The organism is Oceanicaulis sp. (genome assembly GCF_051859625.1).
Classification (GTDB): Bacteria; Pseudomonadota; Alphaproteobacteria; order Caulobacterales; family Maricaulaceae; genus Oceanicaulis.
Window position 1 is genome coordinate 112,448 of sequence record NZ_JBHYFH010000002.1, and the last position, 110,711, is coordinate 223,158.

Consider the following 110,711-nt stretch of genomic DNA (forward strand, 5'->3'; position numbering starts at 1 on the left):
CAGTGACCCTGTCTCGCACCCTGCCGCTTTACGCCCTGATGGCCGCCAGCCTTGTGCTGACCGGTTGCGGGGCTGGCGAACGTCTGAGCAATCTGAACCCGTTTCAGGGCGAAGAGACCGATGACCCCAATGCGCCGCCGGAGACCGAACGCCGGTCCGTGCTGGAGCTGGGCGACACGCTGCGTGTGGATGAGGCGGGCGTCGTCACTCTGCCGCGCGCCTATGTGAATACGGCCTGGCCCCAGGCGGACGGGTATCCGACCCACGCCATGCAGCACACCCAGGCCAGTGGCGATCTCAACATTGTCTGGCGCGCGCGCATCGGCGCCGGCTCCAGCCGCAACGCCCGCATCAACGCTCGCCCGGTCGTGTCGGACGGCGTGACCTATGTCATCGACGCCAGCGGTCGCATCTCGGCGCTGAATCTGTCTGACGGGGAAGAGATCTGGCGCACGCGCCTGGACGATCCCAGCCTGCATGAAGCGCAAGGCGACGGCTTCCTGCCCTTCTTCCGGGGCGGTGATCAGGTTCTGACCTTTGGCGGCGGCCTGTCTTTTGACAGCGGTCGAGTTTACGCGCATTCCGGCGGCGGGTTCTTTGTGGCGCTGGACGCTGCGACGGGCGACGAAATCTGGCGCGCCCATTCGCTGACCCCGTTCCATTCCTCGCCCACCGTGGCGGATGGCCGGGTGTTCGTGTCGACCGATGACAATGAATTGCTGGCTCTGGATGCGAGCACGGGCGACGTGTTGTGGACGCACCGCTCCATCGCCGAAACCGCGCGCATCCTGACTTCGCCGAGCCCGGCTGTATTGGGTGAAGTGGTCATCGCGCCTTATTCTTCGGGCGAGCTTGTGGCGCTTCGGGCGCAGAACGGCACCGTGCTGTGGTCAGATTCCCTGACCCGTGCGGGTGGTCTGACCCCGCTCTCCACCATTAACGACATCGCTGCGAGCCCGGTCATTCTGGGCGATGCGGTTTACGCCATGAGCCATTCAGGCTCGATGGCGGCGTTCGACATTCGCAGCGGCGAGCGCATCTGGGAACAACCGGCGGGGGGGCTGAATGCACCGACCATCGCGGGTGATTATCTGTTCCTGAGCACCGTCAACGCCGAGCTGGTCGCGATTGATCGCAATACCGGCGCTGTACGCTGGCTGACCCAGCTGCAGCAGTTCCGCAATGAGCGCAAACGCAAGCATCGCGTTTCCTGGGCGGGGCCGATTCTGGCGGGCGATCGCCTTGTGGTGGCGTCGTCTGAGGGGGATTTGCGGTTCTATGATCCGGCCACCGGCGAACAGATGGGTGATCGCGATCTGGGAGATTCGGTTTACATTGCGCCTGTGATCGCAGATGAAACGGTGCTCGTGCTGACCGATGAAGGCCGCCTGATCGCTTTACGCTGATTTCAGGGGGCTCTGGAGCCATTCTTTGAAATCGACCCTGCCTGCCCTCGCCATTGTGGGACGGCCCAATGTGGGCAAGTCCACGCTGTTTAATCGTCTCGCCGGCAAACCGCTGGCGATCGTGGACGATCGTCCGGGCGTAACGCGCGACCGGCGCGAAGCGCGTGGCCGTATCGGCGACCTCGAACTGCGTCTTGTGGACACCGCCGGCTATGAAGACAACAAGGCCGGCATCGAGGCGCGCATGCGCGCCCAGACCGAAGCCGCCCTTGATGAAGCCGATGTCTGCATCTTCCTGATCGATGGACGCGAAGGCGTCACGGCCATGGATGAGCGCTTTGCTGATATCCTGCGCCGTCACCACATCCCGGTCATCCTCGCCGTCAACAAATGTGAAGGCTCCAAGGGCGAATACGGCGCCATGGAAGCGTGGAAGCTGGGCATGGAAGAGCCTGTGCCCATTTCCGCCGCGCATGGCGAAGGCATGGGCGACCTGTATTCGCGGCTGACCGGCGCGCTCAAGCAGGTGCGCGCGCGCATCCGCTCGGAACTGGAAGCGCAGGGCCTGACGGGTGAAGAGGATGAAGAGGGCGCGCCCCTGCGTCTGGCCGTCGCCGGCCGTCCGAATGTGGGCAAATCCACCCTCATCAACGCCCTGATCGGTGAAGACCGTCTCATCACCGGCCCTGAAGCCGGGCTGACCCGTGACGCTATCGCGGTGCAATGGGAATGGGATGGCCGCCGCGTGCGCCTGCACGATACGGCGGGCTTGCGAAAACGCGGCAAGGTGGATGACCGGCTGGAGCGGATGAGCGCGGCGGACACGCTGCGCGCCATCAAGTTCGCCGAGATCGTCTTGCTGCTGGTGGACGCCGAGCGCCCGTTCGAGAAACAGGACCTGACCATCGCCGACAAGGTGGTGACGGAGGGCCGGGGCCTGATCGTTTTGATCACCAAATGGGATATGATCAAGGACAAGCAGGCCAAGCTGGTTGAATTGCGCGAAGAGTTCGAACGTCTTCTGCCGCAAATCAAGGGCGCGCCGCTGATCCCGATCTCCTCGATTTCAGGCCGCGGCCTCGACAAGATCATGCCGGCCGTTTCCGAGCTGCACAAGAACTGGGACGTGAAGGTGAAAACCCGCGATCTCAATGACTGGCTCGCCGAAATGGTCCAGCGTCACCCGCCGCCCGCCGTGGACGGCCGCCGGGTCAAGCCGCGTTATCTGAGCCAGACCAAGGCGCGACCGCCGACCTTCGTTCTGATGGCCAGCCGGGCGTCTCAATTGCCTGACAGCTATAAGCGCTATCTGATGAACGGCCTGCGCGAGGCGTTTGATCTGCCGGGCGTGCCGATCCGCCTGATCGTGAAGGGGCAGAAAAACCCCTACGCCAAGGACAAATAAAAAAGGCGGCCTCCGGGCCGCCTTTTTCGTATCTGTGACAAGGCGTGTGAGGCTAGCCCTGCGCGTTTATGATCTCGCCATTGCGCGTCTCGGTCGGCAGGCACAGCTCCACGACCTTGGGCGCGATCTCTTCGGGCGTCGGCAGGGTTTCGGGATTTTCGCCGGGCGCCGCCTTGGCGCGCATGCGGGTCCGCGTCGCGCCGGGATTGAGCAGGTTTGCGCGCAGCGGCGTATCAGTCAGCTCGATCGCCCAGGATTGCACCAGATTGTCGAGCCCGGCCTTGGAGGCGCCATAGGCGGCCCAATAGGCCTTGGCGCGGCGGCTGCCGACGCCGGAGGTCATGAACACGGCCCGGCCTGCGTCAGAGGCTTTCAGAAGCCCCTCAAAGGCCCGGATCATGCGCGCCGGGGCGATCAGATTTGTCGCCAGCACCTCGTTCCACACCTTGGACGGGATTTGCGCGGCGGGGGTCAACGTGCCCAGAACGCCGGCGTTCGCCACCATGATGTCGAGTTTCTTCCAGCGGCCTGCGACCGCTTCGGCCAGCTTTTCGATGCCGTCCGCCGAATTGAGGTCAAGCGGGACCAGGGTGGCCTTGCCGCCCATCGCCTTGATCGCGTCATCGAGTTCTTCAAGGCCGGCCTGGGTGCGGGCGGTGGCGATGATTTCAGCGCCGGCCTCTGCCAGTTTCAAAGCGATGGCGTAGCCCAGCCCCCGTGAGGCGCCGGTCACCAGCGCCACACGGCCTGCAAGCGGTTTTGTATCGGTCATGCGTCAACCAGAAGCGAGAGTTGTTCATCCTTGGAGGACGCAGCGCGATTATGGTCCACAAGGCGGGTGGGGTAATCCCCGGTGAAATAATGGTCAGCCAGCTGGGGGCTTTCAGGATTGCGCGCTTCGCCGTGAATGGCCCAGTAGAGCCCTTCGACCGAGAGGAAGCCCAGGGAATCGCATTCCAGCATCTCGATCATCTTGTCGGGCTCATGGCTGGCCGCCATCAGCTCTTCGCGCATCGGCATGTCGATGCCGTAAAAATCGGGATGGGTGATCGGCGGGCAGGCTGAGCGGAAATGCACTTCCGTCGCGCCGGCTTCGCGCACCATGCGCACGATCTTTTTCGACGTGGTGCCGCGCACGATGGAATCGTCCACCAGAAGCACTTTCTTGCCGCGCAGGACGGAGGCGTTGGCGGAGTGCTTGCGCCGCACGCCCAGATCGCGCTTGGCCTGGGTGGGCTGGATGAAGGTTCGTCCGGCGAAGTGCGCGCGGATGATCCCCAGATCAAAGGGTTTGCCGATCTCGTTTGAGAAACCCAAAGCCGCCGCCATGCCCGAATCGGGCACGGGCACCACCACATCGATGTCGGCGGGGCATTCCTGGGCCAGGCGGATGCCCATGCGCTTGCGCGCTTCATAGACCGAAATGCCGTCGATCACGGAATCAGGACGCGCGAAATAGATGTATTCGAACGCGCAGGTTTTCGCGGGGCGGGCGGGTGCGTAACGCCGGGTTTCGAGCCCCTCGTCAGAGACGATCACCACTTCACCCGGCTCGATATCGCGAATATAGCGCGCGCCGATCATGTCCAGAGCGCAGGTCTCGGAGGCGAAGATCGTCGCGCCGTCCAGAACGCCCATCACCAGCGGACGAATGCCCAGCGGGTCACGCGCGCCGATCAGCAGATCATTGGTCATCGCCACGAGAGCGAAGGCGCCTTCGATCTGGGTGAAGGCGGAAATCAGACGCTCGACCGAGTCAGGTTGTTTGGAGCGCGCGGCGAGCTGCAGGATGACTTCGGAGTCCGAGGTGGACTGGAAGATGGCGCCGCCGGCGACCAGTTCTTCGCGCAGCATGCGGGCGTTTGTCAGATTGCCGTTGTGCGCCAGCGCGATGCCGCCGCCACGCACATCGGCATAAAGCGGCTGCACATTGCGCATGCTGGAGCCGCCGGAGGTGGAATAGCGCACATGGCCGATCGCCATGTCGCCGGTCAGGCGCTCGAGCCGCTTGGGTTCGGTGAAATGCTCGCCCACCAGCCCCAGATGGCGCTCGGTGGTGAAGCGGCCTTTTTCACGGTCATAGCTGGTGATGCCGCACGCTTCCTGCCCGCGATGCTGCAGGGCGTGAAGGCCGAACGCGGCCAGGACCGACGCATCGGCCACGCGACGCACGCCGAACACGCCGCATTCTTCCTGCGGCCGGTCGGTGGCGGGATCATAGGTCAGGCTGGGAAAGCTCATCCGTCCTCGTCCTCGTTTGTGCGCTCGATAAGCCGACCGATGGGGTCTTCGTCAACGCTCTCTTGCGGTTGGTCTGCAGCCTTCTTGGCGTTGACCCAGCTGGATTCAGGGGCAAGCGACTGCAAAAGATTGGCGCTGGCCTCGGCCAGCGGATAGACGCGAGAGCCCGTCAGCCAGTTGGGCGTGGCGCCGGGCAGGGTGTTCTTGAACACCAGAACCAGAAGGCCCAGCAGCACCAGTCCGCGCGCCAGGCCGAACACGAATCCCAGAGCCCGGTCCAGAACCGGCACGTCCTCGCCCTGTTTGACGTTATGGGTCAACGGCCCGGTCACGAAGCTGACCGCCAGATAGACCAGCAAGAACACAACGCCCATTGATATCAGGTTTGCGAAGAGCGCCGATCCGATCACGGACTGGGTCAGGGGCGCGAAGACGGGCCGGGTCCACAGTGCGGCCAGGGCGGCGGCCACCAGCGCTGTCACCGTCAGCGCTTCGCGGACAAAGCCGCGCATCAGCGCCATGATTCCAGACGCAAACAGGATGACGAGGGCGAAGAGGTCAAATCCGGCGAGTGCTGCGTTCATCTTGTCCCTCTCTCTCGCGCCTAGACGGCGTCCTGGCCCAATCGGCGCACCAGCGCCTGAACAGTGGAAACGCTGTCCACCTTCACGCCCGCGCCTTCAACGCCTTCGGGGGCGAGGGCGCGGTTGAACCCCAATTTTGCGGCTTCTTTCAGGCGGGCATCCGCGCGGCCGACCGGGCGCACGTCGCCTGACAGGGAAATCTCGCCAAACGCCACGCCCTCTTTGGGCAGGGGAGTATCCAGGAACGAAGAGATCAAGGCTGCAGCCACCGCCAAATCTGCGGCGGGTTCGTTGATCTTCAACCCGCCTGCGACGTTCAAATAAACGTCACGCCCGCCGAATCCAAGGCCGCATCTCGCCTCAAGCACCGCCAGCACCATGGCGAGGCGTCCTGAATCCCACCCCACAACCGCACGTCGTGGCGTGCCAAACGCCGCCGGGGCCACAAGCGCCTGAATTTCCGTCAGAACCGGGCGCGTGCCTTCCATGCCGGCGAAAACGGCGGCGCCGGAGGCGGCTTCACCGCGTCCATCAAGAAAAAGTGCGGACGGGTTCGCCACTTCCTGCAAACCGGCGTCCACCATCTCGAACACGCCGATTTCATCGGTCGGGCCGAACCGGTTCTTCACCGCGCGCAGGATGCGGAACTGGTGGCTGCGCTCGCCTTCAAAATAGAGCACCGCATCCACCATATGCTCGACCACGCGGGGACCGGCGATCTGACCGTCCTTGGTGACGTGACCGACCAGAATGATGATGGTGTTCTTCTTCTTGGCGAACCGGACCAGCTCCTGCGCGCAGGCGCGCACCTGCGCCACCGTGCCCGGCGCGGCGGCCAGTTGATCCGACCACAGGGTCTGCACGGAATCGATGACGGCGATGTCCGGCGTTTCTTTTTTCAGCCCGTCGAGAATGACCTCAAGACTGGTCTCCGCCGCCAGCGCCACCGGCGCGTCAGCCAGCCCAAGACGTCTGGCGCGGCGGCGCACCTGATCGGCGGCTTCCTCGCCGGAGATGTAAACCGCTTTCGCGCCCGCCTTGGCCAGAAGGGCGACCGCTTGCAACAGGAGCGTGGACTTGCCGATCCCCGGATCGCCGCCCACCAGCACAGCCGAGCCGGGCACCAGCCCGCCGCCCGCCACGCGGTCCAGCTCGCGCAATCCGGTTTCAAAGCGCTTGGGGTCTTCTGTGGCGCTGCCCAGATCCACCAGCTCCAGCCGCGAACGGCGAGTGGAGCGGCTGGGCGCCTTGGCGCTGGAGCCTAAAGGCGCGCTGGCGCCGCTTTCTTCAACCAGCGTGTTCCAGGACCCGCAGGCATCACACCGCCCCGCCCATTTGGCGTGAACCCCGCCACAGGACTGGCAGACATAGACGGTGTCGGAACGGGCCATGAAGGCTCCTTACGGAAGGCGTGGACGGACTATAGCGCAAAGCGCCTGATTCGGCTGGCGCCGGAACAGGCGCGGACGATCACTCTTCCGAGCTTTCGCCCCGCACAAACCGGCACACCTCGTCATGGGCGCAGGTCTCAACGCCCTCAAGCGTGCCGCGCCACAGGATCTGGCCGTCTTTGACCATGGCCACGTCATCGGCGATATGCCGCATGGAGGTCATGTCGTGGGTGATCGAGACCGCCGTGGCGCCGAGATTTTTCACCTGCCGCACGATCAGCTTGTTGATGACGTCCGCGGTCACGGGATCAAGACCCGTGGTGGGCTCGTCAAAAAACAGGATTTTCGGCCGCGCGACGATGGCGCGGGCCAGCGCCGCGCGCTTCAGCATGCCGCCGGACAGCGAGCCGGGCCGCTGATCGGCCACATGGGCGTCCAGATCCACCTGTTCCAGCGCCTCGATGGCGCGGGTGCGCGCTTCATCGGCGTCCACATGCTCGGCATGCAGCAGACGGAAGGCGACGTTCTTCCACACGGGCAGGGAGTCAAACAGGGCGCCGGACTGAAACAGCATGCCGATCTGGGCGACGCCGGGATCGTCTTCATGGCCGGCCCGCACGGCGACGCCGTCAATCTCGACCGTGCCTGATAGAGGACGGATCAGCCCCAGGGCTGTCTTGATGGTGACGGACTTGCCCGTACCAGAGCCGCCGATGATCACCAGCGACCGGCCTTCATAAGCCTCGAGATTGAGGTCTTTGAGCACCGGCTTACGGCCGTCAAAGCCCACCGTGATGTTCTTCCAGGCGATTTTAACGCGCTCGGTCATGACGATCACACAAACAGGGAGGTGAGCAGATAATTGGCGGCGAAGATCAGCACCGCCGCGGCGACGACGGCGTTGGTGGCGGCCCGGCCCACCCCTTGGGCGCCGCCCTGGGCGTAATAGCCATGATAACAGCCCATCAAGGTGAGGATGAAGCCGAACACCGCGGCCTTGATCAGGCCGGAGATGATGTCCCAGTTCTCCAGGAAGTCCCAGGTGTTGCGCACATAGATGGTGGGGTTGAAATCAAGCGAATGCACGCTGACCAGATAGCCGCCGTAAATGCCGATGATGTCCGCCGTCGCAACCAGGATGGGCAGCACCAGAACCCCCGCCAGCACGCGTGGCGCGATCAGATAGCGCATGGGGTCTGTGGCCAGGGTGTGCAGCGCGTCGATCTGTTCGGTGGCGCGCATGGCGCCGATTTCAGCCGCGATGCCCGATGACACCCGGCCCGCCAGCATCAGGGAGGCGATGACCGGGCCCAGCTCGCGCACAATGCCCATGGCGACGATATTGGGCACGAAGCTTTCCGCGTTAAAGCGCGTGCCGCCCGTATAGATGTTGAGCGCCAGAGCGGCGCCGGTGAACAGCGCCGTCAGCCCGACGACCGGCAGGGAGAGAAAGCCGATCTTGATGATCTGCTGGACCAGCTGACCGCCGAAATAGGGCGGGCGGACCATGGCCGCCAGCGCATGACCGGCGAACAGGGCGACAGCGCCGGCTGAGCGCAACAGCGCGAGCAGGCCGGCTCCGATGGCGCGAAACGGGTTCATGGCGCTCCCTTGTAAATACGCTCGGCCCGGGCGCCGAGCCCGGTCAGGATTTCATAGGGCAAAGTGCCGTCCAGCGCCGCCGCCTGATACAGGTCCGGCCCGAAAAACTCAGGCACGGCGCCCTCGGCGATGTCGGCTTCCAGGCCTGTGACGTCGATCATGGTCAGATCCATGCTGAGCCGTCCCACAATGGGGGCGCGCAATCCGTTGATGCGCGCGCATCCTGACCCCGACAACGCGCGGGGCAAGCCGTCGGCGTAGCCTGCGGCCACTGTGGCGATCAGGCGTTGCGAATGCGCCACATAGGTTGCGCCATAGCCCACCGTATCGCCAGCGTCGATTTCGCGGAGCTGCAGGATCGGCGTCTGCAAGGTCACCACAGGGTCAAACGGGTTGTCAGCGTTCAGATCCGCCGTAGCGCCATAGAGCCCGATGCCGGGCCGGGTCAGATCGAAATGATAGCGTTCGTCCAGCAACACGCCGCCGGTATTGGCCAGGCTCAGCCGGGTGTCGGGCAGGGCGTTGGTCAGCGCCGTAAAGCGCTCCAGCTGGCGAATGTTCTGGGCCGACGTCGTCTCTTCGGAACAGGCGAGATGGCTCATCACCAGTGAGACGTCGAGCGTCTGCAACGCCGTCAGCAAGCCGCTGATATCGCCTGCGCCATAGCCAAGCCGCGCCATCCCGGTGTCGATATGGACCGCGCACGGCCCCACAGGGGCAGCGCGGAACTGTGCGGTTTCACCGGGCTGGTTCAGCACGGCGCCCAGACGATGTTTGGCGTAGAGCGGACGGTTCTCGGCGCGATAGCCGGAGAACACCCAGATGTCCGGCCCTGCATCGCCCAGGGCTTCACGCACTTCGACGCCTTCTTCCACGGTGGCGACAAAGAAGGTCCGCGCGCCGTCTTTCATCAGCCGTCGCGCCACAGGCCCGGCGCCCAGTCCATAGGCGTTCGCCTTGACCACAGCGCTGGTCTCGGCGTTCGGGCTGAGCTTCTGCAGGGCTTTGAAATTGCGCGACACCGCGTCCAGATCAACGATCAGGCGCGCACGGGTATTGTCAGGCGAAGGCGTAGCGAGAACAGACATCTGACGCTCTATGTGGCTGCGCTCGCGCCTGGGAGCAAGCGTTGGGGCGCAGCGCCCCAGGCTTACTCGTGATCCTGGCGCCCTGAATAATCGAGATCGGAGAATTTCGTGCGGTCGGGGTCGAACGCCACTTTGACCGAGCCGATCGGGCCGTGACGCTGTTTGCCGATGATCACATCCGCCTGGTTGCGGATCTCGCGCATCTCGTCTTCCCAGGCCAGATGCTGTTCGGTGCCTTCCTTGGGCTCGAGACGTTCGAGATAATAACTCTCGCGGTATACAAACAGCACCACGTCGGCGTCCTGCTCGATCGAGCCTGATTCACGCAGGTCGGAGAGCTGGGGCTTCTTGTCCTCGCGCTGCTCCACCTGACGGCTCAGCTGTGAGAGGGCGATGACGGGCACGGACAGTTCCTTCGCCAGCGCTTTGAGGGCCTGGGTGACTTCCGAGATTTCCTGCACCCGGTTCTCGCCCGAGCTTTTCGAGCCGGTGACCAGCTGCAGATAGTCCACCACCACCATATCAAGCCCGACGGTCCGCTTCAGGCGCCGGCAACGCGCCATCAGCGAGCCGATGGGCAGGCCGCCCGTATCGTCGATGTAAAGCGGAATGCCGGCGATCTCGTGCACGCCGTCGCGAATGTCTTCAAACTGGGCGGCGTCGATCTTGCCCTGACGGATCAGATAGCCAGAGATGCCGGTATAGTCGGCCACCAGACGGGTGGCGAGCTGATCAGACGACATCTCCAGCGAGAAGAAGGCGACGATGCCGCCATTGGTGGTCTTGCGTGTGCCGTCGGGCTGTTCTTCCGCCTGATAATTGCGCGCCACCGAGAAGGCGATATTGGTCGCCAGCGCGGTTTTACCCATGGACGGACGCCCGGCAAGGATGATCAGGTCGGACGGGTGCAGTCCTCCCATCTTGGCGTCGATGGATTTCAGGCCTGACGAAATGCCCGACAGGCCGCCGCCGCGTTTATAGGCCGCCGAGGCGATTTCCAGCGATTTGTGAACCGCCAGATGAAACGGTTCGAGCGCCTTGGACGTGCCGCCCTGTTCAGCCAGGGCGAACAGGCGGCGCTCGGCGCCTTGCAGAATGTCTTCCGCGCTGTCGTCGGGTTCGGGCGCATTGGCGGCGTGGGAGACTTCATCGCCAAAGCGGATCAGCTCGCGCCGCATGGCCAGATCGTAGATCAGCCGGCCATATTCGCCCGCAGAGGCGGGTTCGGGCGCTTCGCGCATCAGATCGGCGAGATAGACCGCGCCGCCCACTTCCTTCATGCCCGGATCGCGTTCGAACCGGGTTTTCAGCACCACGGCGTCCGCCAGCGCGCCGGAAATGATCAGCTGGCTCGCCGCTTCATAGATGCGGCCATGCAAAGGATCATAGAAATGATCAGGCTTCAGCCAGTCGCCGACGCGGTGATACACCTCGTTGTCAAACAACAAGGCGCCCAGAAGGGCTTGTTCCGCCTCGATATTGTGAGGCGGGGCGTTGCTTTCCAACGGAGCGGGAGTGTGGTCATAGGATTCTGCGGTCATGGTCTGCAATCCTTAACCCGGATCGGTCGTGCAATACACGTCTTGACGTTTTCCAGAGATGTTTTCCAGTCCTCCACAGCCTGTTGTGGACAAGTGCGAAAGGCGCACGCATCCAATGGCCAAGCCTGTGGACAGCCTGAGACTGGCGAAATGCTGCGAAAAAATTCAGCTGTCGATGAACCCAAGTCTCCCGCGTATGCACTTATGTCCTGAACGAAAGGACAGGGCATGAGCCAGGATCTTGAACGCGCACTGGACGGCTATCTCGCCGCGTCCGCCCGCGCCGGCGACCGCCGGGCGCTGAGCGCGCTTGCGGGGCGCTGGACGCCGCGCTTGTCCGCTTTCGCCTGGCGCTTGATGGGCGATGCGGACGGGGTGGAAGAGGCGGTGCAGGATTCCTGGGTGGAAATCTTGAAGGATCTGCCGCGCCTGCGCGATCCGGACGCGTTTCCCGCCTTCGCCTTTCGCATTGTCCAGCGCCGTTGTGCGCGCCTGATCCGTCAGCGCCAGTCCGGTCGACGGCTGAAAGCACAGGCGGAAGTCGAACCGCCGCCTGAAGCGCAAGATCAGGACCGGGCGCTGGACGCCGGGCGTATCCGGCGCGCCATGACCCAGCTGCCGCCCGATCAGCATGCGGCGCTGTGGCTCTACCACATCCAGGGTTTGAACGTGGCGGAGATCGCCGCCGCGCTCGACGTCCCGACGGGCACGGTCAAGACCCGTCTCATGCATGCGCGGCGCAAGATCGCCGCGCAATTCCAAGGAGGATCCGATGAGTGATCTCGACCGCATGATTGAAGACAGCCTGCGAGAGGCTGACGGCCAGTCTCCCCAGCTTGATCTCGAGCCGGGCTATTTTGCACAGGCGCTCAGCCTGTTTTCAGGCCGCACCGCCTGGGTTCACTGGACGATCATGATCGCTCAGTCCCTGATGTTCATCGGCGGTGTGGTCTGCGCGGTGAAGTTCTATCAGGCCGACGCCGTGATGGAGGCGTTGCACTGGGGGCTGCCTGCGGGTGTGCTGCTGATCTTCGCGGCCATCTTCAAGAATGCGCTCGGTCCCCGGATGGAGACCAATCGTCTGCTCATGGAGATCCGGCGCGTTGAATTGCGCGTTGAACGGATGCGGGCCGAACGCGGTTAGCGAGTCTCAAGGTGGAGGGCCATAAGATGGTTCTCCATCTCCACCCCGTTGGGACGCACGGTCTGGGTGCGCACCAGCGTCCAGCCGTGCTTTTCAAAGAATTTCCGCGCGATATGGCTGGCCTGAACGGTGAGGGTGGTGAGGTCCCGCTTGCGCGCTTCATCAAGGATCGCTGCGAGCAGCCGCGCGGCCAGCCCGTCGCCTTTGCGGTCGGGCCGTACATAGGCCATGTCGAGCTCGCCTTCTGGCGTCAGGGTGAAGAACCCCGCAAGCCCCTGATCATCCTCGGCGACCAGAATGATCTGGCCGGACAGGCGCTCGGCCATGAAAGCCGCGCTTTTGGGGGCGGGGGACCAGGCCTTGCGTTGCGCTTCGTCATAGGCGCCGACCGCGCCGGTGTGGACCGCGTCGTGCCAGAGACGGCCCAGGCCAGCCATGTCGCCGCAATGGGCGAGGCGGATGCGATTGCTCATACAAGGCTCCCCAAACGAAAACGGGCGGCTCTTGGTGAGAGCCGCCCGTCGTCAGATCAGAAGATCAAAACCCTTAGGCTTCGGTTTCTTCGGTCTCTTCGGCGTCCGCATCATTGGAGCCGTAATCGTCATCGTCGCCTTCGACGCCGGACTCTGCCAGTTCGACGGCCTGGGCTTCGGCCAGAGCGCGGTCTTCATCAGCGGCGGACGCGATCACGTCCTCGCCTTTGGCCTGACGCTCGGCTTCGTCCTCGGTGCGGGCGATGTTGATGGTGATCGTGGTGTCCACATCCGCGTGCAGAACCAGGCGCACTTCGTGCAGACCCAGCGTCTTGATCGCGGTGTTCAGGTCCACCATGCCGCGGGTGACGGCGAATTCCGGCGTGGAGGCTGCGTCGGCGATGTCACGGGTGGACACCGAGCCGTACAGCTGGCCGGATTCAGACGCCTGGCGGATCAGCACGAAGGTCGCGCCGTCCAGGTGAGAGCCTTCCTGGCGGGCCTTGGCGGCGCGCTCGGCGTTCAGCTTCTCGATCGCTTCGCGCTCGCGCTCAAAGCGTTCCATGTTGGCGTTGGTGGCGCGCAGCGCTTTGGCTTGCGGCAGCAGGAAGTTACGGGCGTAACCCGGCTTCACGCTCACCACATCGCCGATGGCGCCGAGCTTTTCGACACGTTCAAGCAGAACAACTTGCATGGTCTTAAGCTCCCTTAATCGACGGCGTACGGCAGAAGGGCCAGAACACGAGCGCGCTTGATGGCGCGGGCGAGTTCACGCTGCTTCTTGGCCGACACGGCGGTGATGCGAGACGGCACGATCTTGCCGCGTTCGGACATGTAGCGCTGAAGCAGCTTGATGTCCTTGTAGTCGATCTTCGGCGCATTTTCGCCGGAGAACGGGCAAACCTTGCGGCGGCGCTGGAACGCGCGGCGAGCAGGGACGTTGGAGATGGAGATCTCAGCCATGTTCCGGGACTCCCTAGCGGCGTTCGCGGCGCTTGCGGTCTTCGCCTTTGCGAAGCACAGCGCTCGGTTCTTCGTTCAGCTCGTCGACGCGGCAGGTCATGTAGCGCATGACGTCGTCGGCGAAGCGCTGGCGGTAATCGAGGGCGTCAAGCACCTCGTTGCCGGCTTCCATGTCCAGATAGCCGTAATGGCCTTTCCGGTTTTTGTTCATGCGATAAGCCAGCGTGCGCAGACCCCAGTATTCGGTCTTGTGCACTTTGCCGCCTTTTTCCTCGATCAGAGCCTTGAGCTCTTCGATCGAAGATTCCATCTGCGTCGGAGAAACATCCGGGCGCGCGATGAACACGTGTTCGTACTTGTTCATAAGACGTTGTCGTCCCTTCTAAAGGGCCGCGGCGCAAGCAACATCCGAAGGGCCGGATGGTCTCACGTCGGCTCCTCTGGTCCCGCTCGGCCAACACAGCCAAGACGGACCACGACCAGAGGACCGCAGCCGGTGAAGCCGCGGTGTATAAGCGAAGGCGGACGCGGGCGCAAGCGGTGCTAGCGTTTATGGGGCAGGATAAGTTCAGAGAGCACTTGCTTTATGGTGGCCATGTTTTTCTCGTCTTAAGGTACTTGTCATCGTTACAATATGGATAAAATATTTCCCAATGCCCAAAGGCAGCTTTAATCCCACTTTGGTAGGCATAAAATGAGATCGAGATTAATAGCTCTGACAGCCACCTGATTATGACCAACGTATAATACCGAGAGTATTTTTGAAGGCATTTTGTTTCACCGGTTCTTAGTGATGCGGAATAAAGGTCTCTCATCGGAGATCCGTCCTCTGAGGTGTGCTCAATAAACATCATTTCTCCAAAATGTTTTTGAATTTTCTTTGCATTTTGGATAGCTCGCTCTTCAAGCCATGTGCCGCGGAAGTGTTTATTTAAAATGCGTTCAGCAACTTCAATCCACCAGCCTCTTAAAGGCTCTTGTTGTTCCGCGAAATCGGGATCGCGGAGTGATGTGAAGTTAGCGTATCTTCCTCGGCGTGCGTCAGAAAAAGCATTTAATGAATTTATGATTCCATTTGTGATCTCATCTTCAGGTGGATCGACTTTTACATTGTATTCTGATTTAGTATGTATGTCCTTGCACTCAGAGATAAGTAATTCAATGTTATGTCCAAATTTTCGAAAATATGAATTTTCGGGAGTTTTTCCCTCCTCTTTAAGCATGTAGTTAATTGTAATTATTATTTTAGAAAGCCGCTCTATTCCTGTCGAGAGGGCGAAAAATGCAATGTAGTATTCGCCTCTTTTGTCTGCGTAATTCGCTCTACCTATTGAAGTTGCCCCTGATCCAAGAATTTGGTGGACAAGTGTGCATTCGCGATGAAGTGCCTGCCATGTGGGGTCTTCCATAATATATGGCATTGCTTGCCTACTTGTTTTTCTTAGAACGTGAAAGTTATCTGATTGGGCTATGACTCAGGACGAACAAGCTAACACGTCTTGCTTATCTTGCAGCCTCCGCGCTATGCCCGCGCCAATCAGAGTTGCGAGGGAGGACGCCTGATGGCGCTTGCATTCACTTTTCCCGGACAGGGCAGCCAGGCCGTCGGCATGGGCAAGGCGCTGGCGGACAGCTTCGCGTCGGCGCGCGCCGTCTTTGACGAGGTGGACGAGGCTCTGGGTCAGAAGCTGTCCCAGCTGATGTGGGACGGGCCGATTGAAGAGATCACCCTGACCGAGAACGCCCAGCCCGCCATCATGGCGGTGTCGCTGGCGGCCATGGCGGCGCTGAAATCAGAGTTCGACGTGGATGTGACGGCGGCGAAATTCGTCGCCGGTCACTCGCTGGGCGAATATTCCGCCCTGTGCGCTGCGGGCGCTTTGTCGGTTTCAGATGCGGCGAAGCTTCTTAAGCTGCGCGGCCAGTCCATGCAGAAAGCCGTGCCGGTGGGCCAGGGCGCCATGGCGGCCCTGCTGGGCGCCGAGATGGACCAGGCGGAGCAGGCGATCGCTCAGGCCGCAACGAGCGGCATTGTGACCATCGCCAATGACAATGCGCCGGGTCAGATCGTGATCTCGGGCGACAAGACGGCTGTGGACGCCGCGATCGCCGCGATCAAGGAGATGGGCGTGCGCAAGGCGATGCTGCTGCCGGTCTCCGCACCGTTCCACTGCCCGCTGATGCAGCCCGCCGCCGACGCCATGGCGGACGCGCTCAAGGACGCGCAGATGTCCAACCCGTCCGTGCCTGTGGTGACCAATGTCAGCGCCGGACCGGTGTCGGACGCGGAAACGCTGCGCGCCCAGCTTGTGGACCAGGTCACGGGCAAAGTGCGCTGGCGCGAAAGCGTCGATGCGATGCATGCTGCTGGCGTGGAGCAATTTGTGGAGGCGGGCGCCAAGGTGCTCACCACCATGCTCAAGCGGCATATCAAAGAGGCTCAAGGCACAGCGCTTGTGACCGCCGAAGATCTGGAAGCTTTCGCGGCTTCCTTGAAGGGATAGTTTTACATGTTTGATCTGACTGGAAAAAAAGCGCTGGTCACCGGCGCTACCGGCGGCCTGGGCTCGGCGATTGCGCGCGCCCTGCATGCGGCGGGCGCCTCGGTGGCGCTGTCAGGCACGCGGGAAGCGGTGCTGAAAGAGCTGGCGGACGAGCTGGGCGAGCGCACGGCGGTCTGCCCGGCGAACCTAGCGGACGCCGACAGCGTCGACGCCCTGCCCAAACAGGCGTCCGAAGCGCTTGATGGCCTCGATATCCTCATTTCCAACGCCGGCGTCACCCGCGATCAGCTGCTGATGCGGATGAAGGACGAGGACTGGGACACGGTCATCAAGGTCAATCTGGAAGCCCATTACCGCCTGTCCAAGGCCGCAATGCGGGGCATGATGAAGCAGCGGTTCGGCCGCATTATCGGCATCACCTCCATCGTCGGCGTCACCGGAAATGCGGGTCAGACCAATTACGCTGCGTCCAAGGCGGGCATGATCGGTTTCACGAAAGCGTTGGCCCAGGAAGTCGCTTCGCGCGGCGTAACGGCCAATTGCGTGGCTCCGGGGTTCATCGAATCGCCGATGACGGATGCGCTGACCGACGACCAGAAGGCGGCGATTCTCTCCACGATTCCGGCTGGCAAGCTGGGTCAGGGAGCAGATATTGCAGCTGCGTGCGTTTATCTCGCCAGTGCGGAAGCAGGTTATGTCACCGGTCAGACCTTGCACGTGAACGGCGGTATGGCGATGATCTAGGCTTGATTGGTCCGGGCGCCCGGACCGACTTGCCAGACAGTGTGCGGCTGGCGTACGAGTTTTCGGCGTGTTATCAGCCCGCACGCTTCACGGGGGAAGGACTTGAACCTTCCTCGCGTAAACAACACCTAGGAAGCGCGACGCCCGCCGGGATGTCCGCAAAACAGAATTTGAAAAGGGACCGACATGTCCGACGTTCTTGAGCGCGTTAAAAAGATCGTTGTCGAGCATCTCGACGTTGAAGCCGAAAAAGTGACCGAGAAGGCTTCCTTCATCGATGATCTGGGCGCTGACTCTCTCGACAATGTCGAGCTGGTCATGGCGTTCGAAGAAGAATTTGATATCGAAATCCCCGACGATGCCGCTGAGCACATCCAGACGGTCGGTGATGCGGTGAAATTCATCTCCGAAAAGCTCGGCTAAGCCGGAGCATATCTCATGTCGAAGCGTCGCGTCGTCGTGACCGGGTTGGGGCTTGTGTCCCCGCTCGGCTGCGGAACTGAACATGTCTGGTCCCGGATTATCGCCGGGGAGTCAGGCTTGGCGAAGATTGAACACTTTGATGTGTCCGATCTGTCCAGTCACGTAGCGGGCATCATCCCGCGCGTCGACGGGCGCAACGGCGGGGGCGAAGGCGTCCCCGGGTCGTTTGACCCAGATGCGGTGATGCCCGCGCGAGATCGCAAGCGCATTGATGATTTTATTCTTTATGGCATCGCCGCTGCCGATGAAGCGATCGCCCATTCCGGCTGGAAAGCCGAGAATGAAGAGGCCAAGGAACGCGCAGGCGTTCTGATCGGGTCCGGCATTGGCGGTCTTCAGACCATCTATGACGCCTCGATCACCCTGCACGAGCGTGGTCCGCGCAAGCTCAGCCCGTTTGTGATCCCGGCCATGCTGATCAACCTCGCCTCCGGCCAGGTCTCGATCCGGCATGGTCTCAAAGGCCCGAACCATGCCGTGGTGACGGCGTGCTCCACCGGCGCCCACGCCATTGGCGACGCCGCCCGTCTGATCGCCTATGGCGATGCGGACATGATGGTGGCGGGCGGCGCGGAAAGCGCAATCACCCGTCTCGGTTATGGCGGGTTCGGCGCAGCGCGGGCGTTGTCCACCGGCTTCAATGACAATCCCAAAGCGGCCTCGCGTCCCTGGGACAAGGACCGTGACGGCTTCGTCATGGGCGAGGGCGCCGGCGTGGTCATTCTTGAAGAATACGAAGCGGCGAAAGCCCGCGGCGCGACCATTTACGCGGAAGTGCGCGGCTATGGCCTGTCTGGCGACGCCCACCACATCACGGCTCCGGCCGATGATGGCGATGGCGGCTTCCGGGCGATGAGATCCGCGCTCAAGAGCGCCGGGCTGACGCCTGCGGACATCGGCTATGTCAACGCGCACGGCACCTCGACGCCCAAGGGCGACGAGATCGAGCTGGGCGCGGTGGAGCGTCTGTTCGGCGACGCCGCCTCTGATCTGGTGATGAGCTCGACCAAATCCGCCATCGGCCACCTTCTGGGCGCCGCTGGCGCGGTTGAGGCCGTGTTCTCCATCCTCGCCATGCGCGACGGCATTTGCCCGCCGACGCTCAACCTGGACAATCCGTCTGTTGAGACGCCGATCAATCTGGCGGCCAAGGGCGCGGTGAAGAAAGAGCTTTCGGCGGTTCTGTCGAACTCCTTCGGCTTTGGCGGCACCAACGCCTCGGTCGTCTTCGCCAAAGCTGACTAACGTCAGGATTGGTGATGGGCGAGACGCAGACCCCCGCCACGAAACCTGAAAAGGCGCGCGGGGGCATTGCGCGCCTGTTGCTCTGGCTCGCCGGGATTCTGGTCGTGCTCGCGCTGATCGCTGCGGGCGCCGCCTATGGCGGCTGGGTCTGGATCAACCAGCAATTTGTCGCGCCGGGGCCTGCCGCCGCCAATGAAACCGTGCTGCTGCCGCGCGGCGCGGGTCTTATCGCCATCGCCAATCAGCTCGAGCGCGAAGACCTGGTCGAAGACGCCCGGCTGTTCCGCGTCATGGTGATGATCGACGGCGGCGACCGTGATTTGCGGGCCGGCGAGTTCGCCATCCCGGAAGCCGCCTCCATGGCCGAGATCTACGACATTCTGCGCTCGGGCCAGACCATCCAGTATCCGGTGACGGCGGCGGAAGGGCTGACCACGGCGATGATCGCGCGCGTGGTCGAAGCGTCTGACGTGCTGACGGGCGAAATCGAGCGCATGCCGGCCGAAGGAACGCTTCTGCCTGAAACCTATCTGGTCAGCCGCGGGGACACGCGCCAGGGCGTGATCGACCGCATGCAGGCGGCTCAGGACGCGCTGATCGCAGAGCTGTGGCCAAACCGGGCCGAGGACCTGCCCTTTGATACGCCGGAAGAGGCGATCATCCTCGCCTCGGTGGTGGAAAAAGAAACCGGCATCGCTCATGAGCGCCCGATGGTGGCGTCGGTGTTTGTGAACCGGCTGCGTCGCGGCATGCGCATTCAAAGCGATCCGACGATCATTTACGGCATTACACAGGGCGAGCCCCTGGGCCGCGGTATTCGCCGGTCTGAACTCGACAGCACATCCAATCCCTACAACACCTATCAGATTGACGGTCTGCCGCCGACGCCGATCGCCAATCCGGGGCGGGACGCCATCGCTGCGGTTCTGAACCCGCCTGAAGGCGAGTATTATTATTTCGTGGCGGACGGCACTGGCGGGCATGCGTTTGCATCCAGCCTGGCCGAGCATAATCGCAATGTGGCGCGCTGGCGCCGGATTGAACGCGAACGCGCCCAAGGGGGCTAGCGGGAGGCTATCGCAATGACGCTGTCTGGCATGACAGGCTTCGCCCGAACCGAACGCTCGGGCGAATACGGCGCCGTTTCCGTCGAGGCCCGCTCGGTCAACGGCAAGGGGCTGGATGTGCGCTTGCGCTTGCCCCAAGGGCTGGATGCGCTTGAAAACCCGGTCCGCGAGCTGGCCAAGACACGGTTCACACGCGGCTCGGTGTCGCTCAATGTGACGCTGACCGCGCCCGAAGATGCGGGGCTGGCCAGCGTCGATCAGGCGCGGCTGCAGGCCTATATCGAGGCCACGCGTCTGCTGGTGGACAAGGGCGTTGTGGAGCGTCCCTCGGCGGGCGAACTGCTGGCGCTGAAGGGCGTGATCACCTCTGAAGACGCAGTGCTCAGCGACGAGCAGATAGACGCGCGCAACGCCGCTGTTCTCGATGCGGTCGAGGCTGCGTTTGACGGTCTGAAAGCAGCGCGACTTGAAGAGGGCGCCGCGCTGAAAGGCATGCTCGACGCGCATCTGGGCGAGATCGCGGAGTTGCGCACCCAGGCCGCCGCGTGCGACAGCGCCATGCCCGCCGCGATCAAGGCGCGGCTTCAGGCCAAGCTTGAAGACCTGCTTGACGGGACGGTCGATCCCGACCGTCTGGCGCAGGAAGCGGCCATGATGGCGGTGAAAGCGGATGTGCGCGAAGAACTGGATCGGCTTAAAGCCCATATCGACAGCGCGCATGGGCTTATCGACGGGGGCTCGCCTTGCGGCCGGAAACTTGATTTCCTGTCTCAGGAGTTCAACCGCGAAGCCAATACGCTGTGCTCGAAATCGAGCGACACCCAGCTGACCAATATCGGACTGGCGCTCAAGGCGACAGTCGATCGCCTGCGTGAGCAGGTGCAGAATGTGGAGTAGGCGCCATGCACGGTGATCATCTGTCCGGCCCGGTGTTTCGCGGCCAGCGGCGCGGCTTCATGCTGGTGCTGTCCAGCCCGTCCGGGGCAGGCAAGACGACCCTGTCCAAACGGCTTCTGACCCAGAACCCTGATCTGGTGCTGTCGGTGTCTGCGACCACGCGCGAGCCTCGACCGGGCGAAAAGCATGGCGAAGACTATTACTTCATGGAGCAGGGCGAGTTCATCGCCAAGACCAAGTCCAACGAATTTTACGAATGGGCGAAGGTGTTCGACCATTATTACGGCACCCCGAAAGGCCCTGTGGAAGAGGCGCTGGACGAAGGGCGTGACGTGATCTTCGACATTGACTGGCAAGGCGCCCAGGCGCTGGCTGAAAGCGCGCCTGAAGACGTGGTGCGCGTGTTCATCCTGCCGCCTTCGCTGAAGCTGCTGCGTGATCGTCTGCATAAGCGCGCCCAGGACAGCGACGAGGTAATCGAGGGGCGCATGAACCGCGCCAAGGCGGAAATCGAGCATTGGGAGGAGTATGATTATGTGGTCATCAATGACGACTTCTCGCGCGCCCTGGAAAAGCTCAGCCAGATCCTGCACGCCGAACGCCTGAAACGCTCCCGCCACCCCTGGCTTGAGGGCTTCGTCGACGCGCTGATGGAGGAATAGGGGAACCGGACGCGCAGTTCAGGCGTTTCTGCTTATTCAGTTCACACGCAGAAAGACCCCTTCATGCTGTCCAGGGCCGAGTTTCTCGTCAATCGCGTGCTTCGGTCCATCTGGTTGCGCCCTGCCGCTTACGCCGCGGGCGCTGCGGCAGTCGTGCTGATCACGCCGCTGATCGATCCTTTTTTGCCGTTTGAGTGGAAAGAGCTGGTCTCGACTGAGACCAACGAGGCGGTGCTGACCATTCTCGCTTCCAGCCTTCTGGCGGTTGCGATCTTCTCGCTCTCCACCATGGTTGCGGCGTTGCGTTCCGCTTCCAGCTCCGCCACGCCGCGCGCCCGCGCCTTGCTGGTCGAAGACGCTGCGGCGCAGAACGCCATCTCCACTTTTATCGGCGCGTTCCTGTTCAGCCTGCTTGGGGTGATCGGCAGCTTGCTGGGGCTGTATTCGGGCTCGGGGCGCGTGATCCTGTTCGCGCTGACCGTGCTGCTGGTGCTGATCGTCGTGGCGACCTTGATCCGCTGGCTCGACCGATTGTCACGGCTGGGCGACGTCACCGAAGCCATCCGCCGGGTGGAGGCGGTGGCCCAGACGGCCTTTGATCATGCGCCGGCGGCCCGCGATGCGGGCGAGCCGCCCACATTTGAGAGCGGCGTGGATTTGCATCCCAAGACGCCGGGCTTTGTGCAGAATGTGGCGCTCGAAAACCTCAAGGCGGTGTGTGATCGTCTGGACATACACTTGGTCGTCAAAGCGCCGCCCGGCGCGTTTGCAGACGCTGGCGCGCCCTTGGCCCGGTTGTCGAAACCCGTCGACGCCGCCGATGAAGACGCGCTGTGCGCCTGCTTCAATCTCGGATCGGATCGTGATTTTCGCTCTGACCCGTGCTTTGGCCTGATCGTCCTGTCGGAGATCGCCTCCAAGGCGCTCTCGCCCGGCGTCAACGATCCCGGCACCGCCATTCACACCATTCGCGCGATCCAGCGCGTGCTTCACAAATGGTCGGTCACCTTGGCTGAAAAGGCCGAAGAGGACACGGATACTGAGGATCAGACGCAGCGCGTTTTCCTGCCTGGAATCTCTGTCCGCCACGCGTTGGAATGCGGCTTTGACCCGATTTCGTTTGATGGCGCGAACCGGCCCGTGATCACGCGCACCTTGCTCAGCGCCCTGTCCGGCCTGAAAGCGCAGGATGAGGCGCTGTTCGGCGCTCAGGCGGATGAGTTGGCGCAGGCCATGCTCGCGCGGGCCCGGTCTGCGATACCCCATGATGCCGACGAGCAGGCGCTGGTCGCCGCCGCCGATCGGCTGGGGTTCGGAGCTGAGGGCGCCAGCGCGAGCACCTAGGGCGTGGCGCTTCGCCTAAGTGTTGACGCGTGTTAACCTCTCTCCTGATGAAACCCAGGGGAGGGAATCCATGACCTTTAAAGCCAGCCTGCTGATCGTCTCGAGCCTGTGTGTTCTGACCGCGTGTGGTCCGGCCTCCACCGGCCCCGTGACCGTCAGCGCCTCTGAAGCGACCACCGCCACGGCGGTCTCTGTTCAGTCAGAGCCGGAGCTGGGCCATTCGGCCGAAGTGTTCTTCAACACCACCTCTTACGGCATGGGCGCGAGCTCGGGATACGCCTTCTCCAGCGAGACGGGCGAAATCCTGATTTCGTCTGATGAAACCGGGGTGATCAACGCGTATGCGCTCGACCCTGAGAGCGGCGATAAACGTGCGCTGACGGCGTCAGATGCGAACGCCACCTACGCGCTGTCCTGGTTCCCTGAAGATGACCGTGTTCTGGTGACCGCTGATGGCGGCGGGGACGAGCTCAATCATGTCTATGTGCGCGAAGCCGATGGCGCGCTGCGCGATCTGACGCCGGGCGAGAACGTCAAGGCGAGCTTTATGGGCTGGTCCGCGGACGGCTCGCAGATCTGGATCAGCACCAATGAACGCGATCCGGCTGCGTTCGACCTTTATGCCTATGATGCAGAGACTTATGAGCGGAGTTTGGTCTTTGAAAACGCCGAGGCGCTCTCCATGTCCGCGATCAGCCCGGACGGGCGCTGGCTGGCGCTGGACCGGCCGCGCACCTCGGCGGACAGCGATATCTTGCTGGCGGATTTGACTTCGGATGAAGCGCCCGTGCTGATCACCGAGCATGAGGGCAATATCGCCTATGGCGCCTATGACTTCACCGCGGATTCTTCCGCTTTGGTCTACGCGACCAATGAATATGGCGAGTGGAACCAGGCCTGGACCTATGATCTGGCCACCGGCGACCGCGCGCCGCTGATCGAAGCGGACTGGGACGTGATGTATGTGGGCTATTCGCCCAGCGGCCAGTACCGGGTCAGCGCCGTCAATAATGACGGCTTCACCGATGTGACGGTGCTCGACACCACGACGGGCGAGACGGTCAGCCTGCCTGACAGCGTGCCCGCCGGTGATCTGGCCGGGGTTCGCTTCAATGAAGATGAAACCCAGATGGCGTTTGGCGTGACCTCATCGGTGGCGCCCAACAATATCCACTGGGTTGATCTTCAGACCGGAACACATCGCCAGCTCACCGAAGCGCTCAACCCCGAGCTGAAGCCCGAAGACCTGGTGGAAGCCGAGGTCGTCCGCTTTGAGAGCTTTGACGGCGTGACCGTGCCGGGGATCATGTACCGTCCCCACAACGCCAACGCGGATACGCCTGTGCCGGCTTTGGTCTGGGTGCATGGCGGGCCGGGCGGGCAAAGTCGGGCCGGGTATAGCGCCGCGATCCAGCACCTCGTGAACAATGGCTACGCCGTCTACGCCGCCAACAATCGCGGCTCGTCAGGTTATGGCAAAACCTTCTTCCATATGGATGACCGCCGTCATGGCGAGGAAGACCTGCAAGATATCGTGGCGGCGGGCGATTACCTGCGCTCGCTCGACTGGGTGCGCGATGACGCTGTGGGCGTGATCGGCGGCTCATACGGCGGCTATATCACCGCCGCGGCTTTGACCTTTCATCCGGAAGCGTTTGACGTGGGCATCAATATTTTCGGCGTCACCAACTGGGTGCGGACGCTGGAATCCATCCCGCCCTGGTGGGAGAGCTTCCGCGAGGCGCTGTATGACGAGATGGGCGATCCGGCCACCGACGCCGAGCGCCACCGGGCGATTTCGCCGCTGTTCCACGCCGACCAGATCGTCAAACCCATGCTGGTCGTGCAAGGCGCCAATGATCCGCGCGTGCTGCAGGTGGAAAGCGATGAGCTGGTCGCCGCTGCGCGTGAGAACGGCGCGATCGTGGAGTATGTGCTCTTCCCTGATGAAGGGCATGGGTTCCGCCGCCGCGAAAACCGCATCACGGCGTCTGACGCCTATCTGAACTTCCTGGATGAGTATCTGGCGGGTGACACGCCGGAAGGCGACAGCGAGTAAACGCCCCGTCGTGCGGCCTGGGCCTAGCCCCGGGCCACACGCCACGCCTTGGCAAGCTTGAAAAAGCCTTCGGGCGGAATGGTTTCCGCACGCGCGCCGGGGTCTATCCCGGCGTCTTCGAGCAGCGCCTCGGCGCTTTTGCCCGTCTGGCTCGCCGCCGGGCCGAGCGATTTGCGCAAGGTCTTGCGGCGTTGGCCGAACGCGCTTTCCGTTACGGTTGAAAGCGCCTTGAGGTCGGAGAAGCGCTGATCCTCGGGCAGGGGCTCCAGCACCACCACCGCGCTGTCCACTTTGGGCGGCGGGGTGAAGGCGCGGGCCGGAACGGTGAAGGCGTAGCGAGACTTGGCCACGGCGGCGGTCAGAATGGCGAGCCGACCGTATTGCTTGTCGCTGGCCGTCGCGACCACGCGTTCGGCCACTTCCTTTTGAAACATCAACACAAGCCTCGTCCACCAGATCGGATCGGCCTGCAGCCATTTGATCAAGAGCGCCGTGCCCACATTATAGGGCAGGTTGGAGGCCAGCATCCGCTCGCCTTCAAAGGGCAGGGCGGCTTCATCCACTTTCAGCGCATCCGCTTCGATGATGGAAAAGCGGCCTGGCGCCGCCTCGCCGATCTGTTCCAGCGCCGGGACGAAGCGGCGATCCTTCTCGATCACCGTCACCCGCGCGGCGCCTTCGCTGAACAGCGCGCGCGTCAGACCGCCGGGACCGGGACCGACTTCCATGACGGTGGCGTCGCTCATATCCCCGCACAGCCGGGCGATCTTTGCGGTCAGATTGAGGTCGAGCAGGTAATGCTGGCCAAAGCGCTTGTCCGCGTTGAGCCCGTGTTCGGCGATCACCGCGCGCAGCGGCGGCAGCTGATCCATGCTCATGACGCGGCCTCTCGGTTGCGCGTCATCTGGTCAGCCTGGCGCAGAGCCGCGATCAGGCTGTCTGGCCGGGCCACGCCCTGTCCGGCGATATCAAAGGCGGTGCCGTGATCGGGGCTGGTGCGGATGACCGGAAGCCCCAGCGTGATGTTGACGCCGCCATGAAAGTCGAGGGTTTTCACCGGGATCAGCCCCTGATCATGATACAGGCAGATCGCGGCGTCATAGCCTGCGCGCGCCTCTTCATGAAACATGGTGTCTGGCGGCAGAGGCCCCACGATATCAACGCCGTCCGTCCGAAGCTGATCTAGCGCGGGGGCGAGGATGTCGATCTCCTCACGCCCCAGGGCGCCGTTTTCGCCAGCATGCGGGTTGAGACCCGCCAGCGCCAGTCGCGGCTCGTCCAGTGCGAAATCGCGCTTGAGCGCATCGCGCACCACATGCGCCGTATGGACGACCGCGTCTGAAGTCAAAGTCTGGATCGCCGTCAGAAGCGGGATGTGGATGGAGACGAGCGCCGTGCGCAAGCCGCCGCCTGACAGCATCATCACCGGACCGCGCGCGCCGGTCATCGGCAGGTCTTCGGTCAGATGGGCGATAAACTCGGTATGGCCGGGGAATTTGAACCCGATGTCATAGAGCCGCGCCTTGGAGACGGGATTGGTGACAATGGCGCTGGCTTCGCCTGCACGGACAGCGTTCACAGCCGCTTCGATCGAGCGCACGGCGGCTTCAGCTTGCGTCTCAGACGCCTCGAGCGCGATCACGGGCAGGAAGTTTGAGAACACCCGGCGCGCTTCGTCTGCGTCTTTGACCTGTTCGGGGCGCGGAAGGTCAAGCAGCTGCGCCGCCGCCATCAGGGGCGCCGGGTCGCCATGGACGACAAAGCACGCATCCTCGTCGCGCAAAGCGCGCCAGGCTTTCAGGCAGAGTTCAGGGCCGACCCCTGCGGGATCCCCGAGGGTCAGAGCCAGAGGCGCGCAGATCACCGGATTTCAATGGTGGCGTCACGACGCAAATCGCGCAGCCAGCGGCGCGACAGCAGGGACAATTGCTGATTGACCAGCTGGTTTTCGATCTGATCGGTGCTTGGCACGCCCGGCCCCGTGAGGGCCTTGTCGCACAGCACGAAAACCTGAGCGCCCGCCGCCGTATCCAGAACCGGCGTAGCCGAGACCGGCTCGAGACCGCTCAAGGCGTCACGAATGGTGGGAACGAGCGCGTTGGCGCCAACATCGCCCAGATTGGTGACAAAGACGCCTTCGATGCCGCTGACCACGTCTTCGAGCGCGTCGCAGCTATTGATGCCGCTCGCCGCTTCAGACAGCGCGGCGCGCTTTTCATCGGACAGCTGAGAGCGGGGCAGGGTGATCTGGGTCAGGGTCAGTTGCTCGACCACCTGACCTTCGCGGCTGTCGATCAAGGCGATCACCTGGAAGCCGCCCGGCACGCGGATCGGGTTGGAAATCTGACCGGGTTGCATCTGCTCCACGACCTCGGCCACTTGAGGGCGCAGGCCCGACAGCGGCAGATAGCCCGTGTCGCCGCCGGAGCTGGCGCTTGCGGCGTCGGAGAATTGCTGGGCGACCGCCTGGAAAGGCGCGCCCTGGCGCAGCTGGTCATAAACAGTCTGTACAATCCCGACCGCGCGCTCTTCGCCGCCATCAGGGGTGATCTGCACGAAGATCTCGCCCAGACGGTATTGCGACTGTGAGGCGGACTGGATGAAGCGGTCCAACGCCATTTCGATCTGCTGGTCTGAAATGCGAATGCGCGAGCGATAGCGGCCGCTGACCAGGATTTGCCAGGCGATTTCCGCTTTCACCTGCTGGCGCAGGGTGTTGATGTCGATGCCGCTGGCGGTGAGGTCGGCTTCGACCTCTTCAACCGTCGCGCCTGAGCGCGCCGCGATGTCGGCGATGGCGTCATCCACTTCCGCTTCTTCCACATCGAGCTCGAATTCGCGAGCCTGCTGTAGCTGAAGGGTTTCATCCACCAGACCGCGAATGGCCTGATCCTGGATGCGCGCCAGCATCTCTTCAGTGGGCTGCACGCCCGCCGAGGAGATGATGAGCCGCATGCGGTCGCGCACATCCAGCGTTGTGATCGGCTGGTCATTGACCACAGCTGCGATGCCTTCCACCTGTTGGGCGGAGGCGGCGGGCGCAGCGGTCATCATTGCGATGCCGGCGAGGAAAGTCAGCGCGAGTCGGAACGCCATGTAAGAACCATACGGTTAGAGGTGTTCGGGAAAGATACCGATACCACAGACTGACGCAATCGCCCGACTGCGTGTCAGGGGTTAATCGTCACTCAGGCCGCCCAGGGTGAACAGCACGATCTCAAGTTTTACGGAGTCGCTGGGGCCCAGATTGGCCACATCGATATTGTCGCGCTCCCACAGAATGCGCAGGCTTGTGCATTCATCGCGGTATTGCAGGCCTGCGCGCTGGCGGCGGATTTCGTTCTCTTCAAGGTCGATCACGCCGTCATAGACCACGGACCAGTCCTCGGTGATCGCGAAGCCGGCGCTCGCGGTCACTTCCTCCAGCTGGCGGGTTGAAGCAGCGTCCGTGCGGCGTGTGTATCGCGTATTCATCGAAACCCGCCAGGCGTCAAAGCCGGCGGTCAGGTCCAGACGATTGATCTCTTGGCTTTCAGAATCGATGCGGGCGCGGGCGTCCAGCTCGAACTGGCCCAGATCAAGCTCGATCTGACCGATCCAGTCCGAATCATCATCCGCCAATCCGCTGGAGGCCGGGAAGCGCTGATCGCCGTCCAGACGGAAGCTGCGGCCGGCGAAGACTTCCAGCTCGCCCGGCAGACCGCCGCGCCAGTCCGCCGCGACGGTCAGGCCCACATCCAGGCGGGCGCCGTCTTCCCAAAGGTCATAGCCATTGGCGCGCGCTGCATCGAACAGCTGGCTTTGCTGAAACTCGATCGACGCGCTGTCGACATTGACCGGCGTTCTGTCGGCGTTGTCGCTGCTGGCGATGATCGCGGCCATGCGCGGCGCGATCAGCCAGTTCACGTTTTCGCCCGGGCGTACGAAAGGCAGGCTGAGATCCAGCCCCGCCGCGCCCAGCGAGCGGGTCAGATTGGTGCTGTCGATCTCATTGCCCGACGCATCGGTTTCATTGAAGGCGTACGCGTCCGCCCGCGCCAGGGCGAAGGCTTCGGCCCGAACGCCGCCCGGCAGGATCGTCGGCCGGGTCCAGTCCAGCGCCAGGCTGGCGCGGGTGTAATCATCGCCGGTGTTGCGCTGCAGATTCGCCGTGTTGAAGCTGAAATCGAGATCGCCCGCCCATCTCGGCATCGGCAATTCAGCGCCGAACCGGATCAGGGGCGAGATCAGCGGCAGAGTGTCGTCATCGACGTTTTCCTGCAGCTTGTTGAAATGGATCACCGTGGCGTCGCCATGGAAATGTTCGCCATCACCGATGAAGAACACCTGGTTGAGCAACATGCGCTGATCGCGAATTTCAAACAGGCCGTCAGCGCGGTCCGGCGATTCCTCGAATCCATAGCGGCGCAGATACAGATCGCCGCTCACGGCTTCGACGCCAAACCCCCAACGGAAATTCTGATTGAAGCGGAACAGGCCGTCAGCGAACACATGGCCGCGAAGCTCTTCATCGCCGAATTTGCCGTCCTGATCGAACTCCTGCTCATAGGTGAAGCTGGTCTGGACGTTCATCTCGCCGGAATAGAAGCGGCGGCTCCAGTCCAGCTGCAGAAGCGGGTTCACCTTGCCCATATAGCGCGGTGAGACGATCAGCTCCTGCGAGGGTCCGATCGCCCACAAATAGGGCTGCTGGTAGGTGAAGCCCAACCGGCTCGAGCTGTTCAGAACCGGAAACAAAAAGCCCGACTGGCGCGCCGCTGACGGGTCGGCATGGGCGAAGACCGGTGAATACAGGATCGGGCGGCCCAGGATTTCCAGCCGCACATTGCGGTAATAGATTACCTTGTTCTGGGTGTCGCGCACCACCCGGCTCGCCCGCAGGCGCCAGGTGGGCTCGCCTTCGCCGGTCTCGCACAGCTCACAGGCGGTGTAATAGGCGTTCGACAGCTCAACCGAGCCGTCAGGGCGGCGCAGGGCGGCGCCCGCTGCAGCGCGGCCATTGTTTTCAAGCAGGGTTGCAAAGCCGCGCGCCACGCCTTCGCGCAGATCGTCGCTCAGCTCGACTTCCTCGGCGAATTGCGCCGGCTCGCTGCCGTCAAAGATCTGCACGCCGCCGCTGGCGACCACGCGATTGAGGGTCGGGTTGTAGATCAGTTCTTGCGCGAACAGCACCCGGTCGCCCGATTGCAGCCGCACATCGCCCCGCGCGATATACAGGCCTTGCTGCTGATCCTGGATCAGCTCGTCCGCGTCCAGATACACCCGATCAGAACTGACAGTCTGCGCCATGGCTGCAGGGCTCGCCGCCGCAAGCAGGGCGGCCAGTGCCGCAGATCGGTACAACGCGTTCATGATCAGTGTTCAGTCCCTTGGCCCACGCCCCAACTAACCCTGTATCGGATTGGGGCGCCAGCGTCCACGCATCAGCCGTCTTCGGTGGCTGCGATAAAGAATAATCCGGCCAGAGAGAACAGTGCGGGGGTCGTCCAGGCGGCGGTGGGCGGGGTAATCGCGCCCGACGCCCCGAGGCCCAGCATCAGCTCCTGGCTGAAATAGAGAATGAAACCCGCCGTCGCGCCCGCCACCGCGAAGGCCGCCGCTCCGCCCAGGCGATGCAGACGCAGCGTGGCGGCGACGCCCATCAAGGCGGCCGCGACCAGCATCAGCGGTTGCGCCAGAAGGCCATGCCAGCGCAGCTCATACGCCAGAGACGACAAACCTGCGTCGCGTGCGGAATTGATCACGGCCGGCAATTGCCAGAATGACACGGCGCCGGGCGAGCGGGCGCGTTCAAACAGGGCCTGACGCCCCACATTGGTCGGCAAGGCCACATCGCCCAGCGCCGCCGCCTGGCCGCCTGGGGCGTATTCCACCGCGTTCACAAGGCTCCAGAAGCCGCCATTGAGTTCGGCCTCATCGGCGGTGATGCGGCGATCCAGCGTCGGCGCGCCGGTCTCGGACAATACATATTGGCGGAACACCGGCTGGGTCAGGGAGGCGTCATCCGCGCCCTGCTGCTGGGCGGTGATCATGGTGTAGCCGGTCGCCGTCGTCTCGCGCAGCCAGATCGGGCCGGACTGATCCGCGCCGCTGGACTGGCCTTCGCCCTCAAACAGGGCTTCGCGTGTGGACTCAAACCGGGCGTTCGAGGCGGCGCCCAGCGGATTGAGCGCCAGCGTGCTGACGGCGCCGGTGAGCGCGGCCAGGATCGCGACCGGCGCCAGGATGCGCCAGGCGGAATACCCTGAAGCGCGCATCACGATCAGCTCGGAGCGGCGGTTGAGCCGGAAGAAGGTGAACAGCACGCCGAAGAGCACGATGAAGGGCAGGGTGTCCTGAACCAGCAGCGGCACTTTCAGCAGCGACAGATGCAGCGCCTGAAAGGCGGAAATGCCGACCCGCGTGCCGATATCGCGAGAGGTCTCGACGAAATCGATCAGCATGATCACGGCGGTGATGATCAGCGCGGCGCCGAGCAGTCCAATCAGGGTTTGGGTGAAAATATAGCGCCAGAGCCGTCCGATCATGGTCACGCCTCCGCCATCTGGGTCGGCGACGCCACAGGGTGCGGCGCCCGGCGGCGCGGACGCCCGATGATCGCGATCGCCACCGCAATGCCCAGGAGCGGCACGAGATACTGCACGGCGTTCATGCCGTCATCGGATTCCGCCGCCGCCTGCACGCCAAAGCCCACAAGGCGCAAGATCACCGCGCTGGCGCCGGCGATGATCAGATTGCGCCCATAGCCGATGCGGCGATGTTCGCCAGACATGTAAGCCGCCAGGGCGATTAGCGCGAAGGCGAGGCTATAGAGCGGGGCCGAGAGCCGGTAATGCCCTTCCGCCAGAAGACGGTCCTTGCCGCCGGCGCGGGCGATGTCGGCGGGGGTGGGCGTGAGCAGCTCGGAGAGGAATTTGTCGCTCTCCTTGAAGAACAGCGAAGCCGTGTTGTCCACAAACACCGTGAGCTCGACCTTGGTGCTGTCAAAGCTGAGATTGGTCAGCACGCCGGACTGGTCGACCTGGGTGCGCACGCCGTCTTCGAGCAGCATGACCGGGCCGCGTTCCGTGGCGGCGATGCGGCCGCGCCGGGCGGCGTAGGCGGCGGACTGGCCGGTGCGACGGTCGACGATGAACACGTCATTGAGCACGCTGTCATCGCTGATCTCGCGCACATAGAAGGTCACCTGATCGCCCAGCGGCACAAATTCGCCTTCGCGCATGAAGCTGGCGGCGAGGTCTGTGCGAATCTCGAACAATTGCTGTCGCATCTCGCGAAAGCTCGCCGGCTGGACGAACAGATTGATCACCAGATTGAGCAGAACCACATAGATGGCGAGGCGCACGAACGGGCTGACGCGCTGGAACCGGCTCATGCCGGCTGCGGCGGCGACCGTCAGTTCAGAATCGCTCGTCAGCCGGTTCAGCGAGATCGCCACAGCCAGAAACACCGCGATGGGCAGCAAGAGCGCGATCACCTGCGGCATGGCCAGCACGGTGATGTAGATCAGAACCAGTGCGGTTTCGCCGCGTTCCGCCATCAGATCGAGATTGGAGAGCGACTGTGTGAGAACCGCCAGACCGGTCAGCGCGGCCATGGCGCCCAGGAAGGGCCAGAGCGCCTGTCTGAAAGTATAGCGTTGAAACAGGGTCATTCGGCGCCAATGTGTGAACGGACGAGCAGTCAGTATCCATGAAGACCGCATCTTCTAACGCGGGTTGGGATGCGATACCACTGCCCGCATGGAGTTCTCCAACGGGCCGCGCGGTCCTCGCGCGCCGTAATCTTGCAGATACTAGAAAGGCTTGCCATGAAAATCCTGTTTGCCGCCTCAGCGTCTGGCGATGCAGTTGCAGCGCCGGTTTACGCCGACCGCAAATTGTCGGACGCCGCGAAGGCGCTTGATTCGGCGACCTCCGGCGCAGTGACCCGCGCGATTGAAGCGTCTCGTTTCAAGGGCGGCGCTGGCGATCTTCTGGAAATTGCAGCGCCTGCGGGCGTGGATGCGACCCGCATCGTGCTGTTCGGTCTGGGCGATAAATCCAAGCTCGACGGCAATGGCGCCGAGAAAGCTGTGGCGGGCGTGATCAAGTCGGTCCTGACGTCTGGCGCCAAGGCGGTCTCCGTGCATCTGGATGGCGATGCAGACCAGCTGTGCCGCGGCGCGCTGGGCGCGACCCTGGCGAGCTACCGGTTCGACACCTACCGCACCAAGCTGGCCGAGGACAAAAAGCCCTCCGTCACCAGCGTCGAGATGGTGTCCAGCCATGCCTCCGCCGCTGAAAAGCTCTGGGCTCAATGGGGGCCGGTCGCCGATGGCGTGACCCTGGCGCGTGACCTCGTCAACGAAACCCCGAACGCGCTCTATCCCGAGAGCTATGCCGAGAAAGTCAAGGAACTCAGCAAGCTGGGCCTTGAAATTGAGGTCTTCGGCGAAGAGGAGATGGAGAAATACGGCATGCACGCCCTGCTGGGTGTGGGCCAGGGTTCGGTGCGCGAATCCAAAATGGTCGTGATGAAGTGGAATGGCGGCAAGTCCGGCGACAAGCCGCTCGCCTTCATCGGCAAGGGCGTCACCTTTGACTCCGGCGGCATCTCGCTGAAGCCCGGCCAGGGCATGGACGAAATGAAGGGCGATATGGGCGGCTCCGCCGCTGTGGTCGGCCTGATGGCCGCGCTCGCCGGTCGTAAAGCCAAGGCGAACGTCATCGGCGTGATCGGCCTGGTCGAGAACATGCCGGACGGCAACGCCCAGCGTCCGGGCGATATCGTCAAATCCATGTCCGGCCAGACCATCGAGATCCACAACACCGACGCCGAGGGCCGCCTCGTTCTGGGCGATGTGCTGTGGTACACCCAAGACCGTTTTGATCCGAAATTCATGATCAACCTCGCAACCCTGACCGGCGCCATCCTGATTGCGCTGGGCCATGAGCATGCGGGCGTGTTCTCCAATGACGACGATCTGGTCGCCAAGCTGGAGAAAGCGGGCAAGGCGTCCGACGAAACCGTGTGGCGCCTGCCGATCGGTCCGGAATATGACCGCCAGATCGACACCCCGAATGCGGACATGAAAAACGTGGGCGAGGGCCGTCTGGCCGGCTCAATCACCGCGGCGCAATTCCTCAAGCGTCACGTGAACGAGAAGCCCTGGATCCATATCGACATCGCGGGCACCGGCATGCATGCGGGCTCGAAAGATCCGCGTCAGCCCACCTTCGGCACCGGCTATGGCGTGCGCCTGCTGGACCGTCTGGTGCGTGACAACTTCGAGGGCTAACGCCCTTTCCGCAGCGCCCCCGGCCTTGTGCCGGGGGCGTCGCCATTCAGGATGCACAAATGGCCGAGCTGTGGTTCTATCATCTGGAAAACGCCAGTGTTGACGAGGCGTTGCCCGAACTTCTGACGAAGTTGATGGAGCGCGGCGGCCGCGCCCTGGTGTGCAGCCAGGAAGAGACGCGGCTGGACCATCTGGATGCGCATTTGTGGACCTTCCGCGATGAGAGTTTTCTGCCGCATGGCCGCGCCAGCGCGCCTCAGGCCGAAGACCAGCCGATCCTGCTTGCGGACACCCCTGAGAATGTGCACACAGCCAATATGCTGTTCTGCCTCGACGGCGCTGATCCCGGCGATGTGTCCGCCTGGGATCGCGTGGTGGTGATGTTTGAGGCGTCCGACGAAACCAGCCTGGCGCGCGCCCGTGCGCTCTGGGCCGCCCAGAAAAAGTCTGATATTGCCATTAGCTATTGGCGGCAGAACGAAATGGGCCGCTGGGAGCGCAAAGCATGATCCGGACACTCACCCTCATCGCCGCTGGTCTGACGCTGACCGCGTGCGCCGCCATGCCGCTGGAAACCGGGCCACAATCGGAGTTCGCGCCGGAGACCGGGGGAGAGATCCAGCTCTGCGCCGCAGAGGCCTATCAGGTGCTGGTGGGCCAGCCGGTTGGCGGCGTGCATACCGACAGTCTGCCGCGTCCGCACCGGGTTTATGGCTACGGCGACATCGTCACCACCGACTACCGCCCGGACCGCCTGAACATCGTCGTGGGCGATGACGGCACGGTGGCCGAGGTGAAGTGCGGTTAGGCAAAGGGCTACGCTCAGAGTCGCCTTCTTTGACCTAACCCCTTAGCCCATCTCCCGCGCCCGTTCGCGCAGCACGAATTTCTGGATCTTGCCGGTGGCGGTCTTGGGAAGTTCGCCGAACACCACCAGACGCGGCGCCTTGAAGTGCGCCAGATGCTCGCGCGCATAGGCGATGATCGCTTCCGGCGTTACATCGCTTCCGCTCTTTAACTCAATGAAAGCGCAGGGCGTTTCGCCCCATTTGGCGTCAGGTTTGGCCACGACGGCCGCCGCCGCCACATCGGGATGGCTGTAGAGCACATCCTCCACCTCGACCGAGGAGATGTTCTCGCCGCCCGAGATGATGATGTCTTTCGAACGGTCCTTGATCTCCACATGCCCGTCGGGATGGGTGACGGCGAGATCGCCGGTGTGAAACCAGCCGCCCGCAAAGCTTTTCTCGGTGGTGGCGGGGTTTTTCAGATACCCTTTCATCACCGCATTGCCGCGGATCATGATCTCGCCGAGGCTTTTACCGTCCCAGGGCAGGGGTTCCAGGGTTTCTGGGTTCGCCACCATCAGGTCTTCCTGGGTGATGTAGGGCAGGCCTTGGCGCGCCTTCAGCCGCGCGCGCTCTTTCAGCGGCAGCTCATCCCATTCCGGCTTCCACGCGCAGGCTATGGAGGGGCCATAGACTTCCGTCAGGCCATAGGTGTGCGTCACCGTCACGCCCATTGCCTCCATGCCTGAAATCACGCTGGCGGGCGGAGAGGCGCCGGCGGTCATCATCGCGACAGGATGATCAAATTCCGGCCGTTCCTTTTCGGGCAGCTGGATCATCATGCTCATCACGATGGGCGCGCCGCAGAGGTGTGTGACCTTGTGCTCGGCGATGGCCGACAGGATGGCGAAAGGCTCGACCTTGCGTAGGCAGACATTGACGCCCGCCTTGGCCGCAATCGTCCAGGGGAAGCACCAGCCATTGCAGTGAAACATCGGCAGCGTCCACAGATAGACTGGGAAATGGGGCAAATCCCATTCCATGGCGTTGCCGAGGGCGTTCAGATACGCGCCGCGATGATGGGTGACGACGCCCTTGGGGTCGCCCGTGGTGCCGGAGGTGTAATTGAGCGCAATGGCGTCCCATTCATCGGTCGGACGATGGAACTCAAAGCCCGGGTCGCCCTCTTTCAGGAAGGCCTCGTACTCGATCTCACCGATCAGATCGCCATGCTCGGCCAGCGGATCGTCGATGTCGATGACCAGCGGTTTCGTCTCGAGCGTCTCGACTGCACAGGCGATGACGTCTGAGAATTCGCGATCCACCAGGATCACCTTGGCTTCGCCATGCTTGAGGATGAAGGCGATGGCTTCCGCGTCGAGCCGGATATTGAGGGCGTTGAGCACGGCGCCGGACATGGGCACGCCGAAATGGGCGTCCACAAAGGCGGGGATGTTCGGCGCCATGACCGCGACCGTGTCGCCTCTCTTCACGCCGCGCTTTGACAAAGCCGAGGCGAGCCGGACCGAGCGCTCATACACCTCGCCCCAGTTGCGGCGGATATCGCCATGGATGACGGCGAGTTTTTCAGGGTAGGCGCGGGCGGTGCGCGTCAGAAAGCTGATCGGGCTGAGCGACACATGGTTAGCCGCGTTGCGATCAAGATCGGTGTCGTAGATAGAGCCCATGTCAAAACACTCCCCGGGATCACGTTCTCAAGACGTTTGATCCGCATTTGGACACGGGGAGTGACTCTGGACAAGGTGACCGGCGGTCACACGACTTTAGGCTTAGACCGCCGAGGTTTATCCGTCCTGCGCCGCCTGAACCGCCGCTTCGAGCGCTTCTTCGGCCTCCAGCCACGCCATCTCCGCCTCGTCGATCATGTCCACGCATTTGGAGCGCTTCTTGGTCAGCTCGGTGGCGAGGTCTGGGTCTTTCTCCCATAACCCGTCTGTGGCGAGACCGGCGTCGATCTTTTCAAGCACGCCCTTGAGGCGTTCGATCTCTTTCTCGGATTTGGCCGCTTTCGCCCTCAAGGGTTTGAGCTTTTCACGCGCGGCTGCGGCGTCGCGCCGGTCCTGGGTCTTCTGCCCGCCCATGGGTTTGGACTTGTCGCGGGGCTTGGTTTCACCGGCCAGCAGCTCGCGGCGGTAATCGTCCATATCCCCGTCATAGGGCTTGATCGTGCCGTCCGCGGCGAGCCAGAGCCGGTCCACGCAGCTTTCGATCAGATCGCGATCGTGGGAGATGATGATCACCGCGCCCGCAAACTCGTTGATCGCGGCCTTGAGCGCCTCGCGGCTGTCGATGTCGAGGTGGTTGGTCGGCTCGTCGAGGATCAGAAGATGCGCGCCGTCAAAGGTGATGAGGTTCATCAGAAGCCGCGCCTTCTCACCCCCTGAGAGGTTCTTGGCGGGCGTTTCCTGACGGTTGGCGGGCAGGCCGAAGCGGGCGAGGCGCGCCCGGCGCTCGGCTTCGGTGGCGTCCTCCATCCGTTCGAGCACATGGGTGTACGCTGAATGATTGGCCGACAGGGCGTCGATCTGGTGCTGGGCGAAATGGGCCACCACCGCCTTTTTGTGCATGCGCATGGCGCCGGAGGTCACGGGCAGGGCGCCGGTCAAGAGCTTGGCGAAGGTGGACTTGCCCGCGCCATTGCGTCCCAGAAGCCCGATGCGGTCATCAATATCGATGCGCATGCCAAGGTTTTTCAGGATCGGCTTGTCTTCGCTATAGCCGGTCTCGCATTCGTCAAACCGCACCAGCGGATTGGCCATGCGGCGCTCGGCGTTCGGAAACTCGAACGGCGCCACCGGATCTTCGACCATAGTGGCGATGGGCTGCATCTTCTCGATGCGCTTGACGCGGGACTGGGCCTGCTTGGCCTTGGTCGCCTTGGCCTTGAACCGGTCCACAAAGGCTTGCAGGCGGCGTTTCTCATCCTCCTGCTTTTCCACCATCTTCATCTGCAGGCGCTGACGCTCGGCCAGCTGGCGCTGGAACTGGTCATAGCCGCCGTCCCAGACGGACAGTTTGAGATCCTTGAGGTGGACGATGGAATGCACCGACGCGTTCAGAAGATCGCGGTCGTGGGAGATGATCAGCGCCGCACCGGGGAATTTCTGAAGGTGGGTTTCCAGCCAGACCGCGCCCTCAAGGTCGAGATAGTTGGTCGGTTCATCGAGCAGCAACAGGTCGGGCTTGGCGAACAGGGTCGCCGCCATCGCCACGCGCATGCGCCAGCCGCCGGAAAATTCCGCGCAGGCGCGCCCCTGATCGGTCGCGCTGAACCCAAGACCGTTGAGGATCGCGCCGGCGCGCGCCTCAGCCGAGTGCGCGTCAATATCGGCGAGCCGAGTCTGGATCTCGGCGATGCGGTGGGGGTCGGTTGCGGTCTCCGCTTCGGCCAGGAGGGCGGAGCGCTCCAGATCGGCGGCGAGGACGAAATCCATCACCGAGGTCTGACCCGCCGGCGCTTCCTGGGCCACCGTGCCGATGCGCGCTCCGGGCTGCAGGCTCACCGATCCGTCATCGGGCGTGGCGTCGCCCAGGATCAGCCGGAAGAGCGTGGATTTGCCCGTGCCGTTGCGCCCCACCAGCCCCATGCGGGTCTTGGCGGGCAGGAACAGCGTCGCCTGATCAAACAGCAGGCGCCCGTCGATGCGGTGGGAGAGATCATTGATGTGCAACATGAGGCGTGCCGGTTACATCGCTCTGACGCGGCGGGCAAGCCGATTGCGCGGAGACGGCCGATCTGTTGGCTGTCCAAACTGTCATGGAGCGGCAATCCTGCGCTAAAAGAGAAGTCGATAGGCATAGCGGCATAACAACAAACGCAGGTTGGATATGATCAAGGCACTGACGCTCGCCCTCATGCTGGGCGCTTCGGGGACCACCCTGGTCGCGCTGGCCCATCAGCCCGTCGAAAGCGTGCAAGGCGCGGTTTCGGTCTCGTTTGAAACGGGCGCGGAGCATGAGTTCACGTCATCCGAACGCGCATTGATCACACACCTGCTTGCTCAGGCGCATCAGATCACAAACGCGGACTTCCCCGCACTGCCTGACAGGGTCTCCGTGACGATCATGCCGATCGAGCGTCCGGGCGTGGATGCGCTGGGCGGCGTGACAGGCCGGGCGCAGCGTCCCGGCGAGCTGGTGATCGAGCTGTCCGTCACTTATCCCGGCGGCGTCGAGGCGGCGGCGCAGGCAGGCCTGATGCGCACCGGGCTGCATGAGATGCACCATCTGGCGCGCGGCTGGACGATCGAGAACAACGCCTTCGGCCCCGGCATCGCCATCGCGGCGGCCAATGAAGGCCTCGCCGAAATCTATGCGGAAGCCCATGAGGGGCGGGAGACGGCCTATGAGCCGCTCGACGCCGACACTTTCCGGGTCTGGGCCGAGGAAACCCGGGCTCTGCCCCGCAACGCGAATTACGGGCATTGGATGTTCGCTCATCCCGACGGCCGCGAAGCGATCGGCTATCGCACCGGCGCCGAGCTGGTGCGGCGGGCGATGGCGAACTCGGGACTGGGCATTGTCGAGATCAGCGCTCATAGCCCCGATGAAATCTGGCGCATGGCGGGTTTTGAGGGGCTTTAGGGCCATGAGATCAGCGCCAATGGCGGACACGGGTTTTCATACCCGTCCGGCATGGCTATAAGCCGCGGCAAATCCATTCCCCTCTCAATCCTTGAGAGGCCAGACAGGGACTCCGTCACATGGCGATCCAGCGCACCTTCTCCATCATCAAACCCGACGCCACCGCGCGTAACCTCACCGGCGCCATCAACGCCAAGATCGAGGAAGCCGGCCTGCGCATCATCGCTCAGAAGCGCATCCGTCTGAGCAAGGATCAGGCTGAAGGCTTTTACGCCGTGCACAAAGAGCGTCCGTTCTTCGGCGATCTCGTGAGCTTCATGATCTCCGGCCCGGTGGTCGTGCAGGTTCTGGAAGGTGAAGACGCCATCGCGAAATATCGCGAAGTCATGGGCGCCACCAACCCGGAAGACGCTGCGCCCGGCACCATCCGCAAGGAGTTCGCAGAATCCATCGAAGCCAACTCCGTGCACGGGTCTGACGCGCCGGAAACCGCCGCTCAGGAAATCCCGTTCTTCTTCTCCGACGACGAAATCGTCGGCTAATCTGCGCCAGCAGAGCTGAACGCAAAACCCCGGCGGAGCGATCCGCCGGGGTTTTTTGTGTCAGCGCCCCTGACGCTCGATATGAGCGATCGCAGCGTCCAGCATCACATCGCCCTGATCGCCAAGCCTCGGGCCGGGCAAACGAACATCCGGCTCCAGCGGGTGGGTGTGCGTGTCGCCATTGGGGCGGATGATCAGCGCCTTGGGATAGCCCGCCACAATACCTGAATGGGGCAGGGTGAACTGCTCCATGGCGCCCAGCGTGGTGGTCATGTCGGTGCTGGCTTCGCCGATCACAGCGCCAAAACCGTAATCCTGCACAATCGCGCCCACCGAGACGGCGTTTGAAAAACTGCGCCGGTCGACGAGCGCATAAACCGCGCCCTCAAACCGCCGCCCGTCGCGGGGGTGGGCGTAGGGCAGCTCAAAGCTCACCGTTTCGCCATTGGGCGCGCTGTCATAGAGATCAGCGAGCATCTGCGATGTGCTGGATGGGCTGTCAGGCGCCGCGTCGATCCGCGCCTGGTTGGACGCCGTGCTCAGGTCACTGACGCGAATGCGGAACTCTGAGGCGAAGCGGAACGGGCGGTCGGCGAACCAGGAGATGACCGGATCTGACCAGGAATTGTCTCCGCCCGGATTGTCCCGAACATCGAGGATCAGCGCCTGCGCGCCCTGATCGATGAAGCGCTCAAAGGCGCCGTCGATGAAGGCTGTGTAGGCGGCCAGCGCTTCAGGATCATAGGCCTCTTGCGGGGTCTGGGCGGCCGTATTGTAAAACGGTCCGGGACGCAGATAGGCGATGTCGCCCGTCAGCATGCGGGCGTCGCGGCCGGACAGATCAATGCGCTCAACGCCCTCGCGGTCAGACAGCGCCGCCATGGGAACGGCGTCGAGCTCGACCTGACGTCTGACGCCCGCCGCGTCTTCAAGCTCGAGCGTGAAGCGCGAGAGCGGGCCGTATTCCAGCCAGATATAATACAGCTCCATGCCCTGCATCTGGCTGTAGGCGAGGGCGGGCGTATCCGCGGAGATGTTGCGGGTCAGGCGCGCCAGCCAGTCCGCATTGGACGCGCCTTGCAGCGTCACGATCCGGTCGCCGGGGCGCACGCTGGAAGCAGACGGCGCCTGGGTGACGATCACCTCGCCCTCGCGCACCTCAAAGCTCAAGGGAAAGACCAGAGCTTCATCAGACATATGGTCGACAAAACCGGGATTGAACCCTTCAATCCGGGTGTGGGCGATATGGGCGTGGGCGGCGAAGCGTTGCAAGGCGCTGTGAAAATCGGCCGGGCTGATCGGACCGTCGTCGAGCCTGTCTTGCAGCTCCTGGTAATACTGGTCAAAGACCGGCTTGGGCGTGTTGACGTAAAGATCATAATGCGCCGCCTGAAGGCCTTCATAAAGCGCCTGGGCGTCTTCTTGCGCCTGATCCGTGGAGATCAGCTCCTGCGCCTGACAGGTCGGCAGCAGCGCGGCGACGAGCGCGCCGAGCAAAAGGGATCGAACCATCTGTGTCTTCCTGAACTGTGTGGCGTCCCGAACTGGACGCTCATTCACACAAGATCGACAGGCGCAAGATTGCCATGACCATCGCTTCCTGATTGTCTGACCTTTCCTCCTTTTACCGCGTCAGGACTGAAATGAGAGCTGAAACCGCGTTCCGGATGGGAGCCTGGCGAGTCGATCCGGTGCTGAACCAGCTCACGGGACCTGAAGGCGTCGTGGAGCTGGAGCCGCAAGTGATGGACCTTCTGGTCTATCTGGCCGAGGCGAAGGGTGAGGTGCGTTCCAAGGACGAGATCGCCGCTGCGCTCTGGCCGGGCGCCAGCGTCAATGACGACGCTTTGTCACGTACGGTCTGGAAGCTGCGCCATGCTTTGGGCGATGACGCCAAATCGCCGCGCTATGTGCAGACGGTGTCCCGGCGCGGCTATCGCCTGCTTGAAACGGTCGAGCCGGTCAAAGACTCGCCCCGGACGCCCCTGGGCAAGGTGGGCGCGCCGGTTCTGGCGGCGTCAGCGGCGGTGTTGATGATCATTCTGGTCGGGGCGAGCCTTTTGTCGCGGGGCGGGGAGGCGCCGCACCCGGAGCCTTCAATCCAGACAAACGATGAGACCTTGGCGCTGCTGGACCGCGCGGACGGTTTTTACGCCCAGTATACGCGCTCGGACAATGAAGCGGCCTTGCGGCTTTATGAGCGGGCTCTGGCCCAAGACCCGACCAATGCGGCGGCGCTGGCGGGGCAGGCGAACGCCCTGACCCAGCGGGTGATCCGCTGGGGGCTTGAGGGCGAAGCGAACCGAACCACGCTGACCGAGGCGCTTCAGTCGGGCGAAATGCAGACGCCGCGCGCGCAAGCGGCGCTCGTGCGCGCTGAAGCGCTGGCGCAAGAAGCAACCGAACTTGACCCCGGCCATGCCCGCGCCTGGCGGGCGCTGGGTCTGATCAAGGCGGCGCAATCAGACTTTGAGGCCGCACGCCGCGCCTATGACCGGGCGCTGGTGATCGACCCTCAAAACTGGGGCGCGATGATCAATTTGTCAGAGCTTGAAGAGCTGACCGGCCATCCCGAGCGGCAGGCGGAGCTTCTGGCGCGCAGTTTTGAGGCGATGTCTCGCGATTACGCCGCCAATCCTGTCGCCATCCGGCCCTGGCAGAGCGCTGTGGGCCTGTCGGTCGCGCGCTTGCGGGCCGACGCCGGAGAGCCTCAACAGGCCGAGCTGTGGTATCGCCGCGTCCTGGCGCTGGACCCGCTGAATGTTGAAGCGGTCAACGGCCTTGCGGCGGTTCTGCGCGAGAGTGGAGACGAGCAGGGCGCCGACGCGCTCTGCCGGGAGCTGGAAGCTGTGGGCGGCGGGCGGTGTGAGCGCTAGCCGGGACGCGGAGATTCAAGGATCAGGCTCATGATTTCTGCGCCCAGCTGCAAGTCTTCAGTATGACCGAACCTGTGTTTTTGAATGACGCCCTCGCGATCAATCAGAACGAGCGTAGGCGTGCCCTGCATGCGGTAATCGTTCATAGTCGCTGGCAGCGCTGCGGGGCCCGTGCCAGGCGTGTCGATTCCAACCGGAAAGCCGATCCGGTTTTCGTGGATGAAGGCCGAAAGCGCGGCTTCTGATCCCTGCGCTTCATGGTGTTCGAAAACGGTATGAAGCCCGAGTACGATCAAATCTGTCTCGCTGAACAGTTCGCGAACCCGCCGCGCCTGTGGCACGGCCTGAACGGCGCAGCCGCGGCAGAGCATCTGGAAGGCGAGGATCATCACCACGCGTCCCTTCAGGCTGTTCAGGTCTGGCGCAGTATCCGTGTTCAGCCAACGTGTGACGTGAAGATCGGGCGCAAGTCTGTGGGACATGTTCGGTCCTTTCAAGACGCGCCCGCATCGCGCCTCCGGGGCTTCACGCGCGATGCGGACGTCGTTCGGATTTAGTCAGAAGCGCCCATGATGATGCCCGGCAGGGACAGATCACCGGATGCGATGTCATGAACACCAGTGACACATAGCAACGGGATGTCTTCGTCCGTGTTGACCGTCAGCTCCGCCGTCACGGCGTCAAAGGCGAGTCCGTCTGCGCCCGCGACCGGCACGGTGATGCGAGCTGTTGAGCCGTCCAGAACCGGGCTCATGCCCGGGCTGTCCAGGGCGATGGGCAGATTGGGCGCAGTCGCCGGAAGCACATCCTGTCCCGGTGAGACATCACGAACTTTCAACCCGGCTCCGCACAGACTGTCCTCGGCGAGCACCACCCAGTGGGAATGCCAGTTCGCACCATCATTGGCGGGGTCTCCGTCGCCGTTCTCATCAAACAGCGGCGTGTCATCAAAATCGGGGTGGGCCGTGATCGCGAGCGCCAGAATGCCGGAGTCGGCTTCAAAACCGACCGATGACGGATTCAGGCTGGTGGGCCAGACATAGGCGGCGACGCCGGCCCCATGTAGCTGACCTGCAGGCAGGGGTTTGGCGGATCCGGCCTGGCCCGCGACTTCCATGGCGAAGGTCACAAGGCGGCCAGTGGTGCTGGCTTCAGCATGGGTGATGTCAAAAGCGGGATTGATGGCTTCATCGACCGGGCTTTGAACCGGATGGGCCAGGGCGGCATGGCTGGACGCCAGCACAAGGGCGAGGGCGAGGGCGAAAGGAATACGCATGACGGGATCTCCATAAGTATCGACTCAATACCAAAATGCTTACGGCGTCGGGCCTGGTCTTGCAAGACAAGTTTTTAGTCGATACTGATTGTGCATGCTAACGCCCGTATCCGAACGCATCGAACGCTTGTCCCGGCTCGTGCATAACGAGGCCCATGCCGAGGGGTTGAAGCCTGTCCAATGGGAGGTGTTGCGGTTTCTCGCGCGCGCCAATCCGGTCTCGCGAAGCCCCAAGGCTGTAGTGGCGTATCTGGGGCTGACCAAGGGCACGGTCTCGCAAACCCTGCTTGCTCTGGAGCGCAAGGGACTGATTTGCAAAAGCGAAGGCGTCGGCGATGCCCGCAAGGTTCGTCTTGACCTTACGCATGCCGGAACGGACAGGCTGACACGCGACCCTGTCGCCGCTCTCGAAGAGGCGGTCTGCGCCCTTGACGACAAGGATATCGAGCTGTTGTCGCAAACATTGGGACGGTTATTTGACCAGCTGATCTTGCGGCGAGGCGGCAAGCCGTTCGGCGTGTGCCGCACCTGTCGGCATTTCAGGGGCGGTCAGCCTGATTTTTGTGGCCTTCTCAATGCAACAATCTCTCAAGAGGGCGCGGATCAAATCTGCATGGAGCATGAACTCGCAGGCGGCCAACCCTAATCCGGCCGCGGCTTCTGACGCATCGCCTTGGTCTGGCTCTTCTTCGCCTTCTTGTCTTTCTGGCGTTTGATCGAATTGAGCGAAGGACGCGATTTGATCCGCGGCTTGGGCTTGCGGCTCGCCTGTTCGATCAGGCGCTTGAGTCGGGTGCGGGCCTCGGCGCGATTGCGCTCCTGAGAGCGGTGATCTTCCACATGCAGGATCAGCACGCCGTCCTGGGTCATTCGCGTGCCGGCGAGGCGCACCAGCCGCTGCTTGATCGCGGCGGGCAGGGCGCTGGCGCTGACGTCAAAGCGCAGCTGCACCGCGCTTTCAGTCTTGTTCACATGCTGGCCGCCGGGTCCGGACGACCGCACGAAGCGCTCGGTGATCAGGCTTTCATCAATGCTGATATCATCTGTGATGCGCATGTCAGCCAGACACAGGTTTTAGCGAAACGGCGAGCCCCGCGCCGGCCAGGGCGCTGGCCGCCAGCCCGATCATGACCCACGGCCCGCTCAGTTGATAGAGCCCGCCCATGATCAGCCCATAGACCAGCAACAAGACGCCGATCACGGTGTTTGAAACCGCCGTGTAACTGGCGCGTGTGTCTTCATCGGCCAGATCGACCAGATAGGTGGACCGGCCAAGCCGCACGCCCTGATGCCCGAAGGCGAGCACGAACAGAACGCCCGCATGGAAGATCATCAGCTCTGACCAGGGCGCATCCAGCAATAGGCTCGCCCCGCTTGCAAGGCACGCCGCAGCGCCCGCCAGCCCGCCGGCGGCCAGCACCCAGCGGCTCGATTTGTCCGCCAGTCGCCCCCAGGCCCAGCCGCTGACAAAGCCCGCGCTGGCCGACGCCACCAGAAACCCGCCCAGGCCCGCGAGCTCGGCGCCGGTCCGGTTTTGCGCGGCGGAGACGAGGAAGGGCGGGGCGATGGAGGTGGCGATCATCAAGGTGCGAGCGGCGACGAACTGACCAAAATCGCGATCTGTCCAGAGCAGACGGATCTGCTTCATCGCCTCGGGGAAGGCGTTCGCCCCGCCCTCGGTCGAGCCGGGCGCTTCAGCTAACTGCAGATAGACAAAGGCCGCGCTCACCCAAAGGCCGGCGCCGACAAGGAGCAGCCCTGCGATCACCGGCGCGCCGGTGTCAGGCGAGACCACCAAGACAGCCCCGAAGACCAACGCAACCAGACCTGAAACCGTGGTGGCGTAGCCGCTGACTGCGCCGCGGCGGGTTTTGGACACGGTCTTTCCCAGGACATCCTTGTGACTGACCGAGCACAGGCTGCGCGCGACCGCGAAAACGCCGACCATGGCGATCAGGAGCCAGCCCGCCAGCGCGCCATCAAGCGTCAGCGCGATCACCGCCATGATCACCAACGCCAGCGCCTGGCCCAGCGAGCCGGCCGCCCAGACATATTTGCGCTTTTCACGCTGGCGGATGGCAGTGGCGATAAAGAGCTGAGGCAGGAGCGCGCCCGCTTCGCGCACGGGCGCCAGCAAACCCACCAGAAAGGCGGGGGCGCCGAGCGCGCCGAGCAACCAGGTCAAGGTGAGTTTGGGATCGACCAGCGCATCGCCGGTCTTGGTCAGGCTGAGGGAGAGGGTGGAGAAGACCCAGTTGCGCGGTTGATGCTGACAGGCGCTTTCGGGCACGTCCTTGCAGACCCGAGCTTCATCATCGTCATAAAGCGCCGAGTATACGGTTTCAGAGAGTGCGTCTTGGGGCGCCTCGCTCATGGGGTCCGTCTCCTGTCACAGCCATGCAAGAGCGTGAGCTAGACCGCCGGATTGATCAAAATAGATTCGCTGTCCGGTTCGCTGCCCTCAGCGATGCGCACGGCTTCCGCCGAGACGCGCGCCTTGCCGTCCGCCACCAGTTTCAGGCAAGCGGGGTAGAGCTTGTGTTCTGCTTCCAGAACCCGCGCGGACAAGGCTTCGGGCGTGTCGCCAGCCATGACCGGCACTACCGCCTGACCGATGATCGGGCCGTCATCCATCTCCGCGCGCACGAAATGCACGGTGCAACCATGGACCCGCACGCCCTGTTCCAGAGCGCGTTCATGGGTGTGGACGCCCTTGAAGGCGGGCAGCAGAGAGGGGTGGATGTTGAGCATCCGGTCGCGCCATTTCTCGACGAACCAGGGCGTGAGAATGCGCATGAAACCGGCGAGGCACACGATCTGGACGCCGGCTTCGCGCAGTGTCGCGTCGAGGTCTTTTTCAAAGTCCTCGCGGTCTTCATAAAGCGTGTGGTCGATAAAGCCTGTGGGCACATCCACCTTGCGGGCGCGCTCAAGCCCTTGCGCGCCGGCCTTGTTGGACAGGACGAGGACGATCTCGGCGGGAAAGTCCGGATCCTGGGCCGCATCCAGCAAGGCCTGAAGGTTTGATCCCCGCCCGGAGATCAAAACGCCGACTTTAGTTTTCGCCATAGTCTAGCTCGCCTTCAACGCGCCGATAAGGCTGGCTTTCTCGCCTGCCGCGTTTAACGCCTCGCAAACCGAGTGCGCCTCGCTGGCCTCGACCGCCAGGATCATGCCGACGCCGCAATTGAACGTCCGGCGCATTTCGCTCTCGGCCACATCGCCGGCTTCCGCCAGCCATTTGAACACGGCAGGGCGCTCAAAGCTGTCATAATCCACGTCAAATGTCAGATGGTCCGGCAGCATGCGCGGGGTGTTTTCAGTGATCCCGCCGCCTGTGATGTGCGCCAGCCCCTTGATGCGGCCTTCACGGATCAGCGGCATCAGCGCTTTGACATAGATGCGGGTGGGCTCCAGCAGCGCTTCAGCCAGCTTGCGGCCCGGCGCGAAAGGCGCGTCGCTGTCAAAATCGAGCCCGGCATGGTCGATGATCCGGCGGATCAGCGAATAGCCGTTCGAGTGCGGGCCGGAGGAGGCGAGGCCGATCAGCGCGTCGCCTTCCTTCATCAGATCATGACGCGGCAGCAGCGCGCCGCGCTCAGCGGCGCCGACCACAAAGCCGGCCAGATCAAAATCCTCGCCCGTATACATGCCCGGCATTTCAGCGGTCTCGCCGCCGATGAGCGCGCAGCCCGATTGGCGGCAGCCTTCGGCGATGCCTGCGACCACGGCCGCGCCGCGTGTGGGGTCGAGTTTGCCGGTGGCGAAATAATCGAGGAAGTACAAAGGCTCGGCGCCCTGAGCCAGGATGTCGTTGACGCACATGGCCACCAGATCGATGCCGACCGTGTTGACGATACCGGAGCTGATGGCGAGCTTGAGCTTGGTGCCGACCCCGTCCGTGCCTGAGACGAGCACCGGGTCATTAAAGCCGGCGGCCTTGAGATCAAACGCGCCGCCAAAGCCGCCAAGGCCTGTGTCTGCGCCGGGGCGGGCGGTGGATTTGGCCAGCGGTTTGATGGCCTGAACCAGGGCGTCGCCTGCATCAATGCTGACGCCGGCGTCAGCGTAGGTCAGTCCGGATTTCGGGCTCGGGTCGGAGTGTGACACGTGCGGCTCCCTTGGCCATATCGTCAGTTCAGGCGTGCATAGCGCGCAATTGTCAAAAGTGCGAGAGGGCGGGGCGCCGCAACAGGCTTCACCGCAGCGCGCATCCGCGTATAGTCGCGGTCAGAGATGACGCATCAGGGGATCACCATGCAAGCGATCAGGCAAGCAATGCAATGGGCTTTCGCGGGGCTGGCGGCTGGCGTTATGACCGCCTCGGCCCTGGCGGACGGCCCCTTCACCATTGACGGCGTGGCCATTGATGCGCGGGCGGACACGGCCTACGACGCCCAGCGCACGGCGCTGGAAGAGGGGCAGACCCAGGGCGCCCTGAGACTGATCGAGCGTCTGACCTTGCCCGAAGACCGAATGGAATCAGGCCTGCCTGTCATCACTGCAGATGATGCGGCCAGTTTGATTGCGGGGCTGCAGATTTCTGACGAGCAGCGCTCGGCCACCCGCTATCGCGGCGTGCTGAGCCTGGATTTCGATCCGCGCGCCGTGCGCCGGTATCTGTCGGGGCTAGGCGTGCCGTTTGTTGAATCCCAGTCTGCGCCCATGGCCGTCATTCCGGTGACTGAGCTGAGCTCAGGTGCGCGGGTGCTGGGCGGAGACTGGCTGGAAGTTTGGCGAAACAACGGTTTCGAGCATGCGCTCACCCCCGTCCTGGCGGTCGATGAAGATGCGATTTCGGCGGATGCCGTCACGTCGCTCAACACCAGCGCTTTGCGCTCCGTCCTCGATGCGATGGGGCTTGAGCGGGTCATGGTGCTGGTTGCGCGTCAGGAACCAGGGTCTGTGCGGGCAGGCGGCGTGATCGTCAGCTTTGACGGCGAGGGCGGCTTGCAGCGTGAGACCGTATCCCCGGTCAGCCTGGCCGGCGGGTTTGAAGATGCAGCGCGCGCCATTGTGGAGCGCCGCGAGCAGGACTGGAAACGCGCCAGCGTGGTGCGCGACACGACCGTGGCCGAACTCGATCTGAGCATTCTTTTTGACAATCTGGCCGAATGGCGAGAGCTGCAACAGGCGGTGACCGGCGCGTCTCTGATCCAGAATGCGCGCCTGGACGCCATTTCGCGCACCGGCGCCGCGATGACGATCACCCATCGGGGCGCGCGCGAACAGGTCATGGCCGAACTGAGCGCCCGCGGCGCGGTTCTGGCCGAGGATGAAACACTGGGTTGGACGGTACGCAGCCGCTAATGAAGCCAGGACAACTCGCGCTCGATCTGGTGCTTGAGCCCGACTATCGGGCCGAAGCCTTTGCGGTCAGCGAAGCCAACGCCGCCGCCCTGGCGCTCGTCAATCGCTGGCCGCGCTGGCGGCAAGGCCATCTCTTGCTGGTCGGACCGGCGGGCAGCGGCAAGACGCATCTGTCTCACATGTGGACCGCACGAACGCGCGCCATGCCGCTTGACGCCGCTGATCTGTCAAAAGGTCTGAAGAGCGTGGGACGGGGCGCGGCCGTGCTGGTTGAGGATTGCGACAAGGGCGTGGATGAAAACGCCCTGTTTCACCTGTTGAACCGGGCCGCAGGCGATGCGGGCGTGACGGTGTTGATGACGGCGGGCAAAGCCCCGGCGGAATGGCCGGTGTCGCTGCCTGATCTGGCCTCTCGCATGATTGCGACGGAAACCGCGGTGCTGCATGAGCCCGACGACGCCTTGCTGCGTCAGGTGATGGAAAAACTTTTCCGTGACAAACGCACGCCGCTCTCTCCTGGGGTTTTGGAGTATCTCCTTGATCGCATGGAGCGATCTGTGGATTACGCCCGGCGTCTGACGGCCTGGCTCGACCGTGAAGCGCTGGCGCGCAAAGGCCCGGTCACACGCACACTTGCGCGCGAGGGGCTGTCAGTCCTATCCAGTTGACCCGACGCGCCCTTCGCCTGTTTGGAGCCCTGTGATGACCGACGCCGCGCCTTCATCCTCCATATCCGGGACTGATGTGGAGGCGCTGATGGCCTCTCCGGACCGGTTCCTCAATCGTGAGCTGTCCTGGCTTCAGTTTAACTGGCGGGTCATCGAGGAGGCGCGCAATCCGCGTCATCCGGTGCTCGAACGCCTGCGTTTTCTGTCCATCTCGGCCAGTAATCTCGATGAGTTCTACATGGTGCGTGTGGCCGGCCTGCGCGCCCAGCTGCGCAACGGCATGGACCGGCCCGGCATGGATGGCTGCACGCCCGGCCAGCAGCTTGACCAGATCAATGAGGCCGCCACGGCGCTGATGTCCGCGCAGCAGGACACCTGGCGTGAACTGCAGGACCTTCTGGCCGAGCAAGGCGTGGAGCTGGTGGATGAGAAAAACCTGACAGCGAAAGAGCGCGAATGGCTGCGCGATGACTTTCTGGCGCACACGCTGCCGGTGATCACGCCGTTGGCGATTGATCCCGCGCACCCGTTCCCGTTCATTCCCAATCTCGGCTTCGCGCTGATGCTCAAGCTCAAGCGGCAACGCGACGGGCGCATCATGAATGCGCTTCTGCCCATGCCGGCCGGGGTGAAGCGGTTTATCGAGATTCCCACTGAACGCGTGGACGAGCAGGGCCGTCCGGTCAAACGCTTCATTGCGCTTGAAACCATCCTGATCCTGTTCATGGACGCCCTGTTCCCCGGCTTTGATCTTGTGGGCAAGGGCGCGTTCCGGATCATTCGCGACAGCGATATCGAGATCGAGGAAGAAGCCGAAGATCTGGTGCGCGAGTTTGAAGCGCTGCTCAAACAACGCCGCCGCGGCGTTCTGGTGCGCCTGAAGATTGAAGCGGGCATGCCCGAAGAGTTGCGCCGCTTCATCACCCAGCAATTGCACGCCGAAAAACAGGATGTGCAGCTGGTGGACGGGCTTCTGGGCATGGCGCAGCTGAGCCAGATGATCCCTGATGAGCGGCCGGAGCTGAAGTTCGAGCCCTATGAGCCGCGCTTCCCCGAACGGATCAAGGATCATGGCGGGGATGTGTTCGCGGCGGTGCGCGCCAAGGATCTGATCGTCCACCACCCCTATGAAAGTTTTGACGTTGTCGTGGAGTTCCTGCGTCAGGCGGCGCGCGATCCCGACGTCATCACGATCAAGCAGACGCTGTACCGGACGTCCAAGGATTCGCCGATCATCGCCGCACTCATCGAGGCGGCGGAGGCGGGCAAGAACGTCACGGCGCTTGTGGAGCTGAAGGCGCGCTTTGATGAGGAGGCCAATCTGCGCTGGGCGCGTGATCTGGAGCGCGCCGGCGTGCAGGTCGTTTATGGCTTCATCGAGTACAAGACCCACGCCAAGATCTCGCTTGTGGTGCGCCGCGAAGGCGCGGACTTGCGCAGCTACGCCCATTTCGGCACCGGCAATTACCATCCGATCACGGCGCGCATTTACACGGATTTGTCGCTGTTCACCGCCGATCCCGCCTTTGGCCGGGATGCGGGCCGGATCTTCAACTATGTCACCGGCTATGCCCGGCCGCAGCAGCTGGAAAAGCTGGTGATCAGCCCGATCAACATGCTCGAATTCATCTGCGAGAAGATCGACCGCGAGATCGAGAACGCCAAGGCCGGCAAGCCGGCCGGGGTCTGGGCGAAGATGAATTCGCTGGTCCACCCGCGTGTCATCGACAAGCTGTATGAAGCCAGCCAGGCTGGCGTGCGGTGCGAGCTGATCATGCGCGGCATTTGCTGTCTGAAACCCGGCGTGCCGGGCTTGTCAGAGAATATTCGCGTGAAATCCATCGTCGGGCGGTTTCTGGAGCATTCACGGATCGCCTGCTTCGCCAATGGCGCGCCCATGCCAAGCCCGCAGGCGGAGATTTACATTTCCTCCGCAGACTGGATGCCGCGCAATCTGGACCGGCGCATCGAGACCCTGTGTCCGATCGAAAATCCGACCGTACACCGGCAAGTGCTCGACCAGATCATGGTCGCCAATCTCAATGATGAAACCCAGAGCTGGTATATGAACGCCGACGGCTCCTATACGCGCTTTGACACCGACGGCGTGGACGAGCCGTTCTCGGCGCATGCCTATTTCATGACCAATCCATCCCTGTCGGGCCGGGGCGAAGCGCTCAAACGCGATCAGCCGCCCGCCTTTCCCCATGTGGGTCCGCGCGACTGATGGGCGTCCGTGACATTTTCGGCTTCGGCAGCGCAGAACCTCAGCTCAAGGGCCGCGACGTTGCGGTGATTGATGTGGGCTCGAACTCGGTGCGCATGGTGCAGTACCGGGTTGAAGGGCGGATGCTCTGGCCTGTGTTCAATGAAAAGACGATGGCCGGGCTCGGCGGCGGCGCGGCGGAGACGGGACGGTTGAACCCTGAAGGCGTCGAGGCCGCCTTGCGTACGCTCAAACGCTTCACCCAATTGCTTGACGCCAAGGGCGTCACCACGCGCGGCGCCGTGGCGACAGCGGCGGTGCGCGAGTGCGTGGACGGTCCGGACTTCGTCCAGCGGGTTCGCGATGAGACGGGCCTGGTCATTGACGTGCTGAGCGGCGAGGAAGAGGGGCGGTATTCCGCGCTGGGCGTGCTGGCCGGCGTGGGCGAGGCCTGGGGCGTGGCTGGTGATCTGGGCGGGTCCAGCCTGGAGCTGACCGGATTGGACAACCGCACGACCTTGTCCGCGGTGACCCTGCCGCTGGGCCCGTTGGCGGTGAACGCCGCCAGCAACAGACCTCAGGATCTACGCAGCCATGTGGATGAACAACTGGCGCGCGCCAGTGACGTGCTTACGAATGCAGGCGACACGTTTTACGCCGTAGGCGGCGCCTGGCGCTCTTTCGCCAATCTGTCCATGACCTTGCGCAATTACCCGCTGCGTCTGTTGCATGAATACGAGCTGACGCCCGAACAGGTGCGCAAGGCCGTCGATTTCGCCATGAGCCAGAGCGAAAGCTCATTGGCGTCCGTGCCCGGCGTGGCGTCCAAACGCGCTTCCACCTTGCCCTACGCCGCCATGCTGCTCGACCGGGTGATGAAAGCGGGAAGGTTTTCCCGCCTGGTGTTCTCCGCCAACGGCCTGCGCGAAGGCGTGGTCTGTGTCAGCGATCCAAGCCTGGTGGAAGAGGGCGACCCGCTGTTGAGCGGTGCAGAGGCGATGGCCCATTCCGCGTCGCCCGAGCCCGCATTCGGCCTGGCGCTTGCGGACTGGCTGGAGCCAGCCTTCAAAGGCGAAACCGCTGCGTTTTCCGACATCCGCGATCAACGCTTGCGCGCGGCGGCGGCGCGTTTGTGCGATATCGGCGCGCGCCTGCACCCTGATCATCGCGGCGATCTGGCTTTCACCCAAGTCCTATATGCGCCCATTGGCGGGCTGAGCCATGATGAGCGTGCGTTTCTCGCGCTCTGCCTGCATCATCGCTATGAAGGCAAATCCTCTCGCAATGAAGACTGCGTCTCCAGCCATTTGCTGAATGAGGAGCAACGCGCGGCCGCGATGCGGGTGGGGCTGGGATTGCGCTTTGGCGCCGCCTTGTCTGGCCGCACGGCGAAGCTGCTGAAATCTTTCACGCTGTCGCGCGGAGAGGGCGAGTTGCGGATCACGGCGCGGCCGGAAACCGAAGATCTGGTCGTTGAGCGAGCCTGGAAACGGTTTGAACAGTTTTGCAGCGCGATGGACCTCAAGCCCGTCATGATCAGATAGGCTCGCTAGCCGACCATGCGCGGGCTGGCTAGGGTTGAGCCATTGGTCAGTGAGAGGACGAATGGAATTGTTTTCTTTTCTCGCCCTGGCGACGATGATGGTGGTGCTGACCACGTCCATTCACCTGGGCGGCCTGGCGGCCTTGATCGCGATGATGCGCTGGCGGGAAGGGCGTTCCAATCATGTGACGTCGGCCTGGTGGCAGATGGCGCTGATCCTGGGCGTGGTACAGGGCTTGTTCTTTCTGCACGCTGTCCAGATCTGGGTGTACGCGGCGCTGTACCGGTTTGGCGGCGTCATCGAAACCTTTGAGGAAGCTCTCTATTTTTCAACCTCCACCTTCACCACGGTGGGGTATGGCGACATCGTGCTGGAGCCGGGCTGGCGGGTGCTGGCGGGGATTGAAAGCGCCAACGGCTTTCTGCTTCTGGGCTGGTCGACAGCTTTTCTGCTGCAAGTCGTCAGCCGCCTGCGCTCGGTGGAGTTTCGCTGGCTGGACCGTCGGGAGGACGAGGCGGAACTGTTTGAAACCCGCAAGGCGGGCCGCAAGGACGATGCGGATCCGATCAGCTAGCATCCTGTTCGACTTGCCCCCGTGCTCCGCAGCGCGCTAAACCGTCTGCACATTTCAGAAAGTTCGACAGGACCGGGCATGTTCAACAAGATCCTCATCGCCAACCGCGGCGAAATTGCTGTGCGCGTCATCAAGACCTGCAAGCGGTTGGGCATTCCCACCGTGGCGGTCTATTCCGAAGCGGACGCGGACACGCTGGCCGTGGAGATGGCGGATGAGGCCGTGTTCATCGGACCGCCGGCGCCGGGCGAATCCTATCTCGACATGAACAAGATCATCCAGGCGTGCCTGGACACGGGCGCGGACGCCGTTCATCCCGGTTTCGGATTCCTGTCTGAGAACGCGAACTTCCCCAAGGCGCTGGCTGAAAAGAACATCGCCTGGATCGGCCCGAACCCGCACGCCATCTCGGCCATGGGCGACAAGCTGGAATCCAAGAAACTGGCCGCCGAGGCCGGCGTCAGCACCGTTCCCGGCTTCAAGGGCGAGATCGAGGACGACCAGCAGGCCGTCGAAGTGGCGGGCGATATCGGCTATCCGGTGATGATCAAGGCGTCAGCCGGCGGCGGCGGCAAGGGCATGCGCATCGCGCGCTCTGAATCCGAAGTGCGCGAAGGCTTCAAGGCGGCCCGGAATGAAGCGAAATCCTCGTTCGGCGATGATCGCATCCTGATCGAGAAATTCGTCGAGAAGCCGCGCCATATCGAGATCCAGGTGCTGGGCGACAAGCATGGCAATGTGGTGCACCTCAACGAGCGCGAATGCTCGGTCCAGCGTCGCAATCAGAAAGTGCTGGAAGAGGCGCCGTCGCCCTTCCTCGACCCCGAGACCCGCAAGAAGATGGGCGATCAGGCTGTCGCGCTCTCAAAGGCGGTCGATTATGACAGCGCCGGCACGGTGGAGTTCATCGTCGACCCGGATCGCAATTTCTACTTCCTGGAAATGAACACCCGCTTGCAGGTGGAGCATCCGGTCACCGAGCTGACCCATGAAATCGACCTTGTGGAGCAGATGATCCGCGTGGCGGCGGGTGAAAAGCTCGGCTTCAAGCAGTCCGACATGCAGATCAAGGGCTGGGCGGTGGAAGCGCGCCTGTACGCGGAAGATCCTTACCGCGGCTTCCTGCCGTCGATCGGCCGTCTCAAGCATTATGTCGAACCGCTGGAAGGCCCGATCGGGCGTGGTGCGCTGCGCATTGATTCCGGCGTTCGCGAGGGCGATGAAATCTCGATGTTCTATGATCCGATGATCGCCAAGGTCATCGGCTATGGCGACAATCGCGACGCGGCCATCGACGCGTTGTCAGAAACCCTCGACCGGCTTTATGTGGACGGCTTGCAGTCCAACGCGCCTTTCCTGTCCGCGGTGCTGGACGAGGCGGACTTCAAGTCCGGCCGCATCCATACCGGCTATATCGACGAGCACTTCCCCGAAGGCTTCAACGGCACCGCGCCGACCGAGTTCCAGCTCAAATCGCTCTGTGCGACCGCAGCGTTCATCCACACGGTTTTTGTGGAGCGCGCGGCGCGCGTGTCGGGCCGCATCACCCCGCTGCCTGAAGAGGGGCAGGCCCATGAATGGGTGGTGATCTTGAATGATCAGCGTTTCCCGGTGGAGCTGCGCATCCCCGAAGGGGCGATGGAGCTGGATGAGGCGGGCGCCGAGCTTTGGGCGCCGGGCCTGATCGCGGAGCCGGTGGTGCTGACCACCAGCTGGAAGCCGGGCGACCACATGTTTGAAGGGACGCTGGACGGCCAGGATTTCGCGGTCTTCGTCGCAGACCGCACCGAAGGCTACAAGCTGCGTCATCGCGGCTATCAGGCCGACGCCCTGGTGTGTACGCCGCGCATCGCCGAGCTTCATGCGCGCCTGCCGGAAAAAGAGCCGGTGGACACCGCCAAGCTGGTCACCAGCCCGATGCCGGGCCTTGTGGTCTCCATTGCGGTTGAGGCGGGCCAGGAGGTCAAGGCGGGTGAAGCGCTGATGGTGGTCGAGGCCATGAAAATGGAGAACGTGCTGCGCGCGGAACTCGACGGCGTCATCAAGTCGGTCAATTGCGACGCGGGCGCTTCAGTCGCCGCCGACGAACTTTTGATCGAGTTCGACTAAAGTTTTCATACAGTCCGATTCAAAACGCTGCAGTCTTGATGGCTGCAGCGTTTTGTTTGTCTGTCTGTTTGCCGGTTAACTTACCCAGACTTCATTTGACGTCAGCCCTGCGGCGCAGGCACACTGAGCCTGTAAAGAAACGGAGACTTGGATGAATCTCGGTCACACCCTGTTCAGCCCCAACGGTCGCAGCACCCAGAATGAATACTGGCTGGGCATGCTGATCATCGTTCTTGGCAACCTGTTTCTCGCGCCCCTGCCGGTGATCGGCGCCGTTTTCTGGATCGGCCTGATCTATGTCGGCGCCGTGGTGTCCGCCAAACGGTTGCATGATGCGGGCAAGACCGGCTGGATTCATCTTATTCCCTGGGTCATTTCGCTGTCCTTGATGGGATTTGGCGTTGTGGCCGCAGGGGGCGCCGCGCTTGCGCCGGTTGTGGACATGGTCGGCACGCCGGGGGGCTGGGAAATGCTGGAATCGGGCGATTTGTCTCCGAAAGCCACGGCCCAGCTGGTCAGTGGCGGATTGCTGGCGGCGGGCGGCTTGCTGCTCTTCTGGTCGCTCGCTGCGCTGACCTGGGTGGTCTACACGATCTGGGTGGGTGTTCTGGCCTCTGATCAGGACGACAATGTCTACGGACCTGCGCCGCGTCAGGCCGTCTACGCCCAGGCCGCAGCCCGTTCAGCCGGGGCGCCGCCTGCTGAGGGCTGATCCGGTTTTTCTTGACGCGAGTCGCCGAACCGCGAACGCTGCCATTACGCGCATCTCAACATCAAAACCTGGGGACATCATGGATATTGGAAATCTGCTGTTCAATCCGAACGGCCGAATTGGCCAGAAAGAGTTCTGGATTGGCGTTGCGATCATATTCGGCGGCAATTTGCTGCTGACCTGGATTCCCTTTCTCGGCACGCTGATCTGGCTGGGTCTGCTTTGGGTCGGCGTCGCGGTTTATGGCAAGCGTCTGCACGATGCGGGCAACAGCGCCTGGTTGCATGCCGTGCCATGGGCCGTCTCGATCGTGCTGGGTGTGATCGGCTCGATCATGCTGGGCGGCGTGTTCATCGCCGCAATGGCGGGCGAGGGCGATGTCAATATGGGCGCGTTGATCGCCGGCGGCGGATTGGCCAGCGTCTTCTTCCTGCTCAGCACCTTGGTCTGGATCGCCTACACGATCTGGGTGGGGGTGCTCAAAAGCGATGCGGGCGCCAACGCCTATGGTCCGGCCCCGGTGATTGATGGGGTTGCGGCGCCGGCTGAACCGGCCGCGCCGGCGGCTTCACCGACGGATGCAGATTCGGGCGAATCCAAGGATTGATATGGAGGCTGGCTGGCCATTAGGGCTGGCTGGCAAGGGGAGAGACGGAGGGCGACCCATGAGTTTGATGAATGTTCTTTTTGCGCCGAACGGGCGCATCAATCCAAGCCAGTTCCAGGCCGGCGCTTTGGTGCTGTTAGGAATCGGTTTCGTGATGGCCTTGCTGTCACTGACCGGTAACACCGCTCTGATGGGCGTGCAGACGCTGGTGGGATTGGCCTTGATCTATCCGTGGGTCGTCCTGTGGCGCAAACGCCTGCATGACAACGGAAAGACCGGCTGGTTCCTGCTGCTGGTCTTGCTGGTCTGGTTTATCCTCAGCATGATCAGCAACCAGATCATCACCATGATGTTTGCGGGCGACATGATGCAGGCCATGGAAGATGTCACCGGGTTCTCGCAGATGTTGCAGGCTCAGGCGCAGCTCGCGCAGGAGCTGGCCTTGCCGGCTGCGATTTCGTCGCTGGTTGTCGGTCTGATCGTGGTGTTTGGCGCCAACGCCATTCTGAAGTCTGATCCGCAAGAGAACCGCTATGGACCGGTTCCTGGCGCTGAGGGCCCTCCCACATCCCAGCCCGCATCCAGTGTCCCGCCGATGGACCTGCCTGACGATACGGACAAGGATCAGAACTGATCGTGTCCGCCCTGCGACGCAGGGCGGACTTGCCATCGACGCGCGCTCCGTTTCATACCGGGGCGCGCGTTTATTTTGCGAGGAGCCGGCGTGACCCAACCCAGTTTTGATCTGAAGACGGCGTTCATGCCGGTCTTTCGCTCCACCGAGGACGAGTTCTGGATCGGGCTGGGCGTGATTGCGGCGCTGGACGCCTTGCGGATCAGCTTTTCTCCGGCTGCAGGCGTCTTGTCCTGGCTGGTCATCGCCTTTTTCGCCAGCACGGTGTTCATCAACCGCTATCGCGCGCTGGGCAAACCCACAGCGCTCGCTTTGGCGGCGCTGGCTGGCGCCACCGTGATCAAGATCATCACCGGCCTGTTCGGCATGGCGTCGCGCGCCTACCCGGAGTTCGTCGCGTTTCTGGAAAATCAGGGCGTGAACATGAATGATCCGGCGGCGGTGCAGGCGGCGGCCTATGACCCCGCGATCCAGCAAGCCTATCAGGAACGGCTGACCTCGGACCCGGAATTCGCCATGGCGATCCTTTATGCGGGCGCCTGGCCGTCCATGTGGGGCTTCTGGCTGGTGCTGGCGGCGGTGGGATACTGGACGGCGCGTGGTCGCGCGTTTTGATCTGACAGATCGAGCAAGGATCGGAATGCGCGGATGACGGTCTGACGCTATCGCTAGGCTTCTGATCACAGGAGCATAGACATGGCATTTCAGATTACCGGGCTGAACCCTGAACTCTTCAAGCCGCTATTTGACCTCTCCGCCGCCGCTCTGGCTGAACGCGGGGTGCACCGCAAAACCGTTGACGCCAAGCCTGGATATCCCTGCCGCATCACGTTGGAAGACGCGCCTGTGGGGGAAACCGTCTTGCTGCTGAACTATGAAAGCCACGCGGTTTCAACGCCGTATCGTCACGCTTTTGCGATCTATGTGCGAGAGCACGCGCACGCCGCGGCGCAGTTTGAGAACACTTTGCCGCCTGTGATGAGCGGGCGTCCCATCGCCTTGCGGTTCTTTGATGCGGACGGCCAGCTGATCGGCGCCGACATGTTTCTTGATGAAGCGGCAGGCGTTGAGACCATCAAGACCGCGCTCGATCGTCCGGACGTCGCCTATATCCACGCCCATAACGCCAAGCATGGCTGTTTCTCAGCTGAGATTCGTCCGCTCTAGACCGGCGGGTCCTCGCGATGTGTGGCGCCGAACACATCTTCAAAGGCGCGCTTGAGCGCCAGGTCGGCGTCATCCATCGTCACGGGCAGTCCCAGATCCACAAGGCTCGTCACCCCGTAGCGCGGATCAGAGATGCCGCAGGGCGTGATGCCGCCAAAGTGCGACAGATCCGGCTCCACATTCAGCGCGATGCCGTGAAACGACACCCAGCGGCGCAGGCGGATGCCGATGGCGGCGATCTTGTCTTCGCGTTCCGGCCCGCCGGGCTGGGTGCGGTCCACCCACACGCCCACGCGCCCGCAGCGCCGCTCGCCGGTGACGTTGAAGCTGTCGAGCGTGCCGATGATCCACTGTTCCAGATCGCGGACGAATTTGCGCGCGTCTCGGCCGCGCGTCCTGAGGTCGAGCATCACATAGGCCACGCGCTGGCCGGGGCCGTGATAGGTGTATTCGCCGCCGCGCCCGGTCTTGTGGACCGGGAAGCGCTCAGGGTCTTGCAGGTCTTCAGGTTTGGCGCTGGTGCCGGCGGTGTAGAGCGGGGCGTGTTCGAGCAGCCAGATCAGTTCGCCCGCTTCGCCTTTGGCGATGGCTTCGGCGCGCGCCTCCATGGCGGCCACGGCGTCAGGGTAGGCGATAGAGGTCTGTGAGACCGCCCAGCCGATGGTCGCGTCTGTCATGATCTTGCAGGCCTTTAACTGTCGAGAAACCGTAGCGGAACATCGTGAGGCTGAACGCGCATGACAAGGGTTATGCGCCATAGAGCAACAGTGATGCACGTTTCATGAGCCAATTAGGCGCCGTTCAGGTCGAAATCTCCGTGCTTCTGGGCCGGTCCAAGCTGCCGATTCACCAATTCCTGCGCATGGGCCGGGGCGCGGTGATTCCCCTGGACGCCGCCGAGCATGACGAAGTGTGGATTCTGGCCAATAATCATCCGATCGCGCGCGGTGAAATCATCATTCAGGGCGACCGGGTGGCGGTCTCGATCACTGACGCCGCAGACGTTCACGACTATTTCGCTGCATAAGCACCTCACATAAGGGCTTCACAAGAGGAGCCGGGCTTGGTACACGCCCGCTTCCCGAATTCGCGGCCGTGGCGGAATTGGTAGACGCGCAGCGTTGAGGTCGCTGTGGGGTAAAACCCGTGGAAGTTCGAGTCTTCTCGGCCGCACCATCTTTCGCGCTTTCTGCAAGCGCTGACAGACAAGCCTGACGCTGACGCGTCAGGCTTTTTTGTTTTTTCGCGACAACAGCACGCGCCATCTCGATTTCATCGGCGCCCGCGACTATCGTGTCTTACGCACTGCACCCCATTCCAGAAAAACGCGAGACGCCATGACGCAACCGGTTGAAGAGCTGCACCGTGACGATGTGACGACCGGTATGGACTTGCCTGAAGGGGTGCTTGTGGAACTGATCGGGGCGATCGCGGATCGCGACCCGACATTGATCCGGCAATTGCTCGCGCCGCTGCACCCTGCTGATATCGCGGACCTGATCGAACAGCTCAGCTGGGACCAGCAGCGTTTGCTCGCCGAACTTGACGCGTCGCTGCTCACCGGCGAAGTGCTGGCCGAGATCGGCTATGACACGCGCGCGGGTCTGTTTGACCTGCTGGAGACCCAGCAGATCGTCGACGCGCTGGACGGTCTTGATTCTGACGACAAGACCATGGTCGTCGAGGAGCTCGAGCCGGAGGTTCGCCAAGCGGTTCTGGCCGCCGTCTCCGCCGAAGATCGCGAACATCTGGAAGCTTCGCTGGCGTTTGAAGAGGAGACCGCCGGCCGTCTGATGCAGCGCGAGTTCGTCGCTGCGCCCTCATTCTGGACGGTGGGTCACACCATCGACCATATGCGGCTTGCGGGCGAAGAGCTGCCGGACCTCTTCTTTGAGGTCTTCATCGTGGATGAAGGCTTCCGTCCCATTGGCGCGGTGCCCGTCAGCCGTCTGATGCGCTCGCAACGCGACACCCCGCTCTCAGAGCTGATGGAAACCGCCAAGATCACGATCCGTCCCGAGGATGACCAGGAAGACGCAGCCTATCTGTTTGAGAAGTATCACCTGATCTCGGCGCCTGTGGTGGACGATTCAGGTCGTCTGAAAGGCATGCTGACGGTCGATGACATCGTCGACGTCATCCAGGAAGAGAACAAGGAAGACTTGCTGGCGCTGGCCGGGGTGAACGAGGCGGGCCTCGCAGACACGGTCTGGGAATCGGTGAAATCGCGGGCGCCCTGGTTGCTGGTCAATCTGGGCACGGCGGTGCTGGCGTCTCTGGTGATCGCCCTGTTTGACCAGGCCATCGCCCAGCTGGTGGCGCTGGCGGTGCTGATGCCGATCGTGGCTTCGATGGGCGGAAACGCCGGTACGCAATCACTGGCGGTCGCCGTGCGCGCGCTCGCCACCCGCGATCTGACCGGCGCCAATTCCCTGCGCTTCGTCTGGCGCGAAGCGGCGGCGGGTCTCGTGAACGGGATCATTTTTGCTGTGATCATGGGGATCATCGCGGCCGTGTGGTTCCAGGAACCGGATCTGGGCTGGGTCATCGCGGTGGCCATGGTGATCAACCTCGCCATCGCCGGCCTTGCAGGGGTTCTGGTGCCTTTGGGGCTCAAGCATTTCGGCGCCGACCCGGCTGTCGCCTCATCGGTTTTTGTCACGACCGTGACGGATGTGGTGGGATTTGTCGTGTTTTTGGGCCTGGGCGCCCTTGTTCTGCTTTAATCTCGCGCGACCTGTAGGCAGACTACGTTCCTGAGGGAGGCCTTCGCCATGAACCATGCCGCTCTGGCTGTAATGATCGCACTTGCGGGCGCATCGCCTTTGGCCGCTCAGGATGCAGGGGGGCAAACGCCGTCATTTGACAGCGGCTTGCGCCTGTCAGGTCCATGGGCGATCGGACCGCGTCTGGATCAGGCGCGCGCCGGACTGTCCGCGACTGTGCTGGAGGGCCGGATCTATGCCGCTGGCGGCGCCGGACTCGCCAATCCGCGCGACGCCCTGGAAGTCTATGACCCTGAAAGCGGCGCCTGGCGCGTGCTCAAACCCATGCCCGTGGGGCTGGAGCGTTTCGGCATGGCGGTGCTGGACGGCAAGATCTATGTGGCGGGCGGGTATTCGTCCGAAGCGGGCGCGGACCCCATCGACCAGGTCTGGTCCTATGATCCCGAGACAGATTCATGGAGCGCGGAGACGGCGCTCCCCGGCGCCAAGGCCAGCCTGTCTCTGGTGTCTGTGAATGACCGGCTTTACGCCCTGGGGGGCGAAGACGGCGCGCCGGGCCTGTTTGTCTATGACCCTGAAACCCAGAGCTGGAACGCCGCGGAAGCGCCTGACGAGATCAACCGTCGGGGGGCGGCGGCTGTCGCGCTTGAGGATGAAATCTGGCTGATCGGCGGCGCCCGGAACGGGCAGGCGACATCCCGGGTGGATGTTTACCATACACTGTCTCAAACTTGGCGCCGCGCCCCGGATCTGCCTGAACCCCGGGCCGGCCACGCCGCGGCTGTACTGGAAGGCGACGTTCATGTGTTTGGCGGTCGCAGCGCAGACATGCGGCGAACCCTGGCCAGCCATGTCGCGCTGAACGCGGGTTCTGAGACCTGGGAGAGCCTGTCTGACATGCCCGCCGCCCGTACAGAGGCAGGGGTGGTCAGCGTTAACGGCGCAATCTGGTTAATTGGCGGCGGATCGGGCGCAGGCTTCTTTGCGCCCTTTACGGCTTTGGACGCGGTGGACATTTTCTCGACGTCAGAGCGCTGACGGTCCTGAGTTTGCATCGCGCTTCTTGACTGAAGATCCAACCGTTTCGAAACGGGACAGCGATGACACCGCGTTTGAAATCGACCCGCGCCGCGCGCGACCTGATCAAGGCTCACGAGCCCTTCCTGGCGGAGGCTGAACGGCGTGGTAAACGCTGGACAGTCGGCTATGGCCATACCGCGTCAGCCAAAGAGGGCGTGACGCTCAAGCCTGAAGACGCTGAACTTCTGCTGATCTACGACGTGATGCGCGCCGAGCAGACCATTGACGCCAATGTCGGCGCGGAGATGGCGGCGCCCATGCGTGATGCGCTGGTGTCCTTCGCCCTCTCAGTGGGTTTGCGCGCTTTCAAGGTGTCTGACGTGGCGCGTCTGGCGCGTGCGGGCCGTCATCGGGACGCCGCCGCCGCCATCGAAACCTGGGTGCGCGCCGATCAGGACGGCCGGTTGGTCGTCTCTGACCGTCTGGTCACGCGCCGCGCCGCGGAAAAGGCGCTTTATCTGTCAGGGCTGGAAGACAGCGCGGCAAGTATTGATGCGCCGTCCGTGGTTGCTGAAGCCGAGCCTGCATCGGAGGCGGTCTCGGACACCTCAGCGGAAACGCCTGCTGAAGAGCCAGCCGTTGAAGCGGCGCCGTCTCCGGCTGCGCCTGACGCGCCTGTTCAGGACGAGTCTGAGCCTGAAGAAGCGCCTCTCGACGAAGCCCAGGCGGAAGTCGAGCCTGAGCCTGAAGAAGCACATGAGGCGTCTTCTGGATTGGTCGAGCTCGATATCGCTTTTGAAACGCCGGACGATGAGACGGTGGGGGACAGCCGTGTAGAGCCCCAGATTGTTTCTCCGGATCTCGAAGCCGTTGCTGAAACGACTGAGGATGAGGGTGAGGACGCGTCACAAGACGAGTCCGACATTGAACCCGAAACGGCTGAGCCTGAGACCGTTGAGCCTGAGTTGGTTGAGGCGGAGGCGACAGACTCCGAACCTGCCGAAACTGAGGCGCTTAGCGAACCGGCTGAAGAGCCGGAACAGGTTGAGCCTGCGCCTGAGACGCCTGAAGCTGATGACGCTCAGCCCGATCAGGACGCGGTGAAACAGGCGCAGGACGCCTCCATCGCTGCTGTGATGGCGCGTATGGCCCAGCAGGTCTCCGCCAGCATTGCGACGGCTCCGGCGGCGACGGAGGCTGATGAGCCCGTCAAGCTCGGCTACAGCTTCCTGTCCACGGCTCATGTGGATATGGCCTTGCCGTCCGTGCCCCGTGAGGCGACGGAGACGGCTCAGCCCGAGGCGCCGCAAGAGGATGTGAGCGCCAAACCCGGCAGCCTGTTCAGCAGCCCGGCCGTGCCGATGGGGCCGTATCATGGCGCTTTGCAGGTCTCATCGATCAAAGTGACCGCAATTGCGCCCGAAGCCCTTCCGCAGGGCTCAGAGGCGCAAGACGAGGGCGCCGGCGGGGATGCGGACCGTGTTCAGGTCGCTGCGCCATTGTCGGATGCAGATGATGCCATTTCGGTTGAAGTTCCGACTGATGAGGACGCCGCTCCCGAAGCGCTGACAGCCTCTCATGATGCGCCGAACGGCGCCGAGGTGTTCTCTGCGCCGCCGCATCCTGCGCTCGCGCCGGCGTCCGCGCCGGGAATGTCGGGTGATGTGGAAGGCCCTGATCATCCGGACAAGGATGACGAAGACCCTCATCATGATCTTCATGAGGATGGTGAAGAGCTGGATCCCACGGTGGTCGCCGGGACCGAAGCGCCCGCAGCCCCGGAAACTGAGTCGACCCAGTCCAAGGGCGGGGATGTGATGTTCATCTCCTCGCTGGCTGTGGGCGGCGCGATGGTGGGCCTGGGCGGCTGGGACATCGCCGCGAACATGGACGCCTACATGGAATTGGGCCTGTCCTATTCGCCGCTGGGGCCGATCGTGTTCGGCGCCGGCGTGCTGCTGAGTGCGGCGTCGGCCTGGTTCATTATCGGGCGACGCAACGAAAAGTAGCGCCGCGCGCCTGAATTGGCGAGATTTGTGCGAACTTGACGCGCCGCCCGCGCGTGGTATTTCGCGGTCTATGATTTCGAACCAGTATCCTTCGCTCGAGTTCCCTCTGGGCGACACCGCGGACATGCTGCGCGATACCGTGCAGTCGTTCGCGTCCGATCATATCGCTCCGCGCGCCGCTGAAATCGACGCCAAGGACGAGTTTCCCGCCGACCTCTGGACCAAGATGGGTGAACTGGGCCTTCTGGGCCTGACCGTCGAGGAAGAATATGGCGGCTCCGGACTGGGCTACACCGAACATTGCATCGTCATGGAAGAGATTTCCCGGGCCAGCGCCTCGGTGGGGCTCAGCTATGGCGCGCACTCCAATCTGTGCGTCAACCAGATCCGCCTGAACGGCTCTGAAGCGCAAAAGCAGAAATACCTGCCCAAGCTGATCTCCGGCGAGCATGTGGGCGCGCTGGCCATGTCCGAACCCGGCGCAGGCTCTGACGTGGTCTCCATGCGTCTGAAGGCCGTGAAAAAGGGCGATCACTACGTCCTCAACGGCAACAAGATGTGGATCACCAACGGCCCGAGCGCCGATACGCTGGTCGTCTACGCCAAGACCGATCCCGAGGCGGGCTCCAAGGGCATCACCGCCTTCCTGATCGAGAAGGACATGAAGGGCTTCTCTGTCGCCCAGAAGCTCGACAAGCTGGGCATGCGCGGCTCTGAAACCGGCGAGCTGGTGTTTGAAGACTGCGAAGTCCCTGAAGAGAACGTGCTGGGCCAGGTCGGCGGCGGCGTGCGTGTTCTGATGAGCGGACTCGATTATGAGCGCTCGGTGCTGGCGGCGGGCCCTGTGGGCATCATGCAGGCCTGCCTCGACGTGGTCATGCCCTATGTTCACGAGCGCAAACAGTTCGGCCAGCCCATCGGCGAGTTCCAGCTCATCCAGGGCAAAATCGCGGACATGTACACGCGCATGAACGCCAGCCGCGCTTATGTCTATGCGGTGGCCCAGGCGTGCGACGCCAAGAAAACCACCCGTCAGGATGCGGCGGGGGTGATCCTGTTCGCAGCGGAAGCGGCGACCCAGACGGCGCTCGACGCCATCCAGATCCTGGGCGGCAACGGCTATATCAACGAATATCCGACGGGCCGCCTGTTGCGCGACGCCAAGCTCTACGAGATCGGCGCCGGCACCAGCGAGGTGCGCCGCATGCTGATCGGCCGTGAGCTGTTTAATGCAACGAAATAAGGGCTGAGGCGTTGTGTCTGTGTCGAATGATACGACGCTCCCCTGACTTTCAAGCCCGCGCCTCGGCGCGGGCTTTTTCTTGTGTGGGCCAATGAGCGAGCCTGCAGTGCTCGAGAGTCTTTCTGGTCGCCAAGAAGCGGCCAATCATCCTAGGGTCTCATAAGGTTAGGGCTTGCTGAAGCAGCAGCCGTCAATCTTCGTGAGAGAATGGGATCCGCCATGTTGTCTGAACTTCTCGCCCTGACGCTGGCCTTCAGTGCACAGAAATCCCCGCCCGTGGAAGCCACATCCGACGAAGCGCGTCTGAACGCTTGTCTGGCGCAGGCGGAGTTCGCAGAAAGCTGCATCGGCGCGGTGTCCAACGCCTGTCAGGAAGATCCCGGCGGCTATACGACCTATGGCATGATGGAATGTGAGCGTCGTGAAAACGAGCTTTGGGATCAGCGCCTGAACGCCGCGTATTCCCAAATGCGCCAGATGTTGCTGGAACGCGAGATGACGGCGCGACGCGACGCCTTGCTGGCCGCGCAACGGCTCTGGTTGCAATATCGCGACGCCGAGTGCGAGCAGCGCGGGCTCGCCTATGAGGGCGGCACCATGATGGGCGTGGTTCACAATTCGTGTTTCAGCGGCTTTACGGCGCGCCGGGCGCTGGAGCTGGAAAGTCAGCGCGACGAACTGTTCCGCTAGTCACAAAAAACCCCGCGCCGCCAGCGCGGGGTTTTTCTTGATCGCTTACTTGTCCCAGTCCGGCGCCCAGTCGGGATCGATCAAACGGCCTTCGGGGCTGCGCAGGGCGTCGATGCGCCCCGTTTCCTCTTCGCTGAGCTTGATTTCCGAGATCTGGAAATTGGACTCGATATGCGCCTCGCTGGAGCTGCGCGGGATGGCGACGACGCTGTCTTGATCCACCAGCCAGCGCAAGGCGATCTGGGCGGGGGAGACCCCGTGTTTGCTGGCGATCTGCTTGATCACGTCCTCTTCAAACACCTTGCCTTGCCCGATCGGGGAATAGGCGGTCATCGCCATGCCGGCGCTGCGGCAGGCGCTGAGCACGGCGCTTTGGTCCAGGAAGGGATGATATTCCACCTGATTGACCGCTAGAGGCGCTTTGGAGTGCGCACGCGCTTCGTCCAGCAAGTCCACGGTGAAGTTGGACACGCCGATATGTTTGACCAGACCTGCGCCCACCACATCGTTCATCGCTTGCATGGTTTCGATGAGCGGGACTTCCGGCACGGGCCAGTGCAGCAGCAGAAGGTCCACATAATCGGTCTTGAGCTTGCTGAGGCTCTCTTTGACCGAGGCCTGGAGATCGCCGTCCTTGAACTGATCGCGCCAGACCTTGGTGGTCATGAAAATATCCTCGCGCGCCACGCCGGATTGATGCAGGCCGGCGCCGACTTCCGTCTCATTGTCATAAATCTGGGCGGTGTCGATATGACGGTAGCCGGTCTTGAGCGCATGGGCGACAGCGCGCGTGGCGTCTTCGTCTTTCAGCTGCCAGGTGCCGAAGCCCAGTTTGGGAATGTCTGCGCCGTTCGCTTGGGTCCGCTCGATCATCGTGCGCTCCTTGATTGCGTGTCCGGGGGGACGTAAGCATCAAGAACGCAAAAGGAAGGGCGGAGGTTTCATCGCGCCGCAGCTTGAATGACAGCCGGCCCTAATTGAAGCGGCTGGCCAGCGCGTGCGGCATCTGCTCCAGCATGCGCTTGGCGCTGTTATATCCAGCCTCAACGGCTTCATCGAAGCGCTTCCAGTCCCGCATGTCGAGATCAAGCTCGGGCAGGACCAGAATGTCGGCGGCGCGCCGGGTGAGGGCGTGCTGCTCCAGCGTGCCCGCGGTCGCCGCGCGCATCAGCAGCGATGCGATGGGCGGCGGGTCTGACAGGCCATGGCGGGCCACCCAGCCGGCGAAATTCGGCGGATCGCGGAAATCGTCGGCGTTGATGGCGTTATTGCGGGTGACGTCCGACCCCACATTGACGCCGCGGTGATAGGCTTTGAGTTCCTGGATCGGGAAATTGTTGAACACCGCGCCGTCCACCAGCACGTCGTCGCCGTCGACGATGGGCGGCAACAGGCCGGGGATCGCGATGGAGGCCCGCAGAGCGCGCGATAGCGAGCCGGACCGGTGGATGCGGGTCGCGCCGGTCGACAGGTTCGAGGACACGCAAAAGAACGGGCGCGGCAACTCAGCGATGTCCACATCGCCGAAATGCTCGTTCAGGCGACGGTCGACACGTTTGCCGCGCGTGAGGCTGACCACGGGCATCACCCAGTCGCTGAGCGGGTTGGACGCCACAAAGGCGCGCCGCATCCGGTCTTCAAGCTCTTCATTGTCCCAGCCCATCGCCGCGCCCGCCGCGATGATGCCGCCCATGGAGGCGCCGCCGAAGAAATCAAACTCCACGCCGGCTTCCTTGAAGGCCCGGATCGCGCCCACATGGGCGTAGGCGCGCGAGCCGCCGCCAGACAGGACCAGTCCTACCGATTTGCCCGCCATGGTGCGCGCCATATGGCGCACATCGCCGGCGTTTTGCTGGCGCCAGTGAAAACAGCGGGCGGCGTCCGAGGCGTTGATCCAGTCTGACGGCGCAGCCGCTTTGCGCACGCCTTCGTTATGCACCATCACCACATCGATCAGTTTCAGCTTTGCGGCCGGCGACGGATCGTCAGGCATCAGCGGGATGGAGGGGCGGGCGTCGGCGCGCGCCAGCATCCAGATACGGTCCGCCCGCGCCATGGCGCGACGCGCCCAGTTGCTCTCTCCCAGACGGGCCTGAAGGATGACGATATCGTGCTCGGCCTCCAGCATGTCGAGCTTGGGGCCGGGCCAGTCCGCGCAGTCCAGACCGCAGGACACGGACGTCACGCCCATCTCTGTGAGCGCGGTCTTCAGAAGATCGCTGCGATACTCAAGATCAATGGTCGGAGACGTCGAAATCAGCGCGAAGACGCGCGGCTCGGACCGGCGATAGGACTCTCCGGTCCGGATGCGCGACAGCATCATCTTGCTCAGCTCGCGCATCAGTGAGGCGTGCTTGTTGGTCAGCTTGTCAAAGGCGGCCTTGGGCAGGCGCACCAGCTCTGAATCGCGCAAGGCGTAGACGCTGGCCGAATGCGGCCGGTCCTCGACCAGCGCCATCTCGCCAATGGGTTCGCCCGCCCGGATATGCCCCACCAGTTCAGGGCGCGCGTCAGCGCCGGTTCGGAAAGCGGCGAGGGCGCCGGAACGGACCAGATAGAAGGAGTCTGCGACCTCGCCCTCTTCAAACAGGGTCTGGCCGGCGGGCAGGCAGAACCATTCCACCTCCGCCTCCACAGCGGACAGCGCGGCTTTTTCAACGCGGTTGAAAAATGGAAGAAAACGCAGTCCCAACGCCATGGTCCGTGATCCTTCTCTCATGCCCTCCTAAGGTTAAGACTGCCCCATGCGCCTGACCGGCGTCAAAGCCTGGAACTGACCCTCGCGCTTTTCACCGCGGGCGGTGATCGCCTCCATGATGTCTTCAGGACACCAGAGCGAGGCCTGAAGCGTCATGGCGTGCTCGAGGCTGTCGGCCACACTATGATCACGCGCATAGAGGAAGGAGCGTTTGACGCCGGAGATCGTCAGCGGCGCCTTGCTGGCGATTTTTTGCGCCACCGCGTCCACATGCGCTTTCAGCGCTTCGGGGCTTTCAAGGACTTCGTTGTACAGCCCCAGCTTTTCAGCGCGCTCAGCGCTCAGGGTTTCACCGGTATAGGCCAGCTCCCGCGCCACGCCTTCGGGGATCAGCCCCGGCAGGCGTTGCAGCGTGCCCACATCGGCGAACATGCCGATATTGGTCTCTTCAATGCGCATCCAGGCGTCTTGCACACCATAGCGCATATCCGCCGCGCAGATCATGTCGACGCCGCCGCCCACGCAGGGGCCCTGAATGGCGGCGATCACCGGAAAGCGCGCTTTTTCAAACGCCGTGAAGCTGTCCTGAAGCGCTGTCGCGGCGGTCATGAAGGTCTCGCGCATCGAGGCTGAGTCGGTTTTCAGCGCGTTGGGGTCGGTGAAGACCGAGATATCCATGCCGGCGGTGAACACCGGGCCTTCCGCGTCCAGGATCAGAACCCGTGTCTCGCCTGCGTCCGACAGAGCGCCCACAGCATGGGGCAATTCCGCCCAGAACGCCGGCGTCATGGTGTTGCGCTTGTCCGCCCGGTTCAGGGTGATGCGGGCGATCGGCCCGTCCTGAGTGACTTTGAAACTGGTGTACTCGGTCATGGTGTCTCCTCCGTGGGAGACACCATGCCGAGCCCTTAAGGCGTGAACAAGCGTTCCGGCTGTGCGCGCCTGTTTATTGCGTCAGTGTGTCCAGCGGATCGACCACGCGAAAACCGGGTGCATCTTCAAAGAATTGCTCCAGAAGGTGCTTGTGGCCTGCGCCATAGATCAGCACCAAACGATCGCCGGGTTCGGCGTGACGGGCGGCGTTGGCGAATATCGCCAGATTGCGCGTCCACCATTCGCCCATTTCCTGAACGCCGATCGGGGCCTCGGTCGTGCCCATCTGCGCCAGGGTCAGATACAATCCATGGGCGTCATGGGCGAACTGGGAATTGGACCCGCGCAAGCGCTCCATCACAGTCCCGTTTTCCATGTCGGCCATCAGCACCGGAACGGCGGCGTTGAAATTTCCGAACTCCCCCAGCAACCGGTCCTGACCTGCCTCCTGGGCTGCTCCCATCATGCCTTCAAAATCCATGTCGGACGCCTGGTCGATGGCGTACAGGCGCTCATGGCCCAGGCGCGCCGCCAGCCGCATGCCCAGTTGCTGGCGCTCATTCACCGTCAGTGCGTGCTCGCCCGCCAGATAAGCCTGATACTCGGCGTTGAACGCGACTTCGTAGTCGGGGGTGAGCTCGACCATGACCTTGGTCGGTGCGAAGCCGGCGAGCGCCTCGATCACCTCAGCGATCTCGGCCTGGCGTTCAGGCGACAGATGATCGTCCACCTGAGCGTTGTGCAGATCCTGACCGCCGCCGGTGAAGTGATAACTGCCCAGAACCATCACCTCGATGGGCGCGGCGTCAGTTTCAATCCAGTCGGTCTGAACCGGGGAGGAGAGGAGGGAGAGGGCGAGTGAGAGCGTAGCAAGCATGACAACCTTCCAGAGTTTGCAGTCTTCTAGTGCCTGGATGATGCAACGGGGCGCCGGATCGGATGCAAAGCGTTGCGCGACAGGGGCGCGGCGCGCTAAGCAGCGCGTCAGTCTTGTTCCACCAGACGGATAATCGCGCCATGACCGAACTTCACACCCAGCTCGACACATCCTCAGACAGCTTCAAGGCCAATGCACAGGCCATGGATGAGCTGGTCGCCGAGCTGCGCGAGAAGACCGCCGAAGCCGCCAAGGGCGGCAATGAGCGGGCGCGTGAAAAGCATCTCAAGCGCGGCAAGCTTCTGTCCCGCGACCGGGTGCAACGCCTGCTCGATCCCGGCTCGCCCTTCCTTGAGCTGAGCGCGCTGGCCGCGCACGGCATGTATGAGGGCGATGTGCACGGCGCGGGCATGATCACCGGCATTGGCCGGGTGTCGGGCCGTGAATGCGTGATCGTGTGTAATGACGCCACGGTGAAGGGCGGCACCTATTATCCGATGACGGTGAAGAAGCATCTGCGCGCCCAGGAGATCGCCCGCGAGAACCGCCTGCCATGCATTTATCTGGTGGACTCGGGCGGCGCGAACCTGCCCCACCAGGCGGAGGTGTTTCCCGACAAGGAGCATTTCGGCCGCATCTTCTTCAATCAGGCCAATCTCTCCTCTGAAGGCATCCCCCAGATCGCGGTCGTCATGGGCAGCTGCACCGCCGGCGGCGCCTATGTGCCGGCCATGTCGGATGAGAGCGTCATCGTGCGTAAACAGGGCACGATCTTCCTGGGCGGTCCGCCGCTGGTGAAGGCGGCCACAGGCGAAGTGATCTCGGCGGAAGATCTTGGCGGCGCGGACGTGCATGCGCGCGAAAGCGGCGTGGTGGACCATTACGCGGCGGATGATGACCATGCGCTGCAGATTGCGCGCCGCATCGTGGCCGGGCTCAACACCGTCAAACCCAAACAGATGTTCCTGGAAGAGCCGCGCGACCCGCGCCTTGACCTCAAACAGCTGGGAGGGGTGATCCCCGCCGATACCCGTCAGCCCTTTGACGTGCGCGAAGTGATCGCGCGCCTGGTGGACGGCTCTGAATTTGACGAGTTCAAGAAGCTCTATGGCGAGACGCTGGTGACCGGCTTTGCGCGCCTTCACGGCATGCCGGTGGGCATTATCGCCAACAATGGCGTGCTGTTCTCTGAAAGCGCGCTGAAGGGCGCGCACTTCATCGAACTGTGCTGCCAGCGCAAGATCCCGTTGCTGTTCCTGCAGAACATCACCGGCTTCATGGTGGGCTCGAAATACGAGGCGGGCGGCATCGCCAAGGACGGCGCCAAGCTCGTCACCGCCGTCTCCACTGCCAAGGTGCCCAAGATCACCGTGGTGATCGGCGGCTCTTACGGGGCGGGCAATTACGGCATGTGCGGCCGCGCCTTCGGGCCGCGCTTCCTGTTCATGTGGCCCAACGCCCGCATTTCGGTGATGGGCGGCGAACAGGCCGCCAGCGTGCTCGCCACCGTCAAGCGCGACGGCATGGAGCTGCGCGGGGAAGCGTGGAGCGCGGAGGCCGAGGAAAGCTTCAAGCAGCCCATTCGTGAGAAATACGAGGAAGAGGGCTCGCCCTATTACTCCACCGCCCGGATCTGGGATGACGGCGTGATCGAGCCCCAGGACACCCGCCGCGTGGTCAGCCTGGCCCTGTCCGCCGCGCTCAACGCCCCGGTCGAGGACACGAAGTTCGGCGTTTTCCGGATGTAGTTTGGCAATCTTTGCCAATTTATGGCATGCTTTGGTCAAAAGGAGCATGCCATGGCGACGATGAATGTCTCTCTGCCTGATGCGATGAAGGCCTGGGTCGAAGCGCAAACCGAGGACGGGCGCTACAGCAACGCCAGTGATTATGTGCGCGACCTGATCCGTCGGGATCAGGACAGGCATACCAAGATTAATCACATGCAGACCCTGGTGACTGAAGCGCTGGAGAGCGGGGAGGGCTCACGCACTCTCGATGAGTTGCGCGCCGCAGCCTTGAGCCAATTGAACGCTGCCGAGTAAGGGGCGATGGGCTATCGGCTCAGCCGCGCCGCTGAAGACGACATCATAGCGCTGTATCTTGACGGCATTCGCCAGTTCGGGACTGCACAGGCTGATCGGTACCTGACTGAACTCGAACAGGCTTTTGATTTTCTGGCGGCCCATCCTTTTGCCGCCCGTGAAAGAACAGAGATCGACCCCCCTGTTAGGTGCCATGGGCATGGTGCTCACATCGTGATTTATCTTGTGGGCCCGCCAGCCGAAGTCCTGATCTTGCGCATTCGCCACGGTCGAGAGGATTGGGAAACTGCCCCCTTCTGATCCGGCCCGGGTTGCGTCGCGTATAGAGCTCCATGACACACAAGGAACTCAACCATGCGTCTCTTCGCTTGCCTGATCGGGCTGGTCTCAGCTCTGGCTACCGGCTCGGCCATGGCCGCTGAAGAACCCGCCTATACGCTGGTGGAGCGTGACGGACCCATAGAGATCCGCGATTACGCGCCCCAGATCATCGCTGAAGTGGTGGTCGAGGGCGATCGGCGACAGGCGAGCGGCCGCGGGTTTCGTCCGTTGGCCGGGTATATCTTTGGCGATAACCAGCCGCGCGAAGAGATCGCCATGACCGCGCCGGTCACCTCCACCCGTTCGGGGCAGGAGATCGCCATGACGGCGCCGGTGACCACGGAAGCGGACGCGGAGGGGCGCTGGACGGTGGCGTTCATCATGCCGTCTGAATGGACCATGCAGACGCTGCCCGAGCCCATGAATGATGACGTCACCCTGCGCGAGCAACCGGCGCGGCGCCTGGCCGTCTATCAGTTTTCCGGCATGATGAACGACGCCCGCGCCCAAAGGGGGCGCGAGGCGCTGGACTCGTATCTGCAAGAGCAAGGCCTGCAGCCGCTAAGTGCGCCGACCTACGCGTCTTATGATCCGCCCTGGATTCCAGGACCGTTCCGGCGCAACGAGGTCTGGGTGGAAATCGCCGCGAGTTAAGCGTTCAGAGGCGGGCTCTGTGTCGCATGCCAGAGCGGAATGAATGGCGGTATTCTCTCCTTAACTGAGGAGAGAGCCATGATCCGCAAAGTCTGCCTTCTCAACGCCCACCCCGATCCGTCGCCGGAGCGCTTCTGTTCGGCGCTGACGGACGCCTATGAAGAGGCGGCGCTGGAGACAGGCTGCCGGGTGTCACGCTTCAATCTGGGTGAGCTGGAGCTGCCGGCGCTCGACCGGGCTGAGGATTTCCTGACGCCGCCTGACCCGGTTCTCGACCCGTTGCGGGAGGCCATGCGCGACGCAGACCATGTGACGATGGTCTATCCGCTCTGGCTGGGCGGTCTGCCGGCAAAATCACGCACGGTGCTCGAGCATCTCGCCCGTGGCGGGTTCTTTCTGGACCAGAACACGGAAGGGGTGGGCTGGCCGACCCAGCGTATGAAGGGGAAGTCTGTGCGCCTGATCGTGACCATGGGCATGCCCGGAGCGGCCTATAAGCTTTTATTCGGCGCTCACTCGCTAAAGGGTCTGGAATCCGGCATGTTCAAGATCTCGGGATTCGGGCCCGTCCGTCACAGCGTCTTCGGTCTGGTCGAGTCCAGCCCTCAAAGGCGAGAGCGCATGATTAAAGCCGTGCGCAACCTGGGCAGACTGGCGTCGTAATTCTTATTCGGTCTGGGGGACGATCATGGATATTCTAAACGACGTGCTGGCGTTCATGCGCGCTGGGTTCAACGAAATTAACGCGGTGCAGGGATTGCTGATCGCCTTGATCGCGGCGTTTGTGCTGCCTGATCTCAAGCGCCTGCCGGTCATCGTTCTGGCGGCGACGCTCATCCATTTGGCGGTGGATGTTCTGATCCCGGTGATCGCCAACGGCGCCGCGCTGCGTTTGCCCCCGATCCTGGAAGGCTCATACTGGCGCTACGCCGCCGTGGTGCTTGTGGGATATCTGGTGGTCATTTCGATCTTTGCGATGATCAAACGTCTGCTCTTCAAGCGTTAACCCTGTGTGCTGAAAAAACCACAGAATTCCTGTCTGCAGTGTCGTTTTTTGGGCGCCGCAACAAGAGTTTTGCTTGATTTTTGTTAACTTCTTGGCACGCTCCACTCAGTGACGGCCTGTATCAGGCTGGCTGGCGAGGGGATGACTATGGAATTTATCGATCAAATCTGGGCTTATATCGAGCCTGTCTGGGCCTGGCTGATGGCCGGGTTGCAATACTCCATTCATGGCGACGGCGGATCCATCAACTGGATTTTCCTGGGCGTTCAAATGGGGGTGATCGGGCTGGTGATGGCCCTGTTGATGCAGGAATACGCTGCAATCCTGATCTTCACGGTGATGGCGGCGATCGTGCATGTGATCGTCGACGTGGTGTTGCCCATGGTGCGCGACGGGGCCGCCTTCTCGATCCCGCCGGTGACCGACATGCTGTACTGGCAGTACATCGCCTTTCTGGGCGCAGCCTATCTGGTCGGCCTGACGGTGCTGTTCATCATCAAGTCCATCGTGATGCCGCGCTAATTCGTCCGCTTTCCGCGGTTAGGACAGCCCGTCGCCGAAACCGGCGGCGGGCTGTCGTCATTTGGACGCAGACCTCACGGCTTGGCCCGGGCCGCGCGGCGCTGTAATCAGGGAGCTCCACCGGCGATAACAAAAAGGCGATGTCTGATGGCTGCTGAAAATGAAGTTCTGCTCGATGTGACCCCCGGCGGCGCGGCCATCGTGACGCTGAACCGTCCTGACAAGCACAATGCGTTCAACGCCGACATTATCGCGCGCCTGTCCGACATTTTCGAAACCCTGCGCGCCAACACCGATGAAGTTCGGGTGGTGTTCCTGCGCGGTGCGGGTAAGAGCTTTTCCGCCGGCGCTGATCTTGAATGGATGAAGGCGGCGGCCGACTGGACCCATGACGATAACCAGGCCGACGCGTTGAACCTCGCGCGGATGCTCAAGCGCCTCTACGACCTGCCGCAAACCACTATCGCGCTGGTGCAGGGCGCGGCCATGGGCGGCGGCGCCGGCCTGATGGCGGCGTGCGATGTGGCCGTGGCGGTGAAAGACGCCAAGATCCGTTTCTCCGAAGTGCGCCTGGGCCTGACGCCCGCCACGATCTCGCCTTTCGTGGTGCGCGCCATCGGTCCGCGCTATGCGCGCGCCCTGTTTGCGACCGGCGAAGGCTTTGACGGCGAATACGCGCACAAGATGGGCCTCGCCCAGTATGTGGTGGAAAGCGCGGACGAGCTCGACGACATGATGGAATACTTGGGCAAGCTCGCCTTCCAGACCGCGCCGGGCGCGGTGCGCGACGCCAAGGAGCTGGTGGACATGGTCGCCGGCCACGAGATCAATGACGATCTTCTGCGCAAGACCGCCCATCAGATTGCGGACCGGCGGGTCAGCGAAGAGGGCCGAGAAGGCCTCGCCGCTTTCCTTGAAAAGCGCAAACCCTTCTGGGCGGACTGACGCGCTTGGGTCTGCGTGAGCTTGAAGCCTGGTTTCACCGGGAGCGGGAGGCCTTGCGCGACCGCTGGGTGAGGGGGCCCTGGTCGCTCGCCGGCTTCGAGTTTCTCAGCTTCGGAATCAAACAGGGCTGGGCCTGCCTGTTCGGCGGGCTCATGCTGGCGCTCATCCTGGGCGTCTATCTGTTTTATCCCGACGCAGCCGCGCTGCACCGGTTTGACGTCATCACGCTGGGCGCGGTGGCCATCCAGCTGGGCATGATTGCGTTTCGTCTCGAAAGCTGGGCGGAAGTGCGGGTGATCGCGGTCTTTCACGTCGTCGGCACCGCGATGGAGATCTTCAAGGTTCAAGCGGGCTCTTGGGTTTATCCCGGCGCGAACGAGGCGCTGTTCGCGATCTGGGGCGTGCCGCTGTTCTCGGGCTTCATGTACGCCAGCGTCGGCAGCTATATGACCCGGGTCTGGCGCATTTTCGATTTCCGCTTTGACCGGTTTCCGCCGGTCTGGGCGCAGGCCCTGCTGGCGCTGGCGATCTATATCAACTTCTTCAGCCATCATTATGTGATCGATCTCCGCTGGGCGTTGTTCGCGGCCAGCGCGCTGATCTACGGGCCATGCGTGATCTGGTTCCGGCCTGACCGCGCGCACCGCTTCATGCCGCTGCTGCTGGGGCTGGTGCTGGTCGCGCTGTTTATCTGGTTCGCCGAGAATATCGGCACGTTCGCCCGCGCCTGGTCCTATCCGGGGCAGGAACATCAATGGCGTATGGTCTCGCTGGCCAAGCTTGGCAGCTGGTTCTTGTTGATGCAGATCAGCTTTGTGCTGGTGGTGCTCACCCGGGGCGCGGAACGCCGCTCAAAAGAGAGCTGAGCTTGCGCCCGCCGCCCGCTTGGCCCAAAACCGCGCCAACAGCTTTCACCGCAATGGATGTCCACCCATGATGAAAAAGCTTCTGATCGCCAACCGGGGCGAAATCGCCTGCCGCGTGATGCGCACCGCGCACAAGCTCGGCGTCGCCACTGTGGCGGTCTATTCCGAAGCGGATGCGGACGCGCCCCATGTGCGTCTGGCCGATGAAGCGGTCCTTCTGGGGCCTGCGCCGGCGCGCGAGAGCTATCTGAAAGCAGACCTGATTCTCGCTGCAGCGAAGAAAACAGGCGCTGATGCGATCCATCCCGGCTATGGCTTCCTGTCTGAAAACGCAGAGTTCGCCCGCGCCTGCGCCAAGGCGGGCGTGACCTTTGTGGGGCCGTCGCCGGAAGCGATTGAGGCGATGGGTCTGAAAGACCGCGCCAAAAGCCTTATGGAGAAGGCCGGCGTGCCGGTGACCCCGGGCTATCACGGCGCCGAGCAGGACCCCGATCATCTCAAGACCCAGGCCGACCAGATCGGCTATCCGGTGCTGATCAAGGCGGTCGCCGGCGGCGGCGGCAAGGGCATGCGCAAGGTGGAGGCGTCTGACGCCTTCCTGGAAGCGCTGGAGAGCTGCAAGCGCGAAGCCGCATCAAGCTTTGGCGATGACCGGGTGCTGATCGAGAAGTTCATCACCAGCCCGCGCCATATCGAGGTGCAGGTGTTCGGCGACTCACGCGGACGGGTGGTGCATTTCTTCGAGCGCGATTGCTCGCTGCAGCGCCGCCACCAGAAAGTCATCGAGGAAGCGCCTGCGCCCGGTATGACGCCCAATGTGCGCGCCGCCATGTGTTCGGCGGCGGTTCGGGCGGCCCAGGCCGTGGATTATGTCGGCGCCGGCACGGTGGAGTTCATCGTCGACGGGTCCGGTCCGCTGCGTGAAGACGGCTTTTACTTCATGGAGATGAACACCCGTCTTCAAGTCGAACACCCGGTGACCGAAGCCGTGACCGGAACCGATCTGGTGGAGCTGCAATTGCGGGTCGCCTCGGGCGGCTCCGTGCCGGAACAGGATCAGATCCATCTTATGGGCTGGGCGATGGAAGCGCGGCTCTACGCGGAAGATCCCGCCACCGGCTTCCTGCCCTCCATCGGGCCGCTGGATTATCTCGATCTGCCTGAAACCGATCTCGCCAATGGCGTCCGCACCGATTCAGGCGTGCGACAGGGCGGCGAAGTCTCGCTGCATTACGATCCGATGATCGCCAAGCTGATCACCTTCGCCGACACCCGCGAGGACGCGATCGACCGTTTGGTGGATGTGCTGGATGCTCAAGTGCGGGTTTACCCCGTCAAGACCAATGCAGGTTTCCTGCGCCGGGCGCTGACCCATGCCGATTTCCGCGCTGGTGAGGTGGACACCCGCTTCATCGACGCCCGACTGGACGAGCTGGCGCCCAAATCGCCGCCGGCTGTCAGCTATATCGCCGCGGCGCTGCGCCTGACGGACGGCGCCGGCGCGTTTCCAGCCTCGACTGACCCCTGGTCGGTGCGTGACGGCTTCCGCGCGAATTCTGACGCCGTGATCGAGCTGGGCTTTCAGGCTGATGAGACGCGCTTGTCCGTCTCGCTCAAGCGCGACGGGGATCAGCTCACAGCTCAGCTGGGCGATCAGGGCTATGCCTTGACCGATCTGTGCCTGACCGACACGGAGGTTCACGCCCGGATGGACGGCCGAACTGTGTCGGCGCGCGTGGAGCTGCGCAGACGGGGCGTGTTGGTGGCCAGTCAGGGCGAAACCCATCTGATTGAGCTTTATAATCCGGCGGCGCTGGCGGACGCTCTGGAAGCGGGGGGCGCGATCAAGGCGCCCATGCCCGGCAAGGTGTTGTCCGTGCCGGTGAAAGCCGGAGACGCGGTCAAGAAGGGCCAGACCCTGGCCGTGCTGGAAGCCATGAAAATGGAGCATGCGCTCAGCGCGCCGCGTGACGGCGTGGTGGAAAGCGTCGGCGCCTCTGAAGGCTCACAGGTCGGAGACGGCGCCGTTCTGGTCACGCTCGCCGACGAATAAGCGCCTCAAGGCCGGAGTTTGGCCCATCCGATGCACTGTTTGTGATCAGGGACGTCATGGCGTCCCAGATTGCGACGGAGCCTTGCGATGACCGACCCTGTGTTGATCGACTGGAATGAAGACAAGCGGAAGGATTTCCGCGCCGGCGTCGTCACTGCGCGTCATCGTCTTCATATGGACCCGGCCTTCAGCGAGCTGGCGCTCGCGGCGCTCCTCAACCGGCACCCCAAAGCCCTGACAGACATATGCACGATGGGCGATGACCCGACCGACCGCGAAAGCTGGCGGGCGGGTGAGGGCGGCGACCTGAAAGGTCGTGAGCTGATCGAGGCTGTCCGCGCCGGCAAGCTGTGGATCAATCTGCGACAAGCCATGGATACGGATGCGATCTACAAGCCGATTTTCGAAGCGCTGATCGCCCAGCTCAAGCGTCTCAATCCGGGATTCAGCCCGTTGCGCGCGTATGGCGGCATTCTGATCTCCAGCCCGCGCGCCCAGGTGTTTTACCATTCCGACGTCTCCGAAACCCTGCTGCTGCATGTGAAAGGCAAGAAGCGCTTCCGGATCTATCCGCCGCGCGCGCCGTTCGTGGATGAGCAGTCCATGGAGGCGATCCTTCACAAGACCCAGACCGAAGACGTGCCCTTTGATCCGTCCTGGGACGCCCAGGCCGCCCAGATTGATCTTGATCCGGGCGCGTTCGTGTCCTGGCCGCTGCACTCGCCGCACCGGGTGGAGAATCTTGAAGGGTTGAACGTGTCGATCACCGTCGAGATGGTGACACCGCAATCCACGCTTCAGAACGGCGTCTATCACGCCAATGGCGTTTTGCGTCAGGCGGGCTGGACCCCGCGCACGGCTTCAAGCCGTGGCGTGCAGGCCTACGCCAAGCTGGGCCTGTCAAAAGCCTTCAAGGCCTATCAGAGCGCGTTCGGCGTTCAGACGCGCCCGGCGCCCAAAAGCGACACCACCTTTGATGTGGATCTGGCGCGCAAGGATGGCTTGTCCGATCGCGCACCGGCCTGACCCTGACCCCCGAGGCGATTTGTCCGGCGCCCGCCCTAGTCTCGCCGTATTAGGAAGGCGAAACTGTCGCTTTCTGGATGAGAAGAGGGTTTGCCTCCATGGTTCGCAGCCTGATGCTGGGCGCTTGCGCCGCACTGTTTTCCGCCACGGCGTTCGCCCAATTGCCCGAGCCGCTGGAACAGGCGCTCTCTGCGCCGGTCAATGACCGTGAGGCGGCGCGCATTGATATGCGCATTGGCGTCAATAACGACCGCATCATGGTGCGTATGGTCGAAACTGAGACCGGCGACAGCGATTACACGCTGCTGGCGCCGCCGGAAGACACCCTCAATGAAGCCCAGCGAGAGCTGTGGGACGACCTTCTGGAAGACGATGAAGATGAAGACGCCGACGAAGAGGGCGGCTTCAGCGCCGAGGATTTCGATCCAGAAGAGCTACGCCGGATCATGGGCGAGGATGTCAGTTTCCTGCGTGAGGAAGACGGTCGCCTGATCTATGGCTTCGTGCCGCTCGCCATGCCGGACTCCGAGGGAGAACCGGACCGGACGGAACAGCGCATGCTCGAGGCGATGCAGGGCGAGGTCCATGTGAACGCGGCCAACGGTCATGTGCAGGCGTTCCATCTCAGGCTCGGAGAGAGCGTGAAGCCCAATTTCGCGGCTCGCATCGACGGCTTCCAGTTCCTGCAGGATTACGTCTTTGACGAAGCGGTGAACGGCCCGCGGCTTGCGAGCTTGCACTTCAACATCGCCGGGTCTGCGGCGTTCCAGTCCTTTGACGAGAACATGACCATTGAAATCCTGGACATTGAATGGGCTGCGCCGGCTGCAGGCGGAGTGGTTGTTGAGGCGGCGGAGTCGCACTAATTCGGCGGTATGGCGCTGAATCTTGTCAAATTGTGCGTGGGCGTGGACTCGGTGGAACAGCTGCAAGGCTGGCTGGACCGTCATGACGGTCAGCCCACCAAGCACACCACGCGCATGACGCCCAAACGCAAGGATGAAATCCTGGCGGGCGGGTCTCTGTACTGGGTGATCAAACGAGTCATCCAGGTGCGCCAGACCGTGCTCGATCTGGAAGAGTTCACCGATTCCGAAGGGATCAAGCGCTGCAATATCTGGCTTGAGAACAAGCTGGTGCGCACGGCGCCGTCGCCCCGGCGCGCGTTCCAGGGCTGGCGGTATCTGAAAGCGGAAGATGCGCCCGCCGACCTGACTGAACATGCGGGCGGCGAGGACCTGCCGGACGATCTGCGCCGCAAGCTGATCGAGCTGGGCGCCTGGTGAGTTAAGCCTTCGGCGCCGCGCGATTGTCGATCAGGCGCGTCTTGCCCACCCGCACCGCCGCCAGCACGCGCGCATTGCGATCAATCGGGCCGGACGGCAGGGCGTCCAGGGTCTCAGCGTCCCTCGCGACCACATAATCCACGCCGTCAAATGCCGATTGCGCCTTGAGTTGGGCCTGATGCTGGGCGTCCGCCACATTCGCGCCGCTCGACAGCGCATCCGCGAATTCCTTGAGGATCACATTGAGCCGCGCGGCGCGCTCGCGCTCGGTGGCGTTGAGATAGACATTGCGCGAGGAGAGGGCCAGGCCGTCAGCCTCGCGCACCGTCTCGCCGCCCTGGATCTCGACGGGCAGGTTGAGGTCTGTGACCATGCGCCGGATCACCATGAGCTGCTGATAGTCCTTCTCGCCAAACACGGCCACATCCGGCTGGACCTGATTGAGCAGCTTGCACACGACGGTCGCGACGCCATTGAAAAAGTGCGGTCGCGACACGCTCTCCATGCCGTGCGACGGACCGGTCAGCGAGACGCTGGTGACAAATCCCTCTGGATACATTTCGCGCGCGTCCGGCGCGTACACTAGATGCGCCCCCGTTTCCGCCAGCTTGTCCGCATCCTGCTCCAGCGTGCGCGGATAGGCGTCAAAATCCTCGCCGGGCGCGAATTGTGTGGGATTGACGAAAATGCTGACGACGACGCGGTCAGCGGACCCAAGCGCTTGTTTGACCAGCGCCAGATGTCCTTCATGCAAGGCGCCCATGGTGGGCACGAAACCAATGCGCAGACCGCCCGAACGCCATTGGCGGACCTGGTCCCTGATAGCGGCGATGGAGTAGGCGGCGGGCAAGGCGAGTTCGGGACCGTGAGTCACGGCGGCCTCCTGGGCGAAAATACCGGCTGCACGCTAGCCTTAGCCGTGGCAGTCTCGCAAGCGTGCGACTCGGTTTAGGGAATACGGCATGCGCTTGGTCTTCATCATGATTGCGACACTGGGGCTGACGGGCTGTGTCAGTCTGGGATCGCCCTCTGTCGAAACGCGCGCCCAGCCTGCGCTTGAACTGGCGCAGCTTCTGGAAGAGACAGCCGCCAGTCATCCCGATCGCGTCGAGGCCGCCAGCGCCGAAATGGGCGCGCTGCGGGCCGCGCTTTTAACGGCGCCTCATACTTCGCCAGCGCCATCACCTGCCCCTGTTCAGGCGATGTCCTTCGACCCGGCGCCCGACCTCGATGAGGCTCAGAGCCTTCTTTATGCGGCGCATCTGGCGTCTTACCGATTGCTCAGCAACGCCCAGATCGGCTGGCGCCAGCTCGGCGTGCAGTTGCCGGCCCTGTCAGGGGCGGAGCCGCGCATCGAACGCGTGCAGCTGGAGCAGGGCGAGTTTTTGCGCCTGAAAGCGGGGCCGTTTGACAGCCGCGCCGAGGCGCGGGCCCTGTGTGCGCAAGCGGAAGCGGCGGGCCTGTGGTGTCAGGCGACGCATTTTACCGGTGAAGCGCTGCCCGGTTAGGGCCATAACAGACCTTTCGAATATCTGCGGAGCATGCTAGCGCCGCAGGCAATAAGGGTTTGGGGAGTCGTCACCGTGTCTGCTGGCGCCGTTGAGTCACCAGGTCGCGCCGCTCAGGGCGCGCATGTGATCGTGGTCGGGAATGAAAAGGGCGGGGCGGGCAAATCCACCGTCGCCATTCACCTGGCTGTGGCTCTGATGCGCATGGGGCAGACCGTGGGGGTGATCGATCTCGATTTGCGGCAGGCGAGCCTGACCCGACATCTCGACAATCGCCGTAAATGGGCTGATGCCCGCGGCGTCACCCTGCCCATGCCCATTCAGGGGCGCTTGCCGATCTCTCAATCGCGCTCGCTCGATGATGTGGAATCCGAAGAGCGCGCCGCCTGGGAGGAAACCCTGGGCCAGCTCAGCCGCGGCTGTGATTTCATCATTGTGGATTCGCCCGGCGGCGACACCCATTACGCCCGGCTCGCCCATGCCAGCGCCGACACGCTGATCACGCCCATCAATGACAGCTTCGTGGACTTCGCCCTGCTGGCGGAAATCGACGGCGATACGTTCGAAGTGGGCCGCCCCAGCGTGTATTCCGAAATGGTCTGGGAATGCCGAAAACGCAAAGCCATGCGTGAGCGCAAATCCATCGACTGGCTGGTGATGCGCAACCGGATCTCCAATCTGGATTCACGCAATAAACGCCGTGTGGGCAAAGGGCTGAAAGCCTTGTCCGAACGGGTTGGGTTCCGCCTGGCGCCGGGTTTTTCCGAGCGTGTGATCTATCGCGAGCTGTTTCCGGCCGGGCTGACCTTGCTGGATCTGACCGAAGCGGGCTCGTCCATGACCTTCACCATGAGCCATGTGGCCGCGCGCCAGGAATTGCGCGAGCTGCTGATCGTGCTCAAACTGCCTGGACTGAGCGGAAAGCCGTTTCCGTTTTGATGGTGATCTGAGGACGTTTGATGCTCCTTTATGGACTTCTGGCGCTCGCCGCCCTGGCGATCGTGTTCACCGTGGTGATGACGCGCCTGCCGTCGAAAGATGCGGCGCGGCTGCTTCGCTGGGTGCTGGGGATTGGCGGCGTTGTGCTGGGCGCTTTGCTGACCGTGCGAGGCCTGGCGGCGGCGGGCGTGCCGTTGATCGGGGCCGCCCTGGGCTTTCTGGGCGTCGCAATGCGCGGCGGAAAGACGGGCTCAGGCAGCGATAATCCGAACACAGGCTCCGCGCCGTCGCGGACGGGGATGAGCGTCGAGGAAGCGCGCGCCATTCTGGGGGTGGGGCCGGATGCGGACGAAGCCGAGATCCGCAAGGCGCATCGAGCGATGATGAAGCGGGTGCATCCCGATCAGGGCGGCAGCGACGCGCTGGCCGCCAAGGTCCAGCAAGCGCGTGACGTTCTGCTCGGCGAGTAATCAGGCGGCGGGCGGCACGGCGAAACAGGATTCCCCGCTCGCTTCCAGGCGCTGGCAGATGGATTGGGCGCGAGAGCCGTCAAGGCCGGCATAGCGCGCCCGCCAGAGCTGACGGCCATTGCGCTGCATCGGCTCCACGCGCGCCTGCGCATCGCCCAGCAAGGTATGCAGCCCCATCATCGCAACGCTTTCAAGCCGGGCAGAGGCGGCGGCTTGAGACGTATAGGCGCCCACCTGAACGGCCCAGTCTGAAGGCGTTTCAGGCGCGCTGTAGGTGCGCAGACCGTCGAGCGGCTCAAGCTCGACCCGGGCCGCCGGAACGCCGGGCGCCGAGCCTTGCGCGGTCTGTGCGGGTAGCGTGCTCAGTTCGGCGGTTAGTATTTCCTGCTCGCGGACGGGATTGAGCCGCGGCATGTTCAGAGCGGCCAGCATCCGGCTTTCAGAGCGGGCGTTGATGGCGGAATAGGCGGCTTCGATCAGTTCGCGCGCATGGGCGTCGCGCACAGAGGCGGAGGCCCCGCCCATCACCACGGCGATGATGCGATGACCGTCACGTTCGGCGCTGGCGGCGAGATTAAAGCCGGACGCGCGGATATAGCCGGTTTTCAGCCCGTCCACGCCGGGTTGGTCGCCCACCAGCGTGTTGTGGGTGCGATGGGTGACGCCGTTCCAGCGAAATCGGGTCTCGCTGAAATACGCGTAATAGTCCGGAAAATCACGGTGAAGCGCATAGGCGAGGCGGGCGATGTCGCGCGCCGTGGTCTGCTGGCGTGCGTCCGGCAATCCCGATGCATTGCGAAACACGGTGTTCGCCATGCCCAGTTCTCGGGCGCGGGCTGTCATGACTTCGGCGAAACGGGCCTCGTCGCCTTCAAGATGTTCGGCCACGGCGACCGCCACGTCATTGGCGCTCTGGATGATCAGGGCGCGGATCGCGGTTTCCACGGTCAGCGTCTGTCCCGCCCGCAAGCCCAGACGGGACGCCGGGCGGCTGGCGGCTTCAGACGAGGCGGTGATCGAATCGTCCAGGACGATCTCGCCGCGCTCCAGCGCGTCAAACAGCATGTAGAGGGTCATCATCTTGGTGAGCGAGGCGGGATAGCGCAGCGCGTCCGCTCGGCGGGCGTGCAGAACCTCGCCGGTTTGCATGTCCGCGACGAACGCCGCGTAACGCTCGCTGGCCTCGGCGCGGGGGGCGAGGGCGATAACGCTCAGGGCGCACACAAGGAATAAGAGAATACGAGCCATGAGCGCATTCTCGCCGCTAAGCCCTTGCTCGAGCGTTAACTGTGCGAGATGTGTTGCGTGGGCAGGGGTGCGGCGTTTTGTGCGCTGCACAATAATTGCTTGACGAAGGGCGATTCGGTGGGCATATATGCTGCACCTGCTAACACAACAGGGAACGCATGGAGCCCAAAATGGCGAACGCGAATCCGAATTCAACTGCGTCAGAGACGCCTCAAACGGACGCTGAAACAGCGAAAACCGCCGAGGCGCCTCAATCGGAAGCGAAGTCAAAGGCTGCTGCTGAGCCAGCGAAGCAATCGGCTCAACCCGCCAAACCGGCCGCCAAGGCGCCGGTGAAGCGGACCGCCAAAAAGACAACGGGTCAAAGCAAAGCCCGAAAACCATCGCCCCCGCGCAAATATTCTGGAGACACGTCGATGACCACCGCAAAGAATACCGCCAAAGACACGATCGAAACCATGACCACCGCGTCTAACGAAGCCCTGAAAGACGGCTTTGAAAAGTCCATGAACGCGGTCAATGAGTTCAGCGCTTTCCACAAGGACAGCGTGGACGCCGTGATCGCGTCGAGCACCACCGCCGCCAAATCCATCGAAGAACTGAACGCCGCCAATCTGGCCTTCGCCAAGAAAACCATGGAAGACGGCATGACCGCCGCAAAATCCATGGCTGGCGCGAAATCGGTTCAGGAACTGATCGAGATCCAGTCCGACTACACCAAGTCGTCCATGGACGCTCTGCTGGCTGAGATGAACAAGAGTTCCGACCTGATGTCGAACTTGTTCAAGGACTCCTTCAAGCCGATCAACGAACGCTTCTCCGCCGCTCTGGAGCTGATGCAGTCCCAGCGCTAAGGCGCACCCTATCGCCGGGCGTCGCCTCGACGCGTCGCCCGGCTCCGAGTCCTCCCTGACTGGTCCGGCGTCCGCGCCGGACCATTTTTTTGTCCGCTTTCCACGGTCAATTGGGCGGTAAACTGTGTTGTGATCAGTTGAGGGGGTTCTCTGTAACCCTGCCGCGCTTATTTAATATCAAGACTGATTGCCGCGGCTGAAAAACCGGATCAAGCTGGGGCGTAACGCTAGCGAGACGCCAGACTGCCTATGAGTGAGCCGAAAAAGCCAGACCTGCCCGATCAGGAGACCGGCGTAACAGTCAAGCCGCGCGCACGGACCAAGCGTCCGTCGATGTACAAGGTTTTGCTGCTCAATGACGACTACACGCCCATGGAGTTCGTCATCGAGGTCTTGGTGCGCATTTTTCACAAGGGGCAAGAAGACGCGACTCGCATCATGCTCCATGTGCACCAACATGGAGTCGGCGTGTGTGGCGTTTTCACATACGAGGTCGCCGAAACTAAGGTGGCCCAGGTCATGGACGCTGCGCGCCGTGCTCAGCATCCGTTACAGTGCACGATGGAAAAGGATTAGGCCTTGCCCTCTTTCTCACCCACTCTCGAACGTTCCCTGCATCGCGCCCTGACGGCCGCGACCGAACGCAAGCACGAATACGCAACGCTGGAGCATCTCTTGCTCTCGCTGTGCGAAGACGTGGATGCGTCCGCGGTGATGCGCGCCTGCGATGTGGATGTGGACGAACTTCGCGACACGCTTAACGAGTATGTGGACGAAGAACTGGCGAGCCTCATCGTGGATGACGGCGAGGACGCCAAGCCCACCGCCGGTTTCCAGCGCGTCATTCAGCGTGCGGTCATCCACGTCCAGAATTCGGGACGTGACGAGGTGACGGGCGCCAATGTTCTGGTGGCGCTCTTCGCCGAGCGTGAAAGCCATGCCGCCTATTTCCTCGCTGAACGCGACATGACCCGCTATGACGCGGTCAATTACATCTCCCACGGCATCTCCAAAAAGCCTGGCGAATCCGAAGCGCGACCTGCACGGGGCGCCGACGAGGACGCTGCCGAGCTGGGCGAGGGCGCCGAGGAAAAAGACGACGCGCTCTCGGCCTATTGCGTCGATCTGAACGAAAAGGCGCGCGAGGGCGGCGTCGATCCGCTGATCGGGCGTGAGCACGAAGTGGAGCGCTGCATCCAGGTGCTGTGCCGCCGCCGCAAGAACAACCCGCTTCTGGTGGGTGATCCCGGCGTGGGCAAAACCGCCATCGCCGAAGGTCTGGCGCGCAAGATCGTCGAGCATGAAGTGCCTGAGGTTTTGGCGGAAGCCACGATCTATTCGCTCGACATGGGCGCTCTGCTGGCGGGCACCCGCTATCGCGGCGACTTTGAGGAGCGCGTCAAGCAGGTGGTCAAGGCGCTGGAAGCGCGCCCGAACGCCGTGCTCTTCATCGACGAGATCCACACTGTCATCGGCGCCGGCGCCACGTCTGGCGGCGCAATGGATGCGTCCAATCTCTTGAAGCCGGCCCTGCAACAGGGCGGTCTGCGCTGCATGGGCTCGACCACCTACAAGGAATATCGTCAGCACTTTGAGAAGGACCGCGCTCTGGCGCGGCGCTTCCAGAAGATCGACGTGAAGGAACCCTCTGTTCCGGACGCCATCAAGATCCTGACGGGTCTGAAGCCGTATTTCGAGGACTTCCACGATATCCGCTTTACAGCTGAGGCGCTTAAAACCGCGGTCGAGCTGTCAGATCGCTATATCGGGGACCGGAAACTGCCTGACAAAGCCATCGACGTGATCGACGAGGCGGGCGCCTCCATGCGTCTGGTGCCGCAGTCCAAGCGCAAGAAGACCATCGGCGTCAAGGACATCGAGGCTGTGGTCGCCAAGATCGCCCGCATTCCTCCGAAATCGGTCTCCAAGTCCGATGAATCCGTGCTGCGCGATCTGGACACCTCGCTCAAACGCGTCGTGTTTGGTCAGGACGACGCCATCGAGAAGCTGGCGAGCGCCATCAAGCTGGCCCGCGCCGGTCTGCGTGAGCCGAACAAGCCGATCGGCTCTTACCTGTTCTCCGGCCCGACCGGGGTGGGCAAGACCGAAGTGGCCCGACAGCTGGCGGATACGCTGGGCGTCGAGCTGTTGCGCTTTGACATGTCTGAATACATGGAACGCCACACGGTGAGCCGCCTTCTGGGCGCGCCTCCGGGCTATGTGGGCTATGATCAGGGCGGCCAGCTGACCGACGCCATCGACCAGCATCCGCACTCGGTGCTGCTGCTCGACGAGATCGAGAAGGCGCACCCGGACATCTTCAACATCCTGTTGCAGGTGATGGATAATGGTCAGCTGACCGACGCCAACGGCAAGTCCGTGGATTGCCGCAACGTCATCCTGATCATGACCTCGAACGCCGGCGCGGCTGACGCCGCCAAGGAAGCCATCGGCTTTGGCCGCGGCAAGCGTGACGGCGAAGACCAGGCGGCGATCGAGCGTCTGTTCACGCCGGAGTTCCGCAACCGTCTGGACGCCATCATCCCGTTCGCGGGGCTCAAGCTCGACGTGATCGGCCGCGTGGTCGAGAAATTCGTCCTGCAGCTTGAGGCGCAACTGGCCGATCGCGGCGTCACGTTCGAGCTGACCGACGCCGCCAATCGCTGGCTGGGTGAGCGCGGATATGACGAAAAGTTCGGCGCCCGCCCGCTGAGCCGGGTCATTCAGGACCATATCAAGAAGCCGCTGGCTGAAGAGATCCTGTTTGGTCAGCTAAAAAAAGGCGGCGTGGTGAAGGTCGACGTGGATGCGGCGGACCCTGAACGTCTCGATTTCGAGATCATTCCGGGTGACCGTCTCAACGACGCCAAACCCAAGCGCAAAAACAAAAAGACCGAAGAGCCGGTCAAGTGAAGCTTGCGAGCTTTCAAAACGTGTCGCTGATCCTCAGCGGCGCGTTTTTAGTCAGCGCCAGCGCGATCGCGCAAACGCCTGATTATCGCGCCGACGCCGACAATCTGCTTGATCTCATAGATCACCGATACGCTTATGCGCATCGCTTTGACGGGCGCAACCCGGCGCGTGGCGCGCAGGGCGTTGATCCTGACAGCGTCACCGATGCGGCCAGCCTGTTGCGCTTTGCGGAATGCGCGGTGAACGCCCTGCAGGACCATCACGCCATTCTGGGCATCTCCTCGCCCAGCTCCTACGGGCTGACGCCCAGCTATAATGATCTCTGGGTCGAGGTGCGCGACGGGGCCTATGTGGTGACGGATGTGCGCGCCGGCTCGCCCGCTCAGGCCGCGGGCGTGACGCCGGGGTGGCGGATCACCTCTGTTGCGGGGCTGCCGATCGAGGAGGCGGTCGCAGGTCTATGCGGCGGTCCTTATGTCACTGACGCCGCGAAAGGCTTCGCCGCCCGCGTGCTGGCGGCGGGACCGCGCGATCAGGCGCGTGATTTTGTCTTTCTTGACGCAGACAGGCAGACGCAAGCGCTGACCTTGCCCAATCTCTATCAGGTCGAAACGCCCGAACGCCCCTTGATCAGCGTCACAGAGCGGGACGGGTTGCGCGTGCTGCGATTTAACGACTCGCTGGGCGATGAGGGGCTGATCGCCGCCATTGATGAGGCGCTCGCTGGATCGCGTCCTGACGGCTTGGTCATCGATTTGCGCGACACCCCCAGCGGCGGCGACACGCTCTACGCCCGCGCCCTGATGGGGCGCCTGGTGGATGAGACCAAGCCTTATCAGCGTCATGCGTTTCCGCAGATCGAGCGCGATACGGGCGTAGCCCGGCAATGGGTCGAAGAGGTTCTGCCGCGCGGCGACAGCCTGGCGGGCGTTCCGGTCGTGGTTTTGGCGGGACGTTGGACCGGGTCCATGGGCGAAGGCTTGACCCTGGGCCTCGACGCCGTCGCGGACGCCGTGACCATCGCCGCTCCGATGGCGGGGCTTCTGGGCGCGATTTACGACTATGACCTTCCCGAAACCGGCTGGACGGTGAAGCTGCCGACCGAGACGCTCTATCATGTGGACGGTACGCCACGAGAAGCCTATCGCGCCGATATCGTGCTCGACAGCGCGGACAGGTTTGGCCCTAACGGTGAGAATCTGGCGCTGGAACGCGCGTTTGAAACCCTTGGGGTGGAGAGCCGCTAGCTCGGGGCGTTCACTCAGCGGCTAATCCTTGCGCTGCTGTGGTCCGGTCCCGCCGATACGCGCGTGGGGTTTGATAGGTGATCGCCTTGAAGGCCCGGTTGAACGGGCCGATCGAATTGAAGCCGCTTTCAAGCGCAATCTGAAGAATGGTCAGCGAATCCCGATCCGGATCCCGCAGCAAGCTTTGGGCATGCGCGATCCGGCGCGCATTGATCAGCTGGTTCACATTAGCGGCTTTCAGACCGGCGGTAATGGCGCGGCTGACCTTGTTGGGCGGCTCCCCCAGAGCCTGCGCCAGATGTCGCAAGCTCAGATCGGGATCGAGATATAGTTGCTCACGTTCCATCAGGCGGAGCAGGCGCTGTCCCAGCTGTACGTCCGTCTCGGTCGCTTCTGGCGCAGGCCGCCAATCGGGTGCGGGGTGAGCGCGCCTGTACACAAGTGCGACGCTGCCGACGGCGAGAATCGCGGTCGCGCACAAGGCTTCAATCAACGTGACCAGTTGAGGTGAAATCGGCGCGCCGGTGTTGAACACGATCGCGCACAGAAACACGCCGGAGCTGAAGACGGTCAGATATCCAATGCGCAGGCGTCGTTCATTCAGGTGCTCGGCGCTCGGCCAGTTGCGCGCAGCCTCCCAGACCGACAGCATCAAGGCCGTCGAGCTGAGCATGGTCTGGGCGTTCACAAGAATCTCTATGGGCGCGCTAAAGCCAGAGATGATCAAGACCGGTTTGATCATAGACGGGGCGATGATCCCGGCGACAAGCATCAGTTCGAACGGGCCGATGGCGGCGGTCTTGCGAAACAGGGCGCGGGTGAACAGCCAGAACACCGAGCAGGTTCCGCCGCTGAGCATCAGCAGCCAGAGGCGCGCCGACCCCAGCGAGTCGCCCAGACCTTCTGCGACCAGCAAGGCGCCCATGCACAGGGTGAACACGCCCCAGCTCAGATGCAGCGGGCTGCGCTGGCCACGCACCAGAACCCAGCCCGCCCAGGCGAGCGCCCAGACAGCGCAAAAAAGTTTCAGGCCCAGGCTGAAGGCGAGCATGGCGATGGTCCATGTGACGTCGGTTGCGACGAATTCTGTACTCAATCTGCGACTTTTTCTGGCCGAAATGCAAATCGGCCAGACCCTGGCGCGCAGATTTCATCAAATCGCTCTCATCGGCCCGGCGCGAAGATCGGGCAGAGTTAGGAGTTGGTTCGATGACGCAAACCCTGGTCTCCCCTGTAACCGCACGCGCGCCGGTCAAGCTGGCGACGACCGTGCAAAGCCTGTCCGGCAAGCTCTGGTTTCTGACCGCCGCAGCCGGACAGTTGATGTTCATCTATTATATTCTGGTGGCTTATATCCCCAGGACGATTGGCGGCCAGTTCGAACGCTGGGACGAAACCGGTCTGATAAAGGGCTATGAGGCCGGTGACGGCTTCGGCAATTTGATGTTCATCACCCATGTCCTGCTGGCTGCGATCATGACGCTGGCGGGGCTGATGCAGCTCACGGCGCCCTTGCGCAATTGGGCGCCAAGGCTTCACCGGATGAGCGGCCGCGTGTTTTTGGTGCTGGCGGTGTATCTGGCGCTTGGCGGGATCTGGATGATCTGGATGCGGGGCTCGCGGATCAGTGATCTGACGGGTTTGTCGACCACGCTGGATGGGCTGCTGATCCTGTTTTTCGCCGGCATGACGCTTAATTTTGCGCTCAAGCGCCAGATCGCACGACATCGGCCCTGGGCGATGCGCCTGTTCATCGCCGCCAGCGCGGTGTGGTATCTTCGGATTTTCTACAGCGCCTGGTTTCTGAGCGTAGGGGCGGTGGGCGTCACGCGCGGCATGGACGGCTGGTTCGACTATACCGTGAATTTCGCGTCCTACCTGCTGCCTCTGGCCGTGCTTGAGCTGTATCTCCTGGCTCAGGCCAGCCGGTCTGCGTCTCTGAAATGGACGAGCGCAATCATCACCTTCGCAGGCGCGGGCGTCACCGCGCTAGGGGGTGTCGGCGCGACGCTGATCATGTGGGGGCCGCACCTCTAGCCCAAGAACGCCAGCACTCGCTCCACGACACGGTCATCGCGCAACACGCCGCGATGGCCGATGCCGTCAAAGACGTCCCATTGGGCGCCTGGCCAGGAGGCGGCGATGCGCTCGGCGGCTTCGGGCGGGGCGATCTGGTCATTGGCGCCGTGCAGGATCAGGGCGGGCGTGTCAAAATTCGGCGCATCCAGCGTGATGTCGAGATTGGCGGCAGGTTCGCCAAATTGCTCGCTGACGGACTCCAGCATCAGGCGGACGGCGCGTTTTGACAGCCCCATCGCCTGGCTTTGGAACTCCACATTGCGGGGCAGGGCGTCTGGCGCGCCCAGCCCGATCACGCGGCCCGGATCCAGCCCGTGGCGCGCCTTGGCGAGGACGGTCGCGGGCAGACCCATGGAATGGGCCAGAATGGCGAAAGGCTGGCCCAGCTGCGCCGCCGCCGCGCCGAGGCCTTCGGCGAAGAGCAGGATATGGGCTTTACGGCCCTCGCTCTGGCCATGCGCCGGCCCGTCGATCATGGCGACCGAATAGCCGGCTTCCATTACCGCTTGTCCCAATGTCGAGAGATCCGCGCTGTCCGCCTCCCAGCCATGCTGGAAGAACACAAGCGGCCCGTCGCCGCCGCGATAGACCCGCTGTTCGCCCTGAGGCCCGGTGAAGGTCTGCTTGTCGAGGCTCTCCAGCCAGTCCCGACCGCGATCAGTTTGCTGTTTCACCCGCGGACGTGTGAACTGACGGGCCATGGACGCCTTGAAGGTGCGCGGAAACAGGGCGGCGGTCGAGTTGGCGGTGAACGCGAAGGCGGAGGTCATGCGTCAAATCTCAATTGGAAAATTTTTTCCACGCTAGGGCGATTGGTCTTGAGCGTGAAGCCAAGGTTATGCATGGCTTGCATCCTGGAGTGATTGACCGCTGATCAGACTGGGAGAATTCAGATGAGCCTCTTAACGACCGCAAGCGTGCTGACGGCCATGTTGGCGCATCCGGCGTCTGAGAGCGCGGTCACGGGCCGTGTGGTGGCGGTGGATTTCACGCAAGAGCCCGCGCTCGTTGAGGCGTTTGGCGGACGCCGGTTCTATGTCGAAGACGATATGGGCGCGCCGCATTCGCGCCTTGAATGGATCGCCTATGATTGTCAGGGCGAGGTCATGGCGCGCACCTATCCGTTCGATCCGCGCTGGAGCAGCGGCGGTCATGAAACGGTGGATGAAAGCGGCGTCCTGGGGCCGCGGACCGGTGCCGGGCTGGGTGATGAGCCGCTTGAAGACGCCGACGCGATCCTGCCGGTGGATACGGCGCAGTTTGAAATCTTGGAGCGTGACCCGGAGGGGGCGCCCGCCGCCCGGCATGGTCCCTATGACATGCCGGGCGTCTGGTGCGAATAAGGCCTAGAGCGCGGCCTTGATCTTGTCCGCCAGCGCGTTCAGCTCATCCATATCCGCCTGTCCGGCGCTGCCATGGCCGGCGATGTCCTGGCCTTCCCAGCGGGGAATGATGTGAAAATGGATGTGATAGACGGTCTGGCCGGCCGGCGCGCCGTTGAACTGGGCGATGGTGACGCCGTCAGGCTTGAGCGCGCTTTCAACGGCTTTCGCGACTTTCTTGACGCGCTTGATCGCCTCGGCGGCGCCGTCATCTGACATCTCCAGCAGGTTGCGCGCGGCTTCCTTGGGGATGACCAGCGTATGGCCTTTGCTTTGCGGGAAAATATCCATGAAGGACAGCACATGCTCGTCTTCATAAAGCTTCACGCACGGCGCTTCCCCGCGCAGGATCTTGGCGAAGATGTTCTGGTCGTCATAGGTCCCGTGAAGGCTCATGGGGCGGCTCCTGCTTGGCTGAAAGCTCTGTCCTCGATAGAGGGTCTGCGCGGTGAGTCCAAGGTGTTCCGAAGGAACCTCTCACCTAGAGCTGCGCAATTTCTGTACTGGAGAAGGGAGCGGCGCGTTCTGGCACATGGCGGGTCCTGCAGTTCAGGCAGATGCGTCTGCGCCGATAAAACGGGAATGGCGCAACCGTATTCCTGAGAATGCAAAGCGCGATGATCGCCCAAATACGCCTTAGTCGACGTGTTTCTCTGCCGCATGCCGGGCAAGGGTAGGTGGGTGCGACCTGTATGTTCTCCTCGCCAAGCAGGTCTCTCGCATCCTCTAGGTCATCTGCAAGGACATACAGGCGGTAGCCATGTGTCGCTCCGAATTCCAAAGGGGCATAGACATCAAACCAGCCATGATCCGGCGCGAAACAGGGTATCCCTGCGCTTTCTAGGACCGCCGCTTCAACCAGGGCTTCAGATCGGGTCAGTAATCGCCTGAGAGGTCGCCAAGTGCTCATGAAGGCGTCTTGTAAGGAGACTCCGCATCGAGCGCCAGACGTTCGGTCTCCACCGCCCGGCGTTCAGAGCGCAGGAAACGGTCCACGGCGGCGCTCAAGCCTTCATGAAGGATCTCATGGGCGGAATAGACCAATTGCGGGCGGTATCCGCGCGCCAGCTTGTGTCCGCCCTGGGCGCCGGCCTCGACGCGTTTTAGCCCGTGGCTCAGCGCATAGTCGATGGCCTGATGATAGCAGAGCTCGAAATGAAGCTGGTCTGAGAAGGCGAGCGCGCCCCAATACCGGCCATAGAGCGTGTCGGACCCGATGAAGTTCAGGGCGGCGGCGATATACTGGTCGCCGTCTTTCGCCATCACCAGCAAGACCTTGTCCGCCATCCGTTCGTGGATCAGGGCAAAGAACTCGCGATTGAGATAGGGCGCGCCCCATTTGCGCTCGCCGGTGTCCTGGTAACAGGCGAAGAACACGTCCCAATGATGCTCGGTCAGCGCGTCGCCGGTCAGCGGTTCGATCACCACGCCCGACTGCGCCGCCTTGCGTTCCTTGCGGAGCGCCTTGCGCTTGCGAGAGGAGAGGGCGGCGAGGAAGCCCTCATAATCGCCATAGCCGTCATCATCCCAGATGAATTGTATGTCCTGACGGGGGAGCAATCCTGCTTCCGTCAGCTCGGACTTGGTCTGCGGATCGGGGAACAGCACATGCCAGCTTGAAACGCCCAGCTCGCGCGCGGCGTGACGGGCGGCGTTGATCAGCGCCTGGCGAATGTCTTGATCAGCGGATAGCAGGCGACGGCCCGTCGCCGGAGTGAAGGGCACGCCGGTCAGGAGCTTGGGATAATACTGCCCGCCCGCGCGCTCCAGCGCATCCGCCCAGGCATGGTCAAAGACGTATTCGCCGTAGGAATGACCTTTGAGATACAGCGGCAGCACGCCGACCACCTGGCCGGCCTGATTTTCGGCGATCAGATGACGCGGGCCCCAGCCTGTCTCTTCCACGGCGCTGCCGGAGGTTTCCAGCGCGTCGAGAAAATCCCAGCTTAGAAACGGGTCATAGGGCTGGCCTGCCGGATTGGCGCAAGCATCCCATTGGGCGGGATCAATTTGCGCCATCCGGCTGATCATGCGCACGGTGATATCGGTCATGCCCAGTCCAGACGTCTCAGCTGAGCCGGGATATAGGGTGGCGTGGACTGATCTTCGAGCCTGATCACGCGATCTCGACGACGGCGTCCACTTCGACCGCAGCGTTCAGCGGCAAGACCGCGACGCCCACGGCGGACCGTGCGTGCCGGCCGGCGTCGCCGAACACCTCGACCATCAGGTCAGACGCGCCATTGATGACTTTGGGAATGTCGTAAAAGTCAGGGTGCGCGTTGACGAAACCGCCCAGTTTCACAATGCGTTTGACCTTCCCCAGATCGCCGCCGCATGCCGCCTTGATCTGCGCGATCAGGTTCAGCGCACACAGTCGCGCCGCCGCCTGGCCGTCTTCCAGCGAGACGCCGTCGCCGAGCCGTCCGGTCACCAGGCCATCAGGACCCAGAGAGATCTGACCGGAAATATGCACCATCTGACCGCTCTGGGCGTAGGGGACGTAATTGGCCACGGGGGCGGCGGCTTCAGGCAGGGTCAGGCCCAGTTCCTTGAGCCGGGATTCGATGTCAGCCATGTGGGGCGCTCCGTTGGAGAAAATCAGAGTGTCAGTTAGGCGCTTGAGGCCGTGTCTGGCAATGAGGCGAGCGGGTTGAATTCAGTGGGTCCGGCCTGCATGGTGCAAGTTCATGACAAGGTGAACACATGGCGCGCGATGCAGCCAGCTTGACCACGCTTCGACCAGTCCGCTTGCGGACGGCGGACGGCAAATTGCTGTCGGCGTGTTTCACCGTGCCCGATGATCCGACAGCCGTGATGGTGGTGAATCCGGCCACGGGCTATCGCAAGGACTTTTACGCCCCCTTCGCTCAGGCCGCCGCCGAGAACGGCTGGGCGGTGCTGACGTTCGATTATCGCGGGCAGGGAGACTCCGCGCGCTGTCATCCCAGGCGCGAAACCGCCCGCATGCTCGACTGGGCGGTCTATGACATTCCCGCCGCTGCGCAGGCCGCCTGTCAGGCCTTTCCCGGCTTGCCGCTGGACATTGTCGGCCATTCCATCGGCGGGCAGTTCGCAGCCTTGATCGATCCTGCGCTGCCCGTGCGCCGACTGGCCATGCTCTCGGCCTCGTCAGGGTATTGGGGGGATCAGTCCGCGCCGCTGAAATATTTCGCCTGGGCGTTCTGGCGCCTGTTCGGACCGGCTTATCTGTTGCTGCGCGGGCATATTCCCAAGGGCGTGCTCTGGCGCGGCGAACCGCTGCCGCCGCGTGTGTTTGCGGACTGGCGCGAGTTCGGGGTGAACCCTGAATGCTTCCGTGACGCCATCGCCGAGCTGGGCCTGACCTCTCGCTATGAAGGCTTTACCGCGCCCGTGCGCGCCTGGACGCCCGATGACGACCCGATCGCCAATCCTCAGACCGTGCGCTGGCTGCTGGAGCGATATGAAAATGCGCCGACCGAAATGAAGCTGGTGCGTCATGAGGATACGGGGTTTGGAGCCCTGGGCCATGACGGTTTGTTCCGCTCGAAAATGGCGGATGTGTTCTGGCCGCAAGTGTTTCGCTGGCTCTCGCTTGATGTTGAACTGGCCAAGCGCCGCGACTAATCGCGGTCCTTTTTCAACATGCGGCCCTTGATGATGGCGGCGTCGCCGAACTTCGCCCGCGCTGCGTCCATGGCGCGTTCCGCCGCGGCGCGTTTGAGCGCATTGGGGTCCAGCAGATCGCCGGCATCCGCGATCGCGGTTTCCAGCACCGAATAGCCGGCGCCGATCAGGCGATAGCGCACCCCCTCAGGCTCCTTGTCCAGCATGTCACAGCTGATGCGATAGAGCGTGTCCGCCAGCTGGGCCGGGTCGGTCAGGGTGCGCCGCCGGGTGATGGTCTTGAAGCGATCGGTCTTGATCTTCAGCGTCACCACACGGCCCGCCACGCCCTGGGCTTTCATCCGGTCGGCGACCTTAAGGCACAAAGGCCAGAGCCGGTCCTTCAGCACCGCCTTGTCAGACACATCATCATTGAACGTGGTCTCCGCCGACACCGATTTGCGTTCCCGCGCCGGGCTGACCTTGCGGGTATCCTCTCCGCGCGCCAGTCGGGCGAGGCGCAATCCGGATTCGCCATATTTCCGCGCCAGATCGCCTTCAGAGCGTTTGAGCACGTCTGACAGGGTGTAGAGCCCGTCCGTATTGAGCTTCTTGCCTAGCACCGGCCCGACGCCATAGACGTCGCCCACTTTCATCTGAGCCAAAAAGGCGGGCGCGTCCTGGCGTCCCAGCACCGAAAACCCGTTGGGTTTGTCGAGATCAGACGCGGTCTTGGCGAGAAACTTGTTAAAGCTCAGCCCCACCGAAACCGTGACGCCCACCTCGTCCAGAATGCGGCGCTGCAGCCTCAGCAAGGTCTGCGCAGGCGCGGCGCCGTGCAGTTTTTCAGTGCCTGACAGGTCTAAAAAAGCCTCGTCGATGGAGAGCGGCTCCACCAGCGGGGTCACATCCTCCATCATGGCGCGGATGCGTTTGCCGTCTGCGGCGTAGACCGCCATGCGCGGGCGCACCACGACCGCGTCCGGGCAGGCCTTGAGCGCCTTGAACATGGGCATGGCCGAGCGCACGCCATACAGACGCGCGATATAGCAGGCGGTGGACACCACGCCGCGCTGGCCGCCGCCAATGATCACCGGCTGGTCTTCAAGCTCGGGATTGTCGCGCTTCTCCACCGAGGCGAAAAAGGCGTCGCAATCGATATGCGCGATCGACAGGGCGTCAAGCTCTGGATGGCTGAGCACCGGCCCGCCGCCGCACGACCCGCATTGCGCGCCGGGCGCGGCGGGATTGAGGCAGCTGCGGCAATAGCTCTGAGAAGCTGCGGGCGCGGTCATGGCCATAACCACGCCGCGCCGCGCACCCCTGAACTGTCGCCATGTACCGCGGGGCGCACCTGCGTCACCAGCTCATCGGTGAAGGCCCAGTCCTGAAGATGTGTTTCAAGTTTTGAGGCGAAGCCGGGCAGGTTGGACAGACCGCCGCCCAGAACGATCATTTGCGGGTCAACGATATTGACCACGCTGGCCAGCGCGCGCGCGAAACGCTGGGCGTGGCGCTCAAGGCTCGCCAGACACGCCTCATCGCCTTCAGCGGCGGCGTCTGCGATTCGTTGAGCGCTCAAATCCTCGCCTGTGTTTCGCAGATGATCAGCGGACAGGGCCGGGCCGGAGCACCAGGCCTCGACGCAGTTGGTCTGACCGCAATAGCAGTGCGGGCTGACCGCCAGTTCATCGGCGGTGAGCCAGGGCAGGGCGGTATGCCCCCACTCGCCGGCATTGCCATCCGCGCCTGTCAGCAGAGCGCCATTGATCACCAGGCCGCCGCCCACGCCAGTGCCGGCGATGACGCCGAACACGCTTGAGCAGCCCGCGCCTGCGCCGTCGCGCGCTTCAGACAATGCAAAGCAATTGGCGTCATTGGCGCAGCGCACCGGGCGTTGCAGCCTGGCGGCCAGGTCCTGATCAAGCGGACGGCCATTGAGCGCGGTTGAGTTGGCGTTGCGCATCAGGCCCGTGCGAGGATTGAGCGAGCCGGGATGGCCTATTCCCGCGGGCAAGGGCGATGAAATGTCCGCCTCGCGCTCGACCTGCGCCACCAGTTCAGCAATCGCGTCCAGCTTGGCGTCATAGGCCGCAGGCGTGGGGGCGCGACGCCGAATCAGGCAGTCGCCTGTCTCATCCACCAGGGCGGCTTCGATTTTCGTGCCGCCGAGATCCACGCCTAACCGCAACACGGACCGCCTCTTTTCTCCGCTTTCAACGTTCATATCTTGTTCTAATCGCGATGCGAAGGCGGGGACTCACTGTTGATTAAGGAAACTGGGGTTAAATGCATTGTGGATGGTCAAAACGCTCACGTTGCAAAGACGGCGGAGCGAATTGGGGAAAGCGCGGTTATAATGCTGCAGGTCATGTCCAAAAAAGTTCTGATCGTTGAAGACAACGAGCTGAACATGAAGTTATTTCGTGATCTGCTCGAAGCGCACGGCTATGAGACTGTGCAGACCAGTGAGGGCCTCAAGGCGCTGGATATGGCGCGTGAGCACAAGCCTGACCTGATCCTTATGGATATTCAGCTGCCTGAAGTGTCCGGTCTTGATGTCACCAAGTGGATCAAGAACGACACCGAGCTGTCCGCCATCCCTGTGGTCGCGGTGACAGCCTTCGCCATGAAAGGCGATGAGGAACGTATCCGTGAAGGCGGATGCGAAGGGTATCTGTCCAAACCCATCACGGTTGCGTCCTTCATCAAAACCGTTCGGGATTTTCTCGAATAGAAGGAGCCTTCGGTGAGCGCACGCATACTGGTCGTCGACGATATCGAAACGAACCGACGTTTGCTGGAAGCCCGGCTGACGGCTGAGTATTTCGATGTCTTGATGGCGGAGGACGGGCCGAGTTGCCTGGACCTCGCCCGCAGCCAGAAGCCTGACGTGATCTTGCTGGATGTGATGATGCCGCGCATGGACGGGTTTGAAACCTGTCGCCGGCTGAAAGCAGACCCGGTGACCCGGCATATTCCCGTGGTGATGGTGACGGCGCTGGATCAGCGCTCGGACCGGATTCGCGGACTTGAAGCCGGGGCTGACGAATTCCTGACCAAACCTGTGGACGATGTCGCCCTGTTTGCGCGCGTGCGCTCGCTCTTGCGCTTGACCAGCGTCATGGACGAGTTGCGCCAGCGCGAAAGCAGCGGCGTTGAAATGTCCTCTTTCGAGCCGGCCAATGGCGGCGGGCGCGTGATTGTCGCCGCCGCGGACCAGAACGCCGCCCAGCGCATCGTCAAGGCGCTGCCGGATACGCTGGACGCTCAAGGCTATGGCGATCCGCGTCTGGCGATCTCCCAGGCCGAACATGCCGATCTGATCATCGTCGATCTCAGCGCGCCGCGCTTTGACGGCTTGCGGCTGTGCGCGCGTATCCGTTCCGATGTGGACACACGCCAGGTGCCGCTCTTGGGCGTTGTGGACGAGATGGACAAGCGCACCATGGTGCGTGCGCTCGATCTGGGCGTGAATGATGTGATCTCCCGTCCGCTCGATCCGGGCGAGCTGTCTGCGCGCAGCTCCACCCAGCTCAAGCGCAAACGCTATGCCGACGCCTTGCGCGACCGCTTGGACGAGAGCCTTGAAATGTCGGTGCGCGACGCGCTGACCGGCCTGTTCAACCGCCGCTATACGGTGTCTCGCCTGCGCCAGGCGCTGGATGGCCTGAACGCCTCTCATGAGCCGTTGGCGGTGGGATTGATCGACATCGACCACTTCAAGCGCATCAACGACACCTGGGGCCATAACGCCGGTGATCAGGTGCTGCAGGAGATCTGCGCGCGTCTGGGCGGCGAATTGCGCGCCATCGACGTGGCGGGCCGCTATGGCGGCGAGGAATTCCTGGTGGTGTTCTCGAACACGACCGCCAAGGACGCGTCCGACGCCATGGAGCGCGCGCGTCTGGCGGTCTGCGCCACGCCGATCACCTTGCGTGAGACGGGTGATGTGATCGAGGTGACCATGAGCGCCGGCATCGCCGAAGCGTTCATGGACGATAGCGTTGAGGCGTTGATCGAGCGTGCGGACACGGCGCTCTATGAAGCCAAGCGCTCGGGCCGGAACCGGGTGATAGAGGCCAAACGAAAAGCCGCCTGAACAAACAGGCGGCTTTTCTTATTCCAGTCAGACCTGATCAAGTCGCGCGAAAGCGCAGGCTTACTTGATCTTGCCTTCTTTGAATTCGACGTGCTTGCGCGCGACCGGATCGTACTTTTTCAGCACGAGTTTCTCGGTCATCGTGCGGGCGTTTTTCTTGGTCACGTAGAAATAGCCCGTGCCCGCCGTCGAATTCAGGCGGATTTTGATGGTAGTCGGCTTGGCCATAGTCGCGCACCCGTACACATAAACTTGGCGCGCCAGACAATGGGTCCGGCGCTGCGAGCCGCGGAACATACCCGCGCACGCGACGCTGTCAATGCCTCGAGCGGCCTTTGCTCACAAGTGACAGCGTAAAGTACAGTCCGGCCATGGCGGCGAAGGCGACCATCAGGCCCCAGGGGTCTGCGATGTCCATGGAGACGCCGCCCAGGGCCGGTCCCAGAAGTGAGCCCAGGCCATAAGCGAAGATGAAGGCGGCGTTCGCCGAGGCGAGGGCGCCAGGCTGCACGCGCTCGCCGATCATCGCCAGACCGATGGTGTAGAACGCGCTGCTCGCGCCGACAAAAAAGAACACCATCGGGATCAACAGCCACAGATTCGCGCCCGCCAGCCCCATCGCGACCGACAGAATCACCGCGCTGAGCGCAACGCCAGACAGAGTGCGGTCGCGGCCGGTGCGATCCGCCAGCTTGCCAAGGGGAATCTGCAGGGCGATCGCCCCCAGAGCGCCGATAGCGACCAGCAGGCCGACGCCGCGCTCTGCAATGCCGATTCGCTCGGCATAGACCGGCATCAGCGCGAAGACATTGGTCTCAAGGCCTCCAAACACCAGTCCCGCCAGCAAGGCCAGGGGCGCCAGTCTGGCCGCCGAAAAGAGCGCCTTGAGCCCGGACTCCTCCAGGGAGGGCGGCGTGATGGGCGGGCCGCGTAAAATCATGATCGGCAGGGCGCCGAGCGCGTAGATCACCCCGCCCGCTATCCAGGGCGTCCAGCCTTGCGAGCCGAGCGCCGACAAGAGCAATCCGCCAGAGCCGAATCCGCCGGCCAGCACAGTGGCGTAGACGGCGAGCAGGCTGGCGCGGCTTTCAGGTTTGGCGAGCTGATTGATCCAGGTCTCGCTGGCGACGAAAATGATCGTCACCGTCAAGCCCATGACGAAGCGCAGCACGAACCAGATCACAGGGTCCGGCATGGCGGGAAACAGCACAAAGCCCGCCGCCGTGATCATCGCGCAGATGATCACGGTCTGGCGCGGCGCGGTGCGCGCCATCAGCGCGGGGATCAGCGGCGTCGCCAGCAGTGTTGAGAGGGCGGCGGCAGCCGCGTTCGCGCCCACCACGGCGGCGGAGCCGGTCATGGCTTCCAGATTGAGCGCGACGAGCGGCATCAGGAGGCCGAAGCCGCAGCCGGCGAGCGCAGCGCAACTGATGGCGGCGATCAGGGACCGGGTCCGCGCTTTGTCAGGAGAGGAGAGGAAGCTGGCGATCATCGCCCGGGCTATAGCCGGACTTGTTGTCTCTGTCCCGCCCGGAATGACACCATCAGCGGCCTTGGACGTCCGCCCAGCGACGCCAGAGCGGTCTCGCCAAAGACATTGAGCGCCGGATCCTGCAACAGATCGGGCAGTTTTTCAGGGCTGACCCAGGCCACCCGCTCGCCGCTGCGGCGTTTGACCGAATTGGAGATGCGCGCGACCGGCGCGGTGAACACGCGCACATGACGGCGCATGGATGCGTCCGCCGGGTCCAGCGCGCGGCCCAGATAGGTCAGCGAGTCCCGATCCGGCTGCAGATGGTGCCGCGCCAGCCGCGCCCAGGGGTTGGTCACGGGCGGCCTCACATCAGGATGCAGCGGACGCGCCAGCAATTGGCCCAGTTCCTCAGACAAAGCCCGGATCGCGGCGTCCATGAAGACGCCGGACTGCGCTTCAGGCGCGCCCAGGCGTTTGCGTGAAATCACCGGCCCGCCAAAAGCCGCCAGGCCATCGCCGCGCACAGGGCGCGCCTGAGGGGCGCGATAGCCGGTTTCTGTGCGCACCAACGCAATCTGACGCGAATGCGGATCCGCCAGAAACAGCGCCGCCATGTTGATCGGGCGCGCGCTCATAAGGTTTCCACCTGAGGGCCGGTCCGCGTGCTTTTGAGGAAGCGGAGGGGACGCGCCGGGTCCTTGAGCCAGGTTTCCAGCTCGCCGATGACATAATGCGTGGCGATGGGCAGATCGAGCGTGTCGCGATCCGCAAGGCTGACCCATTTGAGGTCTTCCAATTCGCCATTGCTGGTCAGATCCGTAGAGCCGTGAACATGTTCCACATCGCAAGTGAAGAACCAGGCGTCAAAGCGGCGCGGGCGCTTTGGCGGCGTGATCGCGCGGGTGATCACCTCCAGCGGCGCGGCGTTCGGCGCCGCGCCCGCCGCTTCAAACGGCGCCCAGGGGGGCTTGAAGTTACAGGCGTCCTGCGCCGGTTTGCCTAAGATCAATCCGGTTTCCTCTGCCGTTTCCCGCAGCGCAGCGGCGGCGGCGGCGCGCGCGCGGCGTTCGGTCAGAACGCGCGTCATCACGGCGCGGGTCTGATCATTGAGCTCTTCAGCCAACGGCGCATAGCCGTCTGTGGCGTCCACGCGCCCGCCGGGAAAGACGTATTTCTTCGGCATGAAGACATGACGGGTCGAGCGCCGACCAAACAACAGCTCAATCTCTCCATTGGCGCGTTTGCGGCGCAGGAGAAGAGACGAGGCGAGCTTGGGGCGGGGGCTGGTTTTGGGCGTCGTTTTCTTATCGTTTGCGTCGGGCATTGTGTTTCTTCGCACGGGGAGAGCCGCGGCGCTCGTACTTGTCGCGCGGCCGACCGTGACCCTTGAGCGGTTTTCCTGGTTCGGGCGGCGTTAGAATGTCGAATAACAGCCCGCCCGTCACGGGGGTCGCTTCATCCAGACGCACCGTCACGGCCATGCCCAGCCGATAGCGACCGCCTGAACTCTGTCCCACCAGGGCGTGCGCGGCCTCGTCATGGACATAGTATTCCTGCCCCAGGCGTGAAACCGGGCACAGCCCGTCCGCCCCGGTTTCATGCAGGCGCACGAACAGGCCAAAGCGGGTGACGCCAGTGATCCGGCCGGCGAATTCGGTCCCGACCCGGTCCGCCAGCCAGGCGGCGATGAAACGGTCCGTCGCATCGCGCTCGGCGGCCATGGCGCGGCGTTCGTTATGGGTGGTGTCTTCTGCGATGCGCTGCAGCTGGCTGCGTTCTGAATCGCTCTGCCCGTCCGATCCCAGATTATAGGCGCGGATCAGCGCCCGGTGGACCGTCAGGTCGGCATAGCGCCGGATCGGCGAAGTGAAGTGGGCGTATTTCGCGAGGTTCAGGCCAAAGTGCCCGATATTATCGGTGTCATAGACGGCCTGCGACTGGCTGCGCAGCACCACCTCATTGACGGTTTCATAGTGGTCTGTGGGCTGGGACGCTTTGAGCAGCGTGTTGAAGCGCGCCGCCGTGGGACGCTCGCCGCGGGTCCATTTCAGGCCCACATGGGGTAGAAAATCGGCGAGATTGTCGAGCTTTTCAGAGCCCGGCTCGTCATGGATGCGATAGATCAGCGGCGTGTTCTTGGCTTCCAGGGCCGTCGCCGCCGCGACATTGGCTTGGATCATCATTTCTTCGATCAGCTTGTGCGCATCAAAGCGTTCACGCAGGCGCACGCCCTGGACCCGACCGTCCTCGCCCACGATCACCTTGCGCTCGGGCGCGTCGATCTCCAGCGGCTCGCGGCGTTTGCGGGCCTGGCGTAGCGCCTCATACGCGCCCCAGAGCGGCTTCAGCACGTCTTCAAGCAGCGTTTCCGCCTTGCCGGTCCCGGCGCCGTCAATGGCGGCCTGAGCGTCTTCATAGGCCAGCTTGGCGGCGGATTTCATCCAGCCGCGGATAAAGCGATGGCCGATCTGATTGCCATTGCGGTCAAAGACCATGCGCACAGCCAGACACGGACGCTCTTCGCCTTCGCGCAGCGAGCACAAATCATTGGACAGCCGTTCGGGCAGCATCGGAACAACCCGGTCGGGCAGATAGACCGAGACGCCGCGCGCGCGGGCGCCCTTGTCGAGCGGGCTGTCGGCGGTGACATAGGCGGCCACATCGGCGATGGCGACCATCACGATCCAGCCATCCTTGTTCTTTGGATCCTCATCAGGCGCGGCCCAGACGGCGTCGTCATGGTCGCGCGCATCCACCGGATCGATCGTCACCAGCGGTATGTCGCGCAAATCTTCGCGATCGCCCATGGTGACGGGCATGATGGCGTCGACCTGTTTGAGCTCGCTGTCGAGAAAGCCGTCTGGCACGCCATGTTCAGCCATGGCGATGATCGAGCCGGCGCGGGCGCTGTCCGCCCGGCCGATGACTTCGTCGATCAAGGCGGTTTTCAAGCCATGCCGGCGTTCAGAGGCGATGCGCACCACGACCAGGTCGCCGTCTTCGGCCTTGCCGGTTTCACCGCGCGCGGGGACCAGTTCATGGCGCGAACGCCGGTCGACCGGGACCAGCCGGGCGGGACCGCGGGTATTGTCGCGCAGCACGCAGAGAATCTTGTGCGCGGACTGGCCGAGCTTCTTGATGACGCTGGCTTCATAGCCGTCTTCATCGGTCATAGGCGTCAGGCGCGCCAGCACCTTGTCGCCAATCCCCGCCGCCGGGCCGCGCGTGCGCTCGCCGGGCTTGAGGATGATCTTCGGCCCTTGCAACTCGGGTTTGACGGGCTGGCAGATGAATTCGCCATCCACATCGCGGTCGATCACTTCGACCACGGTCACCGTCGGCAGCTGGTCGGCCAGCTCATAGGCTTTTTGCTCGTTCTTGCGGATCTCGCCGCCATCTTCGAGCTCACGCAGGGCGAGCTTCAGGCCGGAACGTTGATCCCCCTTCAGTCTCAGGGCCTTGGCGAGTTCGCGCTTGGTGAAGCGTCCTTCGCCCAGACGGATCGCCTCTAACAGGGCGTCCTTGGTGAAACCGTGTTGGGCGTAGGGATCGTCGTTCAAGATTTAGCCTTTGTGCTTTTGGTCGCGGGTTTCTTGGCGGCAGGTTTTTTCGCCGGCGTTTTTTTCGCGGCGGTCTTGGTCTCGCCGTCGGTCTTTTTCGCGGCTGGCTTTTTGGCCGCCGCTTTCTTGGCGGGCGCTTTTTTCTTCGCCGGCGCTTTCTTGGCAGGCGATTTAGCCGCTTTTGCGGCGATCAGCTCCAGCGCCTGCTCAAGGGTGACGGTTTCAGGCGTCATGTCCTTGGGCAGGGTGGCGTTGATTTTGCCGAATTTCACATAAGGGCCATAGCGGCCGCTCATCACATTGATCGCGCCGCCGTCTTGCGGGTGCTCGCCCAGCTCTTTCAGCGGAGCCGCCGCTGCGCCGCCACGGCCGCGCGGATTGGCTTTCTTTTGCTCGATCAGGTCCACGGCGCGATTGAGCCCGACTTCAAACACTTCTTCGGCGCTCGACAGGTTCGCATAGGTCTTGCCGTGCTTGACGAACGGACCATAGCGGCCGATCCCGGCCTCGATGATTTCGCCGTCTTCGGGGTGGACGCCCACCTTGCGCGGCAGGTCGATCAGCGCGACCGCCTTCTCAAGCGTGACGTCTGCAGGGTTCCAGCCCTTGGGGATGGAGCCGCGGCGCGGTTTGTCCTCATCGTCGACCTGCATCTCCAGATAGGGACCGAAGCGGCCGTCCTTCAGCACGATCATCGCGCCGGTTTCAGGATGCTCGCCCAGCTCGCCATCACCCTCGACCGCATCCAGATCGCCGCCGCCCAGCGGGCGCGTATAGCGGCAGTCAGGATAGTTCGAGCAGCCCACGAAGGCGCCATGCTTGCCCAGGCGCAGCGACAGCGCGCCCTCATTGCATTTGGGGCAGATCTTGGGGTCCGAGCCGTCTTCGCGTGGCGGGAAGATCAGCGGCGCCAGCGCGATATTCATGGCGTCGATCACGTCGCCGATGCGCAGATCCGCGATGTCCTCGATGGAGGCGTGGAAATCCTTCCAGAAGTCGCGCAAGAGCTGTTTGTATTCCAGATCGCCCGCCGAAACCTTGTCGAGCTGGTCTTCCAGCGAGGCGGTGAAGTCGTACTGGACATAGCGCTGGAAGAAGTTTTCCAGGAAGGCGATGACCACGCGGCCCTTGTCTTCCGGGATGAAGCGCTTGTCTTCCATCCGCACATAGTCGCGATCACGCAGCACAGACAGCGTGGAGGCGTAGGTCGAGGGGCGGCCAATGCCCAGCTCTTCCATCTTCTTGACCAGCGAGGCTTCGGTGAAGCGGGGCGGAGGCTGGGTGAAGTGCTGTTCGGCCAGCGTCTTCTCGGCCTTGGCCTTGGCGCCCTGGCTCACTTGCGGCAGGCGGTTTTCGCCTTCGTCTTCCTCGTCGTCGCGGCCTTCTTGATAAAGCGCGAAGAAGCCGGGGAAGGTGACGACCGAGCCCGTGGCGCGCAGGGCGAGGGACTGATCGGCGTTTTCAAAGTCGATGGTGGTGCGCTCAAGGCGCGCCGCTTCCATCTGGCTGGCGACAGCACGTTTCCAGATCAGCGCGTACAGCCGGGCCTGATCTGCGTCGAGGCGCAGATCATCGGGATGACGGGTGAAGCTGGTGGGGCGGATCGCTTCGTGCGCTTCCTGGGCGTTCTTGGCTTTGGTGGAATAAAAGCGCGGCTTTTCCGGCACATAGTCAGCGCCATGGCGTTCGCCGATCACGTCGCGCGCCTGCATCATCGCGCCCATATCCATGGAGACGCCGTCGGTCCGCATATAGGTGATCAGACCGACCGTCTCACCGCCGAGCTCCACGCCTTCATACAGGCGCTGCGCGGTGCGCATGGTGCGTTGCGCGTCAAAGCCCAGCTTGCGCGCGGCCTCTTGCTGAAGCGTCGACGTGGTGAAGGGCGGCGGCGGATTGCGCTTGGTCGGTTTGGCTTCGACCGACGCGACGGTGAAGTCAGCGCTCTTGATCGCAGCTTCCGCAGCGCGGGCGCGTTTTTCCTCACCAATGGTCAGGCGGGTGATTTTCTCGCCTTCAAACCGGGTCAGCTTGGACGCGATGAGAGTGTCCGCACCATCGGTGCGCACATCCGCGTCCACCGACCAGTATTCCTGGGTGACGAAGCGTTCGATCTCGGTTTCACGCTCGGTGATCAGACGCAGGGCGACCGATTGCACGCGGCCTGCAGAGCGGGCGCCGGGCAGTTTGCGCCACAGCACCGGCGACAGGGTGAAGCCCACCAGATAGTCGAGCGCCCGGCGCGCCAGATACGCTTCCACCAGCTCCATATCGAGCTCGCGCGGATTGGCGATGGCGTCAGTGACCGCTTTTTTGGTGATGGCGTTGAACGCCACCCGCTGAACTTGCTTGTCCTTGAGCACCCGGCGCTTTTGCAGCGCTTCGAGCAGGTGCCAGGAAATCGCTTCACCCTCACGATCCGGGTCAGTGGCCAGGATCAGGGTGTCGGCGTCTTTGAGCGCATCGGCGATGGCCTTGATGCGCTCTTTGGCCTTGCCCTCGATGGTCCAGTCCATCGCAAAGTCTTCGTCCGGGCGAACCGATCCGTCCTTGGGGGGCAGGTCGCGCACATGGCCGAAACTGGCGAGCACGGTGTAATCGCTCCCCAGATATTTGTTGATGGTTTTGGCCTTGGCCGGGGATTCGACGACAACGACGTTCATATGAGCACTGATATCAGGACAGGGGCGACCGGCGTCAAGCAAGCCCGGACAATGGCGGCGGAAGGTGGGGTTAGTTCCCCAAC

At 63.0% G+C, this 110,711-nt stretch carries 111 protein-coding genes and 1 tRNA gene (1 of these 112 cut by a window edge); 64 read left to right on the plus strand and 48 right to left on the minus strand.

What is annotated here, in order from left to right; genetic code table 11:
• The 3 genes in view from ACTIGF_RS10020 to der are tightly spaced (at most 25 nt apart) and all read left to right on the plus strand, a layout consistent with a single transcriptional unit that may run on beyond the window.
• Positions 1-6 carry the final stretch of a tetratricopeptide repeat protein gene (locus ACTIGF_RS10020; RefSeq protein WP_439636761.1) on the plus strand. The gene continues 768 nt to the left of window position 1, outside the view, so the window shows 6 of its 774 coding nt (coding positions 769-774); its start codon lies beyond the left edge, outside the window; the stop codon is at positions 4-6.
• On the plus strand, positions 3-1,406 hold the full coding sequence (locus tag ACTIGF_RS10025; protein ID WP_439636762.1) for an outer membrane protein assembly factor BamB family protein: 1,404 nt from the start codon (positions 3-5) through the stop codon (positions 1,404-1,406). Before ACTIGF_RS10020 ends, ACTIGF_RS10025 begins: the two co-directional genes overlap by 4 nt.
• A 25-nt stretch (positions 1,407-1,431) precedes the next feature.
• Positions 1,432-2,811: a ribosome biogenesis GTPase Der gene (gene der, locus ACTIGF_RS10030; protein WP_439636763.1), complete on the plus strand. Its 1,380-nt coding sequence runs from the start codon at positions 1,432-1,434 to the stop codon at positions 2,809-2,811.
• A 52-nt stretch (positions 2,812-2,863) separates the two neighbouring features.
• Here the strand turns inward: der and ACTIGF_RS10035 are convergent, their stop codons facing one another.
• The 8 genes from ACTIGF_RS10035 to ACTIGF_RS10070 all read right to left on the minus strand — a co-directional run bounded on the left by ACTIGF_RS10035 (position 2,864) and on the right by ACTIGF_RS10070 (position 11,258).
• A complete protein-coding gene (locus ACTIGF_RS10035) occupies positions 2,864-3,583 on the minus strand; it encodes an SDR family NAD(P)-dependent oxidoreductase (RefSeq protein ID WP_439636764.1) in 720 nt (239 codons plus the stop codon).
• Complete coding sequence (purF, locus tag ACTIGF_RS10040; RefSeq protein WP_439636765.1) at positions 3,580-5,052, minus strand: amidophosphoribosyltransferase; 1,473 nt, start codon at positions 5,050-5,052, stop codon at positions 3,580-3,582. Before purF ends, ACTIGF_RS10035 begins: the two co-directional genes overlap by 4 nt.
• Positions 5,049-5,636 carry a CvpA family protein gene (locus ACTIGF_RS10045; protein ID WP_160091902.1) on the minus strand — a complete coding sequence of 196 codons (588 nt, stop codon included), beginning with the start codon at positions 5,634-5,636 and terminating at the stop codon, positions 5,049-5,051. The genes purF and ACTIGF_RS10045 overlap by 4 nt, the downstream gene beginning before the upstream one ends.
• 20 nt (positions 5,637-5,656) lie before the next feature.
• Positions 5,657-7,027 carry a DNA repair protein RadA gene (gene radA / locus ACTIGF_RS10050; RefSeq protein WP_439636766.1) on the minus strand — a complete coding sequence of 457 codons (1,371 nt, stop codon included), beginning with the start codon at positions 7,025-7,027 and terminating at the stop codon, positions 5,657-5,659.
• A 79-nt stretch (positions 7,028-7,106) separates the two neighbouring features.
• Entirely contained in the window at positions 7,107-7,856 is a 750-nt protein-coding gene (locus tag ACTIGF_RS10055) for an ABC transporter ATP-binding protein (protein ID WP_439636767.1), read from the minus strand.
• Positions 7,857-7,861: 5 nt separating this feature from the next.
• Positions 7,862-8,629 carry an MlaE family ABC transporter permease gene (locus ACTIGF_RS10060; protein WP_160091899.1) on the minus strand — a complete coding sequence of 256 codons (768 nt, stop codon included), beginning with the start codon at positions 8,627-8,629 and terminating at the stop codon, positions 7,862-7,864.
• Positions 8,626-9,717: an alanine racemase gene (alr, locus tag ACTIGF_RS10065; protein WP_439636768.1), complete on the minus strand. Its 1,092-nt coding sequence runs from the start codon at positions 9,715-9,717 to the stop codon at positions 8,626-8,628. Before alr ends, ACTIGF_RS10060 begins: the two co-directional genes overlap by 4 nt.
• Before the next feature lie 62 nt (positions 9,718-9,779).
• Positions 9,780-11,258: a replicative DNA helicase gene (locus ACTIGF_RS10070; protein WP_160091897.1), complete on the minus strand. Its 1,479-nt coding sequence runs from the start codon at positions 11,256-11,258 to the stop codon at positions 9,780-9,782.
• Between the two features lie 228 nt (positions 11,259-11,486).
• On the opposite strand from ACTIGF_RS10070, the gene ACTIGF_RS10075 reads away from it, so the two are divergent.
• Entirely contained in the window at positions 11,487-12,038 is a 552-nt protein-coding gene (locus ACTIGF_RS10075; RefSeq protein WP_439636769.1) for an RNA polymerase sigma factor, read from the plus strand.
• Positions 12,031-12,402 carry a DUF6768 family protein gene (locus tag ACTIGF_RS10080; protein ID WP_439636770.1) on the plus strand — a complete coding sequence of 124 codons (372 nt, stop codon included), beginning with the start codon at positions 12,031-12,033 and terminating at the stop codon, positions 12,400-12,402. Before ACTIGF_RS10075 ends, ACTIGF_RS10080 begins: the two co-directional genes overlap by 8 nt.
• Here the strand turns inward: ACTIGF_RS10080 and ACTIGF_RS10085 are convergent.
• The 5 genes from ACTIGF_RS10085 to ACTIGF_RS10105 form a co-directional block, all read right to left on the minus strand.
• Positions 12,399-12,875, minus strand: coding sequence for a GNAT family N-acetyltransferase (locus ACTIGF_RS10085; protein WP_439636771.1), 477 nt, complete (start codon positions 12,873-12,875; stop codon positions 12,399-12,401). The two genes, ACTIGF_RS10080 and ACTIGF_RS10085, sit on opposite strands and share 4 nt — an antisense overlap.
• 73 nt (positions 12,876-12,948) lie before the next feature.
• Positions 12,949-13,569 carry a 50S ribosomal protein L9 gene (gene rplI / locus ACTIGF_RS10090; protein ID WP_439636772.1) on the minus strand — a complete coding sequence of 207 codons (621 nt, stop codon included), beginning with the start codon at positions 13,567-13,569 and terminating at the stop codon, positions 12,949-12,951.
• Positions 13,570-13,583: 14 nt separating this feature from the next.
• A complete protein-coding gene (gene rpsR, locus ACTIGF_RS10095) occupies positions 13,584-13,838 on the minus strand; it encodes a 30S ribosomal protein S18 (protein ID WP_022701996.1) in 255 nt (84 codons plus the stop codon).
• 13 nt (positions 13,839-13,851) lie between these two features.
• The gene (rpsF, locus tag ACTIGF_RS10100; RefSeq protein WP_375549320.1) at positions 13,852-14,202 is read right to left on the minus strand and encodes a 30S ribosomal protein S6; all 351 of its coding nucleotides are present in this window, start codon (positions 14,200-14,202) and stop codon (positions 13,852-13,854) included.
• A gap of 220 nt (positions 14,203-14,422) precedes the next feature.
• Positions 14,423-15,259 (minus strand): hypothetical protein, encoded by an 837-nt coding sequence (locus ACTIGF_RS10105; protein ID WP_439636773.1) that lies wholly within the window; start codon positions 15,257-15,259, stop codon positions 14,423-14,425.
• Between the two features lie 141 nt (positions 15,260-15,400).
• Here ACTIGF_RS10105 and fabD point away from each other — a divergent pair, with 141 nt between their 5' ends.
• The 9 genes from fabD (at position 15,401) to ACTIGF_RS10150 (ending at position 24,843) form a co-directional block, all read left to right on the plus strand.
• Entirely contained in the window at positions 15,401-16,342 is a 942-nt protein-coding gene (fabD, locus tag ACTIGF_RS10110; protein WP_439636774.1) for an ACP S-malonyltransferase, read from the plus strand.
• 6 nt (positions 16,343-16,348) lie between these two features.
• Positions 16,349-17,086: a 3-oxoacyl-[acyl-carrier-protein] reductase gene (fabG, locus tag ACTIGF_RS10115; RefSeq protein WP_439636775.1), complete on the plus strand. Its 738-nt coding sequence runs from the start codon at positions 16,349-16,351 to the stop codon at positions 17,084-17,086.
• Between the two features lie 186 nt (positions 17,087-17,272).
• Positions 17,273-17,509: an acyl carrier protein gene (locus tag ACTIGF_RS10120; protein ID WP_009800441.1), complete on the plus strand. Its 237-nt coding sequence runs from the start codon at positions 17,273-17,275 to the stop codon at positions 17,507-17,509.
• A gap of 15 nt (positions 17,510-17,524) precedes the next feature.
• Complete coding sequence (gene fabF / locus ACTIGF_RS10125) at positions 17,525-18,814, plus strand: beta-ketoacyl-ACP synthase II (RefSeq protein WP_439636776.1); 1,290 nt, start codon at positions 17,525-17,527, stop codon at positions 18,812-18,814.
• Between the two features lie 14 nt (positions 18,815-18,828).
• Complete coding sequence (gene mltG / locus ACTIGF_RS10130; protein WP_439636777.1) at positions 18,829-19,881, plus strand: endolytic transglycosylase MltG; 1,053 nt, start codon at positions 18,829-18,831, stop codon at positions 19,879-19,881.
• Positions 19,882-19,896: 15 nt separating this feature from the next.
• Positions 19,897-20,778 carry a YicC/YloC family endoribonuclease gene (locus ACTIGF_RS10135; RefSeq protein ID WP_439636778.1) on the plus strand — a complete coding sequence of 294 codons (882 nt, stop codon included), beginning with the start codon at positions 19,897-19,899 and terminating at the stop codon, positions 20,776-20,778.
• Between the two features lie 5 nt (positions 20,779-20,783).
• Entirely contained in the window at positions 20,784-21,440 is a 657-nt protein-coding gene (gmk, locus tag ACTIGF_RS10140) for a guanylate kinase (RefSeq protein ID WP_439636779.1), read from the plus strand.
• A gap of 63 nt (positions 21,441-21,503) precedes the next feature.
• Entirely contained in the window at positions 21,504-22,784 is a 1,281-nt protein-coding gene (locus ACTIGF_RS10145; protein WP_439636780.1) for a DUF2254 domain-containing protein, read from the plus strand.
• Between the two features lie 70 nt (positions 22,785-22,854).
• Positions 22,855-24,843, plus strand: coding sequence for an alpha/beta fold hydrolase (locus ACTIGF_RS10150; RefSeq protein WP_439636781.1), 1,989 nt, complete (start codon positions 22,855-22,857; stop codon positions 24,841-24,843).
• 23 nt (positions 24,844-24,866) lie between these two features.
• Here ACTIGF_RS10150 and rsmA read toward each other — a convergent pair whose 3' ends face one another.
• The 6 genes from rsmA to ACTIGF_RS10180 form a co-directional block, all read right to left on the minus strand.
• The gene (gene rsmA / locus ACTIGF_RS10155; RefSeq protein WP_439636782.1) at positions 24,867-25,721 is read right to left on the minus strand and encodes a 16S rRNA (adenine(1518)-N(6)/adenine(1519)-N(6))-dimethyltransferase RsmA; all 855 of its coding nucleotides are present in this window, start codon (positions 25,719-25,721) and stop codon (positions 24,867-24,869) included.
• Positions 25,718-26,704 carry a 4-hydroxythreonine-4-phosphate dehydrogenase PdxA gene (gene pdxA / locus ACTIGF_RS10160; protein ID WP_439637291.1) on the minus strand — a complete coding sequence of 329 codons (987 nt, stop codon included), beginning with the start codon at positions 26,702-26,704 and terminating at the stop codon, positions 25,718-25,720. The genes rsmA and pdxA overlap by 4 nt, the downstream gene beginning before the upstream one ends.
• Positions 26,704-27,939 carry a peptidylprolyl isomerase gene (locus ACTIGF_RS10165; protein ID WP_439636783.1) on the minus strand — a complete coding sequence of 412 codons (1,236 nt, stop codon included), beginning with the start codon at positions 27,937-27,939 and terminating at the stop codon, positions 26,704-26,706. Before ACTIGF_RS10165 ends, pdxA begins: the two co-directional genes overlap by 1 nt.
• Positions 27,940-28,020: 81 nt before the next feature.
• Positions 28,021-30,195 (minus strand): LPS-assembly protein LptD, encoded by a 2,175-nt coding sequence (locus ACTIGF_RS10170; protein ID WP_439636784.1) that lies wholly within the window; start codon positions 30,193-30,195, stop codon positions 28,021-28,023.
• A 71-nt stretch (positions 30,196-30,266) separates the two neighbouring features.
• Positions 30,267-31,370, minus strand: coding sequence for an LptF/LptG family permease (locus ACTIGF_RS10175; protein WP_439636785.1), 1,104 nt, complete (start codon positions 31,368-31,370; stop codon positions 30,267-30,269).
• A 2-nt stretch (positions 31,371-31,372) separates the two neighbouring features.
• Entirely contained in the window at positions 31,373-32,497 is a 1,125-nt protein-coding gene (locus ACTIGF_RS10180) for an LptF/LptG family permease (RefSeq protein ID WP_439636786.1), read from the minus strand.
• A gap of 156 nt (positions 32,498-32,653) precedes the next feature.
• On the opposite strand from ACTIGF_RS10180, the gene ACTIGF_RS10185 reads away from it, so the two are divergent.
• From ACTIGF_RS10185 to ACTIGF_RS10195, 3 genes are read left to right on the plus strand one after another with little or no spacing between them, the layout of a single operon-like run.
• A complete protein-coding gene (locus ACTIGF_RS10185; RefSeq protein WP_439636787.1) occupies positions 32,654-34,123 on the plus strand; it encodes a leucyl aminopeptidase in 1,470 nt (489 codons plus the stop codon).
• A gap of 59 nt (positions 34,124-34,182) precedes the next feature.
• The gene (locus tag ACTIGF_RS10190; protein ID WP_439636788.1) at positions 34,183-34,632 is read left to right on the plus strand and encodes a DNA polymerase III subunit chi; all 450 of its coding nucleotides are present in this window, start codon (positions 34,183-34,185) and stop codon (positions 34,630-34,632) included.
• Positions 34,629-34,931: an I78 family peptidase inhibitor gene (locus tag ACTIGF_RS10195; protein WP_439636789.1), complete on the plus strand. Its 303-nt coding sequence runs from the start codon at positions 34,629-34,631 to the stop codon at positions 34,929-34,931. The genes ACTIGF_RS10190 and ACTIGF_RS10195 overlap by 4 nt, the downstream gene beginning before the upstream one ends.
• A 42-nt stretch (positions 34,932-34,973) precedes the next feature.
• Here ACTIGF_RS10195 and ACTIGF_RS10200 read toward each other — a convergent pair whose 3' ends face one another.
• Both ACTIGF_RS10200 and ACTIGF_RS10205 read right to left on the minus strand, forming a co-directional pair.
• Positions 34,974-36,599: an acyl-CoA synthetase gene (locus ACTIGF_RS10200; RefSeq protein WP_439636790.1), complete on the minus strand. Its 1,626-nt coding sequence runs from the start codon at positions 36,597-36,599 to the stop codon at positions 34,974-34,976.
• A gap of 117 nt (positions 36,600-36,716) precedes the next feature.
• A complete protein-coding gene (locus tag ACTIGF_RS10205; protein ID WP_439636791.1) occupies positions 36,717-38,606 on the minus strand; it encodes an ABC-F family ATP-binding cassette domain-containing protein in 1,890 nt (629 codons plus the stop codon).
• 154 nt (positions 38,607-38,760) lie between these two features.
• Between ACTIGF_RS10205 and ACTIGF_RS10210 the strand changes: the two genes are divergently transcribed.
• Positions 38,761-39,516, plus strand: coding sequence for a DUF2268 domain-containing putative Zn-dependent protease (locus ACTIGF_RS10210; RefSeq protein WP_439636792.1), 756 nt, complete (start codon positions 38,761-38,763; stop codon positions 39,514-39,516).
• A gap of 119 nt (positions 39,517-39,635) precedes the next feature.
• Positions 39,636-40,058 (plus strand): nucleoside-diphosphate kinase, encoded by a 423-nt coding sequence (gene ndk / locus ACTIGF_RS10215; protein WP_022702019.1) that lies wholly within the window; start codon positions 39,636-39,638, stop codon positions 40,056-40,058.
• 60 nt (positions 40,059-40,118) lie between these two features.
• On the opposite strand, the gene ACTIGF_RS10220 is transcribed toward ndk, so the two are convergent.
• Positions 40,119-41,570, minus strand: coding sequence for a S41 family peptidase (locus tag ACTIGF_RS10220; protein ID WP_439636793.1), 1,452 nt, complete (start codon positions 41,568-41,570; stop codon positions 40,119-40,121).
• Between the two features lie 131 nt (positions 41,571-41,701).
• Here ACTIGF_RS10220 and ACTIGF_RS10225 point away from each other — a divergent pair, with 131 nt between their 5' ends.
• A complete protein-coding gene (locus tag ACTIGF_RS10225; protein ID WP_439636794.1) occupies positions 41,702-42,934 on the plus strand; it encodes a winged helix-turn-helix domain-containing protein in 1,233 nt (410 codons plus the stop codon).
• On the opposite strand, the gene ACTIGF_RS10230 is transcribed toward ACTIGF_RS10225, so the two are convergent.
• Both ACTIGF_RS10230 and ACTIGF_RS10235 read right to left on the minus strand, forming a co-directional pair.
• Positions 42,931-43,416 (minus strand): peroxiredoxin family protein, encoded by a 486-nt coding sequence (locus ACTIGF_RS10230; protein WP_439636795.1) that lies wholly within the window; start codon positions 43,414-43,416, stop codon positions 42,931-42,933. The genes ACTIGF_RS10225 and ACTIGF_RS10230 overlap by 4 nt on opposite strands.
• Positions 43,417-43,487: 71 nt before the next feature.
• Positions 43,488-44,210, minus strand: coding sequence for a hypothetical protein (locus ACTIGF_RS10235; protein ID WP_439636796.1), 723 nt, complete (start codon positions 44,208-44,210; stop codon positions 43,488-43,490).
• 94 nt (positions 44,211-44,304) lie between these two features.
• On the opposite strand from ACTIGF_RS10235, the gene ACTIGF_RS10240 reads away from it, so the two are divergent.
• Positions 44,305-44,856, plus strand: a complete 552-nt coding sequence (locus tag ACTIGF_RS10240) for a MarR family winged helix-turn-helix transcriptional regulator (protein WP_439636797.1) — start codon at positions 44,305-44,307, stop codon at positions 44,854-44,856.
• Here the strand turns inward: ACTIGF_RS10240 and arfB are convergent.
• From arfB to purM, 4 genes are read right to left on the minus strand one after another with little or no spacing between them, the layout of a single operon-like run.
• The gene (gene arfB / locus ACTIGF_RS10245; protein ID WP_439636798.1) at positions 44,853-45,266 is read right to left on the minus strand and encodes an alternative ribosome rescue aminoacyl-tRNA hydrolase ArfB; all 414 of its coding nucleotides are present in this window, start codon (positions 45,264-45,266) and stop codon (positions 44,853-44,855) included. The two genes, ACTIGF_RS10240 and arfB, sit on opposite strands and share 4 nt — an antisense overlap.
• Before the next feature lies 1 nt (position 45,267).
• Positions 45,268-46,584 (minus strand): MFS transporter, encoded by a 1,317-nt coding sequence (locus ACTIGF_RS10250; protein WP_439636799.1) that lies wholly within the window; start codon positions 46,582-46,584, stop codon positions 45,268-45,270.
• A 38-nt stretch (positions 46,585-46,622) separates the two neighbouring features.
• Positions 46,623-47,279, minus strand: a complete 657-nt coding sequence (gene purN, locus ACTIGF_RS10255) for a phosphoribosylglycinamide formyltransferase (RefSeq protein WP_439636800.1) — start codon at positions 47,277-47,279, stop codon at positions 46,623-46,625.
• 3 nt (positions 47,280-47,282) lie between these two features.
• A complete protein-coding gene (purM, locus tag ACTIGF_RS10260; RefSeq protein WP_439636801.1) occupies positions 47,283-48,320 on the minus strand; it encodes a phosphoribosylformylglycinamidine cyclo-ligase in 1,038 nt (345 codons plus the stop codon).
• A gap of 168 nt (positions 48,321-48,488) precedes the next feature.
• On the opposite strand from purM, the gene ACTIGF_RS10265 reads away from it, so the two are divergent.
• The 11 genes from ACTIGF_RS10265 (at position 48,489) to ACTIGF_RS10315 (ending at position 59,741) form a co-directional block, all read left to right on the plus strand.
• The gene (locus tag ACTIGF_RS10265) at positions 48,489-49,520 is read left to right on the plus strand and encodes a DUF2066 domain-containing protein (RefSeq protein ID WP_439636802.1); all 1,032 of its coding nucleotides are present in this window, start codon (positions 48,489-48,491) and stop codon (positions 49,518-49,520) included.
• Complete coding sequence (locus tag ACTIGF_RS10270; RefSeq protein ID WP_439636803.1) at positions 49,520-50,188, plus strand: hypothetical protein; 669 nt, start codon at positions 49,520-49,522, stop codon at positions 50,186-50,188. Before ACTIGF_RS10265 ends, ACTIGF_RS10270 begins: the two co-directional genes overlap by 1 nt.
• Positions 50,189-50,222: 34 nt before the next feature.
• Complete coding sequence (locus ACTIGF_RS10275; RefSeq protein WP_439636804.1) at positions 50,223-52,415, plus strand: RNA degradosome polyphosphate kinase; 2,193 nt, start codon at positions 50,223-50,225, stop codon at positions 52,413-52,415.
• Positions 52,415-53,938 (plus strand): Ppx/GppA phosphatase family protein, encoded by a 1,524-nt coding sequence (locus tag ACTIGF_RS10280; RefSeq protein WP_439636805.1) that lies wholly within the window; start codon positions 52,415-52,417, stop codon positions 53,936-53,938. Before ACTIGF_RS10275 ends, ACTIGF_RS10280 begins: the two co-directional genes overlap by 1 nt.
• Positions 53,939-53,999: 61 nt before the next feature.
• Complete coding sequence (locus ACTIGF_RS10285) at positions 54,000-54,512, plus strand: potassium channel family protein (protein WP_439636806.1); 513 nt, start codon at positions 54,000-54,002, stop codon at positions 54,510-54,512.
• A gap of 78 nt (positions 54,513-54,590) precedes the next feature.
• Positions 54,591-56,621 carry an acetyl-CoA carboxylase biotin carboxylase subunit gene (locus tag ACTIGF_RS10290; protein WP_439636807.1) on the plus strand — a complete coding sequence of 677 codons (2,031 nt, stop codon included), beginning with the start codon at positions 54,591-54,593 and terminating at the stop codon, positions 56,619-56,621.
• A gap of 151 nt (positions 56,622-56,772) precedes the next feature.
• Positions 56,773-57,333, plus strand: a complete 561-nt coding sequence (locus ACTIGF_RS10295) for a DUF805 domain-containing protein (RefSeq protein ID WP_439636808.1) — start codon at positions 56,773-56,775, stop codon at positions 57,331-57,333.
• A 79-nt stretch (positions 57,334-57,412) separates the two neighbouring features.
• The gene (locus ACTIGF_RS10300; protein ID WP_439636809.1) at positions 57,413-57,940 is read left to right on the plus strand and encodes a DUF805 domain-containing protein; all 528 of its coding nucleotides are present in this window, start codon (positions 57,413-57,415) and stop codon (positions 57,938-57,940) included.
• Between the two features lie 58 nt (positions 57,941-57,998).
• Positions 57,999-58,574, plus strand: a complete 576-nt coding sequence (locus tag ACTIGF_RS10305) for a DUF805 domain-containing protein (protein WP_439636810.1) — start codon at positions 57,999-58,001, stop codon at positions 58,572-58,574.
• 90 nt (positions 58,575-58,664) lie between these two features.
• Entirely contained in the window at positions 58,665-59,189 is a 525-nt protein-coding gene (locus ACTIGF_RS10310; RefSeq protein ID WP_439636811.1) for a hypothetical protein, read from the plus strand.
• Positions 59,190-59,270: 81 nt separating this feature from the next.
• The gene (locus ACTIGF_RS10315) at positions 59,271-59,741 is read left to right on the plus strand and encodes a DUF1203 domain-containing protein (RefSeq protein WP_439636812.1); all 471 of its coding nucleotides are present in this window, start codon (positions 59,271-59,273) and stop codon (positions 59,739-59,741) included.
• Here the strand turns inward: ACTIGF_RS10315 and lipB are convergent.
• A complete protein-coding gene (lipB, locus tag ACTIGF_RS10320; protein ID WP_439636813.1) occupies positions 59,738-60,418 on the minus strand; it encodes a lipoyl(octanoyl) transferase LipB in 681 nt (226 codons plus the stop codon). The genes ACTIGF_RS10315 and lipB overlap by 4 nt on opposite strands.
• A gap of 104 nt (positions 60,419-60,522) precedes the next feature.
• On the opposite strand from lipB, the gene ACTIGF_RS10325 reads away from it, so the two are divergent.
• From ACTIGF_RS10325 to ACTIGF_RS10355, 7 genes are all read left to right on the plus strand, one after another.
• Complete coding sequence (locus ACTIGF_RS10325; protein ID WP_028284815.1) at positions 60,523-60,768, plus strand: FliM/FliN family flagellar motor switch protein; 246 nt, start codon at positions 60,523-60,525, stop codon at positions 60,766-60,768.
• Between the two features lie 62 nt (positions 60,769-60,830).
• Positions 60,831-60,917 (plus strand) — tRNA-Leu (locus tag ACTIGF_RS10330).
• Positions 60,918-61,078: 161 nt separating this feature from the next.
• On the plus strand, positions 61,079-62,467 hold the full coding sequence (gene mgtE, locus ACTIGF_RS10335; protein WP_439636814.1) for a magnesium transporter: 1,389 nt from the start codon (positions 61,079-61,081) through the stop codon (positions 62,465-62,467).
• A gap of 48 nt (positions 62,468-62,515) precedes the next feature.
• Positions 62,516-63,505, plus strand: coding sequence for a Kelch repeat-containing protein (locus tag ACTIGF_RS10340; protein ID WP_439636815.1), 990 nt, complete (start codon positions 62,516-62,518; stop codon positions 63,503-63,505).
• Positions 63,506-63,567: 62 nt separating this feature from the next.
• Positions 63,568-65,496 carry a glycoside hydrolase family protein gene (locus ACTIGF_RS10345; protein ID WP_439636816.1) on the plus strand — a complete coding sequence of 643 codons (1,929 nt, stop codon included), beginning with the start codon at positions 63,568-63,570 and terminating at the stop codon, positions 65,494-65,496.
• A gap of 70 nt (positions 65,497-65,566) precedes the next feature.
• Positions 65,567-66,739: an isovaleryl-CoA dehydrogenase gene (locus tag ACTIGF_RS10350; protein ID WP_439636817.1), complete on the plus strand. Its 1,173-nt coding sequence runs from the start codon at positions 65,567-65,569 to the stop codon at positions 66,737-66,739.
• A 219-nt stretch (positions 66,740-66,958) separates the two neighbouring features.
• Complete coding sequence (locus ACTIGF_RS10355; protein WP_439636818.1) at positions 66,959-67,429, plus strand: lysozyme inhibitor LprI family protein; 471 nt, start codon at positions 66,959-66,961, stop codon at positions 67,427-67,429.
• A 45-nt stretch (positions 67,430-67,474) separates the two neighbouring features.
• On the opposite strand, the gene ACTIGF_RS10360 is transcribed toward ACTIGF_RS10355, so the two are convergent.
• From ACTIGF_RS10360 to ACTIGF_RS10375, 4 genes are all read right to left on the minus strand, one after another.
• Positions 67,475-68,302, minus strand: coding sequence for an aldo/keto reductase (locus ACTIGF_RS10360; RefSeq protein WP_439636819.1), 828 nt, complete (start codon positions 68,300-68,302; stop codon positions 67,475-67,477).
• A gap of 100 nt (positions 68,303-68,402) precedes the next feature.
• Positions 68,403-70,127, minus strand: coding sequence for a patatin-like phospholipase family protein (locus tag ACTIGF_RS10365; RefSeq protein ID WP_439636820.1), 1,725 nt, complete (start codon positions 70,125-70,127; stop codon positions 68,403-68,405).
• Positions 70,128-70,160: 33 nt separating this feature from the next.
• Positions 70,161-71,000, minus strand: coding sequence for an enoyl-CoA hydratase-related protein (locus ACTIGF_RS10370; protein WP_439636821.1), 840 nt, complete (start codon positions 70,998-71,000; stop codon positions 70,161-70,163).
• 73 nt (positions 71,001-71,073) lie between these two features.
• On the minus strand, positions 71,074-71,877 hold the full coding sequence (locus ACTIGF_RS10375) for a DUF5694 domain-containing protein (protein WP_439636822.1): 804 nt from the start codon (positions 71,875-71,877) through the stop codon (positions 71,074-71,076).
• Between the two features lie 140 nt (positions 71,878-72,017).
• Here ACTIGF_RS10375 and ACTIGF_RS10380 point away from each other — a divergent pair, with 140 nt between their 5' ends.
• From ACTIGF_RS10380 to ACTIGF_RS10440, 13 genes are all read left to right on the plus strand, one after another.
• Positions 72,018-73,625 (plus strand): carboxyl transferase domain-containing protein, encoded by a 1,608-nt coding sequence (locus tag ACTIGF_RS10380; RefSeq protein ID WP_439636823.1) that lies wholly within the window; start codon positions 72,018-72,020, stop codon positions 73,623-73,625.
• 51 nt (positions 73,626-73,676) lie between these two features.
• Complete coding sequence (locus ACTIGF_RS10385) at positions 73,677-73,922, plus strand: type II toxin-antitoxin system ParD family antitoxin (protein ID WP_022702049.1); 246 nt, start codon at positions 73,677-73,679, stop codon at positions 73,920-73,922.
• 6 nt (positions 73,923-73,928) lie between these two features.
• The gene (locus tag ACTIGF_RS10390; RefSeq protein WP_439636824.1) at positions 73,929-74,222 is read left to right on the plus strand and encodes a type II toxin-antitoxin system RelE/ParE family toxin; all 294 of its coding nucleotides are present in this window, start codon (positions 73,929-73,931) and stop codon (positions 74,220-74,222) included.
• Between the two features lie 54 nt (positions 74,223-74,276).
• Positions 74,277-74,897 carry an SOUL family heme-binding protein gene (locus tag ACTIGF_RS10395; protein WP_439636825.1) on the plus strand — a complete coding sequence of 207 codons (621 nt, stop codon included), beginning with the start codon at positions 74,277-74,279 and terminating at the stop codon, positions 74,895-74,897.
• Between the two features lie 78 nt (positions 74,898-74,975).
• Positions 74,976-75,560 carry an NAD(P)H-dependent oxidoreductase gene (locus ACTIGF_RS10400; protein ID WP_439636826.1) on the plus strand — a complete coding sequence of 195 codons (585 nt, stop codon included), beginning with the start codon at positions 74,976-74,978 and terminating at the stop codon, positions 75,558-75,560.
• A gap of 25 nt (positions 75,561-75,585) precedes the next feature.
• Complete coding sequence (locus ACTIGF_RS10405) at positions 75,586-75,903, plus strand: hypothetical protein (protein WP_439636827.1); 318 nt, start codon at positions 75,586-75,588, stop codon at positions 75,901-75,903.
• 147 nt (positions 75,904-76,050) lie between these two features.
• Complete coding sequence (locus ACTIGF_RS10410; protein WP_022702054.1) at positions 76,051-76,425, plus strand: hypothetical protein; 375 nt, start codon at positions 76,051-76,053, stop codon at positions 76,423-76,425.
• A 147-nt stretch (positions 76,426-76,572) separates the two neighbouring features.
• On the plus strand, positions 76,573-77,370 hold the full coding sequence (locus ACTIGF_RS10415; protein WP_439636828.1) for an enoyl-CoA hydratase-related protein: 798 nt from the start codon (positions 76,573-76,575) through the stop codon (positions 77,368-77,370).
• A 53-nt stretch (positions 77,371-77,423) separates the two neighbouring features.
• Complete coding sequence (locus tag ACTIGF_RS10420) at positions 77,424-78,236, plus strand: DUF817 domain-containing protein (RefSeq protein WP_439636829.1); 813 nt, start codon at positions 77,424-77,426, stop codon at positions 78,234-78,236.
• 67 nt (positions 78,237-78,303) lie between these two features.
• Entirely contained in the window at positions 78,304-80,289 is a 1,986-nt protein-coding gene (locus ACTIGF_RS10425; protein ID WP_439636830.1) for an acetyl/propionyl/methylcrotonyl-CoA carboxylase subunit alpha, read from the plus strand.
• A gap of 87 nt (positions 80,290-80,376) precedes the next feature.
• Positions 80,377-81,315: a cupin-like domain-containing protein gene (locus ACTIGF_RS10430; protein WP_439636831.1), complete on the plus strand. Its 939-nt coding sequence runs from the start codon at positions 80,377-80,379 to the stop codon at positions 81,313-81,315.
• A 98-nt stretch (positions 81,316-81,413) separates the two neighbouring features.
• Positions 81,414-82,181 (plus strand): hypothetical protein, encoded by a 768-nt coding sequence (locus ACTIGF_RS10435; RefSeq protein WP_439636832.1) that lies wholly within the window; start codon positions 81,414-81,416, stop codon positions 82,179-82,181.
• Between the two features lie 9 nt (positions 82,182-82,190).
• Positions 82,191-82,601 carry a DUF1489 family protein gene (locus ACTIGF_RS10440; protein WP_439636833.1) on the plus strand — a complete coding sequence of 137 codons (411 nt, stop codon included), beginning with the start codon at positions 82,191-82,193 and terminating at the stop codon, positions 82,599-82,601.
• Between the two features lies 1 nt (position 82,602).
• On the opposite strand, the gene panC is transcribed toward ACTIGF_RS10440, so the two are convergent.
• On the minus strand, positions 82,603-83,475 hold the full coding sequence (gene panC / locus ACTIGF_RS10445; protein ID WP_439636834.1) for a pantoate--beta-alanine ligase: 873 nt from the start codon (positions 83,473-83,475) through the stop codon (positions 82,603-82,605).
• An 88-nt stretch (positions 83,476-83,563) separates the two neighbouring features.
• Here panC and ACTIGF_RS10450 point away from each other — a divergent pair, with 88 nt between their 5' ends.
• The 3 genes from ACTIGF_RS10450 to ACTIGF_RS10460 all read left to right on the plus strand — a co-directional run bounded on the left by ACTIGF_RS10450 (position 83,564) and on the right by ACTIGF_RS10460 (position 85,518).
• Positions 83,564-84,109, plus strand: coding sequence for an SPOR domain-containing protein (locus tag ACTIGF_RS10450; RefSeq protein WP_439636835.1), 546 nt, complete (start codon positions 83,564-83,566; stop codon positions 84,107-84,109).
• Positions 84,110-84,184: 75 nt separating this feature from the next.
• On the plus strand, positions 84,185-85,048 hold the full coding sequence (locus ACTIGF_RS10455) for a division plane positioning ATPase MipZ (protein ID WP_439636836.1): 864 nt from the start codon (positions 84,185-84,187) through the stop codon (positions 85,046-85,048).
• Positions 85,049-85,068: 20 nt separating this feature from the next.
• Entirely contained in the window at positions 85,069-85,518 is a 450-nt protein-coding gene (locus ACTIGF_RS10460; protein ID WP_439636837.1) for a DnaJ domain-containing protein, read from the plus strand.
• On the opposite strand, the gene ACTIGF_RS10465 is transcribed toward ACTIGF_RS10460, so the two are convergent.
• The gene (locus ACTIGF_RS10465; protein WP_439636838.1) at positions 85,519-86,766 is read right to left on the minus strand and encodes a serine hydrolase; all 1,248 of its coding nucleotides are present in this window, start codon (positions 86,764-86,766) and stop codon (positions 85,519-85,521) included.
• Between the two features lie 416 nt (positions 86,767-87,182).
• Here ACTIGF_RS10465 and ACTIGF_RS10470 point away from each other — a divergent pair, with 416 nt between their 5' ends.
• The 4 genes from ACTIGF_RS10470 (at position 87,183) to ACTIGF_RS10485 (ending at position 91,780) form a co-directional block, all read left to right on the plus strand.
• Positions 87,183-87,620: a phasin family protein gene (locus tag ACTIGF_RS10470; RefSeq protein WP_439636839.1), complete on the plus strand. Its 438-nt coding sequence runs from the start codon at positions 87,183-87,185 to the stop codon at positions 87,618-87,620.
• Positions 87,621-87,869: 249 nt separating this feature from the next.
• The gene (clpS, locus tag ACTIGF_RS10475) at positions 87,870-88,196 is read left to right on the plus strand and encodes an ATP-dependent Clp protease adapter ClpS (RefSeq protein ID WP_009800658.1); all 327 of its coding nucleotides are present in this window, start codon (positions 87,870-87,872) and stop codon (positions 88,194-88,196) included.
• Between the two features lie 3 nt (positions 88,197-88,199).
• Positions 88,200-90,533, plus strand: a complete 2,334-nt coding sequence (gene clpA, locus ACTIGF_RS10480; RefSeq protein WP_439636840.1) for an ATP-dependent Clp protease ATP-binding subunit ClpA — start codon at positions 88,200-88,202, stop codon at positions 90,531-90,533.
• Positions 90,530-91,780, plus strand: a complete 1,251-nt coding sequence (locus ACTIGF_RS10485; RefSeq protein ID WP_439636841.1) for a S41 family peptidase — start codon at positions 90,530-90,532, stop codon at positions 91,778-91,780. Before clpA ends, ACTIGF_RS10485 begins: the two co-directional genes overlap by 4 nt.
• A 10-nt stretch (positions 91,781-91,790) precedes the next feature.
• Here the strand turns inward: ACTIGF_RS10485 and ACTIGF_RS10490 are convergent, their stop codons facing one another.
• Entirely contained in the window at positions 91,791-92,876 is a 1,086-nt protein-coding gene (locus tag ACTIGF_RS10490; RefSeq protein WP_439636842.1) for a helix-turn-helix domain-containing protein, read from the minus strand.
• Between the two features lie 113 nt (positions 92,877-92,989).
• Between ACTIGF_RS10490 and ACTIGF_RS10495 the strand changes: the two genes are divergently transcribed.
• Positions 92,990-93,817, plus strand: coding sequence for a DUF2306 domain-containing protein (locus ACTIGF_RS10495; protein WP_439636843.1), 828 nt, complete (start codon positions 92,990-92,992; stop codon positions 93,815-93,817).
• Here the strand turns inward: ACTIGF_RS10495 and ACTIGF_RS10500 are convergent.
• Complete coding sequence (locus tag ACTIGF_RS10500) at positions 93,814-94,629, minus strand: alpha/beta fold hydrolase (RefSeq protein ID WP_439636844.1); 816 nt, start codon at positions 94,627-94,629, stop codon at positions 93,814-93,816. The genes ACTIGF_RS10495 and ACTIGF_RS10500 overlap by 4 nt on opposite strands.
• 123 nt (positions 94,630-94,752) lie before the next feature.
• Here ACTIGF_RS10500 and ACTIGF_RS10505 point away from each other — a divergent pair, with 123 nt between their 5' ends.
• The gene (locus tag ACTIGF_RS10505) at positions 94,753-95,202 is read left to right on the plus strand and encodes a hypothetical protein (protein WP_439636845.1); all 450 of its coding nucleotides are present in this window, start codon (positions 94,753-94,755) and stop codon (positions 95,200-95,202) included.
• A 3-nt stretch (positions 95,203-95,205) separates the two neighbouring features.
• Here ACTIGF_RS10505 and ACTIGF_RS10510 read toward each other — a convergent pair whose 3' ends face one another.
• The 3 genes from ACTIGF_RS10510 to ACTIGF_RS10520 all read right to left on the minus strand — a co-directional run bounded on the left by ACTIGF_RS10510 (position 95,206) and on the right by ACTIGF_RS10520 (position 97,819).
• Positions 95,206-95,637 (minus strand): HIT family protein, encoded by a 432-nt coding sequence (locus tag ACTIGF_RS10510; RefSeq protein WP_022702072.1) that lies wholly within the window; start codon positions 95,635-95,637, stop codon positions 95,206-95,208.
• Between the two features lie 510 nt (positions 95,638-96,147).
• A complete protein-coding gene (locus tag ACTIGF_RS10515) occupies positions 96,148-97,293 on the minus strand; it encodes a GNAT family N-acetyltransferase (RefSeq protein WP_439636846.1) in 1,146 nt (381 codons plus the stop codon).
• A gap of 64 nt (positions 97,294-97,357) precedes the next feature.
• A complete protein-coding gene (locus ACTIGF_RS10520; protein ID WP_439636847.1) occupies positions 97,358-97,819 on the minus strand; it encodes a RidA family protein in 462 nt (153 codons plus the stop codon).
• A 128-nt stretch (positions 97,820-97,947) separates the two neighbouring features.
• Here ACTIGF_RS10520 and ACTIGF_RS10525 point away from each other — a divergent pair, with 128 nt between their 5' ends.
• The gene (locus ACTIGF_RS10525) at positions 97,948-98,850 is read left to right on the plus strand and encodes an alpha/beta hydrolase family protein (RefSeq protein WP_439636848.1); all 903 of its coding nucleotides are present in this window, start codon (positions 97,948-97,950) and stop codon (positions 98,848-98,850) included.
• Here the strand turns inward: ACTIGF_RS10525 and ACTIGF_RS10530 are convergent.
• On the minus strand, positions 98,847-100,124 hold the full coding sequence (locus tag ACTIGF_RS10530) for a DNA polymerase IV (protein ID WP_439636849.1): 1,278 nt from the start codon (positions 100,122-100,124) through the stop codon (positions 98,847-98,849). The genes ACTIGF_RS10525 and ACTIGF_RS10530 overlap by 4 nt on opposite strands.
• Positions 100,121-101,020 carry an ROK family protein gene (locus tag ACTIGF_RS10535; RefSeq protein WP_439637292.1) on the minus strand — a complete coding sequence of 300 codons (900 nt, stop codon included), beginning with the start codon at positions 101,018-101,020 and terminating at the stop codon, positions 100,121-100,123. The genes ACTIGF_RS10530 and ACTIGF_RS10535 overlap by 4 nt, the downstream gene beginning before the upstream one ends.
• Before the next feature lie 180 nt (positions 101,021-101,200).
• On the opposite strand from ACTIGF_RS10535, the gene ACTIGF_RS10540 reads away from it, so the two are divergent.
• Positions 101,201-101,566: a response regulator gene (locus tag ACTIGF_RS10540; RefSeq protein ID WP_028284823.1), complete on the plus strand. Its 366-nt coding sequence runs from the start codon at positions 101,201-101,203 to the stop codon at positions 101,564-101,566.
• 12 nt (positions 101,567-101,578) lie between these two features.
• Positions 101,579-102,931: a PleD family two-component system response regulator gene (locus tag ACTIGF_RS10545; RefSeq protein WP_439636850.1), complete on the plus strand. Its 1,353-nt coding sequence runs from the start codon at positions 101,579-101,581 to the stop codon at positions 102,929-102,931.
• 60 nt (positions 102,932-102,991) lie between these two features.
• On the opposite strand, the gene rpmG is transcribed toward ACTIGF_RS10545, so the two are convergent.
• The 6 genes from rpmG to topA form a co-directional block, all read right to left on the minus strand.
• Positions 102,992-103,159: a 50S ribosomal protein L33 gene (gene rpmG, locus ACTIGF_RS10550; protein ID WP_009800672.1), complete on the minus strand. Its 168-nt coding sequence runs from the start codon at positions 103,157-103,159 to the stop codon at positions 102,992-102,994.
• 88 nt (positions 103,160-103,247) lie between these two features.
• A complete protein-coding gene (locus tag ACTIGF_RS10555) occupies positions 103,248-104,423 on the minus strand; it encodes an MFS transporter (protein WP_439636851.1) in 1,176 nt (391 codons plus the stop codon).
• An 8-nt stretch (positions 104,424-104,431) separates the two neighbouring features.
• Complete coding sequence (locus tag ACTIGF_RS10560; protein ID WP_439636852.1) at positions 104,432-105,040, minus strand: hypothetical protein; 609 nt, start codon at positions 105,038-105,040, stop codon at positions 104,432-104,434.
• Positions 105,037-105,729, minus strand: coding sequence for an NUDIX domain-containing protein (locus ACTIGF_RS10565; RefSeq protein ID WP_439636853.1), 693 nt, complete (start codon positions 105,727-105,729; stop codon positions 105,037-105,039). The genes ACTIGF_RS10560 and ACTIGF_RS10565 overlap by 4 nt, the downstream gene beginning before the upstream one ends.
• Complete coding sequence (gene rnr / locus ACTIGF_RS10570) at positions 105,710-107,965, minus strand: ribonuclease R (RefSeq protein ID WP_439636854.1); 2,256 nt, start codon at positions 107,963-107,965, stop codon at positions 105,710-105,712. The genes ACTIGF_RS10565 and rnr overlap by 20 nt, the downstream gene beginning before the upstream one ends.
• The gene (gene topA / locus ACTIGF_RS10575) at positions 107,962-110,628 is read right to left on the minus strand and encodes a type I DNA topoisomerase (protein WP_439636855.1); all 2,667 of its coding nucleotides are present in this window, start codon (positions 110,626-110,628) and stop codon (positions 107,962-107,964) included. The genes rnr and topA overlap by 4 nt, the downstream gene beginning before the upstream one ends.
• Between the last annotated feature and the right edge of the window lie 83 nt (positions 110,629-110,711).

Excerpts from the sequence above, each read along its gene's own strand:
- ACTIGF_RS10035 (WP_439636764.1), bottom strand. The coding sequence starts at position 3,583 with ATGACCGATACAAAACCGCTTGCAGGCCGTGTGGCGCTGGTGACCGGC.
- purF (WP_439636765.1), bottom strand. The coding sequence starts at position 5,052 with ATGAGCTTTCCCAGCCTGACCTATGATCCCGCCACCGACCGGCCGCAG.
- ACTIGF_RS10045 (WP_160091902.1), bottom strand. The coding sequence starts at position 5,636 with ATGAACGCAGCACTCGCCGGATTTGACCTCTTCGCCCTCGTCATCCTG.
- radA (WP_439636766.1), bottom strand. The coding sequence starts at position 7,027 with ATGGCCCGTTCCGACACCGTCTATGTCTGCCAGTCCTGTGGCGGGGTT.
- ACTIGF_RS10055 (WP_439636767.1), bottom strand. The coding sequence starts at position 7,856 with ATGACCGAGCGCGTTAAAATCGCCTGGAAGAACATCACGGTGGGCTTT.
- ACTIGF_RS10060 (WP_160091899.1), bottom strand. The coding sequence starts at position 8,629 with ATGAACCCGTTTCGCGCCATCGGAGCCGGCCTGCTCGCGCTGTTGCGC.
- alr (WP_439636768.1), bottom strand. The coding sequence starts at position 9,717 with ATGTCTGTTCTCGCTACGCCTTCGCCTGACAATACCCGTGCGCGCCTG.
- ACTIGF_RS10070 (WP_160091897.1), bottom strand. The coding sequence starts at position 11,258 with ATGACCGCAGAATCCTATGACCACACTCCCGCTCCGTTGGAAAGCAAC.
- ACTIGF_RS10075 (WP_439636769.1), top strand. The coding sequence starts at position 11,487 with ATGAGCCAGGATCTTGAACGCGCACTGGACGGCTATCTCGCCGCGTCC.
- ACTIGF_RS10080 (WP_439636770.1), top strand. The coding sequence starts at position 12,031 with ATGAGTGATCTCGACCGCATGATTGAAGACAGCCTGCGAGAGGCTGAC.
- ACTIGF_RS10085 (WP_439636771.1), bottom strand. The coding sequence starts at position 12,875 with ATGAGCAATCGCATCCGCCTCGCCCATTGCGGCGACATGGCTGGCCTG.
- rplI (WP_439636772.1), bottom strand. The coding sequence starts at position 13,569 with ATGCAAGTTGTTCTGCTTGAACGTGTCGAAAAGCTCGGCGCCATCGGC.
- rpsR (WP_022701996.1), bottom strand. The coding sequence starts at position 13,838 with ATGGCTGAGATCTCCATCTCCAACGTCCCTGCTCGCCGCGCGTTCCAG.
- rpsF (WP_375549320.1), bottom strand. The coding sequence starts at position 14,202 with ATGAACAAGTACGAACACGTGTTCATCGCGCGCCCGGATGTTTCTCCG.
- ACTIGF_RS10105 (WP_439636773.1), bottom strand. The coding sequence starts at position 15,259 with ATGCCATATATTATGGAAGACCCCACATGGCAGGCACTTCATCGCGAA.
- fabD (WP_439636774.1), top strand. The coding sequence starts at position 15,401 with ATGGCGCTTGCATTCACTTTTCCCGGACAGGGCAGCCAGGCCGTCGGC.
- fabG (WP_439636775.1), top strand. The coding sequence starts at position 16,349 with ATGTTTGATCTGACTGGAAAAAAAGCGCTGGTCACCGGCGCTACCGGC.
- ACTIGF_RS10120 (WP_009800441.1), top strand. The coding sequence starts at position 17,273 with ATGTCCGACGTTCTTGAGCGCGTTAAAAAGATCGTTGTCGAGCATCTC.
- fabF (WP_439636776.1), top strand. The coding sequence starts at position 17,525 with ATGTCGAAGCGTCGCGTCGTCGTGACCGGGTTGGGGCTTGTGTCCCCG.
- mltG (WP_439636777.1), top strand. The coding sequence starts at position 18,829 with ATGGGCGAGACGCAGACCCCCGCCACGAAACCTGAAAAGGCGCGCGGG.
- ACTIGF_RS10135 (WP_439636778.1), top strand. The coding sequence starts at position 19,897 with ATGACGCTGTCTGGCATGACAGGCTTCGCCCGAACCGAACGCTCGGGC.
- gmk (WP_439636779.1), top strand. The coding sequence starts at position 20,784 with ATGCACGGTGATCATCTGTCCGGCCCGGTGTTTCGCGGCCAGCGGCGC.
- ACTIGF_RS10145 (WP_439636780.1), top strand. The coding sequence starts at position 21,504 with ATGCTGTCCAGGGCCGAGTTTCTCGTCAATCGCGTGCTTCGGTCCATC.
- ACTIGF_RS10150 (WP_439636781.1), top strand. The coding sequence starts at position 22,855 with ATGACCTTTAAAGCCAGCCTGCTGATCGTCTCGAGCCTGTGTGTTCTG.
- rsmA (WP_439636782.1), bottom strand. The coding sequence starts at position 25,721 with ATGAGCATGGATCAGCTGCCGCCGCTGCGCGCGGTGATCGCCGAACAC.
- ACTIGF_RS10165 (WP_439636783.1), bottom strand. The coding sequence starts at position 27,939 with ATGGCGTTCCGACTCGCGCTGACTTTCCTCGCCGGCATCGCAATGATG.
- ACTIGF_RS10170 (WP_439636784.1), bottom strand. The coding sequence starts at position 30,195 with ATGAACGCGTTGTACCGATCTGCGGCACTGGCCGCCCTGCTTGCGGCG.
- ACTIGF_RS10175 (WP_439636785.1), bottom strand. The coding sequence starts at position 31,370 with ATGATCGGACGGCTCTGGCGCTATATTTTCACCCAAACCCTGATTGGA.
- ACTIGF_RS10180 (WP_439636786.1), bottom strand. The coding sequence starts at position 32,497 with ATGACCCTGTTTCAACGCTATACTTTCAGACAGGCGCTCTGGCCCTTC.
- ACTIGF_RS10185 (WP_439636787.1), top strand. The coding sequence starts at position 32,654 with ATGAAAATCCTGTTTGCCGCCTCAGCGTCTGGCGATGCAGTTGCAGCG.
- ACTIGF_RS10190 (WP_439636788.1), top strand. The coding sequence starts at position 34,183 with ATGGCCGAGCTGTGGTTCTATCATCTGGAAAACGCCAGTGTTGACGAG.
- ACTIGF_RS10195 (WP_439636789.1), top strand. The coding sequence starts at position 34,629 with ATGATCCGGACACTCACCCTCATCGCCGCTGGTCTGACGCTGACCGCG.
- ACTIGF_RS10200 (WP_439636790.1), bottom strand. The coding sequence starts at position 36,599 with ATGGGCTCTATCTACGACACCGATCTTGATCGCAACGCGGCTAACCAT.
- ACTIGF_RS10205 (WP_439636791.1), bottom strand. The coding sequence starts at position 38,606 with ATGTTGCACATCAATGATCTCTCCCACCGCATCGACGGGCGCCTGCTG.
- ACTIGF_RS10210 (WP_439636792.1), top strand. The coding sequence starts at position 38,761 with ATGATCAAGGCACTGACGCTCGCCCTCATGCTGGGCGCTTCGGGGACC.
- ndk (WP_022702019.1), top strand. The coding sequence starts at position 39,636 with ATGGCGATCCAGCGCACCTTCTCCATCATCAAACCCGACGCCACCGCG.
- ACTIGF_RS10220 (WP_439636793.1), bottom strand. The coding sequence starts at position 41,570 with ATGGTTCGATCCCTTTTGCTCGGCGCGCTCGTCGCCGCGCTGCTGCCG.
- ACTIGF_RS10225 (WP_439636794.1), top strand. The coding sequence starts at position 41,702 with ATGAGAGCTGAAACCGCGTTCCGGATGGGAGCCTGGCGAGTCGATCCG.
- ACTIGF_RS10230 (WP_439636795.1), bottom strand. The coding sequence starts at position 43,416 with ATGTCCCACAGACTTGCGCCCGATCTTCACGTCACACGTTGGCTGAAC.
- ACTIGF_RS10235 (WP_439636796.1), bottom strand. The coding sequence starts at position 44,210 with ATGCGTATTCCTTTCGCCCTCGCCCTCGCCCTTGTGCTGGCGTCCAGC.
- ACTIGF_RS10240 (WP_439636797.1), top strand. The coding sequence starts at position 44,305 with ATGCTAACGCCCGTATCCGAACGCATCGAACGCTTGTCCCGGCTCGTG.
- arfB (WP_439636798.1), bottom strand. The coding sequence starts at position 45,266 with ATGCGCATCACAGATGATATCAGCATTGATGAAAGCCTGATCACCGAG.
- ACTIGF_RS10250 (WP_439636799.1), bottom strand. The coding sequence starts at position 46,584 with ATGAGCGAGGCGCCCCAAGACGCACTCTCTGAAACCGTATACTCGGCG.
- purN (WP_439636800.1), bottom strand. The coding sequence starts at position 47,279 with ATGGCGAAAACTAAAGTCGGCGTTTTGATCTCCGGGCGGGGATCAAAC.
- ACTIGF_RS10265 (WP_439636802.1), top strand. The coding sequence starts at position 48,489 with ATGCAATGGGCTTTCGCGGGGCTGGCGGCTGGCGTTATGACCGCCTCG.
- ACTIGF_RS10270 (WP_439636803.1), top strand. The coding sequence starts at position 49,520 with ATGAAGCCAGGACAACTCGCGCTCGATCTGGTGCTTGAGCCCGACTAT.
- ACTIGF_RS10275 (WP_439636804.1), top strand. The coding sequence starts at position 50,223 with ATGACCGACGCCGCGCCTTCATCCTCCATATCCGGGACTGATGTGGAG.
- ACTIGF_RS10280 (WP_439636805.1), top strand. The coding sequence starts at position 52,415 with ATGGGCGTCCGTGACATTTTCGGCTTCGGCAGCGCAGAACCTCAGCTC.
- ACTIGF_RS10285 (WP_439636806.1), top strand. The coding sequence starts at position 54,000 with ATGGAATTGTTTTCTTTTCTCGCCCTGGCGACGATGATGGTGGTGCTG.
- ACTIGF_RS10290 (WP_439636807.1), top strand. The coding sequence starts at position 54,591 with ATGTTCAACAAGATCCTCATCGCCAACCGCGGCGAAATTGCTGTGCGC.
- ACTIGF_RS10295 (WP_439636808.1), top strand. The coding sequence starts at position 56,773 with ATGAATCTCGGTCACACCCTGTTCAGCCCCAACGGTCGCAGCACCCAG.
- ACTIGF_RS10300 (WP_439636809.1), top strand. The coding sequence starts at position 57,413 with ATGGATATTGGAAATCTGCTGTTCAATCCGAACGGCCGAATTGGCCAG.
- ACTIGF_RS10305 (WP_439636810.1), top strand. The coding sequence starts at position 57,999 with ATGAGTTTGATGAATGTTCTTTTTGCGCCGAACGGGCGCATCAATCCA.
- ACTIGF_RS10315 (WP_439636812.1), top strand. The coding sequence starts at position 59,271 with ATGGCATTTCAGATTACCGGGCTGAACCCTGAACTCTTCAAGCCGCTA.
- lipB (WP_439636813.1), bottom strand. The coding sequence starts at position 60,418 with ATGACAGACGCGACCATCGGCTGGGCGGTCTCACAGACCTCTATCGCC.
- ACTIGF_RS10325 (WP_028284815.1), top strand. The coding sequence starts at position 60,523 with ATGAGCCAATTAGGCGCCGTTCAGGTCGAAATCTCCGTGCTTCTGGGC.
- mgtE (WP_439636814.1), top strand. The coding sequence starts at position 61,079 with ATGACGCAACCGGTTGAAGAGCTGCACCGTGACGATGTGACGACCGGT.
- ACTIGF_RS10340 (WP_439636815.1), top strand. The coding sequence starts at position 62,516 with ATGAACCATGCCGCTCTGGCTGTAATGATCGCACTTGCGGGCGCATCG.
- ACTIGF_RS10345 (WP_439636816.1), top strand. The coding sequence starts at position 63,568 with ATGACACCGCGTTTGAAATCGACCCGCGCCGCGCGCGACCTGATCAAG.
- ACTIGF_RS10350 (WP_439636817.1), top strand. The coding sequence starts at position 65,567 with ATGATTTCGAACCAGTATCCTTCGCTCGAGTTCCCTCTGGGCGACACC.
- ACTIGF_RS10355 (WP_439636818.1), top strand. The coding sequence starts at position 66,959 with ATGTTGTCTGAACTTCTCGCCCTGACGCTGGCCTTCAGTGCACAGAAA.
- ACTIGF_RS10360 (WP_439636819.1), bottom strand. The coding sequence starts at position 68,302 with ATGATCGAGCGGACCCAAGCGAACGGCGCAGACATTCCCAAACTGGGC.
- ACTIGF_RS10365 (WP_439636820.1), bottom strand. The coding sequence starts at position 70,127 with ATGGCGTTGGGACTGCGTTTTCTTCCATTTTTCAACCGCGTTGAAAAA.
- ACTIGF_RS10370 (WP_439636821.1), bottom strand. The coding sequence starts at position 71,000 with ATGACCGAGTACACCAGTTTCAAAGTCACTCAGGACGGGCCGATCGCC.
- ACTIGF_RS10375 (WP_439636822.1), bottom strand. The coding sequence starts at position 71,877 with ATGCTTGCTACGCTCTCACTCGCCCTCTCCCTCCTCTCCTCCCCGGTT.
- ACTIGF_RS10380 (WP_439636823.1), top strand. The coding sequence starts at position 72,018 with ATGACCGAACTTCACACCCAGCTCGACACATCCTCAGACAGCTTCAAG.
- ACTIGF_RS10385 (WP_022702049.1), top strand. The coding sequence starts at position 73,677 with ATGGCGACGATGAATGTCTCTCTGCCTGATGCGATGAAGGCCTGGGTC.
- ACTIGF_RS10390 (WP_439636824.1), top strand. The coding sequence starts at position 73,929 with ATGGGCTATCGGCTCAGCCGCGCCGCTGAAGACGACATCATAGCGCTG.
- ACTIGF_RS10395 (WP_439636825.1), top strand. The coding sequence starts at position 74,277 with ATGCGTCTCTTCGCTTGCCTGATCGGGCTGGTCTCAGCTCTGGCTACC.
- ACTIGF_RS10400 (WP_439636826.1), top strand. The coding sequence starts at position 74,976 with ATGATCCGCAAAGTCTGCCTTCTCAACGCCCACCCCGATCCGTCGCCG.
- ACTIGF_RS10405 (WP_439636827.1), top strand. The coding sequence starts at position 75,586 with ATGGATATTCTAAACGACGTGCTGGCGTTCATGCGCGCTGGGTTCAAC.
- ACTIGF_RS10410 (WP_022702054.1), top strand. The coding sequence starts at position 76,051 with ATGGAATTTATCGATCAAATCTGGGCTTATATCGAGCCTGTCTGGGCC.
- ACTIGF_RS10415 (WP_439636828.1), top strand. The coding sequence starts at position 76,573 with ATGGCTGCTGAAAATGAAGTTCTGCTCGATGTGACCCCCGGCGGCGCG.
- ACTIGF_RS10425 (WP_439636830.1), top strand. The coding sequence starts at position 78,304 with ATGATGAAAAAGCTTCTGATCGCCAACCGGGGCGAAATCGCCTGCCGC.
- ACTIGF_RS10430 (WP_439636831.1), top strand. The coding sequence starts at position 80,377 with ATGACCGACCCTGTGTTGATCGACTGGAATGAAGACAAGCGGAAGGAT.
- ACTIGF_RS10435 (WP_439636832.1), top strand. The coding sequence starts at position 81,414 with ATGGTTCGCAGCCTGATGCTGGGCGCTTGCGCCGCACTGTTTTCCGCC.
- ACTIGF_RS10440 (WP_439636833.1), top strand. The coding sequence starts at position 82,191 with ATGGCGCTGAATCTTGTCAAATTGTGCGTGGGCGTGGACTCGGTGGAA.
- ACTIGF_RS10450 (WP_439636835.1), top strand. The coding sequence starts at position 83,564 with ATGCGCTTGGTCTTCATCATGATTGCGACACTGGGGCTGACGGGCTGT.
- ACTIGF_RS10460 (WP_439636837.1), top strand. The coding sequence starts at position 85,069 with ATGCTCCTTTATGGACTTCTGGCGCTCGCCGCCCTGGCGATCGTGTTC.
- ACTIGF_RS10465 (WP_439636838.1), bottom strand. The coding sequence starts at position 86,766 with ATGGCTCGTATTCTCTTATTCCTTGTGTGCGCCCTGAGCGTTATCGCC.
- ACTIGF_RS10470 (WP_439636839.1), top strand. The coding sequence starts at position 87,183 with ATGACCACCGCAAAGAATACCGCCAAAGACACGATCGAAACCATGACC.
- clpS (WP_009800658.1), top strand. The coding sequence starts at position 87,870 with ATGAGTGAGCCGAAAAAGCCAGACCTGCCCGATCAGGAGACCGGCGTA.
- ACTIGF_RS10495 (WP_439636843.1), top strand. The coding sequence starts at position 92,990 with ATGACGCAAACCCTGGTCTCCCCTGTAACCGCACGCGCGCCGGTCAAG.
- ACTIGF_RS10500 (WP_439636844.1), bottom strand. The coding sequence starts at position 94,629 with ATGACCTCCGCCTTCGCGTTCACCGCCAACTCGACCGCCGCCCTGTTT.
- ACTIGF_RS10505 (WP_439636845.1), top strand. The coding sequence starts at position 94,753 with ATGAGCCTCTTAACGACCGCAAGCGTGCTGACGGCCATGTTGGCGCAT.
- ACTIGF_RS10510 (WP_022702072.1), bottom strand. The coding sequence starts at position 95,637 with ATGAGCCTTCACGGGACCTATGACGACCAGAACATCTTCGCCAAGATC.
- ACTIGF_RS10515 (WP_439636846.1), bottom strand. The coding sequence starts at position 97,293 with ATGACCGATATCACCGTGCGCATGATCAGCCGGATGGCGCAAATTGAT.
- ACTIGF_RS10520 (WP_439636847.1), bottom strand. The coding sequence starts at position 97,819 with ATGGCTGACATCGAATCCCGGCTCAAGGAACTGGGCCTGACCCTGCCT.
- ACTIGF_RS10525 (WP_439636848.1), top strand. The coding sequence starts at position 97,948 with ATGGCGCGCGATGCAGCCAGCTTGACCACGCTTCGACCAGTCCGCTTG.
- ACTIGF_RS10530 (WP_439636849.1), bottom strand. The coding sequence starts at position 100,124 with ATGACCGCGCCCGCAGCTTCTCAGAGCTATTGCCGCAGCTGCCTCAAT.
- ACTIGF_RS10540 (WP_028284823.1), top strand. The coding sequence starts at position 101,201 with ATGTCCAAAAAAGTTCTGATCGTTGAAGACAACGAGCTGAACATGAAG.
- rpmG (WP_009800672.1), bottom strand. The coding sequence starts at position 103,159 with ATGGCCAAGCCGACTACCATCAAAATCCGCCTGAATTCGACGGCGGGC.
- ACTIGF_RS10555 (WP_439636851.1), bottom strand. The coding sequence starts at position 104,423 with ATGATCGCCAGCTTCCTCTCCTCTCCTGACAAAGCGCGGACCCGGTCC.
- ACTIGF_RS10560 (WP_439636852.1), bottom strand. The coding sequence starts at position 105,040 with ATGAGCGCGCGCCCGATCAACATGGCGGCGCTGTTTCTGGCGGATCCG.
- ACTIGF_RS10565 (WP_439636853.1), bottom strand. The coding sequence starts at position 105,729 with ATGCCCGACGCAAACGATAAGAAAACGACGCCCAAAACCAGCCCCCGC.
- topA (WP_439636855.1), bottom strand. The coding sequence starts at position 110,628 with ATGAACGTCGTTGTCGTCGAATCCCCGGCCAAGGCCAAAACCATCAAC.